At 61.4% G+C, this 81,323-nt stretch carries 74 protein-coding genes, 1 tRNA gene and 4 pseudogenes; 40 read left to right on the top strand and 39 right to left on the bottom strand.

Annotated features, from left to right (window positions below; translation table 11 throughout):
- Nucleotides 1-204: 204 nt before the first annotated feature.
- From DL86_RS19900 to DL86_RS19895, 7 genes are read left to right on the top strand one after another with little or no spacing between them, the layout of a single operon-like run.
- Nucleotides 205-519 carry a hypothetical protein gene (locus DL86_RS19900; RefSeq protein ID WP_156964634.1) on the top strand — a complete coding sequence of 105 codons (315 nt, stop codon included), beginning with the start codon at nt 205-207 and terminating at the stop codon, nt 517-519.
- Nucleotides 520-521: 2 nt separating this feature from the next.
- On the top strand, nt 522-776 hold the full coding sequence (locus DL86_RS12785) for a hypothetical protein (protein WP_084572896.1): 255 nt from the start codon (nt 522-524) through the stop codon (nt 774-776).
- Nucleotides 760-1,089: a hypothetical protein gene (locus DL86_RS12780; protein WP_051953353.1), complete on the top strand. Its 330-nt coding sequence runs from the start codon at nt 760-762 to the stop codon at nt 1,087-1,089. The genes DL86_RS12785 and DL86_RS12780 overlap by 17 nt, the downstream gene beginning before the upstream one ends.
- A 1-nt stretch (nt 1,090) precedes the next feature.
- The gene (locus DL86_RS12775; protein ID WP_036262032.1) at nt 1,091-1,531 is read left to right on the top strand and encodes a hypothetical protein; all 441 of its coding nucleotides are present in this window, start codon (nt 1,091-1,093) and stop codon (nt 1,529-1,531) included.
- Nucleotide 1,532: 1 nt separating this feature from the next.
- Nucleotides 1,533-2,123: a hypothetical protein gene (locus DL86_RS12770; protein ID WP_036262029.1), complete on the top strand. Its 591-nt coding sequence runs from the start codon at nt 1,533-1,535 to the stop codon at nt 2,121-2,123.
- Between the two features lie 15 nt (nt 2,124-2,138).
- The gene (locus DL86_RS12765) at nt 2,139-4,379 is read left to right on the top strand and encodes a hypothetical protein (RefSeq protein WP_156964633.1); all 2,241 of its coding nucleotides are present in this window, start codon (nt 2,139-2,141) and stop codon (nt 4,377-4,379) included.
- Entirely contained in the window at nt 4,376-4,552 is a 177-nt protein-coding gene (locus tag DL86_RS19895) for a hypothetical protein (RefSeq protein ID WP_156964632.1), read from the top strand. Before DL86_RS12765 ends, DL86_RS19895 begins: the two co-directional genes overlap by 4 nt.
- 47 nt (nt 4,553-4,599) lie before the next feature.
- On the opposite strand, the gene DL86_RS12760 is transcribed toward DL86_RS19895, so the two are convergent.
- The 6 genes from DL86_RS12760 to DL86_RS12735 are packed head-to-tail and all read right to left on the bottom strand — an operon-like array spanning nt 4,600 to nt 6,869.
- Nucleotides 4,600-5,118 carry a hypothetical protein gene (locus tag DL86_RS12760; protein ID WP_156964631.1) on the bottom strand — a complete coding sequence of 173 codons (519 nt, stop codon included), beginning with the start codon at nt 5,116-5,118 and terminating at the stop codon, nt 4,600-4,602.
- Nucleotides 5,055-5,378, bottom strand: coding sequence for a hypothetical protein (locus tag DL86_RS12755; RefSeq protein WP_036262020.1), 324 nt, complete (start codon nt 5,376-5,378; stop codon nt 5,055-5,057). Before DL86_RS12755 ends, DL86_RS12760 begins: the two co-directional genes overlap by 64 nt.
- Before the next feature lie 2 nt (nt 5,379-5,380).
- Nucleotides 5,381-5,884: a hypothetical protein gene (locus tag DL86_RS12750; RefSeq protein WP_156964630.1), complete on the bottom strand. Its 504-nt coding sequence runs from the start codon at nt 5,882-5,884 to the stop codon at nt 5,381-5,383.
- A complete protein-coding gene (locus DL86_RS12745) occupies nt 5,844-6,116 on the bottom strand; it encodes a hypothetical protein (protein ID WP_036262014.1) in 273 nt (90 codons plus the stop codon). The genes DL86_RS12750 and DL86_RS12745 overlap by 41 nt, the downstream gene beginning before the upstream one ends.
- A 36-nt stretch (nt 6,117-6,152) precedes the next feature.
- Nucleotides 6,153-6,410: a hypothetical protein gene (locus DL86_RS12740; RefSeq protein ID WP_036262011.1), complete on the bottom strand. Its 258-nt coding sequence runs from the start codon at nt 6,408-6,410 to the stop codon at nt 6,153-6,155.
- Between the two features lie 42 nt (nt 6,411-6,452).
- Nucleotides 6,453-6,869, bottom strand: a complete 417-nt coding sequence (locus DL86_RS12735; protein ID WP_036262008.1) for a hypothetical protein — start codon at nt 6,867-6,869, stop codon at nt 6,453-6,455.
- 88 nt (nt 6,870-6,957) lie between these two features.
- On the opposite strand from DL86_RS12735, the pseudogene DL86_RS20510 reads away from it, so the two are divergent.
- The 3 genes and pseudogenes from DL86_RS20510 to DL86_RS12720 all read left to right on the top strand — a co-directional run.
- Nucleotides 6,958-7,176 (top strand): annotated as a pseudogene (locus tag DL86_RS20510) (helix-turn-helix domain-containing protein); the annotation flags it as partial.
- Nucleotides 7,177-7,499: 323 nt separating this feature from the next.
- On the top strand, nt 7,500-7,649 hold the full coding sequence (locus tag DL86_RS19890) for a lmo0937 family membrane protein (RefSeq protein WP_156964629.1): 150 nt from the start codon (nt 7,500-7,502) through the stop codon (nt 7,647-7,649).
- A gap of 544 nt (nt 7,650-8,193) precedes the next feature.
- Nucleotides 8,194-9,561: a serine hydrolase domain-containing protein gene (locus DL86_RS12720; RefSeq protein ID WP_051953351.1), complete on the top strand. Its 1,368-nt coding sequence runs from the start codon at nt 8,194-8,196 to the stop codon at nt 9,559-9,561.
- A 441-nt stretch (nt 9,562-10,002) separates the two neighbouring features.
- Here the strand turns inward: DL86_RS12720 and DL86_RS12715 are convergent.
- Both DL86_RS12715 and DL86_RS12710 read right to left on the bottom strand, forming a co-directional pair.
- A tRNA-Lys gene (locus DL86_RS12715) sits at nt 10,003-10,078 on the bottom strand.
- A gap of 57 nt (nt 10,079-10,135) precedes the next feature.
- Complete coding sequence (locus tag DL86_RS12710; protein WP_036262001.1) at nt 10,136-10,369, bottom strand: DUF1467 family protein; 234 nt, start codon at nt 10,367-10,369, stop codon at nt 10,136-10,138.
- Between the two features lie 564 nt (nt 10,370-10,933).
- Between DL86_RS12710 and DL86_RS12705 the strand changes: the two genes are divergently transcribed.
- Complete coding sequence (locus DL86_RS12705; RefSeq protein WP_425348921.1) at nt 10,934-11,398, top strand: L,D-transpeptidase; 465 nt, start codon at nt 10,934-10,936, stop codon at nt 11,396-11,398.
- Between the two features lie 131 nt (nt 11,399-11,529).
- Here DL86_RS12705 and DL86_RS12700 read toward each other — a convergent pair whose 3' ends face one another.
- Nucleotides 11,530-11,910, bottom strand: a complete 381-nt coding sequence (locus tag DL86_RS12700) for a gamma-butyrobetaine hydroxylase family protein (RefSeq protein ID WP_036261996.1) — start codon at nt 11,908-11,910, stop codon at nt 11,530-11,532.
- Between the two features lie 189 nt (nt 11,911-12,099).
- On the opposite strand from DL86_RS12700, the gene moaA reads away from it, so the two are divergent.
- The gene (gene moaA / locus DL86_RS12695) at nt 12,100-13,098 is read left to right on the top strand and encodes a GTP 3',8-cyclase MoaA (protein ID WP_245276363.1); all 999 of its coding nucleotides are present in this window, start codon (nt 12,100-12,102) and stop codon (nt 13,096-13,098) included.
- Nucleotides 13,099-13,658: 560 nt separating this feature from the next.
- On the opposite strand, the gene DL86_RS18775 is transcribed toward moaA, so the two are convergent.
- On the bottom strand, nt 13,659-14,312 hold the full coding sequence (locus DL86_RS18775; RefSeq protein ID WP_051953349.1) for an XRE family transcriptional regulator: 654 nt from the start codon (nt 14,310-14,312) through the stop codon (nt 13,659-13,661).
- Nucleotides 14,313-14,724: 412 nt separating this feature from the next.
- Here DL86_RS18775 and DL86_RS12680 point away from each other — a divergent pair, with 412 nt between their 5' ends.
- Nucleotides 14,725-16,104, top strand: coding sequence for a cytochrome b6 (locus tag DL86_RS12680; protein WP_036262073.1), 1,380 nt, complete (start codon nt 14,725-14,727; stop codon nt 16,102-16,104).
- A 161-nt stretch (nt 16,105-16,265) separates the two neighbouring features.
- On the top strand, nt 16,266-16,535 hold the full coding sequence (locus DL86_RS12675) for a CCDC90 family protein (protein ID WP_245276362.1): 270 nt from the start codon (nt 16,266-16,268) through the stop codon (nt 16,533-16,535).
- A 50-nt stretch (nt 16,536-16,585) separates the two neighbouring features.
- On the opposite strand, the gene apbC is transcribed toward DL86_RS12675, so the two are convergent.
- Complete coding sequence (gene apbC, locus DL86_RS12670) at nt 16,586-17,674, bottom strand: iron-sulfur cluster carrier protein ApbC (RefSeq protein WP_036262068.1); 1,089 nt, start codon at nt 17,672-17,674, stop codon at nt 16,586-16,588.
- Nucleotides 17,675-18,348: 674 nt separating this feature from the next.
- Here apbC and DL86_RS12660 point away from each other — a divergent pair.
- From DL86_RS12660 to DL86_RS12650, 3 genes are all read left to right on the top strand, one after another.
- Complete coding sequence (locus DL86_RS12660) at nt 18,349-19,113, top strand: ABC transporter substrate-binding protein (protein WP_245276361.1); 765 nt, start codon at nt 18,349-18,351, stop codon at nt 19,111-19,113.
- Between the two features lie 84 nt (nt 19,114-19,197).
- The gene (locus tag DL86_RS12655; protein ID WP_036261987.1) at nt 19,198-20,067 is read left to right on the top strand and encodes an NAD(P)-dependent oxidoreductase; all 870 of its coding nucleotides are present in this window, start codon (nt 19,198-19,200) and stop codon (nt 20,065-20,067) included.
- Between the two features lie 90 nt (nt 20,068-20,157).
- Nucleotides 20,158-20,445 carry a GlsB/YeaQ/YmgE family stress response membrane protein gene (locus DL86_RS12650; protein ID WP_036261985.1) on the top strand — a complete coding sequence of 96 codons (288 nt, stop codon included), beginning with the start codon at nt 20,158-20,160 and terminating at the stop codon, nt 20,443-20,445.
- A 113-nt stretch (nt 20,446-20,558) separates the two neighbouring features.
- Here DL86_RS12650 and DL86_RS12645 read toward each other — a convergent pair whose 3' ends face one another.
- The 4 genes from DL86_RS12645 to cysT all read right to left on the bottom strand — a co-directional run bounded on the left by DL86_RS12645 (nt 20,559) and on the right by cysT (nt 24,655).
- Entirely contained in the window at nt 20,559-21,200 is a 642-nt protein-coding gene (locus DL86_RS12645) for a DedA family protein (protein ID WP_036261982.1), read from the bottom strand.
- Between the two features lie 616 nt (nt 21,201-21,816).
- Complete coding sequence (locus DL86_RS12640; RefSeq protein WP_036261980.1) at nt 21,817-22,890, bottom strand: sulfate/molybdate ABC transporter ATP-binding protein; 1,074 nt, start codon at nt 22,888-22,890, stop codon at nt 21,817-21,819.
- 18 nt (nt 22,891-22,908) lie between these two features.
- Nucleotides 22,909-23,832, bottom strand: coding sequence for a sulfate ABC transporter permease subunit CysW (gene cysW, locus DL86_RS12635; RefSeq protein WP_036261979.1), 924 nt, complete (start codon nt 23,830-23,832; stop codon nt 22,909-22,911).
- A complete protein-coding gene (gene cysT / locus DL86_RS12630) occupies nt 23,825-24,655 on the bottom strand; it encodes a sulfate ABC transporter permease subunit CysT (RefSeq protein ID WP_084572901.1) in 831 nt (276 codons plus the stop codon). Before cysT ends, cysW begins: the two co-directional genes overlap by 8 nt.
- 244 nt (nt 24,656-24,899) lie before the next feature.
- Between cysT and DL86_RS12625 the strand changes: the two genes are divergently transcribed.
- From DL86_RS12625 to DL86_RS12605, 5 genes are all read left to right on the top strand, one after another.
- Nucleotides 24,900-25,211 carry a DUF2849 domain-containing protein gene (locus DL86_RS12625; protein ID WP_051953345.1) on the top strand — a complete coding sequence of 104 codons (312 nt, stop codon included), beginning with the start codon at nt 24,900-24,902 and terminating at the stop codon, nt 25,209-25,211.
- Between the two features lies 1 nt (nt 25,212).
- Complete coding sequence (locus DL86_RS12620) at nt 25,213-26,871, top strand: nitrite/sulfite reductase (protein WP_036261974.1); 1,659 nt, start codon at nt 25,213-25,215, stop codon at nt 26,869-26,871.
- Nucleotides 26,858-27,637, top strand: a complete 780-nt coding sequence (locus tag DL86_RS12615) for a phosphoadenylyl-sulfate reductase (protein ID WP_051953343.1) — start codon at nt 26,858-26,860, stop codon at nt 27,635-27,637. The genes DL86_RS12620 and DL86_RS12615 overlap by 14 nt, the downstream gene beginning before the upstream one ends.
- A 4-nt stretch (nt 27,638-27,641) precedes the next feature.
- Nucleotides 27,642-28,151, top strand: coding sequence for a DUF934 domain-containing protein (locus DL86_RS12610; RefSeq protein ID WP_051953341.1), 510 nt, complete (start codon nt 27,642-27,644; stop codon nt 28,149-28,151).
- Between the two features lie 228 nt (nt 28,152-28,379).
- Nucleotides 28,380-28,955, top strand: a complete 576-nt coding sequence (locus tag DL86_RS12605) for a type 1 glutamine amidotransferase domain-containing protein (protein WP_036262057.1) — start codon at nt 28,380-28,382, stop codon at nt 28,953-28,955.
- Nucleotides 28,956-29,102: 147 nt separating this feature from the next.
- On the opposite strand, the gene DL86_RS12600 is transcribed toward DL86_RS12605, so the two are convergent.
- The 6 genes and pseudogenes from DL86_RS12600 to rpoZ all read right to left on the bottom strand — a co-directional run bounded on the left by DL86_RS12600 (nt 29,103) and on the right by rpoZ (nt 35,129).
- Complete coding sequence (locus DL86_RS12600) at nt 29,103-29,384, bottom strand: hypothetical protein (RefSeq protein ID WP_051953339.1); 282 nt, start codon at nt 29,382-29,384, stop codon at nt 29,103-29,105.
- 470 nt (nt 29,385-29,854) lie between these two features.
- On the bottom strand, nt 29,855-31,015 hold the full coding sequence (locus DL86_RS12595; RefSeq protein WP_051953337.1) for an alpha/beta hydrolase: 1,161 nt from the start codon (nt 31,013-31,015) through the stop codon (nt 29,855-29,857).
- Nucleotides 31,016-31,210: 195 nt separating this feature from the next.
- Nucleotides 31,211-31,375, bottom strand: a pseudogene (locus DL86_RS20505) (transposase); the annotation flags it as partial.
- A 178-nt stretch (nt 31,376-31,553) separates the two neighbouring features.
- Nucleotides 31,554-32,324, bottom strand: a complete 771-nt coding sequence (locus DL86_RS12590) for a pyridoxine 5'-phosphate synthase (protein ID WP_036261972.1) — start codon at nt 32,322-32,324, stop codon at nt 31,554-31,556.
- Nucleotides 32,325-34,535, bottom strand: coding sequence for a RelA/SpoT family protein (locus DL86_RS12585; RefSeq protein ID WP_036261970.1), 2,211 nt, complete (start codon nt 34,533-34,535; stop codon nt 32,325-32,327). It lies immediately after the preceding gene.
- A gap of 198 nt (nt 34,536-34,733) precedes the next feature.
- Nucleotides 34,734-35,129, bottom strand: a complete 396-nt coding sequence (gene rpoZ, locus DL86_RS12580; RefSeq protein WP_036261967.1) for a DNA-directed RNA polymerase subunit omega — start codon at nt 35,127-35,129, stop codon at nt 34,734-34,736.
- A 554-nt stretch (nt 35,130-35,683) separates the two neighbouring features.
- Here rpoZ and DL86_RS12570 point away from each other — a divergent pair.
- Both DL86_RS12570 and DL86_RS12565 read left to right on the top strand, forming a co-directional pair.
- Nucleotides 35,684-36,301 carry a LabA-like NYN domain-containing protein gene (locus DL86_RS12570; RefSeq protein WP_036261962.1) on the top strand — a complete coding sequence of 206 codons (618 nt, stop codon included), beginning with the start codon at nt 35,684-35,686 and terminating at the stop codon, nt 36,299-36,301.
- Complete coding sequence (locus DL86_RS12565; RefSeq protein WP_036261959.1) at nt 36,298-36,993, top strand: uracil-DNA glycosylase; 696 nt, start codon at nt 36,298-36,300, stop codon at nt 36,991-36,993. The genes DL86_RS12570 and DL86_RS12565 overlap by 4 nt, the downstream gene beginning before the upstream one ends.
- Nucleotides 36,994-37,035: 42 nt before the next feature.
- Here DL86_RS12565 and DL86_RS12560 read toward each other — a convergent pair whose 3' ends face one another.
- Both DL86_RS12560 and fabI read right to left on the bottom strand, forming a co-directional pair.
- Complete coding sequence (locus tag DL86_RS12560) at nt 37,036-41,193, bottom strand: Pls/PosA family non-ribosomal peptide synthetase (RefSeq protein WP_084572894.1); 4,158 nt, start codon at nt 41,191-41,193, stop codon at nt 37,036-37,038.
- Between the two features lie 551 nt (nt 41,194-41,744).
- The gene (fabI, locus tag DL86_RS12555) at nt 41,745-42,593 is read right to left on the bottom strand and encodes an enoyl-ACP reductase FabI (RefSeq protein ID WP_036261956.1); all 849 of its coding nucleotides are present in this window, start codon (nt 42,591-42,593) and stop codon (nt 41,745-41,747) included.
- A 373-nt stretch (nt 42,594-42,966) separates the two neighbouring features.
- On the opposite strand from fabI, the gene DL86_RS12545 reads away from it, so the two are divergent.
- The 4 genes from DL86_RS12545 (at nt 42,967) to pbpC (ending at nt 51,983) form a co-directional block, all read left to right on the top strand.
- Nucleotides 42,967-43,515: an RNA polymerase sigma factor gene (locus DL86_RS12545; protein ID WP_036261952.1), complete on the top strand. Its 549-nt coding sequence runs from the start codon at nt 42,967-42,969 to the stop codon at nt 43,513-43,515.
- Nucleotides 43,516-43,549: 34 nt separating this feature from the next.
- Complete coding sequence (locus DL86_RS12540) at nt 43,550-44,449, top strand: anti-sigma factor family protein (RefSeq protein WP_036261949.1); 900 nt, start codon at nt 43,550-43,552, stop codon at nt 44,447-44,449.
- Nucleotides 44,450-44,634: 185 nt separating this feature from the next.
- Nucleotides 44,635-49,839 carry an alpha-2-macroglobulin family protein gene (locus tag DL86_RS12535; protein WP_036261946.1) on the top strand — a complete coding sequence of 1,735 codons (5,205 nt, stop codon included), beginning with the start codon at nt 44,635-44,637 and terminating at the stop codon, nt 49,837-49,839.
- A 59-nt stretch (nt 49,840-49,898) separates the two neighbouring features.
- Nucleotides 49,899-51,983 (top strand): penicillin-binding protein 1C, encoded by a 2,085-nt coding sequence (gene pbpC / locus DL86_RS12530; protein ID WP_051953356.1) that lies wholly within the window; start codon nt 49,899-49,901, stop codon nt 51,981-51,983.
- A gap of 18 nt (nt 51,984-52,001) precedes the next feature.
- On the opposite strand, the gene DL86_RS18770 is transcribed toward pbpC, so the two are convergent.
- Entirely contained in the window at nt 52,002-53,675 is a 1,674-nt protein-coding gene (locus tag DL86_RS18770) for a hypothetical protein (protein ID WP_051953335.1), read from the bottom strand.
- A 55-nt stretch (nt 53,676-53,730) separates the two neighbouring features.
- On the bottom strand, nt 53,731-55,026 hold the full coding sequence (locus DL86_RS12520) for an adenylosuccinate synthase (protein ID WP_036261942.1): 1,296 nt from the start codon (nt 55,024-55,026) through the stop codon (nt 53,731-53,733).
- A gap of 513 nt (nt 55,027-55,539) precedes the next feature.
- Between DL86_RS12520 and DL86_RS20500 the strand changes: the two are divergent.
- From DL86_RS20500 to DL86_RS12505, 4 genes and pseudogenes are all read left to right on the top strand, one after another.
- Nucleotides 55,540-55,758: pseudogene (locus tag DL86_RS20500) on the top strand (response regulator); the annotation flags it as partial.
- Nucleotides 55,759-55,881: 123 nt separating this feature from the next.
- A pseudogene (locus DL86_RS20495) lies at nt 55,882-56,358 on the top strand (adenylate/guanylate cyclase domain-containing protein); the annotation flags it as partial.
- Between the two features lie 364 nt (nt 56,359-56,722).
- Complete coding sequence (gene rpmE, locus DL86_RS12510; protein WP_036261940.1) at nt 56,723-56,953, top strand: 50S ribosomal protein L31; 231 nt, start codon at nt 56,723-56,725, stop codon at nt 56,951-56,953.
- A gap of 101 nt (nt 56,954-57,054) precedes the next feature.
- Entirely contained in the window at nt 57,055-57,573 is a 519-nt protein-coding gene (locus DL86_RS12505; RefSeq protein ID WP_036261939.1) for a cupin domain-containing protein, read from the top strand.
- 22 nt (nt 57,574-57,595) lie between these two features.
- Here DL86_RS12505 and rcdA read toward each other — a convergent pair whose 3' ends face one another.
- Nucleotides 57,596-58,147 carry a protease adaptor protein RcdA gene (gene rcdA / locus DL86_RS12500; RefSeq protein ID WP_036262048.1) on the bottom strand — a complete coding sequence of 184 codons (552 nt, stop codon included), beginning with the start codon at nt 58,145-58,147 and terminating at the stop codon, nt 57,596-57,598.
- A 280-nt stretch (nt 58,148-58,427) separates the two neighbouring features.
- Here rcdA and DL86_RS12495 point away from each other — a divergent pair, with 280 nt between their 5' ends.
- The 5 genes from DL86_RS12495 (at nt 58,428) to DL86_RS12475 (ending at nt 63,055) form a co-directional block, all read left to right on the top strand.
- Nucleotides 58,428-59,186 (top strand): hypothetical protein, encoded by a 759-nt coding sequence (locus tag DL86_RS12495; RefSeq protein WP_036261938.1) that lies wholly within the window; start codon nt 58,428-58,430, stop codon nt 59,184-59,186.
- A 213-nt stretch (nt 59,187-59,399) separates the two neighbouring features.
- Complete coding sequence (locus tag DL86_RS12490) at nt 59,400-60,149, top strand: electron transfer flavoprotein subunit beta/FixA family protein (RefSeq protein WP_036262046.1); 750 nt, start codon at nt 59,400-59,402, stop codon at nt 60,147-60,149.
- Nucleotides 60,149-61,093, top strand: coding sequence for an electron transfer flavoprotein subunit alpha/FixB family protein (locus DL86_RS12485; RefSeq protein ID WP_036261936.1), 945 nt, complete (start codon nt 60,149-60,151; stop codon nt 61,091-61,093). Before DL86_RS12490 ends, DL86_RS12485 begins: the two co-directional genes overlap by 1 nt.
- A 356-nt stretch (nt 61,094-61,449) precedes the next feature.
- Entirely contained in the window at nt 61,450-62,325 is an 876-nt protein-coding gene (locus DL86_RS12480; protein ID WP_036261935.1) for a 3-hydroxybutyryl-CoA dehydrogenase, read from the top strand.
- Between the two features lie 160 nt (nt 62,326-62,485).
- Nucleotides 62,486-63,055 (top strand): HNH endonuclease, encoded by a 570-nt coding sequence (locus DL86_RS12475; RefSeq protein WP_084572899.1) that lies wholly within the window; start codon nt 62,486-62,488, stop codon nt 63,053-63,055.
- Between the two features lie 26 nt (nt 63,056-63,081).
- On the opposite strand, the gene argE is transcribed toward DL86_RS12475, so the two are convergent.
- The 3 genes from argE to DL86_RS12460 form a co-directional block, all read right to left on the bottom strand.
- Nucleotides 63,082-64,260, bottom strand: coding sequence for an acetylornithine deacetylase (gene argE / locus DL86_RS12470; RefSeq protein ID WP_036261933.1), 1,179 nt, complete (start codon nt 64,258-64,260; stop codon nt 63,082-63,084).
- A gap of 59 nt (nt 64,261-64,319) precedes the next feature.
- The gene (gene apaG, locus DL86_RS12465) at nt 64,320-64,712 is read right to left on the bottom strand and encodes a Co2+/Mg2+ efflux protein ApaG (RefSeq protein ID WP_036261932.1); all 393 of its coding nucleotides are present in this window, start codon (nt 64,710-64,712) and stop codon (nt 64,320-64,322) included.
- 122 nt (nt 64,713-64,834) lie between these two features.
- Nucleotides 64,835-66,061 carry an O-succinylhomoserine sulfhydrylase gene (locus tag DL86_RS12460; protein WP_036261931.1) on the bottom strand — a complete coding sequence of 409 codons (1,227 nt, stop codon included), beginning with the start codon at nt 66,059-66,061 and terminating at the stop codon, nt 64,835-64,837.
- Nucleotides 66,062-66,213: 152 nt separating this feature from the next.
- Between DL86_RS12460 and DL86_RS12455 the strand changes: the two genes are divergently transcribed.
- Complete coding sequence (locus DL86_RS12455) at nt 66,214-67,368, top strand: 2'-deoxycytidine 5'-triphosphate deaminase (RefSeq protein ID WP_036262045.1); 1,155 nt, start codon at nt 66,214-66,216, stop codon at nt 67,366-67,368.
- A gap of 16 nt (nt 67,369-67,384) precedes the next feature.
- On the opposite strand, the gene draG is transcribed toward DL86_RS12455, so the two are convergent.
- On the bottom strand, nt 67,385-68,284 hold the full coding sequence (gene draG / locus DL86_RS12450) for an ADP-ribosyl-[dinitrogen reductase] hydrolase (protein ID WP_036261929.1): 900 nt from the start codon (nt 68,282-68,284) through the stop codon (nt 67,385-67,387).
- Between the two features lie 44 nt (nt 68,285-68,328).
- Nucleotides 68,329-69,147 (bottom strand): NAD(+)--dinitrogen-reductase ADP-D-ribosyltransferase, encoded by an 819-nt coding sequence (locus tag DL86_RS12445; RefSeq protein WP_036261927.1) that lies wholly within the window; start codon nt 69,145-69,147, stop codon nt 68,329-68,331.
- Between the two features lie 233 nt (nt 69,148-69,380).
- Here DL86_RS12445 and DL86_RS19885 point away from each other — a divergent pair, with 233 nt between their 5' ends.
- Nucleotides 69,381-69,740 carry a hypothetical protein gene (locus DL86_RS19885; RefSeq protein WP_156964627.1) on the top strand — a complete coding sequence of 120 codons (360 nt, stop codon included), beginning with the start codon at nt 69,381-69,383 and terminating at the stop codon, nt 69,738-69,740.
- 124 nt (nt 69,741-69,864) lie between these two features.
- On the opposite strand, the gene DL86_RS12435 is transcribed toward DL86_RS19885, so the two are convergent.
- Nucleotides 69,865-70,752: an alpha/beta hydrolase gene (locus DL86_RS12435; protein ID WP_036261925.1), complete on the bottom strand. Its 888-nt coding sequence runs from the start codon at nt 70,750-70,752 to the stop codon at nt 69,865-69,867.
- A 277-nt stretch (nt 70,753-71,029) separates the two neighbouring features.
- Here DL86_RS12435 and DL86_RS19880 point away from each other — a divergent pair, with 277 nt between their 5' ends.
- On the top strand, nt 71,030-71,365 hold the full coding sequence (locus tag DL86_RS19880; RefSeq protein WP_036262043.1) for a hypothetical protein: 336 nt from the start codon (nt 71,030-71,032) through the stop codon (nt 71,363-71,365).
- A gap of 39 nt (nt 71,366-71,404) precedes the next feature.
- Here the strand turns inward: DL86_RS19880 and DL86_RS12425 are convergent, their stop codons facing one another.
- The 7 genes from DL86_RS12425 to DL86_RS12395 all read right to left on the bottom strand — a co-directional run.
- On the bottom strand, nt 71,405-74,578 hold the full coding sequence (locus DL86_RS12425; RefSeq protein ID WP_036261923.1) for an efflux RND transporter permease subunit: 3,174 nt from the start codon (nt 74,576-74,578) through the stop codon (nt 71,405-71,407).
- Complete coding sequence (locus DL86_RS12420) at nt 74,575-75,912, bottom strand: efflux RND transporter periplasmic adaptor subunit (protein WP_245276360.1); 1,338 nt, start codon at nt 75,910-75,912, stop codon at nt 74,575-74,577. The genes DL86_RS12425 and DL86_RS12420 overlap by 4 nt, the downstream gene beginning before the upstream one ends.
- Nucleotides 75,913-75,938: 26 nt before the next feature.
- Entirely contained in the window at nt 75,939-77,654 is a 1,716-nt protein-coding gene (locus DL86_RS12415) for an efflux transporter outer membrane subunit (RefSeq protein WP_084572893.1), read from the bottom strand.
- Between the two features lie 190 nt (nt 77,655-77,844).
- Entirely contained in the window at nt 77,845-78,426 is a 582-nt protein-coding gene (locus DL86_RS12410; RefSeq protein ID WP_051953327.1) for a rhodanese-like domain-containing protein, read from the bottom strand.
- A 1-nt stretch (nt 78,427) separates the two neighbouring features.
- Nucleotides 78,428-79,195, bottom strand: a complete 768-nt coding sequence (locus DL86_RS12405) for a quinoprotein dehydrogenase-associated SoxYZ-like carrier (protein WP_051953324.1) — start codon at nt 79,193-79,195, stop codon at nt 78,428-78,430.
- A gap of 64 nt (nt 79,196-79,259) precedes the next feature.
- Nucleotides 79,260-80,210: a quinoprotein relay system zinc metallohydrolase 2 gene (locus DL86_RS12400; RefSeq protein WP_036262039.1), complete on the bottom strand. Its 951-nt coding sequence runs from the start codon at nt 80,208-80,210 to the stop codon at nt 79,260-79,262.
- Nucleotides 80,211-80,440: 230 nt separating this feature from the next.
- A partial coding sequence (locus DL86_RS12395; protein ID WP_036261919.1) for a malate synthase occupies nt 80,441-81,323 on the bottom strand: 883 nt, incomplete at its 5' end.

Below are 81,323 nucleotides of genomic sequence, written 5' to 3'. Positions count from 1 at the left end.
GATCTGGTTTTGCCACGGCGAGGAAGTGCGGAGCCTTGGACCTGAACACGCCGTCACGGCGAGCGGGCGGGTCTTCGACCGGCTGACGTGCACCTACTGGCAAAATCCCTATCACCAGAAAGGCGGTTCAGCATGATCGACGAGCCGAAGGTCCTAATCCCTTACAACAAACAAGAGGCAATTAGCGTCCGTATCGCGGCCGCAATGTGTGGCGTTAGCGAGTCGACCGTGCGGACGTGGTGCGAGAAACACAACATCGGCCGCCGCGTCGCTGGGGGACCCTGGCAGGTCAGTAAGCCGGCGATCTTGATGCTCCTCGATGGGGACGCCGAGGCCCTGCGCCAATATCAGGCCGGAGAACGGGCCGGCCGCGTCGCCGAGTATTTTCGCCGCGCCGAGGCTGCCCGCCGCGCCGAACTTCAATGCGCGCAAACTCCGCAAAGCCCGCAACTTCCGCAATCAGCGTCTGGCGCATTGGGCTCCGGGGTCACTATCGTTCGACGAACATCGGAGGACTGAACGTGCCGGAACAGCAGATCATCGCCCTCGCATGCCTCTTCGACGCCTTTGCGTGGGCCGCCGATCCGACCGGGAGCGCTATGCGGCGGGCGTGTGAAGGCTTGCGCGAAGGCCTGAAGCTGACGAACGAAGCCGGGGCCAAATCCGAGGCGGCAGAGCTCATTCGTCAATTTCTCGCGCAGGTCGATGATGTCGAAATGACCCTCGAAAACAATCAAATCGAAATCAGAGAAATCAAAGATGGCCCGCGGCGGTAAGAGACCAGGCGCCGGACGCCGCAAAGGCTCGACCACGACGCGAACGCGCGAGATTGCCGAGCGGGCCTTTGAAGAAGGGGTGACCCCTCTCGAATATATGCTGTCGGTCATGCGTGACATTGGTGCCCAGCCGGCCGTTCGGCTCGACGCCGCAAAGTACTGTGCCCCCTATGTGCATCCGCGTCTTGCGGCGATCGAGATGACCGGCAGGAATGGCGGCCCGATCGAAACCGTCGACAGTTCGCCGCTCGAAACGGCGCGACGGATTGCCTTTGTTTTTGAGAAAGCTCGGCGAGCTTTGGAAGGGAAATGAAATGACCGATAAAGCTTTAAGTGAATCCCGGTTTAAACTGTCTGAACACGCCTTCAATCGATGGTTCGTCACGGCCGAGACCGGCACGACGATCGAAGAAATCCTGCATCGGGACTATTGGCGGCACATCGCGCGCAACCTACGCCCCTATGACGAGATCCGCGTTGCGATCGACTCCGGGGACTGGCTGCTTGTGCTGCATGTGGCGTCGGCTGGCGCAACCTGGGCCAATGTCGTCGAGCTCCAGCGCTTCGAAAGCCTGAAGGCCGGCGCCAGCGCGGTTGCGCAGGACGAAGGCGAAGGTCTCCATGTTGATTGGCGAGGCCCTCATGCGCGGTTCGCCGTCATGCGGAAGAGCGACGGCAGCGTGGTCAAGGATCGGTTCCCGGATCGAGCAGCGGCTGACGCCTATATTCGCAACTCTGAAGGCGCAAAGGTCTGAGATGCAACAGGAACACGTGGGAACCGTCGAGGGCGTTGAGCCGCCGCTGCAAGCGCTGCCTACACGCGCCCATATCGTTGTTTTTCGAGACGGCGACGGCTGGCGCTCGGCGGACCGAGGCGTCATGAGTTGGAGCTGGTCGCCTTGGCCGGAGCCTCCGACAACGCTGAAACGCGTCCTCGAGCGCATCGCCTCGAAAATCCCGGCTTACGACCTGACCGTCACGAACGACAGGCCCGATTTATTTGGCTTTGACGAGAATTTGTTTCCAGGCCGCGACGTCGAAGTTTGCCTACGCGCAAGACCGGATCCGGCTATTTTCGATGTCTACAGCTGGAGCTATAGCAAGCAGCGCGTCCAGAAAGGCGGCCAGGGCCGCAAGTTCGTCAACTGGAAAGACAGACTTGCCGAAGTTGGCACCCAAATGGGTGGTCGGTTCGATTGCTGGATGGATTTTTGGGTGAGGGCTGATCTGGTTCCGGAGGACCTATTCCCGGAAGTTCCGCCGGAACCAACCAAGAGCCCGGAGCCGACATTCGCGCCATGGCCGGCATCTTGGCCGCGCGGCGGCGGTTTAAGCGGCCCAACGTAATCAAGGGAGATCGCATTGCCCACATTGCCCGACTTCGGATCGTTAGGCCGCGCTCCATCCGGTGATTCCGGGAGGCGCTCCGACTATGGCGTGGACACATCGGCTGGAGCAACAATTGCGCAGACAGCCGCCAAGGCCGGGAATGGCTTGCAGGCTTTCGGCGAGGGGCTGGCCAGAGCCGGGAAAACCGCCGCCGATTACGCCATTCAGCAGGACGACAAAGCCGACAAGCTGGCCGAAGCGCAAGCGGCCTCGCATTGGCTAACGGCGAAGGTCGACATCGATTCAGCGGTAAGGGATGAGCAGGATCAGGGCGCGCTGCGCAAGGACTATCCGGATCGCTATCGGGTCGCGCTCGAGCAATCGGCGGCGGGCATTCAGAATCCCGAAGTCCGCCAACTATTCATGCTCAGGAACAAGATCGATGTTGATAGGGGCGGCATCGCCTCAAATCAACGCGCTGATCGTTTGGACGAGGACCAGTTCAAGGCGGGGACCGAAATAAGCCTCGCCGGTCTTCGCGACGCGGCGCTGAAATCCACGGATCCCGTCGAACACGCTCGAATCTTTCAAACCGCCGGCGGGTTCATCGACGCCATGGCCGAGAGAGGCTACATCACGCGAGAGGAAGCGGAACAGCGAAAGAATACATGGTCGCAGGATTTCTCCCATGCCTGGCTCGGCGCGCAGCCGGCCGAAAAGCGCGTCGCTCTGCTCGGCGGATGGGACAAATCGCTTTCGACCCAAGAGAGCGGCGGCAACCCGGCCAAAGTCAACCAGTTCGGCTATGCCGGAACCTATCAATTCGGAGCGCCACGCCTTGCCGATGTCGGGGTCTATGCGCCGGGCCCCAGCGAGGACCTGAAGGGCTGGTCGAAAACATCCGCCTCGGCGCCGGGAAAATGGAGCGGGACGTTCAACGTTCCGGGCTTCCCCGAGGTCAAGACCCTGCAAGACTTCCTCGCCAATCCCGAGGCGCAAAAGGCCGCGTTCGGCGCCCATGTCGGCAAGATGGACGAAGAGATCGCGTCAAACGGGCTCGGCAAATACGTTGGCAAGACCGTGGGCGGCATTGAGATCACCAAAGAAGGTCTCTACGCCATGATGCACCTTGGCGGGCCTGGTGGGGCCAAGCGCGCGCTTGAAGGCGAGGACGTGCGCGACGCCAATGGAACATCGGTGATCAGCTATGCCCGGCATGGCCTCGGCGGGCGGGACAAGCAGATCGCCGATCTTCTCCCCGTAGACAGGCGCCAAGCTCTGCTCACGCAATCCGAGCATGAAGTCATCCAGGACATTCATAAGACCGAGGCGGTGAGCCGGGCGGAGCGGACCGAGCTCGCCAGCCTGATCAAGGATGACGAAGCCTCCTTGATGAGCACAGGGAAGCCCGTCGACGGCTTGACCGCCGATAGGGTCGGATCGGTGCTCGGACCGCAGGCGCGCGCCGACTTCGAGGCGACGAGGGCGCGGGGGCAGGCCTATTACACGCAGACCCATGACTTCCCCGTCTTGCCGGCTGAAGAGTTCGAAAGCCGGGTCGCGGCATTGAAGCCAGCGCCGGGCGCGCCGGGCTTTGTCGAGCAACAGGCCTATTACGATTCAGCCCGGAAATATGCGCAGAGCATCGCCAAGCAGCGCGCCGAGGATCCGGCCGGGGCTGCCGATCAATTGCCGGAGGTCGCTGCGGCGAAGGCGCAAGCCAATCCGGCTGACCCCAACACGGTTCTGGCGCTCGCCAAGGCGCGGCTGATCGCACAGGAGCGGATTGGCATTCCAGAGCCCGCGCGCCAGCCGGTGACGAAGGACGAGGTCAAGCAGATCATGGCTCCATTGACAGCGGCGCTGCCCGGTCAGGAGCGTGCGGCCCTGTCGAAGATCATCCCGGCGCTGGACAAGGCCTATGGCCCCTATGCCGATCGGGTCTTGCAGTTCGGGCTGCAGGTCGCCGGGCAGGACAATGAAACCGCTGGGATCGCGGCGAACCTCATGCGCAAGCTGCATAATGGCGAGCGGCCCGGCCTGACCGACGCGGCGGCGCTGCAACAGGCGCAGACCAACGCGGCAATGGCGGCGGCCGCGCTCGGCGAGACCTCGGCGCAGGCGGGCAAGAGAATCGCCCCGCCCGATGGAGCAATCACGGCATTGATTCAAAATCCATCGCGTGCGCCTGACTTTGACAAGCTGTTCGGGCCGGGATCGGCCGCGCTGGTCTTGGCGTCCCACAGGAAAATGCAAACGGGGGAAAGCCGATGACCGAGGAAATGCCAGCCGGCGAACCCGAGACGCAGATTCAGCAAGCCCCCGGTCTACAGGCTGAGCCGCTCAGCCTATGGGATCGTTTGATCGAGATCGTTGGAAAGCCGGAGGTAGATGACCCGCCACGGCGCCGGCCAAAATTCGCAGTGATCAAGGGCGGCCGAGAATAGGCGCTGCGGCGCGGGGCGGGCGGTTTGCTTCGCCCGGTCCGCCGGCGTCAGGTCGGTTGCGACGCTCTAGCAACGCTGGCGCAGGCAACCAAAAGGCGACTGTGGGCGGCGTCCAAGGTCTCGCAAATCTCCATAAAAAACTTACGTGTCTCCTGAAAATTGTCCACCATATCCATCATAAGGCTATCGTGTTCGCCATCGAACAGCGCCATAACCTCCGGCTTAGTTTTCCCTAAAATAACAACGGCAAGGCGGCAATTTATAAGGTGGGGATTATTGAACTGTTCCGGGGTCGGAAACTTCGTGATCTGATCGCTCGTCCAGGCGGGGGAAAAATCCAGTTCCGCGGCTTGCTTGATGGTGCATATGTCGCGTTTCTTGGCCGTCGGCGCCTTGCGTGTCTTCGATTTCGTTGTCATTGGGGCTTCTCCTTCAATATGCGCCGCATAAATCATTGATTTCAAACGGTCGAAAATGTCGGCCTCTGAATTCTTCCGAGCATTCAAGGCAAGTGCCGGAAAAGAAACACCATAACGGCTGTGAATAGGCCGCCCGCCGCGCACCACTTTGCCAATCTCCCAATACCGACGGCGTTGCTCGTCTCCAGCTTCAGCGCAGGGCTTTTCGAGTCCGGGTCGCTGATTCCGCCGAAAGTCATGGTGTTTTCCCGGAGCTCTTTGACCTTGTGTTCGATCACATTCAGCAGCGCCATCATCGGTTCTGACCGATCGCTGCGCATGCCGTCGACGGCGAGAAATGCGGCGGCGAGCAGATGGGAAACTTCGGTCAGGTCGTTATAAATTTGAATTGCGTTTTCGTTTGTCATGGTCAGGCCCTCCAACAGTCGCTGGCCAAAAGGTCGCCAAGAAGTGAGTGGCTTAGGGAGTTCTTGAACGGTTCAGAAGACTCCACCGCATCGGCGACATAGGCCTTGAAAAGAATGTCGTCGATGTTCTTCGATTGCGCCTCCCGCATCATCTTGAGGAAGCGGGTCATCTTTCTGCGGACGTCATCCCTTTCTTTTTTAAGCTGCTCCCTTTCTTCAAGAAAGCGGGTTCGGTTTGCAAAGCCTGACGCGCGCCACTTGTTCCACTCGTGAGGGATCTTATCCTCGTAGGAAAGGAAGCGATCCAGAATAGCCAAGAACTCGTCCAAATATTCGGGGGAGAGAACCGTTGGCCTCAAGGCGGCGATTGATCGGGATCGGCATATTTCCAACCCCAGATCGCCAACCTTCATGCCTGGTCCATGGTCGAGATTTGGCAAGCCGGTATCGGCTGCCGGAATGGGTTCATTCGGCATTGCAACTGCTCCCGTTGAAGTTGGGTTCATCGCCCTTGCCGGCCACGCGCCAGCCTGGATCGATCCTTTCGAGGAGGTCCCCGGAAATCCGCATAGCCTCTCCGGAGGCTGCGCGCCGGAGCTTTTCCGCCTGTTCGGCGAGGCGAAGAAGAGCCATCGCGTAGCGGAATTGAAGCCGCATCCAAATGACTTCGTGCAGCGGAAGTTTCAGGCGTGGCGCAGGCAAGCCGGTAGCGCTTGCCTGAACGGTGGGGTTCAGCATTGTGGTTGCTCCTGCGGATGAGAGGATATGAGCGCGTCAGTCTCCGGATGTGATCGCGAAGGCGTCGCCCTCGATTTGGATCACGGTCTTGCCGTGCTTGATCAGCGCGGAAAATTGTTCGCTGGCCGAGACAAGGCGAAGGCTTCGGCCTGACGTTCCGACTTCGCCCGCAATGCGCTCGGCGTCGGCTTCGAGGCGCTGCATCGCGCGTCCCGCCATCGACGCGGCCCGGCGGACGCCTTCGAGCTCGCGCGTCGCCGAGGCGATGGAAATCTCTGTGGATTTTTTGGACATCTGGGTTTGCTCCTGATTTGTGCTGAAAATGCTGGTTGACGGTCAGGCGGCGACGCCAAAGGCAACGGGGTTGCTTCTGCGCTGCGCCTCAGTTCGGATGGCCTGCGCCTCGGCTTGGAGATCGCGCATGAGGTCATTCCCGCGACGAGTGACGGGCTGACGCCAGGCCATGACTTCGAGATCGCGCACCCGCGCCGCTTCATCGGCTGTGAGGGAAGGAGCGGCGGCGGCGAGCGCGGCAGACTGTGCAATCGCCTTTGCCTCTCGCCATGCCTGCTTGAGAGCAGCAGCAAAGGCCTCCCGATAGCTGAAAGGCGCGACGTACATACCGAGCTTGCGGTCGATCCGATCGCCGTAGCGATAGCTCTTGCTCGGCGCCATGCGGGCCTTCGCGGCGGCATGGGCCGTGCGCATGATGGTCGAGCGGTCGAAGGTGGCGGAGTGGGTGATGGCGGGCATTAGCGTCACCTTGTACTGAAATCGTAACTAAGCTACGATAGCTCTAAGGCCGAAGGCCTGTCAACAATAATCGTAACGTGGTTATGAAATGCAGGCGGTTCAATGCAAGATGGCGCGTGTCGCGCTAGGTTTGGGAGTGCGAGAGCTTGCTGAACTTGCGCATGTTTCCCCAGATACGGTCGCCCGTCTTGAGCGGGGAGAAGCCTTGAAGGAACGCACGGTCGACGCTATCCGCGCCGCGCTCGAGACCGCCGGCGTCGAGTTCATCCCTGAAAATGGGGGAGGTGCTGGCGTCAGGCTCAAGGAACGTTCGGAGACGGTAGCCAATCTAACGGGCCAGATTGACGCCTTGAAGGCCGATATGACTCCGGAGCCGGACAACGAGAAGCCCAGCCCGAAAAGGGGGATGAAGCAACTGCGGCGCGCCCACGATCAGAACGAACTGGTGGAACTGAAAAACCGCCGCGCGAAGTTGCGCAAGGAGGAAAAGGAATGAAACCCGGTCCAGTCCCGGCTTCTTCGAGTTCGTCGCCGAGAATGACGGTGGCGGGGCCGGTGTGAGAATCAAGAAAGCCAGCAGGTGGAAACCGGCGGTCTTCTGGGGAAGGTCAGTTAAAAGGGAGAGAGCAAATGCTTGAAACTATAGCGGTTATCCTCATCATCCTCTGGTTGCTGGGTTTAGTTTCCTCATACACAATGGGCGGGTTTATTCATATTCTCCTAGTGATAGCGGTCATCGTGATCGTCCTGCGCGTAATTCAAGGCCGCAGGATCCTCTAACGGCGCGGGAATGAAGGCGGCGTCCGCGCTGCCTCCCGCCAATTCAGCATTGAGCGCACGGAAGCTCAACGCTCCGTCAAGATCGCCGCCCCCTTGCGTACCTCACGGGCAATGTATGACGGCGCACATTGGCGGCTGCAACGGAATGGCAATTTCTCATTCGTGGCCGAGGCGAAGGTCGCTTCGACACACTGAGAATCAGGATGATGAACGCCACCAAAATTATGTTTTGCGCCATTGGCGCGACAATCATGACTTCCGCGATCGCGTTCGAAGCCATGGCGCGAACAGTCGACGGGACCAGAGGAGCCGAGATAGGCGTTTCGGATTCGCTCATGGTGCATCCAGCCTCTGTCGGCGAGCGCGCTTCGATCGACAACGGGTCGTCATGGAGCAGCCGGGTTGCGATCAATCCTCAGCCGTTGCCCCCAAGGGGCGATGAGGACTGATGCAGTTCCTGGCCGCTCGCGCGAGCGGCCAGGACTTCCCAAGACGCCTATCCTTAATGGTTTAGCCCTATCATCCGGTGGATTGGAGATTGGCGATGCATGAGAACTTCGTTACGCCGATATCGAAATGGGGGCTTTCCGCAGTAGCGGAATTGTTTTTCACTGCTGGGTTTATTCCCGCAGAGCTCGACGCCATTGATCGGCTCGTCGGCAATTACATGGGAAAATATAGCGTTCCCGGCCTGTCCATCGCCATCACGAAGGACGGAAGGCTCGTCTATGCGAAAGGTTTTGGTCAAGCGCGCAAGCCCACCCTATGGGATCGCATAACCCTCCAGGCGGCCGAGGATGTCAGCCCTTGGTCCCGCTTCCGGATCGCCAGCGTGACGAAGCCGTTCACGGTCGTCGCCATCTTCAAGCTAGTTGAGCAAGGGCGGTTGAGCCTCGCTGACAAAGTATTCGGCGCTGGCGGCGTGTTTGGCTCGGATTTCGGCTTTGACGCCCTTACGCCGGAGCAGAAGCCGAGCTCGCTCGCCCAGATCACGGTGCAACACTTGCTGGAGCATGCTTCCGGCGGCTGGCAGAACGACAGTAGAGATCCGATGTTCGTCCAGCCCGAACTGACCCATCAGCACCTCATCGCCTGGGTGCTGCGCAATCGCCCGCTGGAGAATCAACCAGGTGCGATTTGGGCCTATTCCAATTTCGGCTTTTGCCTGCTCGGCCGGATTATCGAGCGGGTTAGCGGGCAGCCCTACGCGGATTATGTGCGCGCCAATGTCCTGGCGCCCTGCGGCATCACGACCATGGAGGTCGCCGGGGACACGTTGGCCCAAAGGCGCGTAGGAGAGGTCGTTTACTACGGACAACCATATTATATTCGGTTCCATGTTGGTGCCGCCGGCACCAGTGATGTTATTTTGAAGCAAGAGGATGACCCCTACGCCATTCCCGTTGCTCGCATGGACTCCCACGGCGGCTGGATCGCCTCCGCCATCGATCTTGTTCGCTTCGCCGTGCATGTCGACGCCTTCTCGCAGCCGCCCGACATTCTCAGCGCCGCGTCGATAGCGACGATGACCACGCCGACTACCGCACGTGAGTTTGCCACTAATGAAGACCCTAAATATGCCAAGGGTTGGGATGTGCGCGGAAACGGCAACAAGCAGAACTGGTTTCACGATGGCATTTTGCCGGGCACGACGTCTTTGCTCGTCCGGGATGCCAGCGGCTTCTGCTGGGCCGCTCTGATGAACACTCGGCAGGCAAACACGCAGACACAAATGATTGCCGATTTAGACCAAATGATACGGTCGTTCATCTTTGACGACAAAAGCCGCAGTACCAAAGCGGTCGTGAGCCAATGGCCCACGACGGACCACTTTCATGCCTATGACGATCCGTGGAAGTCAGCCAAGGTCGTGTCCATACAGGGTAGCAAGGCGTTCGCGCAGAAGAAATAGTCGGCTACGGAGCGGCGGCGTACGGCTGGAATCGGCAAAACCCATTCAGTTTCGTTCGCCGGTCAGGGCCGGGAAACCGGGAGAACCTCTTTGCTGATGCGGAATATCGTGTGCAGCCTGATGGTGCTTGCCGGAATGGCCGGGCTGCGCTGGCCGGGCCGACGTGTCGAGCTTGGTGGACTCCTTCCCCGTTCCTCGCACGCGGGAGCGTCTCAAATGCTCCGAATGCCGAGCCCGCCCCACAGACGTGCGGCCGAACTGGCTCGAGCACAAAGCGCAGGGTGCGGGAAGACAAGCCTGAGCAAGGCGCAGAACGGTTGCCGGCCAGCACTGTGGCCGATGTTTTCCCCGAATTTCCGATTTCTGCTTACCGAGCGCTTACCGAGCCAGGCGAACTTATCGTTGATCGGTCAGATTGTTGCTCTAAGCCATTGTTTTTGATGGTGAGCGCGATGGGATTCGAACCCATGACCCTCTGATTAAAAGTCAGATGCTCTACCAACTGAGCTACGCGCTCCATAAGGGCTGAGGGTGAAGTAGCCGCAACAGTCCGAAGCGTCAATAGAAAGGCGCGTCAGCCGACATAATGCGCTAAAGCGACGACCCCGGCGAATACGACGGCGGAGATGAAAGTGGTCCACAAGGCCTTGACGAGAAGCCGAGGCGCGACCGGAGCGCCCGGATCCGTACCAGTCACGATGTCGCCCGCCTCATGCTGCGATTGGACGCCGAAAGGCAGCACCGCAAACAGTACGGTGAACCAAATCGTGAAGTAGATCGCTAGCGCCATCGGCGTCGAAAATGGCATCAGGGCCCCTACTCCGTATGAAGACACACATTTCAGCGAAAGACCTAGAGCGCGCTCCTATCGGATGGAATCATCCAATCGATAAGAACTAGCGCCAGATCAATAAGTTGGAGCATGTTCTCATCGAAAAAGTCGATCAACTTTTTCGGAACATGCCCTAAGTCCGCTCAAAGCCTAAGCGCATCTCCAAAATGGCCTCAAGATTTCCGGAGGCAAGAATGAAAATTAAGGAAAGTTAGCTAAATTAGAATTCATTCGCCAATACAAATTGGCGTGGACCATCCAGGCCTTGGCCATTGCGGCGCTTTTCCACTAAATCTTGAAGCAGCCGCGATTTGGCCACACGGACGCCATTGCCAGCTTCGCCGCGGGATCCGATGATGGCCAATATGCAGCAACAAGCTGCCGATTCGTTCGTAACCCATTTGAATTCAGAGGAAAGTAAGAATGCGCCGTCGCCTTCTAGCCGTGGCCGGCATTGTAGCCTGGCTCACGCTCGCCGGATCAATGGCAAATGTCGAAGCCTACGAATATCAGCAAGCCTATGGTCAGGCTGGCATGGATATGGAGGGTCGCCCGCGCGCCATAGCGCCGCCGCGCGAACTCGTCGCCTATTATGGCCGCTATGCGCCGGGGACGATCATCATCTCGACGGAGGAGCGCCGACTTTATTACGTCCTGCCCGGCAATCAAGCTATCAGATATGGCGTCGGCGTCGGACGGCCCGGGTTTGAATGGAGCGGCACCCGATATGTCGCTATGAAGCGCGAATGGCCCTCCTGGACGCCGCCCTCCCAGATGCTTCGCCGGCGCCCCGATCTCCCCCGCTTCATGCCTGGCGGCCCGTCTAATCCGCTCGGCGCGCGGGCGATGTATCTCGGCGGCACGCTCTATCGCATCCACGGCTCGAATGAACCGGAGACGATCGGCCAAGCCGTTTCCTCCGGCTGCATCCGCATGACAAATGACGACGTCGTCGATCTCTACGATCGCGTCAGGGTCGGGACGCGCGTGGTTGTCCTGCGCTGAAAAATTGACCGACCCCCAAAATGGATCAGGCCTTGGAGCATGTTTTTAACGCGAAGCGGCATCCTCTTCGCCCGAACATGCTCTAGGAACCGAAGGCCCGCTCGACGAGGCCCATCCAGAACGGCGCGGTTTCACCGCTGCCCCGCATGGTCGCGGTCGAGCCCCTTCGCTTTGAGCTCGCCCTCATAGAAGGCCCATTTTTCGTCGTGGCGGGAGCCTAGCTCATAGAGATAACCCCAGGTGAAGATTCCGGTCGAATGCAAATCGTCGAAAGTGAGCCGCACGGCATAGGTGCCGACCTGCTCGACTCCGATGATGACGCATTTCCGTTTGCCGCCGACGGTGACGCGCTCCTCCTCTCGGTGCCCCTGCACTTCCGCGCTCGGGCTCATGACCCGCAGATACTCAGCGGAAAGATCATAGGAGGCGCCGCTCTCGAATGCGACCTGCAGCAATTGGCCGTCGTCCTTGAGCCGCAATTCGCTTGGCCATTGACCACTTGTTTCGCTCATCGCTTTGTCCTGCCTAGAAGTCCTGCCTCGAAATTTTTTCGTCCAACGCCATCTATCATCTTTGGCCATGCATCAATCTTGGCATTGATATTGTCGTGGCGTTCCGGTCCCAGCAATTGTAAATGTGACGTCATGACAATCGCGACCACCCTCCCGCTGGCAAAATCTGAACCAGGACCAGCAGACCCCATGGCGCCGCTGGTAGACCCCTTCGGACGCCTGATCACTTATGTCCGCGTCTCGGTGACGGATCGCTGCGACATGCGCTGCGTCTATTGCATGTCGGAGGATATGAATTTCCTGCCTAAGCGCGACCTTCTCAGTCTGGAAGAGCTGGACCGGCTTTGCACGGCCTTCATCGGGCGCGGCGTCCATAAGCTTCGGATCACCGGCGGCGAACCGCTGGTGCGGCGCAACATCATGAGCCTGTTCCGGCGTCTCTCGCGCCATCTCGAATCCGGCGCGCTGTCCGAACTGACGCTCACCACCAATGGGTCGCAGCTCGCGCCGCATGCGGCGGAACTCGCGGCGATCGGCGTGCGGCGGCTCAACGTGTCGCTCGATACGCTCGATCCGGTCAAATTTCGCGCGATCACCCGCTGGGGCGACCATGCTCAGGTCATGGCCGGCGTCGACGCCGCGCAACAAGCCGGAATTTCGGTCAAGATCAACATGGTCGCCCTCAAGGGCGTCAATGACTTTGAGATCGCGCCAATGCTCAAATGGGCGCATGGACGCGGCCTGGACCTCACCTTGATCGAGGTCATGCCGCTTGGGGCAATCGACGCGGAACGGGTCGATCAATATCTGCCGCTGAGTCTTGTCGAGGCGCGTCTGGCGGATCATTTCACCCTCCTCCCGGTCGACTATAAGACCGGCGGCCCGGCCCGCTATGTTCGCATCAAGGAGACCGGCGGCCGCTTGGGTTTCATCACGCCGCTCACCCATAATTTTTGTGAAGGGTGCAATCGGGTGCGGGTGACCTGCACCGGCACCCTCTACATGTGCCTCGGCCAAGAGGACGCCGCCGATCTCCGGGCGCCGCTGCGCGCCTCGCAGTCCGACGCGCTTCTGCATGAAGCGCTCGAAGCCGCGATCGCCCGCAAGCCCAAAGGCCATGATTTCGTCATAGAACGCACCGGGGCGACCCCAGCGGTTTCACGGCACATGAGCGTCACCGGCGGTTAGAGCGCGGGCTGGACCGAAACGATCCTTTGCATCCTCGCGCCGCACCGACGGGCGCCAACCGTCAAACCGCGGCGGATTCGGCCTCTCTTCGAACCAAATCCAACAGAACCGACAATCGCTCAAGTTGGGCGCTCTTTGCAAGCAAGACAAGTTCCGAGGCCATTTGCGCAAGGTATTCGGCCGTCTCGGATGAACTCGCTTGGATGCCGCCAAAATCACAGCCGTCCGCAGATCCGTTCATCCTGCGGTTTGTTCTTGGATCGTTACCCTCTTTGGCCATCGTACTGCTCCCGATTTCTATGGCGGACATATTCGTCAAACATTGTCGTTTGTGGCGGGCGTCTTGCGGATCGACGAGACGCTCATGTCTCAGGGAAGCCGCTGGCCGCAGACAGCGGCGATGACGTACTGTACATTACGCACAGAAATGCGCAACACAAAACGTACAAATTCTCGGATAAATTACAAACCGCGCTATCAGCCCAGGCGGCTGCCGCAAATGTCGCTTGGGCGAGAGCTCGATGCCATAACGCGCGCTTCCCTTGCCAATGCTCGAAGCATCACCTGGCGGGCCGCGCCCTTTCGAGCAAAGTCCATTCGCCGGCGCGGATATTGCCGAACACTTTGCACGCCCATTCAATTTGGACGTTCAGAATCGGGCTGGCGTTATGGCTCACAAGGTCGAACCGGTCCTTGGCGACGCGGCGGATTGTCTTCAGATAGCGCCGACCATCCGTCAGCCGCACCGCGGCTTCCCATCCATCGGCTTCGGTTCGCGTCTGCGCAACTTTCCAGCAAATGACAATGTCGCCAGGATCATAGCGCGGCCACATGCTGTCGCCGACAATCTCGAAGGCGACGGCCCCCTTTGGAACAGGATAGGGGATTTCAATTTCGGCGAAGCCTTCCGGGGGTTCCTGCTCGAAATCCGAATCGATGACCGCGCCCACGCCGATCCGTCCAACAAGGCGAACGATGTTTTTCGGCTCGGGCCGCCGCGCCTCGGTCTCGCCTTCGCCGGTGAGAAGCCAGGCGGCGCTCGTATGGAAAGCCTTGGCGTAGCGCTCGGCGATCGGCAGGCGCAAGCCGCGCTCGCCGTTCTCATGGCTGCGATAGGTGTTCTCGTTCCAACCGAAAGTGCGCGCCGCATCGGTCGCGTTGTCGAACCCGGCATTGCGGCGGGCGGTCGCCAGTCGGTCGTGCGGCTGATCCATTCGCGTCTTATAACAAAACGTGCTGTACGTTTCCACCGAAATGGGCGCGCTTCAGGATGACTGCCGATAGGGGATCTTAGAGCCGCCGTGGGCGTCGATCGCGACCCATTGAATGAAAATCTTCGGCGCGACCTATGCGCGCCTTTTCAATCTCGCTGCTTGGCGAGACTTGAATGTTCAGGCCAATTTGCTTTGTCGCATTTTTCATCTCGAACCCATTATGGACTGCGCGCAGAGCGAGGTTGGCGCCGCGTAAAAGGTCTTTTTCCAATGATGCTGTCGTCCACGGCATCCGTCCGAGGCCGCATGGTCGTTGGAGGAACCCATGACCAACGCGCGCGTTCTCGCGTTATTGTTGCGCCCGAGAAATAAAAAGGGAGAATTCGCCGTGATTCCTTTGCGACGTGGGGTGATGTGGGCCGTGCTGGCCGCCGCCGGCATTCTGAGCGGATCGAGCCAAGCCAGCGCACAGCAAGCGCAACGCAGCGCGACGAGCTACGCGCCAGTGGACATTAAGGAATCATTCGCGGCCACCATGGCGCGGATGAAGGCGGCGAAGTCCGACATCGAGAAGAAGCATGCGAGCCTTCTCGCAGAGCGCTATGATCTTGGCGACAGGCCTGCGGCAGGCGTGACCATGTCGCGCGGGAAGCCCGTGCAAGAGGGCGTTCGCGTCAAGCTGCCGTCCGGGACGACCTGGGAGCGGCTCGCGTCCTTGAGCCCGGCGGACATCCGCGAACAGAATCTTTTCCCCAAGGGATTTTATCCGCTCCCGCATCCGAACCAAGGCGAAGGCGGGATGCTTTTCCCGAAATTCGAGATCGACGAGATCAACAAGCAAGAAGCGCGCGACCTCACGCGATTCGATCTGGATTTCGACCTTCCGAACCACCTTCTTCCCGAGTTTCCGGCGCCGATCTACCTCACCACGCGTCCGGACCTCGGCGACGTCACGCAAGGCAAGCTCGTCACCATCGCGAATTATTACGAGCTCTTCAACGGGATTCTCAATCCCAAACAGATCGAGGGCTTGCGTCTTCTCGTGACGCCGTTCCCGCAGCAGCAGTTCAACCAAACGGAAGATCGCCGCTCGGAAAAAGCGAGCCGCGGCGTCGCCTGCCTCGATTGTCATGCGAACGGCCACACGAACTCGGCCACCCATCTCGTGGGCGATATCCGTCCCCAGGAATTTCGCCATCGGATTGAAACGCCGACGCTGCGCGGCGTGAACATCCAGCGTCTCTTCGGCTCGCAGCGGGCCTTGAAGTCGGTCGAGGATTTCACCGAGTTCGAACAGCGCGCCGCCTATTTTGACGGCGATCCGGTCATCGCCACCAAGAAAGGCGTCAATATTCTCGAACGCGGCAGCCAGGTCCACGCCATGGCGGAGTTTCAGGAGCTCCTCGACTTCCCGCCGGCGCCGAAGCTCGACCTGTTCGGCAAGCTCGACGCCGCCAAGGCAACCGAGGCGGAGCTGCGCGGGCAGGCGATTTTCTTCGGCAAGGGGCAATGCTCGACCTGCCACACGCCTCCCTATTATACCGACAACCTGATGCATAATTTGAAGGTCGAGCGGTTTTACAAGCCAGTCATGATCAATGGCAGGTTCGCCAGCGCCGATGGCCCGATCAAAACATTTCCGCTTCGCGGCATCAAAGATTCCCCGACCTATCTGCACGACGGCCGGCTCATGACCCTCGACGATACGGTCGAGTTCTTCAATCTGGTCCTCGAGACCAAGCTGACACAAGACGAAAAGCGCGATTTGGTGCAGTTCCTCCGCGCGCTTTAGAGCCTATTCCGAACAGATTGGTTCAGTCTGTTCGATGAGAAGATGCTCAGACTCTTTGACGCTGGAGCGATTTCTGATCGATCGAATGATTCCATTCGATCGGAAAGCGCTCTAGCTGCTATGGCGCGTGGGCGGAATGCCACCTACAGGATCGCACGGAGGTGGACAAAGGCGCGCTCTGCAACCATATTGGCGGCATGAGCGCGATTCCCTTCGATACCTTGAGGCTTGCCCGTTCCTTACGGGAAAAGGCGCATTTTACGCCTGAACAAGCCGAAGGCGTCGCAGATGCGCTTGCCGACGCCTTTCAGGATCAGGTTGCGACCAAGGACGATCTGACGCTCTTGGAGCATCGCCTCACGATCAAGATCGGCGGCATGCTTGTCGTTTCGATCGGCGTTCTGACCGCCCTCGTCAAGGGACTGCCGTAGACGCCCCAAGGCGGGCCCTCGCCCGCCCATGACTGCATCGCCCGGCCATATCACTCGATGAAAATCTTCGGCGCGACTCGCGCGCGGCCCCTCTCCAGCCTTTCCTTGATCTGCCCGGCGATGGCGCGATAGATTTTTGCGTGCGCGCCATCGGGATCGGTGGCGACGACCGGGCGGCCGGCGTCGGAGTTTTCGCGAATGCCCATGTGGAGCGGCACTTCGCCCAGGAACGGCACGCCATATCTTTCGGCCTCGTGACGCGCTCCGCCATGGGCGAAAATATCCGAGCGGCCGCCGCAATGCGGACAGAGGAAATAGCTCATGTTCTCGATGATGCCCAAGACCGGCACGTCGACCTTATTGAACATGGCGATTCCCCGACGGGCGTCGATCAGCGCGAGATCCTGCGGCGTTGACACCACGACCGCGCCGGCGAGCGGCACATTTTGCGCCAAGGTCAGCTGCGCATCCCCGGTGCCCGGCGGCATGTCGACAAGGAGACAGTCAAGCTCGCCCCAGGCGACCTCGCGCAGCAATTGCTGGATCGCGGCCATCACCATCGGCCCGCGCCAGATCATCGGATCCTCTTCTTCGACCAAGAATCCAATCGACATGGCCTTGACGCCATAGGCCTCGAGCGGCTGCATCAATCGGCCCTGCGCTTCCGGCTTGGCCTTGAGCCCGAGCAGGCGCGGCAGCGACGGCCCGTAAATGTCAGCGTCAAGGATGCCGACGCGCCAACCGAGCGCGGCAAGGCCCAGCGCCAGATTGACGCAGGTTGTTGACTTTCCGACACCGCCTTTGCCAGAGGCCACCGCGATAATGTTTGAAATCCCCGGGATGGCGATGCTGCGCGGCGCAGCCGGCTTTGCCGCCGCCGGCGGCGGGGCCGGATGCATTTCCGCGGTGAGGCTGACCAGCGCATTGGCGACGCCACTCAACTTCCGCACAACCGTCTCGGCGGCGGCCCGCATGGGCTCCAGCGCCGCCGATTGCTTCGGATCGATCGCGATCGAGAGATAGACCTTCCCATCCTTGATCGACAGACCGGCGAGAGCGCCTGACTGCGGCAGAGGGGTCTTCCCGTCGGGACCGGGCACGGATTGAAGCGCGGTGAGAACGTCTTGATCGCTGACCATTCCTGATATCGCTCCATTCCTGACGTCGCCGCCGGACATATAGAGGCTTGTCGCATTCCATTCAATCGCGGCAGCCATCTGGCATCGGGCCATGTCGCGCTTTGTCGGCTCCGAGGCGCATTAAAGGTCCCGCCTCGGCTTCGATTGGCGCTGCATTCGATTGGCGCTGCAACAGCAAGACCTGCGCCAATCTGTCGGGACCGATACATTTTCGTATGAGGACAGCTTTCGTTCGGGCTTCCAAAGCGCCGCGGGGAACATCGAAACCGCTGCTTGCCTCTAGCTTCGAAAGCCGAAATAAGACGCTTGGTCGATTGTGCGGCAGACAGCGAGGCGGACAGGGGATAGATGCGCAAGCAGCGCCCGCCGCGCATTATTTTGAAATCTGAAACATCGCGGCTTCACATTGCAGCGATCATGCTTGTAATCTTCAGGCGTCAACGCATGATCTTGGCCAAAAGGCGCCCAGCGTCCTGGGATCGTGCTCAACCTCTTTAGCACTGGAGCGATTTCTGATCGATCGAAGGACTCCATTCGATCGGAAAGCGCTCTCGGAAAACCCGAGGAGCAGGTCCCTGTTTGCACGCGCCCCGACTGATTTTCTTCTATGGGCCCCCCGCCTCAATCTGGCGTCTTTCGGTTGGTGGTTCTTGCGTTGGATGTTCTTGCGCTGGATGTTTTTGCTCCTCGCCTGCGCGGCGCCGCTTTCCTCTGGCTCCAAAGCAAGCGACGCAACAGTCTGGACCGCAGTCAAGATCGCCAGCGAAGGCGCGCGTCCGCCCTATAATTACCTCGACAATAATGAGCTCGCCGGGTTCGAAATCGATCTCGCGCGCGATCTCTGCGCCCGCATGAACGTGTCCTGCAGTTTCGTCGCACAAGACTGGGACAGCCTCGTTCCAGGCCTGCTCGATCATCAATATGATGCGATCATGGCCGCCATGGAAATCACCGACGAGGCGCGCGAAAAGATCGCGTTCAGCAAGCCATACATCCAGATGCCGTCCGCGTTCCTGGCTTTGCGCGAGGACGGCGTCAAGGATGCAAGTCCGGCCGGACTCGCCGACAAAAACATCGGCGTCGAATCTGGCGGCGCCCATCAGGCCTATGTCGAGGATCTCTATAAGCAGTCTGAGATCCATCCCTACGCCACCCTGGAAGAAGCGATTCTCGATCTGGCGGAAGGGCGCCTGGACGCCGTTCTCGGCGACAAGGACGCAATTGCCGACTTCCTAAAGACGCGCAGAGAAGCGCAATGCTGTATGCTCATTGCCGACGTCCCGCGCGACCCGGCCTATTTTGGAGACGGCGTCGGCATCGGCCTTCGCAAACAAGATGAGACGCTCAAAGCGATGTTCGAAAAGGCATTGGATGCAAGCAAGGCTGATGGCGCCTACGCCAAGATCAGCGCCAAATATTTTGATTTCGCCATCAACTAGTGCGATGCGGGTGCGGGCGCGGGCATTCGCGATCCGCTGAATTGATAGGCGCGGCCATGATGGGAATCGCGCGGAAAGGCAGCAATGGCGAAGGTCGCTTTCCTTGGCCTCGGCGTCATGGGCTATCCCATGGCCGGCCACCTTCAAAAGAAGGGCCACGAGGTCACCGTCTACAACCGCTCCGGCAAAAAAGCCGCGCAATGGGTAGCAGAATTCGGCGGCCGTTTGGAGCCGACGCCCCGCGCAGCCGCAGCCGGACAGGAATTTGTGTTTGCCTGCGTCGGCAATGATGACGACCTCCGCGCGGTGGCGATTGGGGAAGACGGGGCCTTCGGCGGGCTGGCGAAGGGCGCTGTCTTCGTCGATCACACCACCGCCTCGGCCGGAGTCGCGCGCGAGCTTCACGCGCTTGCGCAAGCGTCAGGACAAGGCTTCATCGACGCGCCGGTTTCGGGCGGACAGGCCGGCGCCGAGACTGGCGCGCTGACCATCATGTGCGGCGGCGATCCGGCGGATTTCGCCAGGGCCGAGCCGGTCATCTTGTCTTATGCGAAAGCCTGCCGCCTGATGGGGCCAACCGGCTCCGGCCAGCTGACGAAAATGGTCAATCAGATCTGCATTTCGGGGCTCGTGCAGGCTCTGGCCGAAGGCCTCCATTTCGCCAAATGCGCGGGCCTCGACCCGCACGCGGTCATCGAGGTTATTTCGAAGGGCGCAGCGCAGTCCTGGCAGATGGAAAACCGGCACAAGACGATGATCGCGGGCCAGTTCGACTTCGGCTTCGCGGTGAACTGGATGCGCAAGGATCTGGCGATCTGCTTCGAGGAAGCGCGCCGCAACGGCGCCAGCCTGCCCGTCGCCGCCCTCATTGATCAATTCTACGCCGAGGTCCAGAGCATGGGCGGCGCGAGATGGGACACCTCAAGCCTGATCGCTCGGCTGGAGCGGAGTTGAAGGACGCGGTGCTTGGCCCGGCTCCAAGCAACCACCGCATCGCGGCGGCGTTCACCTCGCATCAATCGCAACTGGCGAGGTAAGACGCTCATGCATATTATCTGGATTCTCATCATCGGCCTGGTCGCTGGACTTATCGCGCGCTTTATCTATCCAGCGCCTTATAATCCGAGCGGCTTCATCATGACGATCCTGCTCGGAATCAGCGGAGCCTTTGTGGCGACCTGGCTCGGCCAGACGATCGGATGGTACCGATTAGATCAAGGAGCCGGACTGCTCGGCGCGACGGCCGGCTCCGTCATAGTCCTTTATGTTTGGCATCTTTTGGTTGGCCGCAACGCTTATGGCGCCGGTTCAAGCGGCCGACGCTGGCTTTGAGGCCTATGCTCCCCCCCCCGCCCGACGGCGCCCGCCGCTGCGGGCGGGGGCGACGATCTCGGCAAGGGCCGCAACAGGGGTCTCGCTGAACGCGCGGATCCAAATAAAATTCATCACAGCAGGGTTTGAAGATCGCCGTCGCGGACCGCCGCCAAGCGCTTCTCCATCTTCCTTTCTTCGCGGCGAACGATAATCATGAAGGCGACGGCGCCGCCGACAACCCCTATGAGCGCGGCAATTCCGAGCGGGCCGCTGACGCGATGAACCGCATCGCCGAAAACATAAGAGCCGATCCCCATCACGCCCGCCCAAACAATGCCGCCAGTGGCGTTGTAGAAGAGAAATTGGCCCCAACTGTATTTGTTGACGCCGGCGAGCAAGGCCGCGAGAACCCTTAGAAAAGCGACGAAGCGGCCGAAGAATACGATTTTCGCGCCATGCTTCTTGAACAAATATTGTCCGAGCTTCAGCCGTCCCTCAGGCAAATGGATGAACCTTCCGTAGCGCACGAGAAGATTGGCGCCCCATGTCCGGCCGACCCAAAAACCGATATTGTCGCCAATGATGGCGCCCGCCGCCGCCGCCGCGATGACATAGGAAATGTCGAGGTTTCCGGTGGCCCCAGCATAGGCTCCAGCGAGCAGCAAGGCCGTCTCGCCGGGGAGCGGCAAGCCAGCGCTTTCCAGCATGACGATCAGGAAAACAGCCCAATAACCATGTTGGATAATGAGCGGCTGGATATCGTTCAAGAACACTTAAGGCTCCAAACTGCGAGGCGCTGGCTCGAACAAGGTCTCGACCGCCTCCCGGTTGAGAAATCGTGGATTCGGCTTCTCTCGTCCGCCGACGAGGCCGGTGCGGCGCGCAAGAAGCGACCATTTACATGCGCCCTCCGATCGCCCCTCGATTGTCCCCGATTCAGCAGCCCCCCACGAAGCGATGACGCCCCAGACAGGGGGCCGAGTAAGGCGGCAGTGGAGAACGAGGCGAAAAGCAAAATCGTCTCACCCGGCGAGGGAATGCCCGCGCTTCCGATTGCTAGCACAAAAGACCGCACGATTGCCATAGAGCGATATAAGGGCTCGAATGTGTTCGGCAAGCCGCATGGCGCCGGGCCAGGCTTTTGCGCAAGGACCCAGACCGGAGGGTTCGGATTTTCTCGGGCCGCGCCGCTCAGGCGGCAGGGACGCGGCCTATGCCGCCCCATCCAGAGCCCTGAAGAAGGATTTGCCCCCGATTGCCCCTATCGAGGCGGCAGCCGCCACGACAAATGCAGGTGGCGGGGAACGGCGGATGACATCGCCGAGCCTCGGCGGGCGGCCGAAGCCGCCTCTTCATGGTGAAATGGCGATCGCCCTTCCCCACGGTGGACTAGCAAAGACTGGACGCTGCGCCTTCGCCGTCGAGAAAAAACGTTCCGCGCAGAAAGCGGATCGGGATCCGCTCGCCGGGACGAAAATTGACCGCCGCCGGCGCATCGATTTCGACGCGCCCGGCATCGGCCGGGATGACGATTTCCGCCCGCCTCGTCGCGCCGGCGCGCCGCACCGCGACGATTTCCGCTTCGATGCCATTGGCATCGCCTTCGCCGATCACGATGTCCTGCGGCCGCACGAAAAGCCTGCCCCTCCCGGTCCGGCCGCTCCTGCCTGGAAGCGGCAATTGATGGTTGCCGATGAACAGGTTTCCCGCCCTTAAATCGACCGTCAGCGCGCTCGCCTCGCCGATGAACCCATGCACGAAAGGCGTCGCCGGATGATCGTAGATTTCGTCCGGCGAGCCGACTTGCTCGATATGGCCGTGGTTGAGGACCGCGACGCGATCGGCGAGCTCAAGCGCCTCGTCCTGATCATGCGTCACGAATGTCGTCGTATGTCCGGTTCGGAGATGAATTTCGCGGAGCCAGCTGCGCAAGTCGCGCCGGACCTTGGCGTCAAGGGCGCCGAAAGGCTCGTCGAGCAAAAGACCCCTCGGCTCCCCCGCGAGCGCCCGAGCGAGCGCCACCCGCTGGCGCTGTCCGCCCGACAATTGCGCCGGCCTGCGTTTCTCAAGCCCGGTCAATTGGACGAGGTCTAGTAGTTCGAGCGCGCGCCGCCTGATTTCGGCCTTCGGCGGGCGCGTCTGACGATCGCGAACCTCGAGCCCGAAGGCGATGTTTTCAGCGACGGTCAGATGCTTGAACAGAGCGTAATTTTGGAAAACGAATCCGACGCGCCTCTCCTGGACGGTCTTTTTCGAGGCGTCTTCATCGCCAAAATAGACTGAGCCGCGATCGGGAAAGTCGAGGCCGGCGATGATTCGCAACAGCGTCGTCTTGCCCGAGCCGGAGGGGCCAAGCAAGGCGACCAGTTCGCCGCTGCCAACATCGAGGCTGACGCCGTCGAGGGCCGGCCGCGCCGATGAACCGGTAAAATTCTTGAAAATGTCGACCGCGCGTATCTGCATGAACTTTTGCCTTTTACGTCAATGCCCGCGCGATTTCCCGGGGAGGGCGTCCTTGAAGCGCGTCTCGAGCAGGGTCTTGGCGACGAGAGTGACGAGCGCCAAAAGCGCCAGAAGCGAAGCGACCGCAAAAGCCGCCGTGATGTTATATTCATTGTAGAGAATTTCGACATGCAACGGCATGGTGTTGGTCAATCCGCGGATATGACCGGACACAACCGACACCGCGCCGAACTCACCCATCGCGCGGGCGTTGCAGAGGAGCACCCCATACAGCAGCGCCCATTTGATATTGGGCAGGGTCACGCGAAAGAAAGTCGCGACGCCGCTCGCTCCGAGGGAAAGGGCGACCTCCTCATCGCCTGTCCCTTGATCCTCCATCAGGGCGATCAGCTCGCGCGCGACGAAGGGGAAGGTGACAAATATCGTCGCCAGCACAATGCCCGGAACGGCGAAAATGATCTCGATGTCATGGGCCTTGAGCCAAGGCCCGAAAAGGCCTTGGGCGCCGAACAGGAGGACATAGATCAGACCCGCGACCACCGGCGAAACCGAAAAGGGCAGATCGATGAGCGTGATCAGGAAACTCTTTCCGGCGAAGCGAAATTTAGCGATCGCCCAGGCCGCCGCAAGGCCGAAAACAATGTTCAGCGGAACCGCGATCGCCGCAACCGTGAGGGTGAGCCAGATGGCCGAGCGCGCGTCCGGCGCGTTCAAGGCCTCCCAATAGACCGCAAAGCCATTGGCGAAAGCCTCGTAGAAGACAACCGCGAGCGGCAGCACCAGGAAAAGAAGCAGAAAGACCAGCGTGACGCCGACGAGAATGCTGGCGAGAACCGGCCCCTCGCCCGCCACTGGGCTTTTGGAGAAAGTGATCGCAAAAGTCTTCGGCGCCCAGGCGATTTTCGCGGGCCGGGTCTCCCACTCAGCAAGGGTCTCAGACATGACCCATTCTCCTTCGGCTCCAGGCTTGAATCAGGTTGATCGTCAATAGAATGAGAAAGGAAGCGGCGAGCATCAGCGTCGCGATCGCCGTCGCGCCGGCATAGTCGAATTGCTCGAGCTTGACGATGATGAGCAGCGGCGCGATTTCCGAGACGAATGGCAAATTGCCGGCGATGAAGATCACCGAACCATATTCGCCGACGCCCCGCGCAAAGGCCAATGCGAAGCCGGTCAGAAGCGCCGGCGCAAGGGTTGGAAGAATGACGCGGACGAGCGTCTGCATGCGCGCCGCGCCGAGCGTCGCCGAGGCTTCCTCCACATCCTGTTCAAGCTCCAGGATGACAGGCTGCACCGTCCGCACGATAAAGGGCAGGCCGATGAAGACGAGAGCCACGACGATGCCGAGCGGCGTATAGGCGATCTTCCATCCAAGCGGCGCGATCAAGGCGCCGATCCAGCCATTTGGCGCATAGATCGCGGCCAGCGCAATGCCCGCCACGGCGGTCGGCAAGGCGAAAGGCAGGTCAACCGCAGCGTCGAGCAGGCGGCGGCCCGGGAAGTCATAGCGCGCCAAGACCCAAGCGACGATCCCGCCAAAAATGACATTGATCGCCGCGGCCGCCAGGGCGAGGCTGAAGCTGGTCCGCAGCGCGGCGAGAATGCGCGGCTCGGTCGCGATGTCCCACAGTCCCGCCAATCCCAGACTGCTGGCGCGCAAGACAAGCACCGCGAGCGGAAGCAGCACGATCACGCCGAGATACACAAGCGTATAGCCGAGGGTCAGACCGAATCCCGGCAAGATCGATTGACGCCGTATCGCCAGGGACAAGAAACCAACCTTTCAGCACAATATCCGACCGCAGAGGCGCGGCCCAACCCATTAGGCCAGTATTTACGAACAAAGCAAATAGATTTTATCGAGCTTGTGGGATTGAGGCTAGCGAGGGATCGGGGCCTAGGGAGATAGTATTTACATATTAGTTATGTTATTAAATCTTTAATCCTCGCCAAACGCTGTTATATGCTCTATATGCGCCTTCACCCTTTGCCAACGCCTCAAACGAGCCATGTCCAAAGTCATTTCCGCAAATCGTCTCTCCGATGGAATCGTGGTCTATTTCGAGGGCGCCGGATCGTGGCGCGAGAATATCGACCTTGGGCAAATTCTCGCCAGCGAGGCGGAAGTTGAAGCCGCGCTCGGCGCCGCCCGCATTGATGCAAAGCGCAATCTCATCGTCGATCCCTTCGCGGTGGAGGTCGCCTCCGGCGACAATGGCTTGAACGCCTTGAGCCTGCGCGACGCGATCCGAGCGCGCGGCCCGACAATCGATTTCACGCCACATGCCGGACCTCGAGTGGCTCGGACCGAGCGGAGCTGACATGTACCTCTATGACGAATTCGACAAAACTTTTGTCGCCGGCCGCGTGGAGCAGTTCCGCGACCAGGTCGCCCGCCGGCTTTCCGGCGAATTGGACGAGGACCAGTTCAAACCGTTGCGGCTGATGAACGGCGTCTATCTGCAATTGCACGCCTATATGCTCCGGGTCGCCATTCCCTACGGCACGCTATCGTCGCGGCAGTTGCGCAAGCTCGCCTTCATCGCCCGGCGCTACGACAAAGGCTATGGCCATTTCACGACGCGGCAGAACATTCAGTTCAACTGGCCGGCGCTCGCCGATTGTCCCGACATTTTGAATGAACTCGCCGAAGTCGAAATGCACGCGATTCAAACCTCGGGCAATTGCATCCGCAATGTCACGTCGGATCAATTCGCCGGCGCCAGCGCGGACGAGATCGAAGATCCCCGCCCCTACGCCGAAATTTTACGGCAATGGTCTTCGCTGCATCCGGAATATTCGTTTCTGCCGCGCAAATTCAAGATCGCGGTCAATGGCGCGGCCAAGGATCGCGCCGCGATTCAGGTGCATGACATCGGCTACCAGATCGTCAGGAACGCCGATGGCGAAGTTGGCTTTTCCGTCTATATCGGCGGCGGCCTTGGCCGCACGCCTTTGGTCGCGCATAAGATCCGCGACTTTCTGCCGAAGGCCGATCTCCTCGCCTATACCAACGCAGTGCTGAGGATCTATAATCTCGAAGGTCGACGCGACAATAAATATAAGGCGCGCATTAAAATTCTGGTGCATGAAAAAGGCGCCGAGGCCATTCGCGCCGCCGTCGAGGCCGAATTCGCCGATCATCGCGACGAGGCCCTGACCTTGCCGCAGGCGGATATCGACCGCATCCGCGCCTATTTCGCTCCCCCCGCCCTGCCCGCGCGCGCGGATGTCTCGGCTCCGCTCGCGGCGCGCAAGGCCAAGGATCCGGCCTTCGCCCGCTTCGTTGCGCAAAATGTCGCGCCGCATAAGGTTCAGGGATATGGCATCGTCACGATATCGCTAAAGCCGATCGGCGGCATTCCCGGCGACGCCAGCGCGGAATGGATGGAGGCCGTGGCCGATCTCGCAGAAACCTATTCGCAAAGCGAAATTCGCGTCGCGCATGAACAGAACCTCGTCCTCGCGCATGTCGCGCTGGACGATTTGCCGCAAGTCTTCGACGCGCTTCAGGAACATGGGCTCGCCACCGCCAATACAGGCCTCGTGACCGACATCATCGCCTGCCCTGGCCTCGACTATTGCGCGCTGGCGACGGCGCGCTCGATTCCCGTCGCGCAACGCATTTCGGAACGCTTCGGCGATGGCGCGCGAGCCGAGGAGATCGGCGAGCTCAAGATCAATATCTCGGGCTGCATCAATGCCTGCGGGCATCATCATGTCGGCCATATCGGAATTCTCGGCCTCGATAAAAGCGGCGGCGAAGCCTATCAGATCACGCTCGGCGGCTCGGCGGACGAAACCTGCAATGTCGGCGCGATCACCGGCCGCAGCTTTTCATCAGATGAAATCGTCGATGCGATCGAGACGGTCGTAGACACCTATTTGAAAGTCCGCAAGGAGCGCGACGAAGATTTTCTCGCCGCCTTCCGGCGGGTTGGAATCGAGCCGTTCAAGGAGGCGCTTTATGAGCGCGACTGATGTGGCGCTTTTCGCGGACGCCGACGCCGCGAGCCGGCTGTCGGCCAAATTCGCCGCGATGGATGCGGCGAAATTTCTTCGTTTCGTCATTGCGGATCTGTTCCCCGGCAAGATCGCTCTTGTCTCGAGCTTTGGCGCTGAATCCGCCGTGCTGCTCCATATGGTCGCAGAAATCGATAGAGCCGCGCCGGTCCTTTTCATCGACACTGGGGTCCTCTTTCCAGAGACTCTCGCCTATCGCGACGCGCTGATCGCGCGTCTTGACCTCCGCAACGTGATCAACATCGGACCCGATCAAAACCAGCTCGCGCAGGAAGATCCCGAAACCTTCCTTTGGGCCAACAACCCGGATCGTTGCTGCGAGATTCGCAAGGTCGCTCCGCTGGCCAAAGCGCTCGAAGGTTTCGACGCCTGGATCACCGGCCGCAAGCGCTTTCAAGCGACGACGCGGGCTGCCCTGGCGTTGTTCGAGGTCGAGGGCGAAGGAGGCCGCATCAAAGTCAATCCGCTCGCCGGCTGGTCCGCGCGCGAACTGATCGGCTATCTCGATGCGCATGCCTTGCCGCGCCACCCGCTCGTCGCCAAAGGCTATCCCTCGATCGGCTGCATCCCTTGCACCTCGCCGGTGAAGCCGGGCGAAGACGCGCGCGCCGGGCGCTGGCGCGACAAAGGCAAGCTAGAATGCGGGCTGCATACGCAAGCGCTTTCTCAACCTCTCCCGCATCCGCTTGACGCGCCCGCGCGCGATGCTGCTTCGGACATCTAAGAACATGGCATTCTTGTTCACCAATGACGCATTCGTCGCCGATGACTGGCGATCCGCAGCGCCGGACGAGGCGTTTCCACTCGATGGCAAAGTCATCCTGACGCTGCCGCAATGGCAAGAGAAGCGCGAACAATTCGAGACCGCCAATATTCCGATCGGCCTGCGGCTCGAGCCCGGCGCGGCGGTCCAAGCGATCGCGCAAGATCTTCCCCGCCTCGCCCTCGTCGCCGTCAATTTTCCCAAATTCTCCGATGGCCGCGGCTTCTCAATGGCGCATCAGATCCGCGGCGATTATGGTTTTTGCGGGCAATTGCGGGCGGTAGGCGACATCCTGTTCGATCAGTTGCAATTGCTGGCCCGCTGCGGCTTCGATGCATTTGAAATCAGCGACCCGGCGACTGTCCGGCTGCTCACGGCCGGACGCCGGCCCGGCCTCGGCCTTTTCTATCAGCCTGGCCTTGGCGTTGAAGCCGCGGAGTCGACCCGGCCCTGGGCGCGCCGCACCGGCAATTAGAGCATTTTCCAGTTAGAGCGCTTGCCCATCGGAGGGGTCCATCTGGTCAGAATGGACTTGCTCCGGTTCAAGGCGTTCGAGCAGGCTCGCATGGACTCGGCGCGCCAGCTCCCTGCCCCCCCTCAAGTAAAGTTCCGTTGGCGCGCCTGCGCCACTCTGGCTCGTCCGCCGATGGAACCTTGCATCACGCAGCTGGTTTTCCTCTCATCCATTCCATGGAGGAAGATCATGCCGACAATTCGCGCCGCGAAGGTTCTTATCATGGCGACGGATGGATTCGAACAATCGGAACTTCTGACGCCATTGCATAGATTGCAGGACGCCGGCGCTTCCGTGCTCATCGCGGCGCCGCACGGCCCACAAATCCGAGGATGGAAAGACAAGGATTGGGGGGAAAGCGTCGATGTCGACCTCGCCATCAGCTCAGTCGACGCCGCCGATTTTCACTGCTTGATCCTCCCTGGCGGGCAGATGAATCCAGACGCCTTGCGGACCAATGAGGACGCCCTTGAACTCATCCGCGACTTTCTGCACTGCGGCAAGATCGTGGCCGCGATTTGTCACGCGCCTTGGCTGCTGGTCGAGGCTGACGTCGTCGAGGGTCGCCAGCTAACCTCCTGGAGATCGATCAAGACCGATATCGAAAACGCCGGCGGCATATGGATCGACAGGGAGGTGGTCGTTGACGATAGCCTCATCACCAGCCGCTCGCCGGCTGATCTCGACGCTTTCATGGCGAAGATCATCGAAGAGATTGAGACGCATGAGCATCTTGAAGGCGACCCATTCCGCGAAAACGCGTGAGTCCCACCCGTAAAGCGCTATCGTCAGATGTGCGCAGGCGGAGGAGGAATGGCCGCGTCAGAGTGGACTTGAGCGCGCGGGTGGCTCCTTACGCACCGCGCGGCATTGGCGACCATGCGCGTCGAAAGGGGTTAAGCCGCCGAGAGTTCACATATTCGCTTCGACAACCGGGCGAAGAATATGCTGGAGGCCCGACAAGATCGGCTGATCGGAACCCCGCATTGCCTCATGAATGGCCTTGCGTTGCTGCTCTCCGCGGATCCGGTCGAATTGCAGCACCGTGTGAGCCGTAAAGGCGCCAACCGACATCCCGTGCGCGCTCGCAGTCGCGCCGACTTTGCCGGCGAAATCCGAACCGATCGAAGCGACGGCGGCCTGGGCCACTTTCTCATTCGAACACGTGTGGACGATTTCCGCGATCAAACACATGACACCCTCACTCTACGCGCATATCGAATCTCGCATGCAAGATTGAGCATTCACCATCGCCGCTTAACGTAAGCTGAACCGAAGCGACAAAAAAGTATATTAAACGTTAATGCTAAACTTATTGTGACGTCAATGCAGATTAGTTGTGCTGCATTGCAGCAACATCCGCCTTAACATTTCGCATCCGCGATGATCGACGCCAGAAGCTGCGCCTAATTAGCCTAAAAGCAAATAAAATTTGCAAAAGCATCTATCTCAGCCGACATGAATGCCTGCGCCGCAAAAACAATATTGCCAAGTTTTCTATAGAAAAGATCCCGATAGAACAGATATGTCGCCGCTCCAACGGCACCTTGTCTCCAGCGCAAACGCCAAGCTTCGCCGCAAATGCATAAAAGGCTGTAAATTCTTTAACTTGCGCCGAGCGGAAAGGTTCCATCGCAATTGTCAAGCAACTCCTGCGCCGGGACTTACGGAGCAGGGGCAGCGGCGCCGCTTGAGGGGGCGACGATAGGCGGCAGGGGAGCCGCCGTGATTTTTGGATCGACCGGCTTGTCGCCGAGCACGGCTTGGACGCTGGCGTCCTGGGGCCTCGGTTCGGCAATCTGCGCGCCGATCGTGCGCACGACCTGCGGCGCATTGGCGTAGGTGCCATGGCCGATGATTTCGGTCGACTCGCGCGAAAGATCATAGACTCTCACGCCGAGCCCCTCGAGCGCCGCCCGTTCGCTCGGATTGGTCGGGTCGAGCGCGCCCAGACGCGCGCGGTCGCCGGCGAGCGTCCGCGAAATCGAGAGCGCCCGATCGTTGGAGGCGACCAGAACGGAGACATGGGACGGATCGATCCGGGCCAGCTGCTGCCGGAAGACTTTTAGATCGATGTCCGGCGCCGCGAGCATGACTTCGCCAAGCCGGCCGTTGAGATCGGGACTGCCGGCGATGGCGTTTTCGCGCAAGGCCTCCATGGTGAGCCAGGCGCCCATCGAATGGGCGAGAACATGCAGGCGGCCAACGCCTGGCGTCTCGGCCAGCTGATGGATCAGCCGCGCCAAGGCGTCGCGGGAAATGGTGGCGCTTTCCTTGGCGGCCCCATAGTCGAGAAGGCTGTTGGCCGATGGCCAAGTAAACAGGACCGGAACGCCGCCGAAGCGCCCATCGGCGACGATCTGGGCAAGCCTGAACCGGGCTTCGTCATAGCCTGTGTTGAAGCCATGCACATAGAGCAGGAGGTCGCGGTTCGAGCCGATGCGTCCGGAGATATGCGTCGCAAGCTCTGAAAGAAACGCGGCCTCGTCGAGCCCGCGCCGCTTCAACGCGACAAAATGTTTCCGCGGATCCTCTGAACCAAAGCTAGGCCGCTCCAATTGTCCCGGCGCATGCTCCGGCGGCACGCCGATCATCTGCAGAGACGCGCGCGCGCCGCCCTCCACCCCTGTCTCGCTCGCCGCGCCGCGCTCACCCTTTCGGGTCGAGACGACGAAGACGGAAAGCGCGCGGGACTCCATTGATGCTTCGGTCAGCTCGGAGAGACCCGACGAGGCGCAGCCGGAAACAAAGAGCGCAGCCGCGAAAGCCAACCACGCGGCGATGCCGCAGGGCCGCGCTGCAGCACGCAAGAACGCCAGCGGCATATGGTTTCGCTTCTGCAAAATTGAGCGTCTATCCAGGTGAGGATCCGCGAGACTATCAAGGCTCTTATGAACCTCTCGACCCTTGCTGAAAGGTTAACAAACGGATTTCGACAGACGTGATGGCCGCCAAACATGTCGGGAATAGGACCGTTGGGATCAGCGCACAAATTTGTGATGATCGGCCGCCGATATGCAAGACGCATAAGCAGCGAACGCGCCGAACTTGCGGTTGGCGATCTTGCCGGGCCGGCCGCTATATTGGCGCCCAACGCCGGATGAGGCCTCGCCCTACTTCAGAAACCCGGCTTCATCAATGATTGGAACCGCATCCGGGTCCGCCAGCGTACCGATGACATAATCACCCCTGATGCGCGCAGAGCATCAGCGATTCAGAATCTCCAAAATATGGAATGCTAGAGCCGGATGACTTTGGACGGAATCGCAACGCGATCTCGTCCAAAGTCTGAATCCGCCTCTCATCAAAGAGTTAGAGCATGATGTCGTCCGAAAACCGGTTTCCACTTTTCGGCATCATGCTCTAGAGCGCCTTCGCCATCTCCTGCGCCCGCCCCGCCTCGATCGCGGCGCGCATCTTGGCGATGGCCGCGGCGAGACCTATGAAAATCGCCTCGCCGATCAGAAAGTGGCCTATATTTAATTCCACGATCTGCGGCAGGCCGGCGATCTTGCGCGCCGTATCGAAATCGAGGCCATGGCCGGCGTGGCACTCTAGGCCGCATAGGGCCGCGTGCGCGGCGCCTGATTTGAGGCGGCCGAATTCCTGTTCCGCTTTGATCTCCTCGCCAAGCGACAGCGCATTGCACCAAGCGCCGGTGTGGAGTTCGACAACTGGCGCGCCGATCGAAACCGCCGCTTCGATCGCCTCGATCGTGGGCTCGATGAAGAGCGAGACCCTGATCCCCACGCGTCCGAGTTCGGAGGCGAAAGGCTTCAGATAATGATGTCCGCCGACGACGTCGAGGCCGCCCTCGGTGGTGCGTTCCGTCCGCTTCTCCGGCACGAGGCAGACCGCGTGCGGCCTGGTCTTGAGGGCGATATCGAGCATCAGTTCCGTCGCCGCCATTTCGAAATTGAGCGGCTTTGAAATGACGGCCTTGATCCGCGCCATGTCGTCATCATTGATGTGGCGCCGGTCTTCGCGCAGATGCGCCGTGATTCCGTCGGCGCCAGCCTCGATCGCAAGGAGCGCGGCGCGCAGCGGATCGGGAAAAGTCCCGCCGCGCGCATTGCGCAATGTCGCAACATGATCGACGTTGACGCCGAGGCGCAAGGCGCGCGATCCGCACATCTATCCGTTCACCCGCTCGACCTTGCTGACCACGGGCCGCGCCCGCAAATTCGAAATGATTGCGTTCAAATGCTTCAAGTCATTGACTTCGATGTCGACAATCATTTCGCGGAAATCGGCTGTAAGCGCCTTGATGACGATATTATCGATATTGGCGGAGTGGTCGCCGATCACCGTCGCGATGGTCCCCAAGGTGCCAGGTTCATTGATCGCGGTTATCACGATTCGCGCCGGAAAAAAATCCTGGCGGCCATCCTCGATATCCCACCGCACGTCAAGCCAGCGTTCGGGCTGTTCGTCGAATGCGGTGAGATCGGGGGATTGAATTGGATAGATCGTAATTCCCTCGCCTGGCGTCAGAATGCCGACGATGCGATCGCCGGGAACGGCGCCGCCATTCGGCGCGAAACGGACAGGAAGATCGCCCTGAAGACCGCGAATGGGGATTGACTTGGCGGCATGCTCGCTAACCCCTTCGCCGGGGATCTTGAACACCAAGCTCGCCGCCTTCTTGAGACCGAACCAGCCGGCCTCGCCGCGCGGGCGGGGCGCGACCGCCTTGCGTTCTTCCATGAACTCCGGGTACACCGCCTTGACGACGTCGCCCGAGAACATTTCGCCCCGCCCGACCGCGGCGAGCACGTCCTCGACGCTGGCCCGCGCAAGCCTTGGAAGAACATTTTTCAGCTTGTCTTCGGTGTAGGGCTTGCCAGCGCGCTCAAACGCGCGCGCCACGATCTGCCGCCCGAGGCCGGCATATTGCGCGCGCACGGCGTCGCGCGTCGCCCGCCTGATCGCCGAGCGCGCCTTGCCGGTAATGACAAGGGATTCCCAAACCGCCGGCGGCGCCTGCCCTTCGGCTCGCGCGATCTCGACCTCATCGCCATTTTGCAATTCGGACAGCAGCGGCGCATGCCGTCCATTGATCTTCGCGCCGACGGCCGAATTGCCGACGTCGGTATGCACCGCATAGCCGAAATCGATCGGCGTCGCGCCGCGCGGCAAGGCGATCAAGCGGCCTTTCGGGGTGAAACAAAACACCTGGTCGTGGAACAGTTCGAGTTTGGTATGTTCGAGAAACTCCTCGGGCGTATCGCCCTCGGCCAGCAGAGCGATGGTTCGGCGCAGCCATTGATAGGCGCGGCTCTCGTTGGTCAGCGTTTCCCGATCGGCGACGCGCCCATCCTTGTAGAGCGCATGCGCGGCGATGCCGTTGCGGGCGATGTCCTGCATCGCCTCCGTCCGCACCTGGAGTTCAGCCCGCTGACGGCCCGGACCGACGACGGTCGTATGAATCGATTGATAGTCATTCTGCTTCGGGGTCGAAATATAGTCCTTGAAACGGCCGGGAACGACGGCCCATTTGGTATGCACGACGCCGATGACGCGATAGCAATCCTCAACGCTGGAGACGACGACGCGGAAGCCGAAAATATCGGAAAGCTGCTCGAAGGCGATCGATTTGCGCTCCATCTTGCGCCACACGGAATAGGGCTGTTTCTGGCGCCCTTCGACATGGGCATGGATGCCGCGCGCGGCGAGTTCGTCGGCGAGCTCCTTCTCGATCGTGGCGATGATCTTCCCATTCTTACGGCGCAGATCCTCGAGCCTCGCCTCGATCATCGCATAGGCCTCCGGCATCAGATGACGAAAGGCCAGATCCTCGAGTTCGTCGCGCATGCCCTGCATGCCCATGCGACCGGCGAGCGGCGCATAGATATCGAGGGTTTCCTCGGCGATCCGGGCCCGCTTCTCCGGCGCCATGAAATGAAGCGTGCGCATATTGTGCAGCCGGTCGGCGAGCTTGACGAGAAGCACGCGCACGTCTTCGGCCACCGCAAGAAGAAGCTTGCGGAAATTCTCCGCCTGCGCCGCGCGTTTCGAGACGAGGTCCAGCTTCTTCAGCTTGGTCAGTCCGTCGACAAGACGGCCGATGTCGCTGCCAAACAGCCTGTCGATTTCCTCCCGGGTCGAATCCGTGTCTTCGATAGTGTCATGTAGGACTGCCGCGACGATCGTCGCATCGTCGAGCTTCATGTCGGTGAGGATCGCGGCGACCTCGAGCGGATGCGAAAAAAAAGGGTCGCCCGAGGCGCGTTTTTGCGCGCCATGCGCCTTCATCGCATAGACATAGGCGCGATTGAGCGACACTTCGTCGGCTTGCGGATTATAGCGCCGCACCCGATCGACGAGTTCATATTGCCGCATCATGACTTTGATTGACCCGCAACTCGGCGCGATTTGGACGCCAACCGTCTACGCGCCGACCCATGACGCCGCCGGCTCATGCGGCGGCGCTCATCGAAAGGCCGAATGCATTCTGGCCGACCGCTGCGGAGCGGCGGTCGCGACCCTATCTCATAACGCCGCCGCGCTTGAGCGCGCGGGCGCGGCGCCAAGTCCCAGCCTTCAGTCGGCGTCGTCCTCGGTTTCGGTCGGCGGCACCAGGCCCTCGAGCCCACGCAAGAGATCCTCTTCGGTCATTCGATCGAATTGAACATCGCCCAATGCGTCTGATCGCGCCTGTTCCGGCGCCGAAGCCAGCGCCGGCACGGCTTCCGCCTCCGGCTCATCCACTTCGACATGTTTTTGCAGGGATTGGATAAAGTCCTCCTTGAGATCATCCGGCGCCAAAGTGGCGTCCGCGATCTCCCGGAGAGAAACGACAGGGTTTTTGTCGTTGTCGCGGTCGACCGTGATCTGGCTGCCCGACGCGATCATGCGCGCCCGGTGACTCGCGATCAGGACGAGTTCGAAACGATTTTCAACCTTATCGATGCAGTCTTCAACGGTGACGCGGGCCATACTGCGCTCGCTCCTTGTTCGAGAGACTCTTTTGAAAAAAGTGATTTAGCGTCTAATCCCCCCGCATGGCAAGCCAAAAGCCGGAAGCAGATCCCTCTAACCCAACAGCGATCGAGAAAAAAAACCAAAATTTGAAGCCCTGGACGCGCATCTCCCTTGACCGGCGGGCGGAGCATCGCCACATTCAAGCCCTAAAAGGAAAGCAGAATCGACGCGCCGTCGCTAGACATAATAGATTTTGTAAGCTCCACCTTTTTGATTTTGAAGTGGTTCTTGTTGGTCAACGAGCCGTTTGATCGGTGCGCTTTCCCGCATGGTCGGCAAAGCAGGCCTTCATTGCCTTGCCGTTCCTTTTTCAGAAATTTGATTGACTCTTTCTTGAAAATGCTGTGGGAACCCTTCACACATGGAGTTCTTTGATCTAAAGTGATTCCCGCATGACGCGAAAATCGTGAAGGTTTCGTGACTTTGCTCTTCGACTTACTCGTTGCTTTCATCGGTGACGGATCAAGAATAATGAAGATTATCACTGCATAACCTTAAGAGATATGTTTATGGCTGACCAAGAGCGACTTGCGCTTTTCATCGATGGCGCCAATCTATACGCAACAGCAAAATCACTCGGTTTTGACATCGATTATAAGCGGCTGCTTAAAGAATTCCAATCCAGAGGCAAGTTGATCAGAGCTTTCTATTATACGGCTCTTGTCGAGGATCAGGAATATTCATCGATCCGGCCGCTGGTCGATTGGTTGGACTATAACGGCTATTCAGTCGTCACCAAACCGACGAAAGAATTCGTGGATTCGCTTGGCCGGCGCAAGGTCAAGGGCAACATGGACATCGAACTCGCCGTCGACGCCATGGAAATGGCCGAGCATTTGGACCATATTGTCCTCTTTTCCGGCGATGGCGACTTCCGCTCGCTCGTCGAAGCTGTGCAGCGCAAGGGCGTCCGTGTTTCCGTCGTTTCGACGAATACGACGCAGCCGGCCATGGTAGCCGATGAACTGCGCCGTCAAGCGGATGAATTCATCGACATCGTCCATCTTGCGTCGAAAATCGGCCGCGATGCGGGCGAGCGGTCGGAGCGTCCACAAAGAGCGCAGGAGCGGCGGCCGGCTCCAGTCGGCAATTTCGATGCGGACATGTCCGACGATCGCCTGGAGTGAACCGCAAAGCCGCCGCGGCGGCGACCAGGCCAGAACGAAGCAATTTTGAGCCCGAACGAGACTGCTCTTCCTGCCCAAGACTTGCGGCCTACCGGACAACGAACCGCGTGGCCGAGCCGCAATGGCATAATGCCCCCGTTCGAAATTTTGGGCCCGCCGAGGCGCGCCTCCTGATTGTGGGCCTTGCGCCGGGCCTTCGCGGCGCCAACCGCACCGGGCGACCTTTTACTGGCGACTTTGCTGGCGACCTTCTCTATCAAACGCTGCTCGAATTCGGCTTCGCCAAAGGCGTCTATCGGGCCTCCGCGGAGGATGATCTCCAGCTCGTGGATTGTGCGATCACGAATGCCGTGCGCTGCGCGCCGCCGCAGAACAAGCCGACGCCCGCCGAAATCAACGGTTGCCGGCCATTTCTCGCCGCGACGCTTGAAGCTGCGCCCAATCTTCAAGTGATCCTCGCTTTAGGGCGGATCGCACATGAGTCCATTATTCGCGCTTATGGATTGAAACTGTCCGGAGTCCCATTTGCACATGGCGCCGAACATTTCCTGCCCCGCATGGACGCTAACAGCCTTCTGCTTTTCGACAGCTACCATTGCTCCCGCTACAACACGAATACCGGCGTTTTGACGCCGCAAATGTTTCGCGCTGTTTTCATCCGCCTGCGCGAAACCATGGGCGCCAACACGTAGAGCAGCGGGATCCGAGCGAATGGATCCGCCCGCGCATTTTGCTCAGGCCGCCGCCTTGTCGTCTATAAGGCGTTCGGAAGCGGACTTGGGCTCGGCGGGCGCGCCGACCCATTCGGAATGAGCCGGGATTTGCTCGCCTTTCATCACCAAGGTCAAGGGTCCAAGCCGCGCATAGTCGGAAACAAGCGTGTCATAAAGCACGGTCGAGCCGGCTCCGACGCTCACGCCTTTGCCAACGAAAACTCTGCCCACCTTCATAACCCGGTCCTCGTACAGGTGCGTTTGCAAGGCGCAGAGTTCATTGAGGGCGGCGAAATCGCCGACGCTGACGCAGTCGAACTCCGTAATGTCGGTCATGTTCATATAGACGCCGCGTCCGAGCTTCATGCCGAAGCCGCGCATCAGCCAAGGCAGGAATGGGGTGCCGCGCAAATGATCGAGTAGGACCTTGCCGGCCATACCCCAATAAATGACGGCCACCGCCTCCGTCCGCATGGCCCACCAGGACCACATCGGTCGGATCATCGGCTCGTAGCGTCCCATCGTGATCCATTTCAGCACGATGACGACGACGGTCAGAGCGAGGCAAATGACGATCGACGCCAGGGTAAAATCCCCGAGCACCTCGAAATAGGCGCCTTCGAGCGCGCTCTTGCTGAACCATTCCACCGCCCAGGTTCCGAAGGTGATGAACAGCATGGTCGGCATTGAAATCGTCACTGCCTCGAAACAGGCGCGGGCGAATTTCTTCCAGCGCGGCGGCTCATAGGTCCAGTTGGCTCCGCCGGCGTCGAACTTCTGCCGGAGAGGCAGTTTGATCGGCGGCGAGCCGAACCAGGTATCGCCCTCGCTCATCAGATGGTTCGCGGGCGGCTTCGATTTGATGCCAATCAGCGCATTGGCCGGAATATCGGAGCCCGCCGGCGCCACGGCATTATTGCCGACGAAAACGCGCGGCCCGGTCTTGACCTTTTTCAGGTACATCCAGCCATTGCGGATTTCCTCATCACCGAGGATGACTTCGTCGGCGATGAAGCATTTTTCGCCGATCTCGACGAGGTCGTAGCGGCCGGATAGGTTGGTCGAGATTTCCGCGTCCTTGCCGATTTTAGCGCCCATCAGCCGGTACCAAGCGCGCATATAGACCGTCGCGAACAGAGACGACAAAGTCTCGAGCGTGATTTCAGTTGCGAGCGCCACTGCCCATTTGCGCAAATAGAACCAGGAGTGAACCGAATAGGTCCCCTCGCGCACGCGCGGCAGGATCACCCAGCGGCAAGCCGCGATGAAGCCGACGGTGACGAGAACCATCACGAAAGCCGTCGGCCAGGCCATGATTGGAATCGAGGCCATGTAGAGCGTGCGATCGATATCGGCGATTCCGATCATATCGTCGATCCGGTCGAACACCCAGAAGGCGGGAAAAATCGGCAACAGGCCGAGCGGCGGAATCGCCAGCAAGAGAATAAGATACATGATCGTCATGCCGCGCCGCCGCGCGGGCGAAGCCTCCGGAGGCGGATCAAGCGCGGCGCGATCGACCAATGCGACCTTGCGGCCGGGCGACCCGTCCCATGCCTCCCAGGCGCCGACGCGGCCTCCGGCCCCGATCGAGGTCAGGTCGGCGAGTTCGGCCCCCTCGCCGATGACGACATTCTCCTCGATCACGCAGGAGGAGCCGATATAGGCATTTGCGCCAATTTCGATGGCGCCGATAATGAGCTCGTTTCCCTCGACCCGCGCATTGGCCAAATTGGCGATGGATCCGACGCTGGCGCCAGCGCCGATCGATATGAGATCGACAGCTCCCGCCTCGATCTCGCCAAGGATTGCATCGTTCCCGATCCTGGCGCCGAGCGCGCGCAGATAAAGCCGGATGAACGGCGAGCCCTGAAACCATTTGATATGAACGAGGCCGAGAAACCGCTTCACCAGCCACCAACGAAAATAATAGACGCCCCATAAAGGATAGCGACCCGGCTTGGTCCGCCCTATCAGCAGCCATTTCGCGCCAATGACGATCGCCACGGTCGCAACATTGATGCACATATAGACGCCGATGAGCGAAATCACCTCCTCGCCGAAGCTCGCATCGGCGCCGGTGAGAAGCATGTAGCTCACGAAAACGCCGAGCCATTGCAGGGTCACCAGACCGAGAATGACCGGCAGGGCCACCGCCTGCGCAAGCCCGCAGAGGAAGCGCCGCAACAAAGGCGGCGGGGCGAAGGATAAGTCCTCGACAACGGCGGCATGCGCCCATTTGCGGTCAAGAAGTTCGGCCATCGCGCGCAGCGAACGCGCGGCATAGACATCCTGCAAGGTGATGCGCGAAAGAGCGGGCGTCTCTCGCACGACCGAGATGAAGCGCGCAGCGAGCAAAGAATGGCCGCCAAGATCGATAAAGAAATCCGCATCGAGAGGGATTGCCTGCGGCGGCAGAACGCGTTTGGCGGCGTCGAGAAGCACGGCTTCTGTTTTCGTGCGCGGCTCTTCCTGAGCTTCGTCGGAAACGTGGGCGGTCAGCGCGACCAACTTTAGATTCTTGCGGTCGATCTTGCCGGAGGCGAGCGTCGGAAGGCTCTCAACGGTTTCGAAATGGGCCGGCACCATATAGGCCGGCAAAGTCGCGCGCAGTTCGTTGCGAACGACCCGCGTCTCGAATTCGGGTCCCCCTGTGTTCAAGGAGCCGGAATCATCGGCGCCGCCTTGACCATCAGTTGGGGACTGCTGCGCCAAGGCAGCGCGGGCCGGGACGACAAAGGCGACAAGCTGTTCGAGCCCGTTATCGGTGCGCAACACTACGGCGGCTTGCGAAATGCTGGGAAGGTCCGCAAGTCTCGCTTCGATCTCGCCGAGTTCGACCCGAAAACCACGTATCTTCACTTGATCATCAATGCGGCCGTGAAAGACGAGGTCGCCATTGGCGGCGATTTCGACCGCGTCGCCAGACCGGTAGAGAATCGGATCGACCCCGCCGGACAAGGAAAATTCGGCCGGGAATGGATTGGCGATGAATTTCTCGGCGGTCAGCCGATCCCGGCGCAAATAGCCTTTGGCGACGCCAGGACCCCCGATGAGAAGTTCGCCTTGGATATTCGCCCCGACGAGACCCAAGCCCTCGTCGGCCACATAACAGGTATAATTCGCGATCGGCCGCCCGATCGTGACCGGCGCTCCTGGGCGAACTTCCGCGACCGTGGCGACGACCGTGGTTTCGGTCGGCCCGTAAGAATTGAAGATCTTGCGGCCCGGCCTGCACCAGCGGCTGGCGATCGACGGCGGACAGGCTTCGCCGCCGAGAATGATCAGCCGCAAGGTGGCGATGTCGCGCGGCAGCAGAGCGAGCAAAGTCGGCACGGTATCGAGCACCGTGACGCGATGGGCCTCGAGAACATCGGGGAGTCTGTCCGCCTCGCCCATGATTTCCGGGCTCGCGACGAAAAGAGTCGCTCCGGCAAGATAGGGAAGCCAGATTTCTTCCATTGACAGGTCGAAGGCGACCGACGCGCCCTGGAACACGACGTCGCTTTGCTTCACTCCGTAGACTTCATTCGCCGCGCGCAAATAATGGCAAATATTGCGGCCGGAAATTTCGATTCCCTTTGGCGTTCCAGTCGAGCCCGAGGTGTAAATGAGGTAGGCGGGATCCTCCGGCGTCGCGCCGAGCGCCCGAGCATCGATTGGGGTCCTGTCCGCCGGGTCGATCAGGTCTTGCGACGTCCAAGCCGGACAAGGAGACAAATCCGCTAGCCTTGGCGCAAAGGCCGCCGAGGCCAGAACGCCGGCCGCTTCAGCGTCGCCAAGACAAGCGGCGATGCGTTCTGGCGGCGCATCGGCGTCGAACGGAAGCCAGGCGGCGCCCGTCTTCGCGATCGCGATTTGAGCGATCAGCAGATCGGGGCCGCGCGCCATCCAAAGACCGGCGACCCGACCCGGCCGTAGCCCCATGCGGAGAAGGCCGCGGGCCAGCGCCTCGGCCTTCGCGTCGACCTCGGCATAGGTAAGTCTGCTCTCCAGCGTCGCCATCGCGATGGATGAAGGATGCGCGGCGACTGTGGCGGCGAAGAGTTCGCACAGCAGTTCATCACGGATCAACTCCGGCTGGACCGGACCGCGCAAGACGCTGCCTGAGAGGGGCGTCAAGGCGAAGCGATCGTTTTTCGCTAGCAATGCTGCGGCGGTCGCCGAACGGTGCGACATATGTGATCCTATTGTCCCGCTGGAGCTCTTTCGTATCGCATGGAAAGATGAATTTTTTAGGCCCTTGATTGAACTTGGGCGCCTTTCGCTTCGCCGGCAAGGAGCTTGCCGTCCGATGCCGCGACCAACTTAACCGCGGCCATCCGAATTGGGAAAGTGTTTTCACCGAAGCGCCGCCAGAGCCGGGACTTCAAATAGAATAGTGACGAAAATATTAATCGTAACAATTCGTGTTCGAAAATCGGCGGCCATTTTACTGATGCATTCTTGGAAACCGAAAGCAGTCCTGGAAAAGGCATTGTCGCAATTCGACAGACCATGTGGCCGGCCCGCTCTTCAAAGCGCTCATCGCCGCGCCTCCCAAATGCTCGGCCGGACCAATGTCGAGGTCTGAAAGCTTCACGCAACTAAACCGGTCCGGTTCGAGCTCGGCTTTCCGCCTCTGCGGAGGGACTCACCACCACGTCGCAATTTCGCGCCTTTGGCCTGAATGGCCAATGAACGGCTTCCAATTCCGAAATCACGCGGCGGGATCTTGTAAGATAGCCGCCTTAATCCTTGCCGAGAACGGCGATATCGGGGGCGGCCGGGTTCTTCATGCCAACGACGTGATAGCCGGCGTCGACGTGGAGGATTTCGCCCGTGATGCCTCGCGACATGGGCGACAGCAGAAAGGCGGCGCTCTCGCCGACTTCCTCGATCGTCACTGAACGGCGAAGCGGAGCGTTATATTCGTTCCATTTGAGAATATAGCGGAAGTCGCCAATGCCGGAGGCCGCCAAGGTCTTGATCGGCCCCGCCGAAATCGCGTTGATTCGGATATTGCGCGCGCCGAGATCGGCGGCAAGATAGCGGACGCTGGCTTCGAGCGCTGCCTTGGCGACGCCCATGACATTATAGTGCGGCATCCATTTCTCGGCGCCGTAATAGGTCAAGGTCAACATGGAGCCGCCGCCATCCATTAGTTTTTCAGCGCGCTGCGCGACGGCAGTGAAGGAATAGCAGGAAATCAAGAGCGAATTGCTGAAATTTTCCGCGGTGGTGTCGACGTATCGGCCGGTCAATTGATCCTTGTCGGAGAAAGCGATGCAATGGACCACGAAGTCAAGCTTTCCCCACAGGCGTTCGACTTCGGCGAAGGCCGCATCGAGGCTCGCCGGGTCGGTCACGTCGCAATGACCCAGAACCTTGGCGCCAAGCTCCTGCGCGAGAGGCCTCACCCGCTTTTCAAGCGAATCACCCTGGTAGGTGAAGGCCAGTTCGGCGCCCGCCTCATGGGCCGCCTTCGCGATTCCCCAAGCAATCGAGCGGTTATTGGCGAGCCCCATCACCAAGCCGCGTTTTCCGGCCAGGAGTCCGGAGGTTTTAAGTCCAGGCGTCATCGTTTCCGGTTGCGTCATTCTCGATCCGGACCAGAGAATAGGGATGCGACCGACGGGAACGGCCGCTGCTTCCGCCGCGTTTAAGGGGTGTGCGCCTTTAACGCAAGGCGGCGCGAGAGAGAAGTCTCAAAGACGAGCGAGAGCGGGCGCCGCGTGGGGTGGATGCGAAATTTGACTTGGCGACAAGGAGGGACGCCTGCCGCGCATGAGAGCGTCTCCCAATCCGGCGGAATCGTCTGATCGAAAATGAATCGCTCAGATTCAAAGAATTGGAGCGCGCCCTGATCGAAAAAGTCGATCACTTTTTCGCAACATGTTCTAATATTGATAATGGGCTGCGGGCGGGGCCGCGCGTAAAGATCGGTTCGGGCGCTGTCGAGGGAGCGCAAAGGTGAATTGGCGAGACGATTTGAATCTGATCGCGCCGCGGCTCCGCCGCTTTGCGCGCGCCCTTGTCGCCGGCCATCCTGGTCCAAGTCAGGCAGCCGATGATCTCGTCCAGGCGGCGTTGCGGCGGGCCCTCGAAAATGGCGTTCCTGGCCGCCGGCTGGACCTCGACATCCACCTTTATTCCCTCATGATCGAAATGCATCGCGATTCGCTTCGCGCGGCGAAAGCGGACGCCGGCGCCGCGCTGGAGAAGGGAAGTTTTTACGCCGGTGGAATCCGACCCGCGGAAAAAATGCCGAACCTATGCGCCCCCCGCCAAAAGCTTTCCGGCGCGCTTGGCGGGCTGACGCTGGAAGAGCGAGAGGCCTTGCTGCTCGTCGCTCTTGAAGGATTCGGCTACGCCCATGCGGCGCGCATCCTGAAGATTTCGCAACCCATTTTGATCGCGCGGTTGGCGCGCGCGCGCGCAGCGCTTGGCGACCTCCAGATGAGCGAGCCGACGCAGCATAAGACAAAGCTTGCGCCAACCCATTTGCGGGTCGTGAAATAACGCGCATATTGACGCGCGATGGAGACCCCTCGGCGTGAAAAACGGCTCCCTCCCGCCTGTCAGCGACGAAGACCTGCATGGATTCGTCGATGGAGAGACCCCGCCGGCGGGTCGCGAGGCCATTGTCGCCTTTCTCTCCGCCTCCCCGGCGGAGGCGGCGCGGGTGGAAAAATGGCGGCGCCAAAACGAGGCGATCCGCGCCGCTTTCGCGCGCGTCGAAACCGAGCATATCCCCTTATCATGGTTGATGGCGCCCGCGCCCAAACGGCGCGGTTTTCCCTGCAAGCTCTTATCAAAACAGGAGCGGCCGGCGGAGCCAGAGCCGCGCAAGCCCGGCGCCCGCCCAAAAGCGCAATGGAGTCCGCGAGTGGCGACCCTCCTTGCCGCAGGCTTCGCTTTCGGAATGGTCGCGGGGATCGCAGCCTCCCTGATCATCGCTCGTTTCTTTGCGCCGGAACGCGCCCCGCCCGGCGGGACCAGCCAGACTCTGGGGAGCGCTGCATCCGACTCCGTCTTCGTCAGCCGGACAGTTTCGGCTTTGCTGGCCTTCGCGCCGCCTCCCGCGTCGGCGCAAGCCGCCGATCCCACGCCTGACCCGGCTGGCGCCGCGCAGCGTCCAACAGCAATGATCTTGCCGCATCTCGCCGGCACGGGCCTGAGACTCGCCGGCGTGCGCGTCGCGCCAGGCGAATCCGAACAGATGTTCTGTCTGTTCTATGCCAAGGGCTTGCGCGCCGCCGTCGCGCTCTGCGTCGAAAAGGCCACGGGCTTCGGACCAACTGGATTCCGCAAGGCCGGGCATTTCCCCTCCGGCGCGATCGCCTGGAAACAGAGGGGCGCCAATTATGCCATCGCCGGCGCCCTCCCCGAGACCGAACTTCGTACCTTGGCGGAGCGGGCGCATGACGAGGTCGACGCCTTCGCCAGCCGCTAGAGACTTTATCCTTGACGCGAAGCGACCTTCAAGCTCCCGTCACAACCAGGCCCCACGCGAAAGCTCGCCGCATCAAACTCCCAGAAAACGGCGCGATTCACCTTGACGAAAAAGTGGAATTGGCAAGACAGTAGCCTTGCAATGCCGCGTCGACGCGCCCAGCCGCCGGGGGGGGGGAGAGGCCAATGAAATCGATCCTTTTGATTGCGGCGCTGGCGCTGAGCTTCTGGACCTTTCCAGCGCAGGCGCAGAAGAGCTTCGTCGACGAAGCTCTCGCCAGCGACGCGATCCGGATCGAGGCGCAAGTTGCCAAGGACGCCGGCGCCCTGGCGCAGCGGCCTCTGGCTCAATTGCGCAAGGACGCCCAACAGGCGATCGGGCGCGGGGATCTTCAGGCCGCGCTCGCTTCGCTCGCCGCAATTGTTGCGCAGAACCCAAACGATCCGGGCGCCTGGCTCGCCTATTCGCGCGCGACGCTTGCGAGCGGGGACAGCTACGACCTGCGGCAGGCCGCGGCGAGCGCGGCCTATCTTGCCTATGCGCGCGCAAGCCGGGCCCAGGAGCAAGCCGCAGCGCTGGCCTGGCTTGGAGAAGTTTACGCCAAGCGAGAAATGTGGCGCCCCTCGCTCAACGCCCTGCGCGCCAGCCTCGATCTCGCCGAGGTCGCCGCCGTGCGAAAGCTCTATGACGACGAACGCGAAAAGCACGGGTTTCGCATCCTTGACTATAAGGTCGACAATGAATCGGCCTCGCCCCGCATATGTTTCCAATTTTCCGAGGCCTTGGCGCGCGGGACGGTGGATTTCGCGCCCTTTGTCGCGCTATCGGGCGCCGCCAACGGCGCGATCTCGACCGAAGAGCAACAGCTTTGCGTCGAAGGCCTCAAGCATGGCGAAAGCTACAGGATCGTGCTGCGCCAAGGCCTGCCGTCTTCCGTCGGCGAAGCGCTCCTGAAATCGGCCGATTATGACGTTTATGTCCGCGATCGCTCGCCGCAGGTTCACTTCACCGGCAAGAATTACGTGCTGCCGCGCGTCGGGCAGGAAGGCGTTCCGGTCGTTTCCGTCAACACCCAAAAAATCGCCGTGGAGGTCGTGCGGATCGGCGACCGCAATCTGTTGCCGACCGTTCGCTCCGAGGATTTCCTCGCCCAGCTCTCGTCCTACCGAATCAAGCAATATGTCGAAACCGACGGCGCCAAGATCTGGTCGGGGACTCTCGACGCCAGTCCGGAGCTCAATCGCGACGTAACCACCGCCTTTCCAGTATTGGAGGCAGTGGGGAAACTCGAGCCCGGCGTTTATGTCATGGTCGCCAGGCCGGCCGACGATCCTTTGGCGGCAAGCGGCGATGACGAAGAAGGCGGCGGGTCCGCCGCCACGCAATGGTTCATCGTCTCCGACCTCGGCCTGACCGCATTCAGCGCCAAGGACGGCATCCATGTCTTCGTCCGCTCCTTGGCGAGCGCCGCGCCTCTGGCCGCGACGGTGCGCCTCATCGCTCGCGACAATGAAATTCTGGCGTCCAAGAGCACGGACGCGGCGGGACATATCCATTTCGATCCCGGTTTTTCGCGCGGAACTGGAGGCCTCGCCCCCGGTCTGCTCGTGGCCGAGGACGGCAAAGGCGATTACGGCTTTCTCGACCTTGAACAGTCAGCTTTCGACCTCGCCGATCGAGGCGTCAAGGGGCGACCAGCGGCGGCGGCGCTCGACGCCCTCGTCTTCGCCGAGCGCGGCGTCTATCGGCCCGGCGAGACTGTTTTCATCACCGCGCTGCTCCGCGACGATAAGGGCGCGGCCCGCCCCGCCCTGCCGCTCACGCTGGTCGCCAAGCGCCCTGACGGGGTCGAATATAAGCGGGTCCAGGTCGAGGATCAGGGTGACGGCGGCCGCATATTGGCGCTGCCGCTTCTCCCCGGCTCCAGCACGGGAACCTGGCGCATCGAGGCCTTTGCCGATCCCAAGGCCCCGCCGGTGGGGCAGACGAGCATTCTCGTCGAGGATTATGTCCCCGAACGGCTTGACCTGACCCTGACGCCGGCGGCGAAGGCGGTGCGCGGCGGCGAATCGGTCGCGATCGCGGCCTCGGCCCGCTACCTCTATGGCGCGCCGGGCGGCAATCTCGAAATTACCGGCGAAGTCCAAATCCGCCCCGCCGAGGACGCCCGCCTTCCCGCTCTCGAGGGCTATGTCGCAGGGCTCCAAGACGAGGATTTCACGACGATCAGCAACGAGATCGAAAACAGCGCGACGACGGACGCAAAGGGCGCGGCGACGATCGAGGCGCCGATTCCCGAGGTCACCGCGCCGCGCCCGCTCGAAGCCAAAATTATCCTGCGCGCCGGCGAGCCAGGCGGCCGCGCGGTCGAACGCACGCTGGTCCTGCCGATCCTGCCTCAAGGCGGCCTGATCGGCGTGAAAAAGAATTTTGCTAATCTGACCGACGGCGCGGCGGCGACATTCGACGTTATCGCGCTCGGCGCCGATGGAGCCCGGGTGGCGCGCAAAGGCGTCGCCTGGTCGCTATACCGGATCAGCAATGATTATCAATGGTATCGCTCCGACGGCCGCTGGGGTTTCGAACGGGTGAAATCGTCGAAACGCATCGCCGATGGAAAAATCGACCTTGGCGTCGATGCGCCAGCGCGGATTTCGGCCGTGGTCGGTCTTGGCCAATACCGGCTCGATCTCGCCAGCGACAATGGCGCCGATGGGCCAACGAGCCTTCGCTTCGAAAGCGGCTGGTCGGGCGAGGCGAGCGCCGAGATGCCCGATCTTCTCGACGTCAGCATCGACAAAGGCAATTATAGACCGGGCGAGGAGTTGCGTTTGCGGATCGCCTCGCGCTTCAAGGGCGCGGCGACCGTGGCCATCGTCAGCGATCGCTTGAACGATCCGATCACCTTCGCCCTGAACGAAGGCGACGCGACCAAGACGATTCCCGTCTCGGCCGACTGGGGCGCCGGCGCCTATGTGGTGGCGCTGGCTCATCGCCCGCTCGATAAGGCCGCTCATCGGATGCCGGGACGCGCGATCGGCCTCGCCTGGTTTTCGATCGACGCCGAGGCCCATAAGATCGATGTCAAACTCGATGCGCCGGCCAAGGCGCGCCCGCGCATGCCTTTGACGATCCCGCTTGAAATCAAGGGCCTCGCAGCCGGCGAGGAAGCCAGGGTCACCTTGGCGGCGGTCGATGTCGGCATTCTCAACTTGACCCATTACGAAGCGCCGAATCCGCGCGACTATTTCTTCGGCCAGCGCCAGTTGGGCGCGGAAATTCGCGATCTCTATGGGTTTCTGATCGACGGAATGCAGGGCGTGCGCGGCGCGATCCGCTCTGGTGGCGACGCCGGCGCGGATCTGGGGAGCGAACGACCGACGCAGGAGCCCGTGGCGCTATTTTCGGGCATCGTCAAGGTCGGCCCCGATGGACGAGCGAAAGCAACCTTCGATCTGCCCGCCTTCAATGGATCCTTGCGGGTAATGGCGACCGCCTGGACCAAGACCAAGGTCGGCTCCGCCAGCGCCGAGGTGATCGTGCGCGACGCGGTCGTCGCGCAGGCAAGCGCGCCGCGCTTCCTCGCGCTCGGCGACCGTTCGCAATTCCACGTGCAACTCGACAATGTCGAAGGGCGGCCAGGAGATTACGCCCTCGATCTCGATCCGCAGGGCGGGATTTCGCTCGCGCCCGAGGCTTTGCATCGCAAGATCAAACTCGACGCCGGAGCGCGCAAGGCGATTGCGATTCCGGTGACCGCCGCAGCGATTGGCCCCGCCGCGATCGACCTCAAACTGAGCGGCCCCAGTCTCGACGCGCCGCAGACTCTCGCGCTCGCTGTTTTGCCGGGGACGTCGGAACTCTATCGCCGCACGGTGCGGACGCTGGCGCCCGCGACAAGCCTCACGATATCGAGCGATCTCATCGCCGATTTCGTCCCCGGCGCCGGCGCCGTTTCGGTCGCCGTCTCGCCCCTGACCGGCATCGACGTCCCCGCCCTTCTGCAAGCGCTTGACCGCTACCCTTACGGCTGTTCCGAGCAGATCGTCAGCCGCGCCCTGCCGCTGCTCTACGTGAACAAGCTCGCAAAGGCCGAGGCGCTCGGAATCGATCCCGATGTCGACGGCCGCGTTCGCGAGGCGATCGAGCGCGTGCTGGCGCGTCAGGATTCCAACGGCGCCTTCGGAGCCTGGTCGGCGAATGACGCCGACGACATGTGGCTGCACGCCTTCGTGACCGACTTCCTGACGCGCGCCCGCGAAAACCATTTTTCCGTGCCGCAAAAGCGATTCGATTCCGCCCTGGAGCGGCTTCGCAATCTGCTCGCCAATAGCAGCGATATCGACGCTGGCCAGGGCCCGTCGGTCGCTTATGCCGCCTATGTCCTGGCCCGCAATGGGCGCCCGGTAATGGGCGATCTGCGCTATCTCGCCGACGCCAAGATCGATCGGCTGGATACGCCGCTCGCCCGCGCCCAGCTCGCCGCGGCGCTCGCGCTCCTCGGCGATCGCGGCAGGGCGATGGCGGTTTTCGCCAAGGCGACCGACCGTTTGAGCACGATCGGCAATCCGCTCTATTCGAGCGCCGATTACGGCTCGCGCCTGCGCGATGGCGCCGGGCTTTTGGCGCTGGCGGTCGAGACTTCGATGCCCGCCGCCGAAATTTTTCGCGCCTCGAAGATTGTCGAGGACGCCCGCGCCAAGACCGGCCTCACCAACACCCAGGAAAATGCTTTCATGATTCTCGCCGCCGAAGCGCTCGCCGGCGAGGCGGAGGCCACCGCCTTGTCGATCGACGGCGCGCCGCACCAGGGCGCCTTCTACAAGACCTGGCGCGCCGCCGCCCTCGACAAGAAGAGCATTACGATCGTCAACAGAGGACAGGCGCCGGCGAAGATAACCGTGACCACATCGGGCCATCCGCTGATCCAGGAGCCCGCCGCGAGCCAAGGCTATCAAATCGAACGCGGCTATTTCACGCTTGCCGGCAAGAAGGTCGATCTTGGCGCGATCAAACAGAATGAGCGCATCGTCGTCACCTTGAAAGTCACGGAAAGCGAAGCCGCCTTCGCGCGGCTTCTCCTCGTCGATCATCTGCCGGCAGGGTTCGAGATCGACAATCCGGCGCTGTTCGAAGGCGGCTCCACGGAGGCGCTGGACTGGCTCAAGAAAACGGTCGAGCCGGTCCATGCCGAATATCGCGACGACCGTTTCGTGGCCGCCTTCGCGCGCGACGGGCATGACAAGGCGACCTTTAGCGTCGCCTATATCGCGCGCGCGGTGACGCCCGGGCATTACGTCCTGCCGCCGGCGACGATCGAGGACATGTATCGTCCAGAACGCTTCGGCCGCACCGCCTTTGGCGCGGTCGATATCGCGGGTTCGAAGTAATCAGCTGCAAGAGGATTGGGGTGAAAGCAGACCGGCGGTTCGCTTTTCTGGCCCTGGCGATGGCGCTCCTCGGCCTCGTCATTCCAGCGTGCTGGATTCGCTTCGTCAATTCTCTCGGTCCGTTCGATCTCGAACCGGCGCGCCAAGGATCGGCCATCGCCATCGACCGCAATGGGCGCCTGCTGCGGGCCTTCACGACGCCGGACGGGCGCTGGCGCCTCCCAATCACGGCGCGCGACGTCGATCCGCGATTCATCGCCATGCTGATCGCCTATGAGGACCGGCGCTTCGCTCGTCACGGCGGCGTTGATTTTCTCGCGCTGAGCCGGTCCGCCCTGCAATGGATCGGCCATGGCCGCATCGTTTCGGGCGGCTCGACTTTGACGATGCAGGTCGCCCGGCTGATCGAGCCGCGCGAAGAGCGGTCGCTGCCGGCGAAGCTTTTCCAAATCGTGCGGGCATTCGAGATCGAACGGCGGACAGGCAAGGCCGGCGTTATTGATCTTTATCTGGCGCTTGCGCCTTATGGCGGCAATCTCGAAGGCGTCAGGGCGGCGAGCCTCGCCTATTTCGGCAAGGAGCCGAGACGCCTTTCGATCGCCGAAGCGGCCCTGCTCGTCGCTTTGCCGCAATCGCCCGAAACGCGGCGGCCGGACCGCTATCCAGACGCCGCCCGCGCAGCCCGCGACCTTGTCCTCGACAGGGTTTTCGCGCGCGGCCTCATCAGCCTCGCGGAGCGCGACTTCGCCAAGCGCGAGCCGGCGCCGACCGAGCGGCGGGCGTTTCCGATGCTGGCCCCGCACGCCAGCGAGGCGGCGATCCGGCGCGCGCCGGGGTCGCGCATCCAACGCCTGACGATCGACGCTAAATTGCAAGCCTCGCTCGAAGCCCTGGCCCATGAGAACGCAGCGCGGCTCGGCCCTAAGCTTTCCGCCGCCATCCTCGTCATCGACAACGCCACCGGCGAGATTCGCGCTCATATCGGCGCCGCGGATTATCGGTCGCAAGACCGGGCTGGAGCGATCGACATGAGCGAGGCGATCCGCTCGCCCGGCTCGGCCTTAAAGCCGTTCATCTATGCGCTCGCTTTTGAAAATGGCCTCGCCCATCCCGAAACCCTGCTGGATGATCGGCCGCGCCGCTATGGCGCCTATGCGCCGGAAAATTTCGACCTCGCGTTCCAGGGCGCGGTCACGGCGCGGCGCGCGCTGCAATTGTCGCTAAATCTGCCGGCCGTCGAATTGCTGGCCGAAATCAGTCCGGCGCGGTTCATCGCCCGGCTGCGCAATGCTGGCGCAGAGATCGCGCTCCCGCGCGAGGGGGCGCCCGGCCTCGCGGTAGGTCTTGGCGGGGTTGGCATTACGTTGCGCGATCTCGCAATGCTCTATTGCGGGCTCGCCCGGGGCGGCGGCGCGCCGGCGCTGGTCGAGACCGAGGCTGAGGCGGCGATCGCGCCGGCCGAGCCGCGCGCGATCAGCGAGCCGGTCGCAAGCTGGTATGTCGCCGATATTCTGCGCGGCGCGCCGCCGCCTTTGAACGCGCCGGCCGGCCGGATCGCTTTCAAGACCGGAACCTCCTATGGCTATCGCGACGCCGTCGCGATCGGCTTCGACAAAGCCCATACGATCGCGGTCTGGCTCGGCCGGCCCGACAATGCCGCCGTTCCGGGCCTCATCGGCCGGCAAGCCGCGGCGCCCATGCTCTTCGACGCCTTCGCCCGGCTTGGCGCGGAGCACGAAGTCTTGCCCGCGCCGGCCAATGTTCTCGTCAGCCGGACCGCATCGCTTCCCCCTCCCCTGCGGCATTTGCGCAAGGACGCCCCAAAAACCTTCGCCGCCGCGGCCGCGCCGCGACTGAAAATCGCTTTCCCGCCCGAGGGCGCGCGCGTCGATCTTGGATTATCGCGCCAGGAGAGCAGAGACGGGAATCAGCCAACGTCGGGTTCCCCCCAGCTTTTAGCCCCGCTGGCCTTGAAGGCCGAAGGCGGATCGCCGCCTCTGACATGGATCGTCAATGGAGTTCCGGTGGGGGAGCCGACCCTGCGTCGGCAGGCGGCCTGGACGCCGGACGGCGCCGGCTTCGCCCGCGTGTCGGTCATGGATGCAAAAGGCGCGACCGATAGCGTGCTGGTGCGGCTCGAATAGGCCGGCTTACGCGCCGAGTTATTGCGCCTGCCAGGACGCCAAAGCGTCATCGAACGCGCGCTGCCCAGGAGGACCTTTCTCGAACGTCAACTTGGCGATGCGGCCATCGCTGAGCACCATCGGGACGTCGATCCACTCCCGCGAGCGCAAGAGATCGAGATTGGTCGCCTCGGCGGAGCCGCGGCTCAAGCCGACGAGAAAAGAGTTTTCCATGATCGGAACCGGAATGCCGCTAAGGGCGCTCCCGGTGGCGGTGTCCTCGCGGCGCATTTGCGGCACGTTGATCTGCTGGATATTGCCCAATGGACCGCCCGGCGGCACGACGAAACGCACATTCATGGTGTGCGAAGCCGGCAATGTGCTGTCCAAATTCTTCTGCAACATCACCACCGTCTGCAGCTTCTCCTCGGGAATCTCGATCTCGGCGCGGACCGCCATGCTCAGCGCCTCGCCAGGCCCATTGCTGACATTGTCGACATGCCAGACGACAGAGCCCAGAAAAGTCTTCACTTTGGATTGCTCCTCGGGCGCCGCCACAAGGAGGGCGGCGCGGAGGGCGGTGGAGATCGGAGGATTGCCGGGCTCCGTCCCGCGCTCCGCCCCGCTCCTGGCCACCGCCATGCGATTGGCCTCAGACCCCGCCTCTGCAGCCGGCGTCGAGGATGGCTCCGCAGCGGAGGAGCCAACGCCGATGCGTTCGACGATCTTGCCATTTGGGGCCGCCTCCGGCGCCGCCGGCGCCAAAGGCGCTTGTAGACGAGCAAGATCCTCCGGCCGGTCGCGGAATTGAAAGGCGGCGACGGCGACAAGCATGACCAAGAGGCCGACGACAACTCCGACGATCCACAGACGCTTGGGCGCAACGGCTTCTCGAGCCGGCTGCGGCGCAAGGGGGCGTTGCGCGTCCCGCCGCGATTTCACGGCGGAGTCGCGCGTCTCCCCGCTCGCGGCGCTTTGTTCTTCGGGGACCTGCGCCCATGCGTCTGTTGTTTGCGCGACTGACGGAGTTCCGCCGTCAAGGATGACAGGTCCTTGAGGGACCGCTTCCTGCGCGAAAGGGTCTGAAGCGAAAGAGTCGGGCGAGCTAATTCCAGCAGCGCCAAGACCTGGGGCGCCAAGACCTTCCGCTTCGGAAGCCTTCGCCGCAACATCGTTGCGGCTGAGGTTTTTGAGAGATCGACGCGGGCCGAACGGCGGAGCAGCGCCCGGCGCGCCGCCATTGGCTTCGTCAGTCGCCTTTGAGCCAGGCATTGGCGGAGCCGGCCCATCGCGCTGTGCTCTCAAGAGCAGCGAAGGCCGCACGGTTTTTGGCGCTGGCGCCGAGACCGGCAATGCGTCGGCTGTCTTAGGCTGGGACGGCTCTTGCGCCACTGGCGCCGGCCCAATCGGCTCCGAGGAATCCGAAGAGGACGTCGCGCCGGCCGGAGGCGGCATGGGCTCTTGCGGTGGCGGCGGCTCGGCTGCAATACCGGCTTCCGTCGTCGCAGCGAATTCGGCCTCCAGCTGAACGACCGCCGCTTCCAAGGCCTGGCCTTCGCGCTCTATATCCGACTCCGGAATTGGCGGATCGAGATTGCGCAACTGGCCGAAAAGCGCCTTGCGCGCCCGCTCATAGATGGCGTGGCGCGACTCAGGCGTCGAATTGGGCAGGCCCGCGACGGCCTTGGCGAGCAGCGGGTAATAGTCAGCCATTACGCGTTCAGAGCATTCCCAGGATCATCCGTCAATCCCGCGTGGAGTTATGACGTCAATCGCGGAAGGGATTATGAACGAGAATTGTGTCGGCGCGCTCCGGGCTCGTCGAGAGAAGCGCCACCGGCGCTTCGATCAGCTCCTCGATGCGCCGGACATATTTAATGGCCTGCGCCGGAAGCTCCGCCCAGGAGCGCGCTCCAGCGGTCGTGCCTTCCCAGCCCTCGATCGTCTCATAGATTGGCGCGACCCGAGCTTGCGCCGCCTGGCTCGCCGGCAATCTGTCGATCCGCGCGCCGTCGAGATGATAGCCGACGCAAACCTTGATCTCCTCGAATCCATCAAGAATATCGAGCTTGGTGAGCGCTATGCCGTCGATTCCGGAGGTTTTCACGGTCTGACGCACCAAGACCGAGTCGAACCAGCCGCAGCGCCGCCGTCTGCCGGTATTGGTGCCAAATTCATGGCCGCGATCGCCGATCCGCTCGCCGATCGCGTCCAGGAGCTCGGTCGGGAAAGGCCCGCCCCCGACGCGAGTCGTATAGGCCTTGGCGATGCCGAGCACATAGCCGATCGCCTTCGGGCCGAGGCCGGATCCCGTCGCGGCATTGGCGGCGACGGTGTTCGACGAAGTCACGAAAGGATAGGTACCATGATCGACGTCGAGCAGCGCGCCTTGCGCTCCTTCGAAGAGAATGCGCTTGCCGTCCCGCCGCGCAGTCTCGAGCAAATCCCAGGTCGCATCCATGAAGGGCAAGACGGCCGGCGCGACGCTATCGAGTTCCGCGCGAATGGCCTGCGCGCTGACCGGCTCAAGTCCAAGGCCGCGCCGCAGGGGATCATGATGGGCGAGCAGGCGGGCGATCTTCTGATCCAGCGAATCCGGCTCGGCGAGATCCATGAGGCGGATCGCGCGCCGGCCGACCTTGTCCTCATAGGCCGGACCGATGCCGCGCTTGGTGGTGCCGATCTTCAAGCCTTCGGTGGTGGAGGATTCGCGATGCGCGTCGAGTTCGCGATGCAGCGCCAGGATCAGCGTGACATTCTCGGCGATCTTCAAATTGGCTGGCGAAACGGCGACGCCTTGCGCCCCAAGTTTGGCGATTTCCTCGATAAGATGGCGCGGATCGAGCACGACGCCATTGCCAATGACCGAGAGCTTGCCCGGCCGCACGATGCCCGAGGGAAGCAGCGCCAGCTTATAGGTCTGATTGCCGATGACCAGCGTATGGCCGGCATTATGGCCACCCTGAAAGCGCACCACGATGTCGGCCTCGATCGACAGCCAATCGACGATCTTGCCTTTTCCTTCGTCGCCCCATTGGGCTCCGACCACCACCACATTCGCCATCGGTCCGTTTCGCTGCTCCGCGAATCCTTATGTTCATGACCCTATGCGGCCGAAAAGCCGCCAAAATAATCCCGGCGCATGCGCCGGGTCAGGCGGCGAGCGGTACACAATAGCGCCGTGCGAGTAAAGCTCGGCCTCGCGGCGCGCGCTTGCGCAAACACTCCGGCCATGGTTCTAGTCTAGTGTGCGCGTTTTTGGGGGCGCGGTTTCGCTGCTGCGGCTCGACGCCCCAAATGAACGGTCCAATCGAAAGGGAATGGCAAAGGATCTTAAAGGCTCGGCGCGTGTCGGGATTGAAAAAGTCGGCCAACCTTTTCAGCCACATGCTCCTGCGCCTAAATTAGGGGAGCCCCCTCAGGAATGGCGGCCCTTACGAAAAATCAATTTATGAATCGTGTGTCCGCGCGGATTGAACATTGAAAATAACACTCAGGCGCGCAATTTTAGTCTAAGCTGATTCTGCCGATTTTGGCGAGTTTTATGACCGATAGATGCCGGGAGTATTGAACCGGAATGACGGACACGGCGCACATCCTGATAGTCGATGACGAGCCGGGCATCCGCGAAGTCATCGAAAAATATCTGGTCTTGCATGGATTGACGGTGGCGCCTGCGGCGAGTGGAGGCGATTCGCGCCCTGGAGCGGGCGAGTCGGTTCCCCAGCTCCTGGTCGTGGATTTCGACCTGCCTGGCCAGGATGGCCTGACGCTGACGCGTTGGCTGCACGAACATGGCAATGTCGATACCGTCAAGATCCATACGGTGCTGCGACGCTTCAGCGGCAGCCCGCTCAGCCCACATTCGCGCTGGGCCCAGCGGCATTCGCGGCCGCTGACCCGGAAAATTGCCGCGATCATGGCGGCCGATGTCGCCTCCTACTCGCGGCTCGTCGCCGAAAACGAGGAGGAAACCCTGCATCTCCTCGCTGACTATCGCGAGGTCTTCGACGATTTCGTCGACCGCTACGGCGGGCGCGTCTTCAACGCCGCCGGCGATTCGGTCATGTCCGAGTTCAGTTCGGCGGTCGAGGCGACGCGCGCCGCGATCGATATCCAAGAAGCTTTGCGCACCCGCAATCTCTCGCATCCGCCGAACCGATGGCTCCAGTTCCGCATCGGCATTACCATTGCCGACGTTGTCGAACGCCAAGGAGAACTTCTCGGCGACGGAGTGAATCTCGCCGCGCGGCTCGAAAGCCTCGCCGAACCGGGCGGAATCTGCATTTCGCGCTCGGTGCATGAGGCGGTGGCTAATAAGGTCTCGGTGATGTTCCGCGACATCGGCGAGTGCGGGGTCAAAAACATCCCAACGCCGATCCATGCCTTTCTGGTCGAATGGCCAGAGACGGAGGCAAATCGCGCCTGAGGCGACCTTGTTCGGGTCCAGCCGGGCGGCTCGCGCAAACAATCCTTCGGCGATGTGGGACTCCGTTAGCTTAGTCCAAATCAGAACCTGCCCCCCGATCAGTTCCGCCGCCCTTGAGCGCTTCGCGATCAGATGGAATCATTTGATCGGGAAGGAATCGCTCAGATTCGACGGATCGAAACATGCTTCAGGAGGACGCTCCAAGGTCTAGCCGCGCCAGCCTTCGCTTGTCTCGTCGTGAAAGCTGCGTTATAGGGCGCGATCCCATTCAGCGGCTGGATTGCGCGCGCCGGCGCCGCATCGGCTATGAATTTCATAAGGACATTTGACGATGAAGGCCGATATTCATCCCCAATATCATCTGATCAAGGTTGTCATGACCGACGGCGCGGAATTCATGACCCGCTCGACCTATGGCGCCGAGGGCGACACGCTCAATCTCGACATCGATCCGAAGACCCACCCGGCCTGGACCGGGGGTTCCCAGCAATTGCTCGACCGCGGCGGCCGACTGTCCCGTTTCAATTCGCGCTTCGGCGGACTTTCCTTCGCCAAGAAATAGGCGCGCGGGACTCTTTGAGGTTCTGAAGGCTGCGCCGGCCGTTCTTTCGCCAGCCTTCGGAGCGCAGGTGAAACCGCGTCGCCTCACCGGAGCCGAAGGCCATGGCCAAGCTGACCGCCGACGAGATTTGCGCCCTGCTCCGTCTTGAGCCGAACGCCACCTGCGGCTTCGTCCGCGAGACCTATCGCAGCGCCCTGGCCATAGCGCCCGGCGGCCTATCGGAACCATTTGCCGATGGCCGGCCGCTCGGCTCGGCGCTCTATTTCCTGGTGACGCCGGAGGCGCCGGTAAAGCTGCACCGCATCAAAGACGATCAGCTCTATCATTATTATCTTGGCGACCCCCTTGAGGTCCTGATGCTGCGCGGCGATGGAAAGGCCGAGCATATCATCGTCGGACCGGATCTGCGCGCGGGCCAGCGGACGCAGCTCTTTATCCCCGGCCACACCTTCCACACCGCCCGCTTGGCCGGACGCGGCGGCTGGTTCTTGGGAGCCAGCGCCGAATGGCCCGGCGTGCTGCCGGTCGATGTGGAGTTGGGCGACGCCGACGCCTTGGCGGCGCAATATCCGCAGGTCGCCGCCAATATCCGCGCCTACCCTCGGCCGGCCTCGAAATAGGGCTCGCTCCGGACTCTGCGCATCACATCGCCGACGACCCCACGCGCGCAGCGCCGAATGCCGCCCGAAGCCGTTCGATCTGCCCTTCCACCGGACTTGGCGCCAAGACAGCTACGTCGCGCGGTCCGCGGGTCCGATAGATCTGCTCATCGAGATTAAGTATGCGCGCCTGCAGGCGCAGCGACAGTTCGACAAGTTCGCGGAGGCGAGGCGGCAATTCCTCCATCACGTCGGCGCTCGCGGCGGCCTGCTGCCGGGACAAATAAATTCGCCGCTTTTCGGCCGAGGCTTCGGCCCGGGTCAGTTCCCCTTCATTGACGGCGCGCTGGAGCAGGAGCCAGGAAGCAACCTGCATCAGCCGGGTCGTCAAGCGCATGCTTTCGACCGCATAGGCGAGCGCTGCGGCGCGCGGCAAAGCTCTCGCCTCCTCGCGACCGTCGCCATCGAGATACGCGGCGGCATCGCCGACAAGGTCCATGCCTTCCCGAAATAAGGTCAGGAACTGGTCGGAGGCCGCCAGCATCTCGCCGAACGAAACCGTTCCATCTTCCTTGAAAAATGACGTTTGCAACATGACGCGCCTTTTCATCCGAGGCCGCCGTCGCAGAGCTGCAGCGGCGATGATCGCCATCATAGCGCCAATTCGCCGGCAGGTGGGGGTTCAGCTTTCATTAGGCTTAACACAAGCGCCGCCGTGCGGACGATGCAGGCTCGCGCAGGGTTCGACCGGTAGAGGTCAAGAAGAAATCCCAGCGATCTCAAAAATCGTCCGGCCCACCGGCAAAGACGATGGCGGAAGATCGCTTCGCCCTCGGACGGCGTTGCCCGCCAAGCTTCGTTCAGCAGGAAAACCCATGACGCAAACCGCCGCCCGCCCAATGGTCTTCATCGCCACGCCATGCTTCGGCGGCCTGGTGTCGCAGCATTACATGCAATCGATCCTCGGCCTTATCCAGTTCGCCAGCCAAGCCGGGTTCGACGCGGCGCTCGCCCTCCTTGGCCATGACTCGCTGATTACGCGAAGCCGCAACACGCTTGTGACGCAATTTCTGAACACGCCGAGCGCAACCCATCTCCTCTTCATCGACGCGGACATCGCTTTCGAGGCGGAGCAGGTCCAGCGGATGCTCAGTTTCGATCGGGACTTCGTCGCCGGCATCTACCCCCTCAAGGTGATCGACTGGAGCGGCGCCGCGATCAGGCGGGCGGCGAGCGCCGGCGAGACCTTTCAGACCGCGCCGCTGCTCTATGTCGGGACCCTCTGCGCCGGCGGAGCGCTCGAACGCGAGGGCCGCTTCGCCACCGGCGTCTATTGCGGCGGCGGATTCATGATGCTCAAGCGTCGCGTTCTCGAACGCATGATAGCGGCCTATCCGGAAACCCGCTACCGAAGCGCGCACGCCTATTCCAACGCGACGGGCGACGCCAATTACGCGCTGTTCGACTGCATGATCGACAAAGAAACCAACGCCTATATCAGCGAGGATTTCGGGTTCTGCCAGAAATGGCGCGACATTGGCGGCAAGATCTGGCTCGATACCGAGGGAAGGCTCACCCACATCGGCGCGCACCATTTTCAAGGAGCGCCGCAGGCGCGTTACGGCGGCGCGTGAGGCCAACGCTCCAAACCGAAATCCTGGGCCCGGCCTTCATCAACCCAGCGGCGCTTTGTTGACTTGGCTTTCCCGCGCTATTACCTAGAGCGCATCCATCTGATCGGGAAACGCTCTAGGCGAGGCGGCGTTTTCCAGGCGAGATAGCTTTGGCTCGCCACCTTGTTTTCGCGCCAGCGCCCGCTGGAAGGCGGAGCCACCAAGAGCTTTTCCATGAAAATTCTCGTGCCCGTGAAACGGGTGGTCGATTACAATGTTAAGATCCGGGTGAAGCCGGACGGCTCCGGCGTCGACCTCGCCAATGTCAAAATGTCGATGAATCCATTCGACGAAATCGCGGTCGAAGAGGCCCTTCGCATCAAGGAGGCGGGCAAGGCTGCGGAGGTCATCGTAGTTTCGATCGGGCCGGCGCAGGCGGCTGAAACCATCCGGAGCGCGCTCTCGATGAGCGCCGATCGCGGCATTCTCGTCAAGGTGGAGCAAGCTGTCGAACCCTTGGCCGTCGCCAAAATTTTGCACGCGATCGCCATAGCCGAACAGCCGGGGCTGATCATTCTCGGCAAGCAGGCGATCGACGATGATTGCAACCAGGCAGGACAAATGCTGGCCGCGCTTCTGGGCTGGGGCCAAGGCGCCTTCGCCTCGAAGGTCGTCATCGGCGATGGAACCGTCGACGTGACGCGAGAGGTCGATGGCGGGCTGCAGACTCTCACTCTCAAACTGCCTGCGATCGTGACGACGGATCTGCGCCTCAACGAGCCCCGTTACGCCTCGCTTCCAAACATCATGAAGGCGAAAAAGAAAACCATCGAGGAGAAGTCGCCAGCCGATTTCGGGGTCGATGTCGCGCCGCGCCTCAAAATTCTCAAGACCGTGGAGCCCGCCTCGCGCAAGGCCGGCGTCAGGGTCGGATCGGCCGCCGAACTTGTCGCCAAGCTCAAAGACGAAGCGGGAGTGATCTGATGACGGTCTTGGTTCTCGCCGAGATTCAAAATGGCCAGCTGAACGAGGCGACAGCCAAGACCCTCTCCGCAGCCAAGGCGCTCGGGGAGCCGGTTCATATCCTCGCCGCCGGCCAGGGCATCCAAGCCGCGGTCGACGCCGCCGCCAAGCTCGCAGGGGTCGAAAAAGTGCTGGCGGCCGATGACCCGCTCTATGCGCATCAGCTTGCCGAGCCGCTCGCGGCTCTCATCACGCATCTGGCGGAAGGCTATTCCGCGATCCTTTCGGCATCGACCTCGACCGCGAAAAACGTGATGCCGAGAGTTGCCGCCGCGCTCGACGTGATGCAGATTTCCGAGATCATCAAAGTCATCGCCGCGGACATTTTCGAGCGTCCGATCTATGCCGGCAATGCGATCCAAACCGTGCAATCGACCGACCGAAAGAGAGTGATAACCGTCCGCACCGCGGCGTTTCAGGCCACCGGCGAAGGCGGCGCCGCGACCGTCGAGAAAATTGCTTCCGTCGCGGGGCCGGATGTCTCGAGCTTCAAGGAAGAAGCTCTCGCCAAAACCGACCGGCCCGAGCTCGCATCGGCCAAGATCATCATTTCGGGCGGCCGAGGGATGCAAAACGCCGAAAATTTCACCGCCTTGATCGAGCCTGTCGCCGATAGGCTCGGCGCTGCTATGGGGGCCTCGCGCGCGGCGGTGGACGCTGGCTATGCGCCCAATGATTGGCAGGTGGGCCAGACCGGCAAGATTGTGGCCCCCGATCTCTATATCGCCGTCGGCATTTCCGGCGCGATCCAGCATCTCGCCGGGATGAAGGATTCGAAGGTCATCGTCGCCATCAACAAGGACGAGGAAGCGCCGATTTTTCAGATCGCCGATTATGGTCTTGTCGGCGATCTGTTTGCGGTCTTGCCGGCGTTGAACGAAGAATTGGCCAAGATCGAACGCTAGAGCATGTTCCGAAAAAGTTGATCGATTTTTTCGATAAGAACATGCTCCAACCCTTTGAATCTAAGCAATTCCTTTTCGATCAGATGATCCCGTCCGATCGGCAAGCGCTCTAGACAACCGCCCGAAGCATGCTCAATTTATGCGACGTGGAGCGCAATGAGCGGCGTTGGAGCTAAGGCAGGACCGGAGATGTTCTCGACGCGAGTGGAAATCTTGTGTTGATTGGTCTAGAAGTCGGGCCGGACGTTTCAAGCGCTCACGCCCCGTTGGGCATCTATCGAACGCCGATCGAAAGCCACGTCGCGCTTCGGGGCTCCGGGACCTGTCGCGCATGATTTCCGTTATGGACGAGTAAAATGGACATCAATAAAATTGGGGTGATCGGCGCCGGACAAATGGGCACTGGAATCGCTCAGGTCTGTGCGCTTGCCGGCATCGAGGTCGCCCTCAATGATATTTCCGAGGAGCGAATCAATGCCGGCCTCGCGGCCATCGCGTCGAACATCGGGCGCCAGGTCGAACGCCAGCAGGTCGTCCCGTCGGAGCGCGACGCTGCCTTGGGCCGCATCAAAGCGGCGGTCGACTTCGATGCCTTCGCCAACTGCGATCTCGTTATCGAAGCGGCCTCCGAAAACGAGGAGCTGAAGCGCAAGATTTTCTCCAAGCTCTGCGCTTCGTTGAAGCCCGAAACCATGCTGGCGTCGAATACGTCGTCGATTTCGATCACCCGGCTCGCCTCGGTGACCGATCGGCCGGAGCGGTTCATCGGCATTCATTTCATGAATCCCGTGCCGCGCATGCAGCTCGTCGAAGTGATCCGCGGCATCGCCACAGAAAACACGACTTTTGAGGCGGCCAAGGCGCTGATCTGCCGGCTCGGCAAGACCTTCACCGTCTCGGAGGATTTCCCCGCCTTCATCGTCAATCGCATTCTCCTGCCAATGATCAACGAGGCGATCTATACGCTCTATGAAGGCGTCGGGTCGGTGGAGGCGATCGACACCGCGATGCGGCTTGGCGCGAATCATCCGATGGGACCGCTGCAACTCGCCGACTTCATCGGCCTCGACACCGTGCTTTCGGTCATGCAAGTCCTCCACGAAGGACTGGCTGATTCGAAATATCGCCCCTGCCCCCTGCTTGTGAAATATGTCGAAGCGGGCTGGCTCGGGCGCAAAACGCAGCGCGGATTTTACGATTATCGCAGCGGAACGCCGATTCCGACACGGTGATCGGCAATCGGCCGCCTGCGTCAATCTGGCCTTCACATCGCTGTCATCAAGCCTGTAGACTGTGACGTCAATTCGATTCGTCCTCCGGTCGGAGATGAATCGAATTGACGGATGAGCGCGCAGCCGCTAATGCGAAGGCGTTGCAGGCGAGGTGCCGGATTTGACGGTTCACTTCCAACCCACTGTCTCGCCGGAGGCATGTCCGGCGCTGGTGCTCAATGCCGACTTCAGGCCCTTGAGCTACTATCCTTTGTCCCTTTGGTCATGGCAGGATGCGATCAAGGCGGTGTTTCTCGACCGCGTCAATATCGTGTCCAATTACGATAAGACGGTGCGAAGTCCGAGCTTCGAGATGGCCCTGCCCTCGGTGGTTTCGCTCAAGAACTACGTCAAACCGTCCCGCCATCCTGCCTTCACAAGATTCAACGTCTTCCTCCGCGATCGTTTCAGCTGCCAATATTGCAATTCCCGTCAGGATCTGACCTTCGATCATGTGATCCCCCGCTCGAAAGGGGGAATGACGACCTGGGAAAATGTCGTCGCCGCCTGCTCCACCTGCAATCTGCGCAAGAGCGACCAGCTTCCAAGCGAAGCCCGCATGTGGCCGGCGCACAAGCCCTACCAGCCCACCGTCAACGATCTGCACCAGAACGGCCGGCTGTTTCCTCCAAATTACCTGCACGAAAGCTGGATGGATTATCTCTACTGGGATTCCGTCCTGGAGCCGTGAGCCCGTGCGCAGCGGTCAGGCAGGTCTCAGCTCAGCTCCGCCGCAAGCCTGCGCATGAAGGCGATCCCCGCCTCGATTTGCGCGATCTCGATATATTCGTCGGGCTGATGCGCCTGATCGATCGAGCCTGGGCCGCAAACCACGGTCGGCACTTCGGCCAGTTGGAACTGGCCCGCCTCCGAGGCGAAAGGCACCGTGATCGTGCGATTGGAGTGCGCGAGCTTTAAGGCCAAGGTCTCAGCTGGAGAGCCAGGTTCCGGCCGCAACCCGGGCACTTCGACTTCCGTCAGGGTCTCGATAAAGGCGTCCTTGGCGTAGCGGGTGAGCTTTGGCGCAACGACCCGCGCCGCGTACTCCTCGAAATGTCTCAAGGCGAGGTCTTGCGGGACGCCGGGCAAAGCGCGAAACTCCCAGTGGAAGACGCATTGCTTGGCGAGGATATTGCGCGCTGTCCCGCCGTGGATCGTGCCAACCTGGATCGTGGAAAAGGGCGGATCGAACCGCCCGGAGGGATCGCCCTGTTCTACCAGCGCAGCGGCGAAACGATAAAGCTCGGTCACGAGATCGCAGGCCGCCTCGATCGCATTCGCCCCAAGATTGGGTTTGGAGGAATGCGCCTCATGGCCATGCACAGTGGTGCGATAGGTCGCGACGCTCTTATGCGCGTCCGCCACCTGCATCAAGGTAGGCTCGCCGACGAGCACCGCGCCGGGGCGAGGCAGCTCGACGCCAAAGCGCGCGATCGCATCGAGCGGACCAAGACAGGTGGTTTCCTCATCATAGCTTAAGAGAATGTGGATCGGGCGCGACAGGCGGGCTTTCTGGAATTCGGGGATCATCGCGAGGCAGATCGCGTCAAATCCCTTCATGTCGCAGGCGCCGCGGCCGTATACGCGATGCTCCGTGCGCCGCAATGTGAATGGATCGCTAGTCCAGGCCTGTCCCTCCACCGGGACGACATCGGTATGCCCGGATAGGACCACGCCGCCATCGACCTTTGGACCAATGGTGGCGAAAAGCGCCGCCTTGTCGCCGGCGCTATTGGGAATTTTTACATAGTCGACGCCTAAACCGCTTAGATAGGCCTCGACGGCGGCGACCAGATCCAGATTGGATTTAGAGCTCTCGGTATCAAAGGAAATCAGCCGTTCAAGCAGGTCGAGCGTCGCGACGAGACCGGGCTCTGGACCATTGGCGGACGACATCGGCAACCGGCTCCCTCATCCGCAGGCGAAAATACAGTCGCCCGAAATGCGTCCAATGGTCAGTTGAGCACGCGCCGGACGTAAGGCGAATCCAGCGAAAAGACCGGGATTTCGGCCTCAAAGACATCGCCGTTTTCGTTCACCATGCGATAGGATCCCGTCATGATGCCGGAGGGCGTCGTCAAATTCGAGCCGGACGTGTAGCGAAAGGTCTCCCCAGGCTTCAAAATCGGCTGTTCGCCAACGACGCCCGCCCCCTGCACTTCCTCAAGCTTGCCATTGGCGTCGGTGATTTTCCAATGCCGCGCCGTGAGTTGCACGGTCATATTGCTCTGATTGGCGATTTCCACCGTATAGGCCCAGAAAAAGGTCGCCTCGTCGGCGTCAGAGCGCTCCGGGACGAATTCCGGCAGAACGGTAATTTGGATATCATGCGTGACGGCGCTGTACATGGTCTTGATCTAACATGAAAAGAGCCGGAAAAGCCCGGCATGCGCATTATTTTTAGCACAGCCTCGCTCAGGAGGAAAATAGCCTGACGGGCTAGCGCGGCCTTCATAGAGCAAAGCAAGAACTATTCCGCCGCGAGCCCATGCTGGTCGAGAGCCGCGAGCGCGGCCCCCAAATCGTCGATGAGATCGTCGGCGTCCTCCAGTCCGACCGAAAGGCGCAGAAGCCCGTCGTTCACCCCAAGCGCGGCCCTCGCCTCGGGCGTCAGCCTCTGATGCGTCGTCGTCGCCGGATGCGTGATCAGGCTTTTGGCGTCGCCCAGATTGTTGGAAATTTTGATGATCGACAATTGGTTCGCGAAAGCGAAGGCCGCCGCCTTGCCGCCGGCGAACTCGAAGCTGACGAGCGTTCCGCCGCCGCGCATTTGCCGTTTGACCAGGTCGGCCTGGGGATGGTCCGAACGGCCAGGATAGCGGACCAGGCGAATATGTTGGCAGCCGCTCAGAAAATCCGCGATGCGCTCCGCGCTTTGCATCTGCTGCCTGACCCGCAAGGGCAAGGTTTCGAGCGATTTCAAAAGAACCCAGGCGTTGAAGGGCGAGAGCACCGGCCCGGTCTGGCGCAAAAAGGCATGAATATGCGTGTCAATGAGCTCCTGGCTGGCGAGGATCACGCCGCCGAGACAGCGGCCATGCCCGTCAATGTGCTTCGTCGCGGAATAGACGACGCAGTCGGCTCCGAGCGCCAACGGCTTCTGGAGAATTGGCGTGGCGAAAACATTGTCGACCACGAGAAGCGAGCCATTGTCATGCGCGATCGCCGCGATCGCCGCAATATCATAGACCTCGAGACAAGGGTTGGTCGGGCTTTCGAGAAACAGAACCTTGGTCTCCGGCCGCATCGCCGCGCGCCATTGGGACAGATCCGCGCCATCGACCAAGGTCGAGGAGACGCCGAAACGCGGCAGCAAGTCCTCCACCACATAGAGGCACGCCCCGAACAAGGCGCGCGCGGCGACGACATGATCGCCGGCCTTGACCAGCGACATTAACGAGGCCGTGACCGCCGCCATGCCGCTCGCCGTCGCCCGCGCCGCCTCGGCCCCCTCGAACAGAGCCATGCGCTCCTCGAACATCACGACGGTCGGATTGGAATAGCGCGAATAGACATAGCCCGGTTCGTCGCCCTTAAAGCGCGCCTCGGCCCGCTCCATCGATTCGTAAACGAAGCCCTGGGTGAGGAAGATCGCCTCCGAGGTTTCGCCGAACTGCGAGCGTTGCGTGCCGCCATGGACGAGCTGCGTCGCCGGACGCAAGGTCCTGGGATCAGGCTTTTGCCCCGGAATTTTCATCTGCTCTCCTCGGCGCGGGGGGATTCCTTGGTTGCTTACCCGCCTATTTCTTATATCTCAAGCGACAAACGCGGCATTGCACCCTAAGCTTATTGCCGCTGCTCCACTCCGACTCCCGCAATTTTTTGCCTTAGTATTCGATGCGGCTTTCCATGCACTCGCTTTTCCCCAAATTGGACCAGGACGACTTCGGGACCCAGTTCGGCCTGCTGTCGCGCCAAAAGATCGAGCTGATGGTCCGCCGGGGGATGATCGCCAGCCCCGAAATCGAGGAAGCTCAGTTCCAGCCGGCGAGCCTCGACCTTCGCTTGGGCGCCCGCGCCTATCGGGTTCGGGCGAGCTTCCTGCCGGGCAAGGAGCGCAAGGTGTCGGATCAGCTTCCCGCCCTCGAGACCGACGCTATCAGCCTCGACGGCCACAAAGGCGCAGTCTTGGAGCGCGGCTGCGTCTATGTGATTCCTCTGCTCGAGCACTTGAAATTACCAGACAGCATTTCCGCCGTGGCGAACCCGAAAAGCTCAACCGGGCGGCTCGATATTTTCACCCGCCTCATCACCGATAACGCCGAAGTGTTCGACCGCGTCGCCCGCGCCTATGAAGGGCCGCTCTATGCCGAGGTCTCGCCGCGCAGCTTCAGCGTCCGGGTTCGCAAGGGCGCGAAACTCAACCAGATCCGGTTCCGGCGGCTGAATTCGCAGCAGCTCGAGCGGACCGATTTCGGCATCGAGGACAAGGACCTCCGCGACCATCATCAAAAAATGCCGCTCGTCGATGGCGATTTGAACCTCCGCAACGGGCTGGTGCTGCGCGTGGCCTTGAGCGCGCAATCGGTCGGCGAGGTGATTGGCTACCGGGCGCAAAAACACGCCGACATCATCGATATCGACCGGGTCGGCGAATATCGCATCGACGATTATTGGGATCTCGTCCGGGCCCGCGAGGACAACAAGCTAATCCTCGATCCAGGCGAATTCTATATTCTCGCCTCGCATGAAAGATTGCACATTCCTCCCGATCTCGCCGCCGAAATGGTTCCGATCGACCCCGCGATGGGCGAGTTCCGGGTCCATTACGCCGGCTTTTTCGATCCAGGTTTTGGCGCGGCGCTGGATAAGCGCCCAGGCGCGCGCGCGGTTCTCGAAGTCCGCAGCCACGAGGTGCCTTTCATCCTGGAGGATGGCCAGGTGATCGGCCGGCTCGTCTACGAGAAAATGGCCGAGCCGCCGCAGGTCCTTTATGGCGAGAGCGATGTTTCGAATTACCAGGGTCAGGGACTGAAGCTGTCGAAGCATTTCAAGATGATTTAGCCCGGCGCCCGGCGCCTCACGCCGCTCTACCCTCATTGCGCGCCGAGAGCGCAAGCAATTGCGGAACCTGCAGACGGATTTCGGCGGCGACCTTACGGTCGAGCCGCGCCAGCCAGTCCTTCGGAATGGCCGAGAGCCCATAGGTCGCGCCAGCCAGCATCCCAACCAATGCGCCCGTCGTGTCGGCGTCGCCGCCCTGGTTGACCGTTTCAATCAGGCATTCGCCGAAGGACTGGGTCCGAAAATAAAAATGCAGCACCGTCTGCATCGTCTCGACGACATAGGCCGAACATTTGCCCCTGTAGACATCGAACTCCGCCTCGGGGTGAGCGCTCGCGAGCGCGGCGGACCGCTCCCGTGCGGCTTCCTTGCCTCGCCCGCGCAGAAGCGCCTGCGTCATATGAACCAGAGTGAGCGCAACATCGTCAGACAGTGGATGATGATGGGTGATATGGCACTGAGCCAAGGTCCAGGCCTTCGCATTTTCCGCATGGCCGAGAGTCGCCAAGGCCACCGGCAGGACGCGCATGGCGGCGCCATTGCCGGCGTCGGCCTCTCGGGCGGGTCCCGCCAATGTGCCTTGCGTGATGTAACGGCGAATGCCCCGGCGGCACGTATTGCCAACATCGACCGGCCCCGCTTTCAGCCATCCTGCGAATTCTTCGCATATGTCCTTGCAATCGAGGCCGCCGCGCCGCGCCAGCGAGCGGCCAAGGGCGAGGGATAGCTCCGTATCGTCCGTGACCTGTCCCGGCGCGAGGCGGAGCCAGCCGCCGCCGATGATTTTTTGATGTCGGCCATGTTTGGCGAGGATTTCCTCGCGGGTGAGAAACTCGACCGTGGCGCCCAGCGCGTCGCCGACCGCAAAGCCTAGAAAGGCGGCGAGCGCCCGGTCTTGAAGAGCGGGATCCTTCAGAGCAAGGCCTTGCGGAGATTCAACGATCTTGGCCTCCCGCGCGCTCAGAGATGGCTTGCATCGACGCGATAATTTCCGCCAATGACCAGATATTCGGCCTCGCCGTTCAGCGCATGCATCGACAGCAGCGTGTTGAAAAACACCAGCTTTTGCAGCGGCACGCGGGCGGTGAGGATAATATCGCCGAAACAGCAGGCCACTTCGCGATCGGCGGAAAATGAAGCGAGATTATTGAGCCGCATCACGACCGTCTTCTTGTCGAACCGCTCCAGGATCTGGTGCTCGTCGAAGGAATTGATGCCGCGATAGAGCGTGACATGGGTTTGGCCTGGCGCAACCAGCGTCGCCAACGCCCATTGGCAGAATTCGTAAACGAGGTCGAGTTGGGCGTAGATTGCATTGTTATGGAAACGGCTCGACATTTTCTCTTCGACGTAAGTCGTCCAGAAGCCGCTTGAAATGCGCTTGATCGGGCCCTTGTGATAGGTCGGGAATATGCCGAAGCGGCTCTCGACCCAGCCTTTGAGCACCGCCCCTTCCGGGCCATTGCTGTCATATCCCCAGCCTTTGATCAGGCGCAGAAAAGACGAGCGGTAACGCCGCCGTCCCGCAGCGCTTCGACCGCCCTCCTCGCGCTGTTCCGGATCGAGGCCGAAGATCGCCGTCATATAGCAGATGAAAGCCTCCTCCGCCTCCAGCACATCGGAGGCCTGGCTCAGCATTTCAAACAGATTTGCGTTCATCTCGCGCGCCGCCGCGATATGCACCGGCATTGGCTGCTCATTGAAATCGCAACTCGCGAGGAATTCAGTGGGCAAACCCACGAGATTCGTCGAATGGCCGACCGCGCCTCCCTTGTTCATTTCCCGTTCCGGACCTGCTCCCGCTCTTTTGCGCGATAGATAACGCCGATCATGCGACTAACCCAAGCATCATTTCTGGAAAACGCCGCCCTGATTGCAGGAGAAAGTGACGCAGGCCCGTGGGCTTTTGACCAAGATTAGCTTGGCATGCCTATGCAAGCTTGCTGGAAGATCCCGAAACCGGGCGCTAAGCGGCGCAGGATTGGCGACCGCGTCGCGCGGCGGACCCATCATTGGATTTCTTCCCGGACCATCCAAATGCAAACGCGCCCATGTCGCGCAACCGGATGGACGGCGTCGGCATCCGTCGCCGGCGAGATGCGCCACCGGACGCCTTGGGCCTCGATGATGGCTTCGCCATTGTCGCGAACCTCGAGAACATTGCCTTGAAAATGCGTTCGGCGCGATACGACTTCAAAGTTCAGCACGTCATATTTGGTCAATTGCGGCGGCGGCTCTTCATTGGTTTCCAGGGCTTCAAAGAGATCGAGCTCCAGACCTTTGGAGATTTTGGTCGCGGTAAAAAACACATCCCATTTGCGCATCATTCGGCCTCAAAGGAATTGGAATTCGACTTCTCGTCGGTGCCATGATTTCAATCGAATCCAGCAAGCGCAAGAAATGCGCCAGCAAGATCGCCGCCCAGTCCCGGAGCAGCGATGGCGTCCAGTCCTTAGCGCAAGCAGGCGCAAGGATCTTGGCCCGGCATTCCCGGCGCTAAAGGTTCAAAAATCTGCCGCGGATAAAGGCGCCGGCCGATTGGAGCGCCGCCCGCCCCTCCTCGAGTTCGGCGGCCCAAAGAGGCCACGCATGGATCATATGCGGCCAGATCTCGAGCGTCACGGAGACATCGGCGGCGCCCGCGCGCCCGGCGATCCGCACCGCGTCATCGAGCAATGTCTCGGCCGAGCCCACCTGCACCAGCATGGGCGGGAGGCCAGTAAGGTCGGCGTGAAGCGGCGAGACCAGCGGATTGGCCGGATCGCCGCCGCCAAGATAGGCCGTGGCCAGTTCCTCCAGATAGCGCTTCGAGATTAAGGGATCGACTGCCGCCTTGGCGGCCAGGCTGGCGCCGGTCATTTCGAGATCGACCCAAGGCGAAATCAGCCATGCGCAGGCGGGCAAAGGATGGCCCGCATCGCGCAAGCTGGTCAGCAGGGCCAGGCAAAGGCCGCCTCCGGCGCTATCGCCGCCCAATGCTATATGCTGGGGGGCGAAGCCTTGCCCGATGAGAAATGCGTAGGCGGCGCGCGCGTCATCGAGCGCGGCCGGGAACGGACATTCCGGGGCCAGCCGATATCCCACCGCCAGCGTGCGGGCGCCCGCCGCGCGCCCCGCCTCCACGACCAAGCCGCGATGGCTGGCGATCGAACCCGAACAATAGCCCCCACCGTGGAAGTAAATCACGACGCGCGATGGATCGCCGCCAGGCGCCAGCGACCACTCTATTGGAACGCCGGCGAGGCTCCCCTCCTCCAGCGCGACATCGGGCGCGATCGGATGCGCGCCGATTTCGTCCATGCGCTTGCGCCGCTCCGCGAAGCCCCTGGGCCTTGGCTTCGAACGCAGCATTTCGCGGACAGCTTCAATCCCCGACTTGGACATGCGATCCCACTTCAAATTGATGAGACTACCGATGAAGAAATGTCTTAAAGCACATTTTTTACTTTAAGGCCTGTAGTTGGAAAAGTTGATCGACCCCTTTGAAGCCACGCTGGCTCAGCCCCAACGGACCGGCAATCGCCGAACGCTCCTAAAAGCGCACGGCCGGCGCGGGAAAGAGTTCTTGCGGGCCCTACCGGCAATAGCGCGCCGCGCGCCAATGTGGCACGATGAGCTGGAATGGACCCCATTCGCGCAATCCCACCCGTGGAGCACAACCATGAACTGCAGAGGCCTTGCCGCCTTGATCCTCGGAGCCACTCTTGGGCTCACCCTTGCTTCGGCGCAGGCAGGTCCTTGCACGCAGGAGATCGCGCAGTTCGAAGCGGCCGTTCGCGCCTCGAAATCGACGCCCGGCGCCGGGCCGGGAGCGCCTCAATCCATCGGCGCGCAACTCGAACATCAACCGACGCCTCAATCCGTGAAAGAAGCTGAAGCGCGGGCCCAGACTGGGTTCGAGGCGGTGCTGGCGCGGGCCAAAGCGCTCGATGCCGAAGGCAATCGAGACGCTTGCATGAAGGCCCTCTCCGACGCGAAGCTGATCTACTTTCAATGACCGCCGCGATCCGTCCAGATCGCAGGAGAGATGCTCGACTCAGGGGCTGGCGTTCGCCTCCGCTGGATCTTTCTTGGCCGAATTGTTCTTGGCTCCTTTGCCCTCCTGCAGCTTCTGCAGCAACGCAAAAAATGAGGGCACGAAAAGCACCGCCAGGCATGTCGACGCGATCATCCCGCTGAACACGCTGATGCCGAGCGAGCGGCGCGCATTGGCTCCGGCTCCGGTGGCGACGACCAGCGGCACAACGCCAAGAATAAAGGCGAAGGAGGTCATTAAAATCGGCCGGAACCGCGTGCGCGCCGCCTCCACCGCCGCCTCGAGGATCGGCAAGCCATCGACGATTCGGCGCTCACGCGCCACCTCGACGATCAGAATGCCGTTCTTGGCCGACAGAGCGATCAGCAGCATCAAGCCGATCTGCGTGTAGAGATTGTTGGCGACGCCAAGGCTGGTCAGCGCAATCGCCGGCCCCAACAGCGCCAGCGGCACCGCCGAAAGCACGGCAAGCGGCAGGATCCAGCTTTCATATTGTCCGGCGAGGCATAGATAGACCAGCAAGATCGACAGGGCGAATACGTAGAGAAGCTGATTTCCCACCACCTTCTGCTGATAAGACATTCCGCTCCATTCATAAGCGACGTCGCTTGGCAGCGTCTCTTGCGCAATTCGCTCCATGGTCGCCATCGACTCTCCTGAACTGAATCCCGGCGCCGGGCCGCCAACAATCGTCGAGGATGGAAACAGGTTGTAGAGCGTGATCAGCGGAGGCGCCACCACCGGCCCTATTTGCGCAATCGCGCTGACCGGAACCATCTCCTGATTCTTATTGCGCACATAAAGGTCGAGCAGGTCCTCGGGGTGCAGGCGGAACTGGGAGTCGGCCTGCACATAGACCTGGTACGACTGACCGAACTTGTTGAACTGATTGACGTAAGTCGAGCCCAGATAGGCCGTCAGGGTCGAGAACACGTCGCCGACCGAGACTTTCAGCGTTTCCGCCCTGTCGCGATCGACCGTGACCGCAACATGAGGCGCTGAGGGACGGAACGTTGTGAGGACATGTTGCAAGTGCGGCTCGGCGTCGGCCGTCTTGACCATTTGCTGGGTGAGTTCGTTCAACTTCCGATAGTTGAAGCTTCCGCCAAGCAATTCGGCCTGCATATCAAAGCCGCCCGCGTTGCCGATGCCCTGGATCGGCGGCGGAACCAACACCACGGCCTTGCCGTCCGGCAACGAGCCGAGGGCGCCCTGAAGGCGCTCCAGGATCGATCTGAGGTCCTCGCCCTCGGCCTTCTCCCGCAGGCTCCAGTCCTTGAAGATCACATATTCCACGCCGCCATTGGCCAGCGTGGCGCTATTGTCGAGCACCGATTGACCGGCGATCGCAATCGCATTTTCGACCCCCGGAGTCTCGCGGGCCACTTTGGTCACAAGATCCAACGCCGCCGTGGTTCTCTCCAGCGAGGCGCCATCCGGCAATTGGACCGCGATCATGGCGTAGCCCTGGTCCTCATTGGGGATGAAGGCTGTCGGCAGGCGGGCCATGCCCCATAGGCCGAGCCCCGCGAGAACGAAAGCGATCAGAACCATCCAACCGCTTCGCCGCACCATGCGGCCGACCAGCGCCGCATAGGCATTTTCAAGTCGATCATAGACAGTGTTGAAGGCCCGATAGAAAAAATTGCGCTGATCGAGCGGGACCGGCTCGCGCAGCCAAAGCGCGCATTGGGTCGGCTTGAGGGTCGCCGCGTTGATCGCGCTGATCAGGGCCGTCGCCGCGATCACAAGCGCGAACTGCGCGAACATCTTTCCGGTCAGGCCAGGCACGAAAGCCGCCGGCAGAAACACCGACATGAGCACCAATGTAATGCCGATGATCGGCCCGAACAATTCGTTCATCGCCTTGATTGCGGCGTCATGGCCGGACATGCCTTTTTCGATATATTTCGACACGCCTTCGACGATGACGATCGCATCGTCGACCACGATGCCGATCGCCAGCACGATCCCGAACAAGGTGGAGAGGTTGATGGTGAAGCCAAGCGCCGCCATCCCGGCGAAAGCCCCGATGATGGTGACCGGAACCGTCGTCGCCGGCACCAGCATGGCGCGAAAATTCTGCAGGAAGACCAGGATCACGATCAGGACCAGCACGCCGGCTTCGTACAAGGTCGCATAGACGTCCGAAATAGACGCCTTGACGAAGACCGTGGTGTCGAAAGGGATCGAGTAGGATAGGCCTTGCGGAAAGCGGCGGGCGAGTTGCGTCATCTTCGCCTCGACCTCCTTCGCGACCGTCAGCGAATTGGCCTCGGGCGTTTGATAGATGGCGATGCCCGCGCCCGCCTTCCCGTTCAGTTTGAAATCCCGCGTATAGGTCTGCGCGCCAAGTTCGATTCGCCCGATGTCCTTCAGCCGAACGAGGCGTCCTCCCTGCGCGGTCTGATCCTTGATGATGATCTCGCCGAATTGCGCAGGGTCGGTCATTCGAGACTGGATATCCACCGTATATTGGAATTCCTGGCCCTTTGGCGCCGGCGGCATGCCGATCTGTCCGGCCGCCACCTCCTGACTTTGCTGCCGAATGACGGTGATCACATCCTTCGGCTCCAGGCCGAACGAATAGAGCTTCTGCGGATCCATCCAGATCCGCATCGCGTAATTGCCGGCGCCGATCACGTTGACGCTGCCAACGCCTGGCAGACGCGCCAGCTCATTGACCAAATTGATAGTCGCGTAATTGCTCATGTAAAGGCCGTCGTAGCGGCCCGTTGGCGACTCGAGAGTCACGATCTGGAGGATAGCAGTGTTTTTCTTTTGAATGGTGACGCCCTGCGCCTGCACCGCCTGGGGCAACGAGGCGAGCGCGATCGCGACGCGGTTCTGGACCAGAACCTGATCCATGTCCGGATCGGTGCCGATGTCGAAGGTCACCGTCAAGGTGTAGGTGCCATCGGCCGCGCTGGTCGACTCCATATAGAGCATGTGGTCGACGCCATTGACCTGCAGCTCGATCGGAAGGGCGACCGTGTCTATGACCGTCTGCGGGCTGGCGCCGGGATAGCTCGTGGTGACCTGCACCGTTGGCGGCACCACGTTCGGATATTCGGAAACCGGCAGCGCATAGAGGGCGACCGCGCCGATCAGCACCAGGACGATCGCCAGCACATTCGCCAGCACCGGATGCTCAATGAAGAATTTCGAAATCATGGCCGGTCGCTCCCCGCAGCTGCGCCATCGGGCGCCGCGTCGGTCGTCAATAGTTTAGGCTTCACCTTGACGCCCGGCGAGGCGCGCCACAACTCGCCGATGACGACGCGCTCGTCAGGCGCGAGGCCGGACTCAATCACTCTCAACGCGCCAACGAGCTCCCCGATCTGCACATAGCGCTGCTCGACGACATCGTCCTTGTTCAGGACCAGCAAATAACGGCCGCCCTGGTCTTCCCCCAAGGCGCGGTTCGGAACCAGCAGCGCATTGTCCGCCACGCGGCCCTTCGGCAGGCGCATACGGACGAAGAAACCCGGCAGCAGCGCGCGATCCGCGTTCGGCAGGATTCCGCGCACCAGCAGCGTTCCGGTCGAAGGATCGATTCCCGGCGCCACATATTCAATCGTTCCGTGGTAGGGAAAGCTGGTCCCGTTCTCAAGCCCGACGTCGATCGGGATCCTGACGAGATCTGGAAGCGCGAGCCGGCGCTGATTGATGTTGGCGCGGATCTGCAACACTTGCTGCTCGCTCAATGTGGCGACCACGTAGATCGGACTGAGCTGGAGGATTTCGGCCAGCGCGGTCGGTTGGCCGGGACCGCCGACGACATTCCAAGGATCAACCAGATGCTTGCCCATCAGGCCGTCAAACGGGGCTCTGACTTCCGTATAATCCAGATTCAACTTGGCGATCTCGATCTGCGCCTGCGCCCCGATAATCCCAGCCTCCGCCTTCTTCTGCTCGTAATTCCAGTGGTCAACCTCGGTCTGAGTCGCGGCGTCCTTCCGGAGCAGCGCGGTGTAGCGGGCGACCTCGGTCTTGGCGTAAAAAAGCGCCGCCTGCTGCGCCATAAGCTGCGCCTGCGCCTGTTGCAATTGAGCCTTGTACTGATCTTGCTGGATCGTGAAGAGAAGATCGCCCTTCTTGACGAGTGCGCCATCGGCGAAATGCAGCTTCTCCAGATAGCCCTCAATGCGGGCTATGAGCTTGACCGTGTTCGTGGAAGCGGCGTTGCCGGTGACCTCGACATAATCGGTCACCGTCTGGACCTTGGGTCGCACCACTGGGATCGTCGGCGGCGGGGCGGCGGATGTCGCCTGCGGCGGCGGGTCTGGATGAGGCTGCGCTTCCTCGGTCTGAGGCTGCTTGGTTTCGGCTGCAGGTTGCCTGGCGAACAACGCATCCCACCAGGACGCCGCCTGGCTTTCACCCGCCCAGCAACCGCCGACCGTCGACATTACAACCGCCAAGACCAGGGCGCGGTTTGGCGTCCGGCGCGCGGCCTTTTTCGCAAAACGCCGCAGGCGCGCTGTTTCAATCGATCTCGACCCCATGGCGGAACGCCCTTTTGCTGGAAAACTCACCATTCCGGCGCCCGGACCGTTGGCCCTTCATCCTCGGGGCCCGGCAAGCCCGGCGCCGGCGGTTGCGGCGCTCCCGCAGGCGGCAAGACCTCGCCCCAGTCGGTCCGCGCCCGCATTTCGGCGTTGACCGCCGGCGGCACGAAATCATTGCCCTCGCGGATCTGCCAGCCGCCGCCCAGCGCCCGGTAGACGGAAGTCAACCCGAGGGGAATGTTGCCCTCGGCGAGGGCCAGATTGTTTTCCGCCTGATAGAGATTTTGCTCGGCAAGCAGCACCGCGGTGAAATCGCGCGTCCCCTGCTGATATTGGAGGAGCGAGATGCTTACCGCGCCCTTCGCCGCACTGACGCTGTAGCGCAGATATCCAGCCTGGACCCGCGACTGCAGATAGGCCGAAATGCCATTCTCCACATCCTGCTGCGCTTTCAACACGGCGTTCTGATAATCGACCAGATATTGCTGCAGCGTTGCGTCCTGCAAACGCACATTGTTGGTGATCTGGCCATAATTGAGGATGTTCCACTGGAACGTTGGGCCAAAGGAGTAGGCAAGTGCGGCCGGAGTGAAGAGCTGGCCAAGCGTATTGCCATTGAGCGTGCTCGCAGAACCGCCGAGCCGGCCGGTCAGGCTGATCGCCGGATAAAGCTCCGCCGCGGCGACGCCGATTTGGGCGCTCTGCGCCGCGGCCCGCAATTCGGCGGCGCGCACGTCCGGTCGACGGCGCAGCAGGTCCGTCGGAATGCCGACGAAGACTTTGCCTGGCGCAACCGGTATTTTTCCAGTCGATCCTGCGAGAAGAAAGCCCAAGGGCTGCGGGCTCATCCCGAGGAGAACGCGCAGGGCGTTCTGTCCCTGCTGCAATTGGATCGTCAATTGCGGGATCGTCGCCTCGGTCGCGCCAAGGACATTTTCCGCCTGGTAAACATCGAGCTTGGTGGCGGCGCCGCCCTTGAACCTGTCGCGCGCGATCGCCAAGGCCTGCCTCTGCCTGTGGACATTGGCGCGGGCGATGGCGATCTGCTTTTCGATCGTGCGAATGCCGATATAGGTCTTCGCGACGTCGCCAAGAAGCGCGACGAGGACCTCGTCATAGGTCGCGATGGAGGCAAGATAGGCGGCGTCCGCCGATTCGACGCCGCGACGGAATTTGCCCCAGAAATCCAGTTCCCAAGTGGCGCGCGCCGCCAACGTCGACTGCCAGAAATTCGTTAGCGATGCTTGCGGGCTCGCGGCGGCGTCGGCATGGCTCGGCCGATTATATGTCGTCGCGCCCGTTCCCTGTTGTGTTTGCGGATAGAACTCGCCGATGGCGATTCCCAATTGCGCGCGGGCTTCCAGCACACGGGTTCCGGCGCTCAACAGGGTGAGGTTTTGATCGTAGGCGATCTCGATCAGCCGATTGAGGATCGGGTCGCGGAAGACCTTCCACCAATCTCGATATTCCTGGCGATCGGCCTGAATCGATTTGCTGCCGGATTCGAGCCATTGCTCGGCGATCGGAGCCGATGGCCGCGCGAAATCCGGGCCGACCGCACAACCCGCCGCCGGCAACAACACGCCAGCAATCAGCGCGAGACGAGCTACCCAATGGCCGCGGGGATTGCCGTCAATCTCAAGCCGGGCGGAGCCGAATCGCGCTGGATCGCGGGGCGCGCAACGGCCGGATGAGCCGCGTCCGCCAGGCGCAGAGCCCCCACCGACCTCGTCAAACATCGGCCGTCCTTTATCACTATCGCTTGGGATGAGTTTGAAGCGCTTGCAACGTTCGGGACCGATGGGGAGCCGAACGGTAATAACGCTACCATGCCGGCTTCAGCCTGACTGTGTTCGATCCGCAACGCCGTGCGGGATTCGATCAGGGCTCCACAGCGGCGCGCGCGATCACGCCTTTCGTCCTGGCGTCTCAGCGCTCCGCCTGATCGGGGCCTTCGGGCTGCGCCGCGACAAGTGGATGACCGGCCTCCTGCCAGCCTTCGACCCCGTCGGGATACCAATAGACATTTCGATAGCCGAAGCCGATCGCGCGCTTGGCCGCGTTCCAGCTGCCCCAGCATCTCGGATGGCAATAAAAGGCTATCGGGCGCTCCAAATCGCCGCCGGTCAGCGCCATCAGCCGGTCGCGAAAGAAGCCGTTCATAGCGTCGTCGAGGTCGCCAGCTCCGGCGCCTGGAATCCAGACGCTCCCCTTGATGTTTCGATGCGCCAAGGGCTTCCAGATCGCGGTGGCGGCGAGATTGGCGGGACGTCGCGGGGAGCTGTCGACATCGACCAAGATGATCCCGCCGCGAGCCGTGATTTCCGCCAGCGCTTCGGTATGAATCACTTCGCCGCCGGAGAGCGTTGGCGGCGTCTCGCCTTGCATGGCGCCGGTCCAAAAGCCTTGCGGTTCAGGCGCCTGCGCCAATGCCAACGCAGCGAAAACGCAGAGCGGCAGGCATTGCAACACGCCGGCAAGACCCATCGAAAGACGGCGCGCGGCGGCCATCTCAGCTTCCCTGTTCGGCAAGATCAAATATATGCTTGAAAACGCCATTCGCGCTGTCCGCGGCGTCGACCGCCAGCTTGCCCTTCCTCGGTCCCTTGACGCGAAATGCAATGGCGGGATCCGTCGCCAGGGAAATGTCGCTTTCGAGGTGAAACGCTTTTTCGCCGTTATAGGCGACATCAATGCTTTTCAGGAACCTTGCGGGCGTATAGCCGCGCGTGATCGGATCCATTTGCATGCCATTGAAGTTCGGGTGGCGAATCAGGAGCTGCGCTTCAAATCCCTCCGTGGGGGCTGGACCGCCAACGGGGCGCAGCTTCATTTGCCCCATGTCCGCCAGATTTGCCTCATCGTAATCGCCGGCTGGCGCGGAGCAGCCTCCAGCCGCCTTGACGAGGCGAACGCTCTCGTAAAGCTCGCCCTGCAAAGTCTCTTCGATCGCGCGCATGTTGGTATATTGGTTCACTCGAACCCGAAGCTTCAGGCTTTCCGGATCTCCCGCCGGTCCATAGGTGACATGAGCCGCGACCGGCGCCGGATTGTCATCGATCACGAGATAGAGCGCCTTCACATTTTTCGGGTTCTGGACGGTGATTGCAACCGGGACCAATGCCGCGTCGAGCGCGCGCTCCGGCGCTTCCAGCGCGATCTTGCCGGCGCCGTCGCGCACCGGCCTGTCGCCGAAAAGAGTTTGCCGCAAATCCTTCCAACGCTCCGCCCGCGCAGTCTCGTCGTCCTGCGCCGCCGCCGCGGCTGCGAAGAGGAGCATGCATGCAAGAGCCCATCCCAATTGCAGTCCCTTCATGTCCATCTCCAACGATTTGCGCCTCGCATCACTGCCACTCCAGCTCCCTATAAGCCTCGGTGACATTGCGGCCGTTGTACTCATCAAAAAGCAGCCACTTGTCGCGTTCGGAGCTGGCGACCGTCCGAACTGCGGCCTCGATGCCGACGCTATCAGCGACCGCCTGCCGGGTCTCACGCTCCAACGTGGTCAAGTAACGTTCGATGTCCGTCGACCCCGCCGGCCAGTCGATTGAAACTGGACCATGACCGGGAACCGCGCGCGCCGCGCCACGCTGCTTCAACGCAGCGAGTTCTTTGAGCCAACCCCGCAAGCCGCCATCGAGCGAGGGCGCCCGGCGGACGAAGAGCAGATCCGCCGGAAACAACGTCCCGGTCTTCTTGTCAAAAAGGCTCAAGTCGCATGTCGTATGGGCCGGGCCATGCGCCCTAGCCTCGATGAGGCGATCGCCAAGATCAATTTCGGTTTTGTCGCTCACCAGCATCGTCGGCGCAACGACTGGTCCGGCCCGCTCCGATCCCAGCATAGTCGCAAGGACGCTGCGGTAATATTCGCCGCGCTGAAGCAGCGCCTGAGCAAGGCGGGCGTGGCCGACAAAAACAGGATTGTCTTGCCGGAATGCGCCGGCGCCGAAAATATGGTCTGGATGGACATGGCTCATGACGACAAATCTGATCGGCAGATTCGTCTTTTGTCTTATCGTCGCGCGCAGGTTTTCGCCGTCCGTCAAACTGCCGCCGGGATCGGCGACGAGCACGCCATCGCGGCCAATGATGAAGCCGATATTGGCGATGGCGTCTCGGTTCGCCAGCGATGCATCTTCATCGACGCCGCGACGAATATGGATGCCTTCGGCGATTTCCTCGCTCGCGAAAGGGCCAGGGCTGGCCTCGCCCCGTCTGATCGCGCCCGGCAAGCAGCACAGGCAAAATCCCCCGAGCAAAAGGCGGCGTCTCGTGGCGGAGGCCAGATCGGTCATGGCCGCGCGCGCCAAAGAGAGCGGCGGCGGCGTGGAGGGGATGCGACCCGCCCGAGCATCGAGACCGCCTTGCGCAAGACCGACCTCCCAAACCCCACGCGAAGAGATCGCCGTTTTTGCGGCCTGTTCATCGTCGATTTCTTGACGCGAACTCTATCCATTTCGCATGAAAATGCACTATTCGGCTCGGCGATGCGTGTCAAATAGGTCGCCCTGCTCAAAAGGGCGCCTCAATCGGCGCCGCCGAAAGACTCGCCCTTCTCGAGCCGCGTTGCGACCCCCTTCAGACCTTCAAAGCGGTTCGACCCCCCTTGTAGATACGCCGCCTTGGCCTGGCGGCGTTTTTGGTGGAGGATTTCTTCGGTGTAGCCGTTTTTCTGGTCGCGGCCTTTGAAGATCAGATCCTGGGCGGCGAGGAAGGCCGGCCCGTCGAAGTTCGGCGCCATCGGCCGGTAGGCCGGATCGCCGGCGTTCTGCCGATCGACCACCGCCGCCATATGCTTCAGCCGCTCCAGCACCTGCGCCGCGCCGACCACCCCGTGATGCAGCCAATTGGCGATGTGCTGGCTCGAAATCCGCAAGGTCGCCCGATCCTCCATCAGGCCGACGTCATGAATGTCGGGCACTTTCGAACAGCCGATCCCCTGATCGACCCAGCGCACCACATAGCCCAAAATGCCCTGGCAATTATTGTCGAGCTCCTCCTCGACGTCTTCCGGCGCGAAATTGGTCCGGCTGACCGGAAGGGAGAGCAGGTCGGCAAGGCGCGCCGGGGCGCGCTTGCGCAGCTCCGCCTGCCGGGCGGCGACGTCGACCTTGTGATAATGCACCGCATGCAGCGTCGCCGCCGTCGGCGAGGGCACCCAGGCGGTGCTGGCGCCGGCCAGCGGATGGGCGATTTTTTGCGCCAGCATGTCGGCCATCAGGTCCGGAGCGGCCCACATCCCCTTGCCGATCTGCGCCCGCCCCGGCAAGCCGCAGGCGAGGCCCACATCGACATTCGCATTCTCGTAAGCCGCGATCCACGGCGTCGATTTCATCTCGTTCTTGCGGATCATCGGACCCGCCTCCATCGAGGTGTGGATCTCGTCGCCGGTGCGGTCGAGGAAGCCG

The sequence above is a fragment of the Methylocapsa aurea genome, assembly GCF_000746085.1.
GTDB classification, from domain to species: Bacteria; Pseudomonadota; Alphaproteobacteria; order Rhizobiales; family Beijerinckiaceae; genus Methylocapsa; species Methylocapsa aurea.
The sequence above is the reverse complement of the archived record's forward strand: the minus strand, read 5'-3'. Positions and strand labels throughout refer to the sequence as shown.

What these genes read in the sequence shown, in the direction of transcription:
- DL86_RS19900 (WP_156964634.1), top strand. Translation starts at nt 205, where the DNA reads ATGTGTGGCGTTAGCGAGTCGACCGTGCGGACGTGGTGCGAGAAACAC.
- DL86_RS12780 (WP_051953353.1), top strand. Translation starts at nt 760, where the DNA reads ATGGCCCGCGGCGGTAAGAGACCAGGCGCCGGACGCCGCAAAGGCTCG.
- DL86_RS12775 (WP_036262032.1), top strand. Translation starts at nt 1,091, where the DNA reads ATGACCGATAAAGCTTTAAGTGAATCCCGGTTTAAACTGTCTGAACAC.
- DL86_RS12770 (WP_036262029.1), top strand. Translation starts at nt 1,533, where the DNA reads ATGCAACAGGAACACGTGGGAACCGTCGAGGGCGTTGAGCCGCCGCTG.
- DL86_RS19895 (WP_156964632.1), top strand. Translation starts at nt 4,376, where the DNA reads ATGACCGAGGAAATGCCAGCCGGCGAACCCGAGACGCAGATTCAGCAA.
- DL86_RS12755 (WP_036262020.1), bottom strand. Translation starts at nt 5,378, where the DNA reads ATGACAAACGAAAACGCAATTCAAATTTATAACGACCTGACCGAAGTT.
- DL86_RS12750 (WP_156964630.1), bottom strand. Translation starts at nt 5,884, where the DNA reads ATGAACCCAACTTCAACGGGAGCAGTTGCAATGCCGAATGAACCCATT.
- DL86_RS12745 (WP_036262014.1), bottom strand. Translation starts at nt 6,116, where the DNA reads ATGCTGAACCCCACCGTTCAGGCAAGCGCTACCGGCTTGCCTGCGCCA.
- DL86_RS12740 (WP_036262011.1), bottom strand. Translation starts at nt 6,410, where the DNA reads ATGTCCAAAAAATCCACAGAGATTTCCATCGCCTCGGCGACGCGCGAG.
- DL86_RS12735 (WP_036262008.1), bottom strand. Translation starts at nt 6,869, where the DNA reads ATGCCCGCCATCACCCACTCCGCCACCTTCGACCGCTCGACCATCATG.
- DL86_RS19890 (WP_156964629.1), top strand. Translation starts at nt 7,500, where the DNA reads ATGCTTGAAACTATAGCGGTTATCCTCATCATCCTCTGGTTGCTGGGT.
- DL86_RS12720 (WP_051953351.1), top strand. Translation starts at nt 8,194, where the DNA reads ATGCATGAGAACTTCGTTACGCCGATATCGAAATGGGGGCTTTCCGCA.
- DL86_RS12710 (WP_036262001.1), bottom strand. Translation starts at nt 10,369, where the DNA reads ATGCCATTTTCGACGCCGATGGCGCTAGCGATCTACTTCACGATTTGG.
- DL86_RS12705 (WP_425348921.1), top strand. Translation starts at nt 10,934, where the DNA reads ATGGAGGGTCGCCCGCGCGCCATAGCGCCGCCGCGCGAACTCGTCGCC.
- DL86_RS12700 (WP_036261996.1), bottom strand. Translation starts at nt 11,910, where the DNA reads ATGAGCGAAACAAGTGGTCAATGGCCAAGCGAATTGCGGCTCAAGGAC.
- moaA (WP_245276363.1), top strand. Translation starts at nt 12,100, where the DNA reads ATGGCGCCGCTGGTAGACCCCTTCGGACGCCTGATCACTTATGTCCGC.
- DL86_RS18775 (WP_051953349.1), bottom strand. Translation starts at nt 14,312, where the DNA reads ATGGATCAGCCGCACGACCGACTGGCGACCGCCCGCCGCAATGCCGGG.
- DL86_RS12680 (WP_036262073.1), top strand. Translation starts at nt 14,725, where the DNA reads ATGTGGGCCGTGCTGGCCGCCGCCGGCATTCTGAGCGGATCGAGCCAA.
- apbC (WP_036262068.1), bottom strand. Translation starts at nt 17,674, where the DNA reads ATGGTCAGCGATCAAGACGTTCTCACCGCGCTTCAATCCGTGCCCGGT.
- DL86_RS12660 (WP_245276361.1), top strand. Translation starts at nt 18,349, where the DNA reads ATGTTTTTGCTCCTCGCCTGCGCGGCGCCGCTTTCCTCTGGCTCCAAA.
- DL86_RS12655 (WP_036261987.1), top strand. Translation starts at nt 19,198, where the DNA reads ATGGCGAAGGTCGCTTTCCTTGGCCTCGGCGTCATGGGCTATCCCATG.
- DL86_RS12650 (WP_036261985.1), top strand. Translation starts at nt 20,158, where the DNA reads ATGCATATTATCTGGATTCTCATCATCGGCCTGGTCGCTGGACTTATC.
- DL86_RS12640 (WP_036261980.1), bottom strand. Translation starts at nt 22,890, where the DNA reads ATGCAGATACGCGCGGTCGACATTTTCAAGAATTTTACCGGTTCATCG.
- cysW (WP_036261979.1), bottom strand. Translation starts at nt 23,832, where the DNA reads ATGTCTGAGACCCTTGCTGAGTGGGAGACCCGGCCCGCGAAAATCGCC.
- DL86_RS12625 (WP_051953345.1), top strand. Translation starts at nt 24,900, where the DNA reads ATGTCCAAAGTCATTTCCGCAAATCGTCTCTCCGATGGAATCGTGGTC.
- DL86_RS12620 (WP_036261974.1), top strand. Translation starts at nt 25,213, where the DNA reads ATGTACCTCTATGACGAATTCGACAAAACTTTTGTCGCCGGCCGCGTG.
- DL86_RS12615 (WP_051953343.1), top strand. Translation starts at nt 26,858, where the DNA reads ATGAGCGCGACTGATGTGGCGCTTTTCGCGGACGCCGACGCCGCGAGC.
- DL86_RS12610 (WP_051953341.1), top strand. Translation starts at nt 27,642, where the DNA reads ATGGCATTCTTGTTCACCAATGACGCATTCGTCGCCGATGACTGGCGA.
- DL86_RS12605 (WP_036262057.1), top strand. Translation starts at nt 28,380, where the DNA reads ATGCCGACAATTCGCGCCGCGAAGGTTCTTATCATGGCGACGGATGGA.
- DL86_RS12600 (WP_051953339.1), bottom strand. Translation starts at nt 29,384, where the DNA reads ATGTGTTTGATCGCGGAAATCGTCCACACGTGTTCGAATGAGAAAGTG.
- DL86_RS12595 (WP_051953337.1), bottom strand. Translation starts at nt 31,015, where the DNA reads ATGCCGCTGGCGTTCTTGCGTGCTGCAGCGCGGCCCTGCGGCATCGCC.
- DL86_RS12590 (WP_036261972.1), bottom strand. Translation starts at nt 32,324, where the DNA reads ATGTGCGGATCGCGCGCCTTGCGCCTCGGCGTCAACGTCGATCATGTT.
- DL86_RS12585 (WP_036261970.1), bottom strand. Translation starts at nt 34,535, where the DNA reads ATGATGCGGCAATATGAACTCGTCGATCGGGTGCGGCGCTATAATCCG.
- rpoZ (WP_036261967.1), bottom strand. Translation starts at nt 35,129, where the DNA reads ATGGCCCGCGTCACCGTTGAAGACTGCATCGATAAGGTTGAAAATCGT.
- DL86_RS12570 (WP_036261962.1), top strand. Translation starts at nt 35,684, where the DNA reads ATGGCTGACCAAGAGCGACTTGCGCTTTTCATCGATGGCGCCAATCTA.
- DL86_RS12560 (WP_084572894.1), bottom strand. Translation starts at nt 41,193, where the DNA reads ATGTCGCACCGTTCGGCGACCGCCGCAGCATTGCTAGCGAAAAACGAT.
- fabI (WP_036261956.1), bottom strand. Translation starts at nt 42,593, where the DNA reads ATGACGCAACCGGAAACGATGACGCCTGGACTTAAAACCTCCGGACTC.
- DL86_RS12535 (WP_036261946.1), top strand. Translation starts at nt 44,635, where the DNA reads ATGAAATCGATCCTTTTGATTGCGGCGCTGGCGCTGAGCTTCTGGACC.
- pbpC (WP_051953356.1), top strand. Translation starts at nt 49,899, where the DNA reads ATGGCGCTCCTCGGCCTCGTCATTCCAGCGTGCTGGATTCGCTTCGTC.
- DL86_RS18770 (WP_051953335.1), bottom strand. Translation starts at nt 53,675, where the DNA reads ATGGCTGACTATTACCCGCTGCTCGCCAAGGCCGTCGCGGGCCTGCCC.
- DL86_RS12520 (WP_036261942.1), bottom strand. Translation starts at nt 55,026, where the DNA reads ATGGCGAATGTGGTGGTGGTCGGAGCCCAATGGGGCGACGAAGGAAAA.
- rpmE (WP_036261940.1), top strand. Translation starts at nt 56,723, where the DNA reads ATGAAGGCCGATATTCATCCCCAATATCATCTGATCAAGGTTGTCATG.
- DL86_RS12505 (WP_036261939.1), top strand. Translation starts at nt 57,055, where the DNA reads ATGGCCAAGCTGACCGCCGACGAGATTTGCGCCCTGCTCCGTCTTGAG.
- rcdA (WP_036262048.1), bottom strand. Translation starts at nt 58,147, where the DNA reads ATGTTGCAAACGTCATTTTTCAAGGAAGATGGAACGGTTTCGTTCGGC.
- DL86_RS12495 (WP_036261938.1), top strand. Translation starts at nt 58,428, where the DNA reads ATGACGCAAACCGCCGCCCGCCCAATGGTCTTCATCGCCACGCCATGC.
- DL86_RS12490 (WP_036262046.1), top strand. Translation starts at nt 59,400, where the DNA reads ATGAAAATTCTCGTGCCCGTGAAACGGGTGGTCGATTACAATGTTAAG.
- DL86_RS12485 (WP_036261936.1), top strand. Translation starts at nt 60,149, where the DNA reads ATGACGGTCTTGGTTCTCGCCGAGATTCAAAATGGCCAGCTGAACGAG.
- DL86_RS12480 (WP_036261935.1), top strand. Translation starts at nt 61,450, where the DNA reads ATGGACATCAATAAAATTGGGGTGATCGGCGCCGGACAAATGGGCACT.
- argE (WP_036261933.1), bottom strand. Translation starts at nt 64,260, where the DNA reads ATGTCGTCCGCCAATGGTCCAGAGCCCGGTCTCGTCGCGACGCTCGAC.
- apaG (WP_036261932.1), bottom strand. Translation starts at nt 64,712, where the DNA reads ATGTACAGCGCCGTCACGCATGATATCCAAATTACCGTTCTGCCGGAA.
- DL86_RS12460 (WP_036261931.1), bottom strand. Translation starts at nt 66,061, where the DNA reads ATGAAAATTCCGGGGCAAAAGCCTGATCCCAGGACCTTGCGTCCGGCG.
- DL86_RS12455 (WP_036262045.1), top strand. Translation starts at nt 66,214, where the DNA reads ATGCACTCGCTTTTCCCCAAATTGGACCAGGACGACTTCGGGACCCAG.
- DL86_RS12445 (WP_036261927.1), bottom strand. Translation starts at nt 69,147, where the DNA reads ATGAACAAGGGAGGCGCGGTCGGCCATTCGACGAATCTCGTGGGTTTG.
- DL86_RS12435 (WP_036261925.1), bottom strand. Translation starts at nt 70,752, where the DNA reads ATGTCCAAGTCGGGGATTGAAGCTGTCCGCGAAATGCTGCGTTCGAAG.
- DL86_RS19880 (WP_036262043.1), top strand. Translation starts at nt 71,030, where the DNA reads ATGAACTGCAGAGGCCTTGCCGCCTTGATCCTCGGAGCCACTCTTGGG.
- DL86_RS12425 (WP_036261923.1), bottom strand. Translation starts at nt 74,578, where the DNA reads ATGATTTCGAAATTCTTCATTGAGCATCCGGTGCTGGCGAATGTGCTG.
- DL86_RS12420 (WP_245276360.1), bottom strand. Translation starts at nt 75,912, where the DNA reads ATGGGGTCGAGATCGATTGAAACAGCGCGCCTGCGGCGTTTTGCGAAA.
- DL86_RS12415 (WP_084572893.1), bottom strand. Translation starts at nt 77,654, where the DNA reads ATGTTTGACGAGGTCGGTGGGGGCTCTGCGCCTGGCGGACGCGGCTCA.
- DL86_RS12410 (WP_051953327.1), bottom strand. Translation starts at nt 78,426, where the DNA reads ATGGCCGCCGCGCGCCGTCTTTCGATGGGTCTTGCCGGCGTGTTGCAA.
- DL86_RS12405 (WP_051953324.1), bottom strand. Translation starts at nt 79,195, where the DNA reads ATGCTCCTCTTCGCAGCCGCGGCGGCGGCGCAGGACGACGAGACTGCG.
- DL86_RS12400 (WP_036262039.1), bottom strand. Translation starts at nt 80,210, where the DNA reads ATGACCGATCTGGCCTCCGCCACGAGACGCCGCCTTTTGCTCGGGGGA.